This is a genomic window from Pseudochelatococcus sp. B33 (assembly GCF_053570585.1).
Genome location: NZ_JBSEFH010000009.1, coordinates 1 through 109,037 on the forward strand (window position 1 = coordinate 1; position 109,037 = coordinate 109,037).

Genomic DNA, 109,037 nt, shown 5'->3' on the forward strand with positions numbered 1-109,037 from the left:
TTGAATTCATTTTTCGGGTGTCCGGTCGAGAGCCGGACACCGCTAAGCCGGGATCGGCCTGAGGTTGCTGTTATGACGAAGGGTCAGAATATCCGCATCCGCCTTAAGGCGTTCGACCATCGCGTGCTGGATGCGTCCACGCTCGAGATCGTGTCGACCGCGAAGCGGACGGGTGCGAAGGTGCGGGGCCCGATCCCGCTGCCGACGCGTATCAAGAAATTTACCGTGAACCGTTCGCCGCACATCGACAAGAAGTCGCGCGAGCAGTTCGAGATGCGCACTCACCTGCGCGTTCTCGACATCGTTGAACCCACACCGCAGACGGTCGACGCGCTGATGAAGCTCGATCTGGCTGCCGGTGTTGACGTGGAAATCAGGCTCTGACCTCCCCTCGGGGAAGGTCAGAGCCAGGAACGCCCTGGAGGATATGCTCATGCGCTCCGGCGTCATCGCAAAAAAGGTCGGGATGACTCGTATCTTCACGGATACGGGCGAGCATATCCCGGTGACGGTTCTCAAGGTCGACAACTGCCAGGTTGTCGCGCACAGGACCGTGGAGAAGAACGGCTACACGGCGCTGCAGGTCGGCGTCGGCGTGGCCAAGGTCAAGAACGTCTCGAAGGCCGAGCGCGGCCGCTATGCGGCGGCCCAGGTCGAGCCCAAGCAGAAGCTTGCGGAGTTCCGCGTCGATCCGGGTCAGGAGATTCCGGTCGGCGCCGAGATCACCGTCGATCACTTCGTCCCCGGCCAGTTCGTGGACGTGACGGGCGTGAGCACCGGCAAGGGCTTCGCCGGCGGCATGAAGCGGTGGAACTTCGGCGGTCTGCGCGCCACGCACGGCGTGTCGATCTCGCATCGCTCGATCGGTTCGACCGGTGGCCGTCAGGACCCCGGCAAGACGTTCAAGAACAAGAAGATGCCCGGTCACCTCGGCACCGAGCGCGTGACCACGCAGAACCTGCGCGTGGTGCAGACGGATGTCGAGCGCGGCCTCATCCTCGTGGAAGGTGCGGTGCCCGGCGTCGCCGGCGGCTGGATCACGGTTCGCGACGCGGTCAAGCGCGCGCTCCCCAAGGAAGCCCCGCTTCCGGGCAGCTTCCGCGAGCGCGGCGCTGATGCGGCGGCGGCTGAAGTGCAGGAGAGCGCGGAATGAAGCTCGATATTAAAACCCTCGACGGCGGCGATGCCGGCGCGATCGAGCTCGATGATGCGATCTTCGGCCTCGAACCGCGGCTCGACCTGATCCAGCGCTATGTCCGCTGGCAGCTTGCCAAGCGGCAGGCGGGCACGCACAAGTCGCTCGGCCGCTCGGAGATCGCCCGCACGGGCAAGAAGATCTATCGCCAGAAGGGCACCGGTGGCGCCCGCCACGGTTCCGCCCGCGCGCCGCAGTACCGCGGCGGCGGCAAGGCCTTCGGCCCGGTGGTGCGCAGCCACGAGCACGACCTGCCCAAGAAGGTGCGTCAGCTCGCGCTCAAGCACGCCCTTTCGGCCAAGGCCAGGGCGCAGACGCTGATCGTCCTCGACGACGCCCGCGCGGCCGAGCCGAAGACGAAGGCGCTCAGGGACCAGTTCGGCAAGCTCGGCCTGTCGAACGCGCTGGTGATCGGCGGCAACGAGATCGATGCGAACTTCGGTCTCGCGGCCCGCAACATTCCGAATGTCGACGTCCTGCCGGTGCAGGGCATCAATGTCTATGACATCCTGCGGCGGGACACGCTCGTTCTGACGAAGGCCGCCGTGGACGCGTTGGAGGCGCGCTTCAAATGAGTCAGGATCCGCGCCACTACGATGTGATCGTCGGCCCGGTGATTACCGAAAAGGCAACCACCCTTTCGGAACACAACAAGGTCGTTTTCAAGGTCGCCAGGACGGCGACCAAGCCGCAGATCAAGACGGCGGTCGAGAAGCTGTTCGATGTCAAGGTCGAGAGCGTGAACACGCTCGTGACCAAGGGCAAGACGAAGCGCTTCCGCGGCGCGCTCGGTCAGCGGTCGGACGTCAAGAAAGCTGTTGTGACCCTTGCCGAGGGTCATAGCATCGATGTGACGACAGGCTTGTGAAGCTGGTAAGGGAGTGAACCGATGGCTTTGAAGCACTTCAAACCGGTTACGCCGAGCCAGCGCCAGCTGGTGATCGTCGACCGGACGGGGCTGCACCGCGGCGCGCCTGAGAAGGCGCTGACCGAGGGCCTGACCCGCAAGGGCGGGCGCAACAACAACGGACGCGTAACCGTGCGCTTCCGCGGCGGTGGCCACAAGCGCTCGTACCGCATCGTCGACTTCAGGCGCCGCGAGCGTCTTGGCGAGGTCGCGACCGTCGAGCGGATCGAGTACGATCCCAACCGCAGCGCGTTCATCGCCCTGCTGGCGTTCCCGGATGGCGGCAAGTCCTACATCCTGGCGCCGCAGCGCCTGAGCGCCGGCGATTCGGTGACGTCGGGCGAAGAGGCCGACATCAAGCCGGGCAATGCGCTGCCGCTGGCGAGCATCCCGGTCGGCACGATCGTGCACAACATCGAGCTGAAGATCGGCAAGGGCGGCGCCATCGCGCGCTCCGCCGGCGCCTATGCGCAGATCGTCGGACGCGACCAGGGCTACGTGATCCTGCGCCTGAACTCCGGCGAGCAGCGTCTCGTTCACGGCCAGTGCTTCGCCACCGTCGGTGCGGTGTCGAACCCTGACCACATGAACACGAACAAGGGCAAGGCGGGCCGCTCGCGCTGGCTCGGCCGCCGTCCGCACAACCGCGGCGTGACCATGAACCCGATCGACCACCCGCACGGTGGTGGTGAGGGCCGCACGTCCGGTGGTCGTCACCCGGTCACGCCATGGGGCAAGCCGACCAAGGGCAAGAAGACCCGTTCCAACAAGCGGACGGACGCTTTCATCGTGTCCAGCCGCCACGCGAAGAAGAAGAGGTAAGGGGCGCGCAATGGCACGTTCTACTTGGAAAGGTCCGTTCGTTGACGGCTATGTCCTCAAGAAGGCCGAGGCCGCGCGCGCGTCCGGCCGTTCCGAGGTGATCAAGATCTGGAGCCGCCGCTCCACGATCCTGCCTCACTTCGTTGGGCTGACGTTTGGCGTTTACAACGGTCAGAAGCACATTCCGGTCGCGGTCAGCGAGGAGATGGTCGGTCACAAGTTCGGCGAGTTCTCGCCGACGCGCACCTTCCACGGGCACGCGGCCGACAAGAAAGCGAAGAGGAGATAAGCCATGGGTAAGGCATCTGCTCCCCGCGCGCTGAAGGACAACGAGGCAAAGGCCGTGGCGCGCAACCTGCGCGTCTCGCCCCAGAAGCTCAATCTGGTTGCGCAGCTCATTCGCGGCAAGAAGGTCGATCGTGCGCTCGCCGATCTGCAGTTCAGCCGCAAGCGCATCGCGATCGACGTCCGCAAGACGCTCGAGAGCGCCATCGCCAATGCCGAGAACAACCATGAGCTCGATATCGACGATCTCGTGGTCGCCGAGGCGTTCGTGGGCAAGGGTCTCGTGATGAAGCGCTTCCACGCGCGCGCCCGCGGTCGCGGCGCGCGGATCGAAAAGCCGTTCTCGCACCTCACCATTGTGGTGCGCGAAGTGGCATCTGAGGCCTGAGGAGGAGACGATGGGTCAGAAGGTCAATCCGGTCGGCCTGCGTCTCGGTATCAACCGGACGTGGGATTCCCGCTGGTTCGCAGCCAAGGCCGAGTACGGCAAGCTGCTGCACGAGGATATCACCATCCGCAAGGCGCTCCTGAAGCAGCTCAAGCAGGCGGCGGTATCACGCATTGTCATCGAGCGTCCGCACCGCAAGGCGCGGGTGACGATCTACTCGGCGCGTCCGGGTGTGGTCATCGGCAAGAAGGGCGCCGACATCGAGAAGCTGCGCCAGACGGTCTCGAAGCTGACCAAGGCGGAAGTGAGCATCAACATCGTCGAGGTGCGCAAGCCCGAGACCGATGCGACGCTTGTTGCCGACTCGATCGCGCAGCAGCTCGAGCGGCGTGTGGCATTTCGTCGCGCCATGAAGCGCGCGGTGCAGTCCGCGATCCGTCTGGGCGCGGAAGGCATCCGTATCAATTGCTCGGGTCGTCTCGGCGGCGCGGAGATCGCGCGCATCGAGTGGTATCGCGAGGGCCGCGTGCCGCTGCACACCTTGCGCGCGGACATCGATTATGGTACAGCCACGGCCTTCACGACATACGGCACGTGTGGAATCAAGGTCTGGATCTTCAAGGGCGAGATCCTGGAGCACGATCCGTTGGCTCAGGACAAGCGACTGGCGGACGAGGGCAGCAGCGGACAGCGCTCCCACGGCCACGGTCGTCGTGATTCTGCGGCTTGAGGAGCGGGAGTGGGATAAATGCTTCAGCCCAAGAGGACGAAGTTTCGTAAGCAGTTCAAGGGTCGCATCCACGGCGAGGCCAAGGGTGGGACTGAATTGAACTTTGGTGAGTTTGGCCTCAAGGCGCTGGAACCCGAGCGGGTGACGGCGCGCCAGATCGAGGCCGCCCGCCGTGCCATCACGCGCCAGATGAAGCGTCAGGGCCGCGTGTGGATCCGCATTTTCCCGGACGTTCCGGTTTCGGACAAGCCGGCGGAAGTGCGCATGGGTAAAGGTAAGGGCTCGCCCGACTACTGGGCGTGCCGTGTGAAGCCGGGCCGGGTGATGTTCGAGCTGGCCGGCGTCAACGAGGAGATCGCCCGCGAGGCGCTTCGCCTCGGCGCCGCCAAGCTGCCGGTCAAGACGCGGTTCATCCAGCGTATCGCCGAGTGAGGGAGGGCGACATGACATCGAAGCAGAGGCTCTCCGACATCAAGGCGTTGTCGGCGGACCAGCTCCAGGACGAGCTCTTGAAGCTCAAGAAGGAGCAGTTCAACCTGCGTTTCCAGCGCGCCACCGGCCAGCTCGAGAACACGGGTCGTGTGAAGGAAGTCCGTCGCGACATCGCACGGGTGAAGACGTTCCAGCGGGCGAAGCTCGCGGCCGCCGGCAAGGCTTGAGGAGTCGATAATGCCGAAACGTATTTTGCAGGGCGTTGTCGTCAGCGACAAGCAGGACAAGACGGTCGTGGTGAAGGTGGAGCGCCGCTTCACCCATCCGCTGCTCAAGAAGACCGTTCGCCGCACCAAGAACTACCACGCCCATGACGAGGCGAACCAGTTCAAGGTCGGCGACACGGTGTGGATCGAGGAGACCCGTCCGCTGTCGCGTCTGAAATCCTGGGTCGTTCTGCAGGACACGCAGAGCGGCGGGCAAGTGTAGATCGCAAGCGTAAGTTGCAAGCGTAAACTCATCCATAGAGGCTAGGGGACTGCAAGATCCCCGTCAGGCGTAGTCCGCAAGGGTAGACAATCCGCGGAAACCGTCTGAGACAGAGAAAGGATCTGTGCCATGATCCAGATGCAGACTAATCTCGACGTTGCCGACAACTCCGGCGCGCGTCGTGTCATGTGCATCAAGGTGCTTGGTGGCGCGAAGCGCAAGTATGCCGGCGTCGGCGATATCATCGTCGTGTCCGTGAAGGAAGCCATTCCGCGTGGCCGCGTGAAGAAGGGCGACGTGCTGAAGGCCGTCGTCGTGCGCACGGCGAAGGACATCCGCCGCCCCGACGGTTCGGTGATCCGGTTCGACAACAATGCCGCCGTTCTGATCAACAATCAGAAGGAGCCGGTCGGCACGCGTATTTTCGGCCCGGTTCCGCGCGAATTGCGCGCCAAGAACCACATGAAGATCATTTCGCTTGCTCCCGAGGTGTTGTGATGGCCGCTAAGATCAAGAAGGGCGACAAGGTCGTCGTGCTTGCCGGCCGTGACAAGGGCCGTTCGGGCGAGGTTCTCAGCGTCAACCCCGGCGAGCAGCGCGCTGTGGTGCGCGGCGTGAATATCGTCAAGCGTCACACGCGCCAGTCGGCGACGAGCGAGGGCGGCATCATCTCCAAGGAGGCGCCGCTGCATCTGTCGAACCTGGCGGTGGCCGATCCGAAGGACGGCAAGCCGACCCGGGTCGGGTTCAGGATTCTGGAAGACGGGCGCAAGGTTCGCTTTGCCAAGCGTTCGGGGGATGTGATCGATGTCTGAGGCAACCACTGAGCTGGGCACGAACTATGTGCCGCGGCTGCGCAAGCACTACGACGAGGTCGTGCGCGCCAAGCTGATCGAGGAATTCGGTTACAAGAACCCGCTGCAGGTCCCGGCGATCGAGAAGGTCGTCATCAACATGGGCGTCGGCGAGTCGGTCAACGATTCCAAGAAGGCGTCGGTGGCGGCGGGAGATCTCGGGCTCATCGCCGGCCAGAAGCCGGTCATCACCCGGGCGCGCAAGGCCATCGCGACGTTCAAGCTGCGCGAGAACATGCCGATCGGCGCCAAGGTGACGCTGCGCAAGACGCGCATGTACGAGTTCCTTGACCGCCTGGTCACCATCGCGCTGCCGCGCGTGCGCGACTTCCGCGGCCTCAACGCCAAGTCGTTCGACGGGCGCGGCAATTTCGCGCTGGGCCTCAAGGAGCATCTCGTGTTCCCGGAGATCGACTACGACAAGGTCGATCAGCCGTGGGGCATGGATATCATCGTGGTGACGACAGCGAAGACGGACGACGAGGCCCGCGCGCTGCTGAAGCACTTCAACTTCCCGTTCCGGCAGTGAGGGCTGGGGCCCTCATACGCGGACACCGGAGATAACATACATGGCTAAGAAGAGTTCAATCGAGAAGAACAAGCGCCGCATCGCGCTGGTCAAGCGTTACGCTGCCAAGCGCGAGGCGCTGCTTGCGATTGCGAACAACGAGGAGCTGCCGATCGAGGAGCGTTTCGAAGCGCGCCTCAAGCTCGCCGAGTTGCCCCGCAATTCCAGCCCGACGCGCGTCCGCAACCGTTGCGAGGTCACGGGCCGCCCGCGCGCCTACTACCGCAAGCTGCGCCTGTCGCGTATCGCGCTGCGTGAACTGGGTTCCCAGGGCCAGATCCCCGGTCTTGTGAAGTCGAGCTGGTAAGGAGGTCCGGAACATGGCGATCAACGATCCGCTTGGCGATCTGCTCACCCGCATCCGCAACGCGCAGCTGCGCCGCCGCGGCAAGCTCACCACGCCCGGCTCCAAGCTGCGTGCGCGCGTGCTCGAAGTGCTCAAGGACGAGGGCTATATCCGCGGCTTCACCACGACCGAGTATGGCAACGGCCGCACCGAGTTCGAGGTCGAGCTGAAGTATTTCGACGGCGAGCCCGTGATTCGCTCCATCCAGCGTGTGTCGAAGCCAGGCCGGCGTGTGTACGCCTCGGTCGACAAGCTTCCCCGCGTCGCTGATGGTCTCGGTGTTGTCATTCTCTCCACGCCGAAGGGCGTCATGGCCGACCACACGGCGCGGGAGATCAACGTGGGCGGTGAAGTGCTCCTCGAGGTGTTCTGAGGATCGCCCCGGCGATCCTGGACGTCACCAGGGCATTTGATTGAGAGCACGGGAGGCCATTATGTCTCGTATTGGAAAGAAGCCGGTTTCCGTTCCGGCAGGTGTGACGGCCACCGTTACCGGTCAGGCTGTCAAGGTCAAGGGTCCGAAGGGCGAGCTGTCGTTCGTCGTTCCGGACGAGGTCAGCGTCGAGCTGAAGGACGGCGCGATCAAGGTCGATCCGCGCGACGATACCAAGAAGGCGCGGTCGCTGTGGGGGACGTCCCGCTCGCAGGTCGCGAATCTGGTGCAGGGCGTGTCGCAGGGCTTCGAGAAGAAGCTCGAGATCAACGGCGTGGGTTACAAGGCGGCGGTACAGGGCAAGATCCTCAAGCTGTCGCTCGGTTTCAGCCATGACGTCGATTTCGAGATCCCGGCCGGCATCCTGATCGCCACGCCGAAGCCGACCGAGATCGTCATCAGCGGCATCAACGCGCAGGTCGTCGGCCAGACGGCCGCCAAGATCCGCGATTACCGTCGCCCCGAGCCCTACAAGGGCAAGGGCGTGAAATACGCCGACGAGTTCATCTTCCGCAAGGAAGGCAAGAAGAAGTAAGGATGCGCAGCGATGGCTGAAAAGCTCAGTTCCACGGATCGCCGCAAGGCCCGGGTCCGTCGCGCACTCCGTGCGGCGGCCAACGGGCGGGTGCGCCTGTCCGTTCACCGTTCCTCGAAGCAGATCTACGCCCAGATCATCGACGATGCCGAGGGCCGCACGCTGGCCCACGCGTCGACGCTGGAGAAGGATCTGCGTGGGCAGCTCAAGACCGGCGCCGACATCGAGGCGGCGAAGGTCGTCGGCAAGCTGATTGCCGAGCGCGCGATTGCGGCCGGCGTCAAGGACGTCGTGTTCGACCGCGGCGCGTTCATCTACCACGGTCGCATCAAGGCTCTGGCCGATGCGGCGCGTGAGGGTGGACTGAACTTCTGACCGGCTTTCGGGCCGTCAGGTTACGGCGGATGGTTTGAACATGCGAGCGGGGGCCGCCGCCCCGCGTCAGTGAGATTGACATGGCAAGAGAGCGTCATCAGCAGCGCGACCGTGAAGAGCGCGACAGCGAATTCACGGACAAGCTGGTTCACATCAACCGCGTCGCCAAGGTGGTGAAGGGCGGCCGTCGCTTCGGCTTCGCGGCCCTCGTCGTCATCGGCGACCAGAAGGGCCGGGTCGGCTTCGGCCACGGCAAGGCGCGCGAAGTGCCGGAAGCCATCCGCAAGGCGACGGACGCGGCAAAGCGCGCGCTCGTGCGCGTGCCGCTGAAGGAAGGCCGCACGCTGCATCACGACGTGGCCGGCCGCTGGGGCGCCGGCAAGGTGATCCTGCGCGCAGCACCTCCCGGCACCGGCATCATCGCCGGCGGCCCGATGCGCGCCGTGTTCGAGACGCTGGGCGTCGCGGACGTCGTCGCGAAGTCGATCGGCTCGTCCAACCCCTACAACCTCGTTCGTGCGACCTTTGATGCGCTGAAGCGCGAGGACAGCCCGCGTGCGGTCGCCGCGCGCCGCGGCCTCAAGGTCTCGACCCTGCAGTCGCGTCGACGTGACGCGGTCGAGGGCGAAACGCTCGGCACCGAGGCGTGAGGAGGGGTGAACCATGGCTGACAAGAACACCGCCAAGACGCTGATCGTCGAACAGATCGGCAGCCCCATCCGCCGTCCCGCCTACCAGCGTCAGACGCTGATCGGCCTCGGGCTCAACAAGATCCGCCGTCGCTCCGAGCTGGAAGATACGCCGGCGGTGCGTGGCATGATCGAGAAGGTCAAGCACCTCGTGCGCGTCGTTTCGGACGCTTCCCAAGGTGACAAGCCTTCCGAAGCCGGCAAGTGAGGAGGGCGCAATGGTCAAGCTGAACGAAATTTCGGACAATCCGGGCGCCGTCAAGGCCCGCACCCGCGTGGGTCGCGGCATCGGCTCGGGCAAGGGCAAGACGGGCGGCCGCGGCGTCAAGGGCCAGAAGTCCCGCGCCGGCGTGGCGATCAAGGGCTTCGAGGGTGGCCAGATGCCCATCCATCGCCGCCTGCCCAAGCGCGGCTTCAACAATATCTTCGCCAAGGACTTCAACGAGATCAATCTCGGCCGCATTCAGGAAGCCATCGACGCGGGCAAGCTCGACGCCTCGCAGCCCATCACCAACGAGGTGCTTGTGGCGGCGGGCATCCTGTCCAAGCCGCGCGACGGCGTGCGCATCCTGGGTGTCGGCGAGCTGAAGACGAAGGTGGCGTTTTCGGTCGCGGGTGCATCGAAGTCCGCCATCGCCGCCATCGAGAAGGCCGGCGGATCGCTGACTGTGCTCGCGCCGAAGGTAGCGGAAGCGTAAGTACGCCCTTATATGAGGTGCAGGCAGTGGCGACGCGGAGAGAAATCTCTGGCCGTCGCCATTGTTGTGTAATGGCCCGGGTGGTGATCGCGTATCCGGGCACGCGACACGCATAAGGATCTGATACCCATGGCTTCGGCAGCGGAACAGCTTGCGGCTAATCTCAATTTCGGCGCCTTTTCCAAGGCCGAGGAGCTCAAGAAGCGGATCTGGTTCACGCTCGGCGCGCTGATCGTCTATCGCCTGGGCACCTACATTCCGCTGCCGGGCATCAATCCGCAGGCGGTTGCGGACATCTTCCAGCAGACCCAGGGCGGCGTGCTCGGGCTGTTCAACATGTTCTCGGGCGGCGCCGTCAGCCGTATGGCGATCTTCGCGCTGAACATCATGCCGTATATTTCGGCCTCGATCATCATCCAGCTGCTGACGAGCGTCGTGCCGTCGCTCGAGACGCTGAAGAAGGAGGGCGAGGCCGGCCGCAAGATCATCAACCAGTACACGCGGTATCTCACCGTCGTGCTGGCGATCTTCCAGGCGTGGGGTATCGCCTTCGGTCTGGAGAGTTCGGGCGGCATCGTTCTCGATCCGGGGCTGTTCTTCCGCATTTCGACGGTGATCACGCTGGTGGGCGGCACCATGTTCCTGATGTGGCTCGGCGAGCAGATCACCTCGCGCGGCATCGGCAACGGCATCTCGCTCATCATCTTCGCCGGTATCGTGGCGGAACTGCCGAGCGCCATCGGCGGCACGCTGGAACTCGGGCGCCAGGGCGCGCTGTCGACCGGCATCATTCTCGGCGTGATCCTGATGGCGATCCTGGTCATCGCCTTCATCGTTTACATGGAGCGGGCACAGCGCCGGCTGCTGATCAACTATCCCAAGCGCCAGGTCGGCAACCGGCTCTATGAGGGGCAGACCTCGTTCCTGCCGCTGAAGCTCAACACGGCGGGCGTCATTCCGCCGATCTTCGCCTCGTCGCTGCTGCTGCTGCCGACCACCATCGCCAGTTTCTCCCAGGCGGGCGGCGACACCGGCGTGCTCGGCACGCTGGCGTCCTACCTGGCGCACGGACGGCCCGCCTACATGCTGCTCTATGTGGCGCTGATCGTGTTCTTCGCCTTCTTCTACACGGCGATCGTGTTCAATCCGACCGAGACGGCGGACAACCTGAAGAAGCACGGCGGGTTCATTCCCGGCATTCGCCCCGGCGAGCGCACCGCGGAGTATATCGACTATGTGCTGACTCGCGTTACGACGGTCGGCGCGGCCTATATTGCGCTGATCTGCCTGCTACCGGAAGTGCTGATATCCTATGCGTCCCTTCCGTTCTATTTCGGCGGCACGTCATTGCTGATCGTGGTGACCGTCACCATGGACACGGTTGCGCAGGTTCATGGGCATCTCATGGCCCACCAGTACGAAGGGCTGGTCAAGAAATCTAGATTGAAGGGGGCAAGAAGACGATGATGAGACTGGTATTTCTGGGGCCGCCCGGCGCGGGCAAGGGTACGCAGGCCAAGAGGCTCGTCGACAAGTACGGCATTCCGCAGCTCTCCACCGGGGACATGCTGCGCGCCGCCGTCGCGGCGGGTACGCCGGTCGGCCTCAAGGCCAAGGTCGTCATGGAGGCCGGACAGCTCGTCTCCGACGACATCGTCGTCGGCATCATCGTCGACCGCATCAAGGAGCCGGATGCGCATAACGGCTTCATTCTCGACGGTTTCCCGCGCACCGTCGCCCAGGCGCAGGCGCTCGACGCCGCGCTCGAGGCCAAGGGGCAGAAGGTCGATCTGGCGCTGGAGCTGAAGGTCGACCATGAAAAGCTCGTCGACCGCATCATCAACCGGGCCGAGGAGGCGCGGGCGCGCGGCGAGGAAGTACGCAAGGACGACGATCCGGAGGTGTTCAAGGCGAGGCTCGCGTCCTACGCGCGCGATACGGCCGTCGTCGCCCCCTATTACAAGGAGCGCGGCCTGCTGGTGGAAATCGACGGTCAGCAGCCGATCGACGCCGTGAGCGAATCCATCGAGAAAGCGCTATCGTCGGTCTTGACGAACGTTTAAAAATCGCCTACAGGGACGTCTTCCCTTGAATCGGTTGGCCACGACCGGGATTGATCGGTCGTGCCATCTGGCTTTCGGCGCGCAGGGGCCGGGCTCCACCGGACGCGCGTCCTGTATCCGCCCTTTTCGGGCATACATTGTCCGCCCGCATGGGCATATATGGAGTTGAGCGTGGCTCGTATAGCAGGTGTCAATATTCCGACTGGCAAGCGCGTGGTCATCGCGCTGCAGTACATTCACGGAATCGGTGCCAAGAAGGCCCAGGAAATCATCGAGAAGGTCAGCATCCCGGCCGAGCGTCGGGTCAACGAACTGACCGATGCGGAAGTCCTGCAGATCCGCGAGACCATCGACCGCGATTACGTGGTGGAGGGCGATCTGCGCCGTGAGGTGTCGATCAACATCAAGCGCCTGATGGACCTCGGCTGCTATCGCGGCCTGCGTCATCGCCGCAACCTGCCGGTTCGCGGCCAGCGCACCCACACCAACGCCCGCACCCGCAAGGGCAAGGCGAAGCCGATCGCCGGCAAGAAGAAGTAAGACCGGGCAGCGATGCTGCCACGCCGTCGCCGTGGCTCTTCTGCTGCGGCGGCGTCTTTCGTTTCAACAATCGTCGGTTTCGACAATCATCCCGAGCGCCTGGAATGACGGGCGCGCCTGAAGGATCCGGAAAACAATGGCAAAAGAAGCAACCCGCATTCGCCGCCGCGAACGCAAGAACATCGTCTCGGGCGTCGCCCATGTCAACGCATCGTTCAACAACACGATGGTGACCATTACCGACGCCCAGGGCAACACGATTTCGTGGTCTTCGGCGGGTGCGATGGGTTTCAAGGGCTCGCGCAAATCGACGCCCTACGCGGCGCAGGTCGCGGCCGAGGATGCGGCGCGCAAGGCGGCTGATCACGGCATGCGCACCATCGAGGTCGAGGTGACGGGGCCCGGCTCCGGCCGCGAATCGGCGCTGCGCGCGTTGCAGGCTGCGGGTTTCACCGTGACGTCGATCCGCGACGTGACCCCCATTCCGCACAACGGATGCCGCCCGCGCAAGCGTCGCCGTGTCTGATCGTCTTTGTCTGATGTCCCCGCCGCGCGGCACTGGTGCCGTGCGGCCTTTTGGTCCGTTGGCGCGGTTTCTTCGTCCCGCCCGCCGCGGTCGAGCACTCCGAGAGGTGCGGTCGTGATCCAGAAAAACTGGCAGGAACTCATCAAGCCCAGCAAGCTTCAGGTGACGCCCGGCGATGATCCGCGTCGCATTGCGACGATCGTTGCCGAGCCACTCGAGCGCGGTTTCGGTTTGACGCTGGGGAATGCCCTTCGCCGGGTGCTGCTGTCGTCGCTGCAGGGCGCGGCGGTGCAGGCGGTCCATATCGACGGCGTGTTGCACGAATTCTCGTCCATTCCGGGCGTGCGGGAAGATGTCACCGACATCATCCTCAACATCAAGGCCATCGCCATCAAGATGCAGGGCGAGGGCCCCAAGCGCCTGACGCTACGCAAGCAGGGGCCGGGCGTGGTCACCGCCGGCGACATCGCGACGGTGGGCGATATCCAGATCCTCAATCCGGAACTGGTGCTGCTGACGCTGGACGACGGCGCGGAAATCCGCATCGAGTTCACGGTCAACACCGGCAAGGGCTACGTGCCGTCCGAGCGCAACCGCCCGGAGGACGCGCCCATCGGCCTCATCGCCGTGGACAGCCTCTACAGCCCTGTGAAGAAGGTCTCCTACCGCGTTGAAAACACGCGCGAAGGACAGATCCTCGACTATGACAAGCTGACGCTCGTCGTCGAGACGAACGGCTCCATCGCTCCCGACGATGCCGTGGCCTATGCGGCCCGTATCCTGCAGGATCAGCTCGCCGTGTTCGTCAACTTCGAGGAGCCGCGCCGCGAGGAAGCGGCCGTGTCCACGCCGCAGCTGCCCTTCAACCCGGCGCTGCTCAAGAAGGTCGACGAGCTGGAGCTGTCGGTGCGTTCGGCCAACTGCCTCAAGAACGACAACATCGTCTACATCGGCGATCTCATCCAGAAGACCGAGGCGGAGATGCTGCGCACGCCGAACTTCGGCCGCAAGTCGCTCAACGAGATCAAGGAAGTGCTGGCTTCCATGGGCCTGCACCTGGGCATGGAAGTGACCGGCTGGCCGCCGGAGAACATCGAAGAGCTCGCCAAGCGCTTCGAGGAGCACTACTGAGCCGCCGAAGCGCCGGGCCTTGCCCCGGCGCACGTCGCCATGCTCAGCTTTTGCTCGAGCATGGCGCTCTAACTTTTTGATATATCAAGAAATACAGAAAGTGGCAGCCGTACCGTGGCACGGCGGCTGCCCAAGAAAAGGAGTTCGCCATGCGTCATGGTTTCGCCCACCGCCGTTTCAATCGTTCGTCCGCGCACCGCAAGGCGATGTTCGCCAATCTCGCTGCGGCGCTCATCAAGCATGAGCAGATCATCACCACGCTCCCCAAGGCGAAGGACCTGCGTCCCGTTGTCGAGAAGCTGGTGACGCTCGGCAAGCGCGGCGATCTGCACGCCCGCCGCCAGGCCATCGCACAGCTCCGCGACCCCGTGCTGGTGCGCAAGCTCTTCGACGTGCTCGGCCCGCGCTACAAGGAGCGCAACGGCGGTTACACGCGCGTTCTGAAGGCCGGCTTCCGCTACGGCGACAACGCGCCGATCGGCGTGATCGAGTTCGTCGACCGCGACATCAACGCCAAGGGACAGGACTCCGGCCCCGTGCAGGTCGAGGCCGACGCAGAGGCGTGAGCTTCCGGCTCCACAGTGGATAGGCAATGCGAGACGGGCGGCCTCTGGGCCGCCCGTTTGCTTCGGGGGCGAGGCAAAGGCGTCATCTTTCGCATGATCGCCTTTCGCGCCGATCGGTTGTCGCGCCGCTGCGCGTTCATTAGATATAGCCACTCTTCCGCCTGGATCGTGGGGGAATGTTGCGTATGAGCATGAATCGATGGTGCCTGCGCCGGCTCACCGGGGCGTTGGCGGTGGTGGCCGTTGCGGCCGGCGGCTTGCCGTTGTCCACGGCACAGGCCGAGATGGCGGACGCGGCGCGCGAGCGGGTGGTGCCCGGCGCGCGGGCGGACGTGCTGCTGTCGCTCGCGCCGGTGGTGCGCGAGATCGTGCCCTCCGTGGTCAACGTCTACGGCGCGCGGGTGGAGCAGCGCCGCGCGCATCCGTTTCTGGACGACCCGTTCTTCCAGCGGTTCTTCGGCGAGGGCGGCTTCGGCGTGCCGCGCGACCGCGTGCAGCGTTCGGCCGGTTCCGGCGTGGTCGTCGATCCGTCCGGCCTCGTCATCACCAATCATCACGTCATCGCCGGCATGACCGAGGTGAAGGTGTCGCTGTCCGATCGGCGCGAATACGAGGCCGAGATCGTGCTCAGCGACGAGCGTTCGGACCTCGCCGTTCTCAAGATCGAGGGCGACGGCCCGTTTCCGGCGGCACGGCTCGGCGATTCGGACGCACTCGAGGTCGGTGACTTCGTCATCGCGCTCGGCAACCCCTTCGGCGTCGGCCAGACGGTGACGCAGGGCATCGTTTCGGCGCTGGCGCGCACGCAGGTCGGCATCAGCGACTTCCAGTCGTTCATCCAGACCGACGCCGCCATCAATCCGGGCAATTCGGGCGGTCCGCTGGTCGACCTCAACGGCGATGTCGTCGGCATCAACACGGCGATCTTCACCCGTTCGGGCGGCAGCCACGGCATCGGCTTCGCCGTGCCGTCGGCAACGGTGCGGCTCGTGCTCGAGTCCGCCCGTTCGGGTGGCCGCGTGGTGCGCCGGCCGTGGCTGGGCGCGCGCCTGCAGACGGTCAGCCAGGATATCGCCCACGGCCTCGGACTGCAGCGGCCGCTCGGCGCGCTCGTCGCCTCGGTGGTGGAGGACAGCCCGGCGAGTGCGGCCGGACTCAGGCCCGGCGACGTCATCACCGCCGTCGCGGGCCGGTCTGTCGATGACCCGGATGGCTTCGGCTACCATTTCTCCTCGCGCCCGCTCGAGGGGCAGGTCGCGCTGTCGGTGCTGCGCGCTGGCGAGACGCTGATCCTGACGCTGCCTCTCCAGCCCGCGCCCGAGCGCCCGGCGCGCGATCCGGTGACAGCCGGCGACAGGCCGCTGTCGCCGTTCGTCGGGGCGACGGTGGTCAATCTGTCACCCGCCGTCGCCGAGGAGCTGGCGATCGCCCATGCCGACAGCGGCGTGGTGATTCTCGACCCCGGCGCCTCGGCCCGCTACGGCTTTCGCGCCGGAGATATCCTGCTGTCGATCAACGACCGCAAGATCGTCAGCACGCGCGATTTCGACGCCGCATGGCGCATAGCGCCGCGCTACTGGCGCATCGTGCTCAACCGGCAGGGGCGTGTCCTGCGCACCGAGCTCTCCGGTTGATCGCCGCCCGACCGGCGTTTGGATCATGTCATCGTTTCACAGAAACGCTGATTCCATTTGATCGGAAAGCGCTCTAACGTGGTGCGTGTTCTTCTTTCTGGGGGCGGTGAGGCGCGATGCCGAACCTTTTCGATGCAGCCGGTCTCGATCGTGACGCCCCGCGCCCGCTGGCCGACCGGCTTCGCCCGACCCGCCTCGACGAGGTGGTGGGGCAGGAACATCTGACCGGTCCGGACGGGGCGCTGACCCGGCTGCTGCGCTCGGGCGCCATCGGCAGCCTCATCTTCTGGGGGCCGCCGGGCACGGGCAAGACAACGGTGGCGCGGCTGCTCGCCGGCGAGACCAATCTCGTGTTCGAGCAGATGTCGGCGATCTTCTCCGGCGTCAACGATCTCAAGAAGGCGTTCGAGGCCGCGCGCGCCCGCCGGCAGACGGGCCAGGGCACGCTGCTGTTCGTGGACGAGATCCACCGTTTCAACCGTGCCCAGCTCGACGCATTCCTGCCGGTGATGGAGGACGGCACCATCACGCTCGTGGGCGCGACGACGGAGAACCCGTCGTTCGCGCTCAATGCAGCGCTGCTGTCGCGCGCGCGGGTGATGACGTTCCATTCGCTCGATGAGACGGCGCTGCTCGCCCTGCTGGCGCGGGCGGAGGAGGTGGAGGGACGCCCGCTTCCGCTCGACGAGGAGGCGCGCCTGTCGCTCGTGCGCATGGCCGACGGCGACGGCCGCGCGGCGCTCACGCTCGCGGAGGAGCTGTGGCGCGCGGCGGGCGAGGGCGAGGTCTTCAACGTCGAGCAGTTGCAGGAGGTGGTGCAGCGGCGCGCGCCGATCTACGACAAGTCGCAGGACGGCCACTACAACCTGATCTCGGCGCTGCACAAGACGGTGCGCGGCTCGGACCCGGACGCGGCGCTCTACTACCTCGCCCGTATGCTCGACGCGGGGGAGGACCCGCTCTACCTGGCGCGGCGCATGGTGCGCATGGCGGTGGAGGATATCGGCCTCGCCGATCCGCAGGCGCTCGTTATCGCCAACGCCGCCAAGGATGCCTATGACTTCCTCGGCTCGCCGGAGGGCGAGCTGGCGCTGGCGCAGGCCATCGTCTATCTGGCGACCGCGCCGAAATCGAACGCCGCCTACGTGGCCTTCAGCCGGGCGCGCAAGGTCGCCAAGGCCGGCGGCTCGGCTATGCCGCCCAAGGTGATCCTGAACGCGCCGACGAAGTTCATGCAGTCCGAGGGTTACGGCGCGGGCTATGCCTACGATCACGACGAGCCGGACGCCTTCTCGGGGCAGGACTACTGGCCGGAGGCGGTCGGCCGGCACACGTTCTATCGGCCCGTGGAGCGCGGGTTCGAGCGGGAGATCGCCAAGCGGCTGGCATGGTGGCAGAAGCTGCGGGCTGAGCGGCAGGGCAACAAATGAGCGCGGCCTACGCTTTGACGGTATTCGCGGGTGCGGGGCTGGGCGGCGTGCTGCGCTGGCTCGTCGGGATCGTGGCGGCGCGCTGGCTCGGAACGTCGTTTCCGTGGGGGACGATGTTCGTCAACGTCAGCGGTTCGTTCGTGATGGGCGGGCTCGCGGCGCTGCTGCTGTTCCGCGCCGGGGCGGCCGAGTGGCAGGGGGCGCGCCTGTTCCTGTTGACCGGCGTTCTGGGCGGCTATACGACGTTCTCGTCCTATGCGCTTGATATCGCCGTCCTGTGGGAGCAGGGAGACTTCTCCGCGGCCGCGATATATGGCCTGGGGTCGGTCGTGTTGTCGGTAGCGGGGCTCGCGGCAGGGCTCGCTTTGGTGCGGAGCTTGGCATGAACGGGACGCGTGGAAGAGCAGGAGCCGGCAAGGCACCGGGAGGCGGGAGGAGCGCCCGTCCCGCCGGGCCGTTCGGCGCGGGCCGGGCGGGCGGTTCCGGGCGCGCGGAAGGGCAGGGAGCTGTGCGGGCGAAGGCGCCCGCTTCCAAGCCGTTGCGCGCCAAATCCCTGTCATCCAGATCGTCAAAAGCGTCCCCTGCCAAAGTGTCCGCCTCGGAGCCCGCGAGCGGGGCGCAGCCGCGAGCCGTGACTTCCGCCGCCGGTCCGCTTCGATCCAAGTCCGTGCAGAAGCGGGAGGCGAGCGAAGTTCTCGCCACCGGCGTGCAGACGCTCACGGTGACGGCGGACGAGGCCGACATGCGCCTCGACCGGTTTCTGACGGCCCGCTTTCCGCAACTGCCTTTCACCCACATTCAGCGCATCGTGCGCAAGGGCGAGCTGCGCGTCGACGGCAAGCGCGTCAAGCCCAACGACCGGCTGGTCGAGGGGCAGAGCGTGCGCATGCCGCCGCTCAAGATCGAGGAGCGCGCGCCCGCGCCCCGCAGCCTCAAGCACGGCGGCGACGATCTCGCGTTCCTGAAATCGATCACGCTCTATGAGGACAAGGACGTGCTCGTGCTTAACAAGCCCATGGGGCTTGCGGTGCAGGGCGGCTCCGGCACCACGCGCCACGTCGACGGACTGCTGGAGGCGATGCGCGACGCGGAGGGGCAGAAGCCGCGCCTCGTCCACCGGCTCGACAAGGACACCGCCGGCTGCCTCGTCATCGCCAAGACGCGCTTCGCGGCGACGGCGCTGGCGAAAAGCTTTCGCTCGCGCTCGGCGCGAAAAGTCTACTGGGCGCTGGTCGCGGGCGTGCCGCGCGTCAAGCAGGGGCGCGTCTCCACCTATCTGGCGCGCGAGGAGCAGCAGGACGGCGATGCGCGCATGGCCGTCGCGAAGCACGGCGACGAGGGCGCGAGCCACGCCGTGACCTATTACGCGGTCGTGGACAACGTGGCGCAGAAGCTGGCGTGGCTGTCGCTGAAGCCGGTGACCGGGCGCACGCACCAGTTGCGCGCACACGCGGCACACATCGGCCACCCGATCGTGGGCGATCCGAAATATTTCAACGTCGAGAACTGGGAACTGCCCGGCGGCATCCAGAAGAAGCTGCATCTCCTGGCGCGGCGCATCGTCATCCAGCATCCGCGCACCGGCAAGCCGCTCGACGTCACGGCCCCCCTGCCGCCGCACATGCAGCAATCGTGGAACCTGCTCGGCTTCGACGCCGGGCGCTTTGACCCGATCGTCGAAGCGCCCGACGAATAGGGCATGTCGATATTTGGGTGATGCTGGCTGGCCTAACCCGGATCTCGACACGCCCTGGCGTGCCGCTATTCCGCCGCTGCGGCATTGAGCCGCACGAAACCCTGTTCGAGATCGGCCTTGAGGTCGCGCACATCCTCGAGCCCGATCTGGAGGCGAACGGTCGGCCCCTCCGGCTCCCACGGCGTCGCCGTGCGGTAGGGGGCGGCGCGGAAGGGAACGGCGAGGCTCTCGAAGCCGCCCCACGAATAGCCCAGCCCGAAGAAGCGCAGGTGATCGAGAAAGGCAGCGACGGCCTTCTGCGGTACGGGCTTCAGCACAATGGAAAAGAGGCCGCTGGCGCCGAGGAAGTCGCGTTTCCACAGCGCGTGGCCGGGGTGGCTTTCGAGTGCCGGATGGAGCACGCGCGACACCTCCGGGCGGGTTTCGAGCCAGCGCGCCAGTTCGAGCGCCGACTTCTGATGCGCCTCAAGCCGCACCGCGAGCGTGCGCAGGCCCCGCAGCGCCAGATAGGCGTCGTCGGGGCCGACGCACAGGCCGGTGTCGCCATGGGTCCGCAACAGCGCCCGCCAGGCACGTGCATTGGCCGAGACGGTGCCGAACAGCACGTCCGAATGGCCGGAAAGATACTTCGTGCCCGACCAGATCGACAGGTCGACGCCGCGCGCGTGCGCCGGGAAATAGAGCGGCGTCGCCCAGGTGTTGTCGAGCAGCACGAGGATGTCGCGCGCATGCGCCACCTCCGCGATGGCCGGGATGTCCTGCACCTCGAAGGTGAGGGAGCCCGGCGATTCGGTGAATATCGCCCGCGTGTTGGGCCGGAACAGGCGGGCGATGTCGGCGCCGACCAGCGGATCGTAGTAGGTCACCTCGACGCCGAAGCGCGTCAGCACGTTGTCGCAGAAGGTGCGGATGGGATCATAGGCGGAATCGGTCACAAGCAGGTGATCGCCCGCCTTCAGCACGGCGAACAGCGCCGTCGACACCGCCGAAAGGCCGGAGGGGCACAACACCACGCCGGCGCCGCCCTCGATGGCGCTCACAGCCTCCTGCAGGGCGGTCATGGTCGGCGAACCGCGCCTGCCGTAGCCGTAGCGGTTGGTACGCTCGGCCATGTCCCTCACGGAGGGAAACAGCACGGTGGAACCGTGATAGACCGGCGGGTTGACGAAGCCGAACGCCTCCTCGGGGTGACGCCCTGTGACCGCCAAACGGGTCGCGGGTTGCAGATCGGCGATATCGTCGGTGGAAAATTTGTGCATGGCCTGAAACCGTCCCGGAAATATGAAAAGCGACCAAGACTTTGCCGCGCCCGAAAGTGCGGCGCAAGTCGGCACGACGCAACATTTGCGGCATGAGAATTAGCGGTTGCGCGTAGGAATTGAGCATGCCGCTCTTGACCTTCATTGGAAAGTAGATTGAAATATCCGGCAGGCTGCGCTGACTGATCGCGCGCCACAGCTGGTCTATACTAATAAGCAGGAGATGTGCACCTCCGCTGCTGATGTGGATATTCTGTATGCTCTGTAAAATTCAAGATTTAATACTGATTGTGCGCACTTCTGCATTGTAACCGTGGGGATTGTACTTATGACTAGTAGAGCTTTAGCTTTCCTTGCCGCCGGTGTCGTCGCGGGAGGTATCGGCTTGGCGTCCGCGTCGGCTGCGACGCTGGATCAGGTGAAACAACGCGGCGTGCTGCATTGCGGCTCCAATCCGGGTCTGGCCGGCTTCGCCGTTGCCGACGACAAGGGAGAGTGGACCGGTTTCGACGTATCGTTCTGCCGCGCCATCGCTGCGGCGATCTTCGACGATCCGACCAAGGTCAGGTTCGTGCCGCTGACGGCGAAGGATCGCTTTACCGCCGTCCAGTCGGGCGAGGTGGACGTGCTCATCCGCAACACCACCTGGACGATGTCGCGCGACACGACGCTCGGTCTCAACCTCGGGCCGGTGAACTACTATGACGGGCAGGGCTTCATCGTGCGCCAGTCGCTCGCTCTGACGTCGGCGAAGGAGCTCGAGGGCGCGTCCGTCTGCGTACAGCAGGGGACGACGACGGAACTCAATCTGGCCGACTTCTTCCGCGTCAACAACATCAAGTACGAGCCGGTCACCTACGCCTCGGCCGTGGAGGCGGTGAAGGCCTACGATTCCGGCCGCTGCGACGCGTTCACCACCGACGCCTCGGCACTCTACGCCGAGCGCCTGCGCCTGACCACGCCGGACGATCACGTCGTGCTGCCGGAGATCATCTCCAAGGAGCCCTTTGCGTCCGTGGTACGCCACGGCGACGATCAGTGGTTAGATCTGGTGCAGTGGACGACTTTTGCGCTCATCAACGCCGAGGAGCTGGGCGTGACCCAGGCCAACCTCGACGAGCAGCTCAAGTCCGACAATCCGGAAGTGCGCCGTCTCCTGGGCGTGGAGGGCAATTTCGGCGAGGGCATCGGCCTGCCGGCGGACTGGGTGGTGCGCATCATCCGCCACGTCGGCAATTACGGCGAAATCTTCGCCGCGAACCTCGGTCCCGAGACACCGCTCGAGATCGAGCGCGGGCTGAACAACCTGTGGAACAACGGCGGCATTCTCTACGCCCCGCCGGTTCGCTGAACGCGCGCCCGCCGGCGGGAGGGAACCTTCCGCCGGCGGAGCCCGTTTCGTGGCAGGAACAGCCGGAGCATGCGCCGACGGGCGTTGCGGCTGGATCGGCTCCACCGCCTTGTGCAGGCATCGACGTTTTCCGGAAGTTTGACGCTCTCGCCAATGAACGGATGGAGGGCGGACCGGCATCGTTGGGGCCGCCCTTCGAAAAAAGAACCCCCGGGGGCGATAACAAATGAGCGAGACGACGCCCGCCCTGGGCGGGAAACGTGCATCCGATGAACCTGCCTATCGCGACGATAGGGCGTCTTCCCTGCTCTACAATCCCACCGTGCGGGGTGCCGCGTATCAGGTGGCGCTGGTCGCAGCCGTCGCCTTCATCCTTTACGAGGCGACGACGAACGCCATCGTGAACATGCGGCGGCTCGGCATCGTTTCCGGCTTCGATTTCTGGAACGCGCCGGCCGGTTTTGATATCAACCAGCGGCTGATCGGCTATAGCTCGACCTATTCGACCTATGGCGAGGCGTTCCTCGTGGGGTTGCTCAACACCCTTCTGGTCGCGGCCGTCGGCATCGTTCTCGCGACGGTGCTGGGCTTCATCGTCGGGATCGCACGGCTGTCGCGTAACTGGATCATCAGCGTAATCGCGGCGAGCTACGTGGAGTTCTTCCGCAACATTCCGCTGCTGCTGCAGCTTTACGTCTGGTACAACGCCGTCCTGCGCGCCTTGCCCGCGCCGCGCCAGTCGCTGGCGGTGGCGGACGTGGCCTATCTCAACAACCGGGGCCTGTTCGTCCCCGAGCCGATCTTCGGCCCGGGCAGCGGGGCGCTGCCGCTCGCGGCGGCGGGCGCGATCGCGGCGATCGTGCTCTATCGCCGCTGGGCGCACCGGGATCAGGACCGGACCGGCCGCCAGCACCGCACCGGCCTGGTGTCGGCGCTGCTCCTTGCAGGCTTCCTCGCGGCGGCGTGGCTCCTGGCTGGCGGACCCGTCAGCTTCAACGTGCCGGAACTGCGCGGCTTCAACATCGCCGGCGGCTTGCAGGTCTTTCCGGAATTCGTGGCGCTGCTGCTCGGGCTCAGCATCTACACGGCGGCGTTCATCGCCGAGATCGTGCGCGCCGGCATCCTGTCGGTCTCGCGGGGGCAGACGGAGGCGGCCTATGCGCTGGGACTGCGTCCCGGGGTCAGCCAGCGTCTCATTGTCATCCCGCAGGCGATGCGGGTGATCGTGCCGCCGCTCACCAGCCAGATGCTCAACCTCACCAAGAACTCCTCCCTGGCGGTGGCCATCGGCTATCCGGATCTGGTGCAGGTGTTCATGGGTACGGTGCTGAACCAGACGGGGCAGGCCATCGAATGCGTGGTAATCACCATGGGCGTCTATCTGCTGCTGAGCCTGCTGACGTCGCTCGCCATGAACATCTACAACCGCCGCGTGGCGATCGTGGAGCGATAGGAGGCGGCCGGGATGACAAGTGAAACGACCATTGGCGAAATGACTCCGCGTGCAGCCGCCTTCGTGCGCGGCGTCGGCGTGCCGGAGCAGAAGCCGCCGGTGCTCGTCGGCGGGCCGGTGGCGTGGGTGCGCGCCAACCTGCTGTCCTCGCCGCTCAACGTGCTGCTGACGCTGGTCGGGCTCTCGATCCTCTATCTGATCGTGCCGCCCATCGTCCGCTTCCTGCTGGTGGACGCGGTGTGGACCGGGAACGACCGCACCGCCTGCCTCGTGGAGACGGTGGGACGGGACGTCGGGGCTTGCTGGGCCTATGTCGGCTACCGGCTGCGGTTTTTCGTCTACGGCGCGTTCCCGGACGGGCAGCTCTGGCGGGTCAACCTGGTTTTCCTCCTGTGCATCGTCGGCATCGTCTGGCTGCTGTCGACGCGGATCCCGCGCAAGGACCTCGGCGCGGTCTACTTCTTCGCTCTGTTTCCGGTGGCGGCCTTCATCCTGCTCTACGGCTGGCCCTTCCTCGGCCTGCGCCGCGTCGACACCACGTACTGGGGCGGGGTGGTGGTGACGCTGGTGGTGGCGTTCACGGGCATCGTGGTGTCGCTGCCGTTCGGCGTCCTGCTGGCGCTCGGGCGGCGGTCTCGGCTGCCGCTGGTGCGGCTGGTGTCGGTGATCTTCATCGAGTTCTGGCGCGGGGTGCCGCTGATCACGGTGCTGATCATGGCCAACACGATGCTGCCGCTGTTTCTGCCGGGCAACCTGTCGCCGGACAAGCTGCTGCGGCCCATCGTCGGTGTGGCGCTGTTCGCCTCCGCCTACATGGCCGAGGTGGTGCGCGGCGGCCTGCAGGCGATCCCCAAGGGGCAGTTCGAGGGCGCGCAGTCTCTCGGCCTCAACTACTGGCAGATGACGCGGCTCGTGGTGCTGCCGCAGGCGCTGCGCATCGTCATCCCGGGCATCGTCAATACTTTCATCGGCCTGTTCAAGGACACCTCGCTGGTATCGATCGTCGGCATCTTCGATCTGATGCGCACCATCGAGGTGTCGCTCGCCGATCCGCGCTGGTCGACGCCGGTGACGGCCGCCACCGGCTACGCTTTCGCGGCGCTGTTTTATTTTATCTGCTGTTTTGGTATGTCTCGTTATTCTATAGCGATGGAGAAGAGATTGGCCGCCGGCCACGATCGACAGGGGACAGGGAAATGACGACCGCCGTGCACGAATCCCCGCAGGATACCCGCCAACCGGAAGACACGCCCGCCATCCGCATGATCGACGTGCACAAATGGTTCGGCGAGTTCCATGTGCTGCGCGACATCAATCTCGACGTTGCCAAGGGCGAGCGCATCGTCATCTGCGGCCCGTCGGGATCGGGAAAATCGACACTGATCCGCTGCATCAACCGGCTGGAGGAATTCCAGAAGGGCCGCATCATCGTCGGCGGCATCGAGCTGACCAACAACATCAAGCGCATCGACGAAGTGCGGCGCGATGTCGGCATGGTGTTCCAGCATTTCAATCTCTTCCCGCATCTCACCATTCTGGAGAACTGCACATTGGCGCCGATCTGGGTGCGCAAGATGCCGAAGAAGGAGGCCGAGGCCATCGCCATGCGCTATCTGGAGCGGGTGAAGATCCCCGAGCAGGCGAACAAATATCCGGGCCAGCTGTCCGGCGGCCAGCAGCAGCGCGTCGCCATCGCCCGCTCGCTGTGCATGAACCCCAAGATCATGCTGTTCGACGAGCCCACCTCGGCGCTCGATCCCGAGATGGTGAAGGAAGTGCTCGACACCATGGTCACGCTGGCCGAGGAGGGCATGACCATGCTGGTCGTCACCCACGAGATGGGCTTTGCCCGGCAGGTGGCGGACCGGGTGATCTTCATGGATCAGGGGCAGATCGTGGAGATGAATACGCCGGCGGAATTCTTCTCCAACCCGCAGCACGAGCGCACGAAAATCTTCCTCAGCCAGATCCTGCACTGATCTTCGCCGCACATCGTCATCCGGCCATTGATCTTCGCAGGCCGAGGTGCCAAACAGGACGGGGGAGATGGCGGGCGCGCGTCAGCGCACCGGAGGTCCCCGGCGGAACCCCCGGCCTTCCTATCCTGGTCCGGGGCCAACGATCTGGCGGAGCGGGGGCATGCTGTTCTTCATTTTTGTGGTCATCCTGTCACTCATCGGCGCGGTGGTGCTGTCGTCGATCCTCGGCCGGCAGGGCGTCTATGTCGCGGGCGTCGCGCTGCTCATCGGGGCGGGAATCGCGCTGCTCGGGCCCATCATCACCTCCTGCCGCGCCTGCTGGACCGAGGTGCTGAGCCTTGCGGCCTTTCTCTCGGCGCCGTTCTTCATCGTCGGCTGGATCGCGCTGGCGCAGACCAACGTGTTCCATATTCCGCAGAAACTGCTCTATGGCCTCGGCGGCCTGATGGTGCTGCAGACGCTGTGGGCTTCGCGGGTGATGATCTTCGCCACTCTCGAGGGCAATTGCCCGTGCGGTTCGGCGCTCGCCGGCTTCGTCGGCACCGAATTGTCGGCCTCGGGCTTCGACCGGCTGGCCGGCCCGTGGTTCCTGGGGGAGGCGGTCGTGACGCTCGCCATTCTCGTCAGCATCTGGCGGCGCACGCGCGCCCGGCCATCCTACGCGTGACGGTTTTCGGGCGGCGAGGGAGCAAGAAAGAGGCGCCCTTCAGGGCGCCTCATGTGTTAGGGCGGGTTGATAGATACCACCTGTGACAATGCGCGAGCCCGAGGGGCTTACGGTTCGATGATGCTGACGGTGTCGCCTTCGGGATCGTCGATTTCGGGCTGGCCGCGCTCGGCCCGCTTGGCCTTGTTCACGACATAGACGAGGTTCGACTTCGGGTCGACGGTGACATGGTTCGGGTGGCTGCCGGTCTTGAGATCGGCGATGACGCTGTAGTCCTTGCCGCTGACGATCGTCACGGTGCCCGTGCCGCGGTTGCCGACGTAGATCTGGTCGTTGGCCGGGTTGTAGGCGAGGGCGATCGCGCCGGCGCCGGTCTCGACCGATTTGATCAGCTCGCCGGTTTCCGGATTGATGACCGTCAGCGTGCCGGAAACCTGGTTGGTCACGAACAGGCGGTTGCCCTTCGCGTCGAGCACCGCCCGGATCGGCCCTTCGCCGCCGGCGCTGAACGTGCGGCTGATGGCCTTCTTCTCGAGATCGACCACGGCGATGTCGTGGCTGACGAGGCGGGTGAGGAAAAGCCGCTTGTTGGCCGCATCGAGCTCGATTCCGGCTGCGCGTCCGCCCAGATTCTCGATCACGTCGACGATCTTGTGCGTCGCGCCGTCGACGACCCAGACGGCGCTGTCCTCGCCGGGGACGGAGACATAGGCACGGTTGGCCGCCTCGTCCGCCACGACATTATAGGGATGCGCCTTCTCGCCATGCGTGAAGGTGGCGACGATCTTGCCGCTGCCCAGATCGATGACCGACGCGTTGCTGTGGCGCGTGTCGGTGGAGAAAACGGTATTGGTGGCGGCGTTGAACGCGAGCCCCAGGGCCGCCGATTCCTTGGTCGATATCTCGGACTTGAGCTCAAGCGTCTGCGGATCGAGAATCAGGATCTTGCCCTCGGGCGCGGAGCGTTGCGCCCCCGTGGCGGAAACGGCCAGTGCGCCGTTGTTGTCGAGAAAGGCCTGGTAGAGGCCGGTGCCGACCTTCTCCGTCTTCTTCACTTCGGGCGCCGCCAGGGCGGAACCGGCGACGACGAGGGCAAGGACGCCGAGCGACGCCGCGAGCAGAGGGGCCTTCGATGATGTTCTTACGGGCAGCGGGTTCATGCAGGAGCTCCTGAGATTATGTACGGTTCGGGTACGAATCGCCATGCCGGCAGGGGAACGGCTCCCGGCATATGGCGCACCTCGATCGCAGACAAGCTAAAGTATTGGCAGATGAAAATAAAGCAGTAATACAAACAATATATTTATTATAATTCCAATTCAAAATTGTTTGTAATAATTCTGAGTGTGAATTTTACGTTACATGCCTTGTGGTAAATATATTGATTGTACATCGGGAAGCATAGGTCCGTGGGCGTCATCCGGTGTTGGGGGCGCCGCGCATTCGCTGTGCTCCAAACAGAAAAGCCGAGCGGGAAGCAACGACTTCCGGCCCGGCTGTGTCGGGAATAGAGCGGCGGATCGGCGATCCGATGTTGACTGAAGGTCCTGCCGGCAGGCTCACACGCGCAGTGAGGCGAATTCCTCGTCCGGCGGCTGCAGCGACGAGGACGAGGCCCCGCTGAATTCCGGCGAGGCGATGAGGTTGCGCCATGCCTCGGCGACGTTGACCGACTTGCGGAAGAATTCCTCGAAAGATTCCTGCGACAGGCCCTCGAACGACAGATGATCGACGTAGATCAGGCGGCTTTCCTGACGGTCGAGCCCGACCGCGCCCGAGCCGACCAGCAACCCCGCGAGATTGACCTCGAGCAGATTGGCGTAGATTTCCGCGTTGTTGGTCGCCGGGAAATCGCCCAGAATGGACAGAAGCACCAGATGCTTCTTTTCGGGGTTGTACTGCGCGTCGATGACGATGTCGTCGAAGCTGAGCCGGATGGCGTTGTTTTCGTCGAGCGCCAGGTCTGGGATACCCAGCTTGCGACCAAAGTCAGAGAACAGAATCTTGGGATCCGCGACAGTAGACATTCGACCTAGCTCCGTAACAGTGCGCAGGCAGCCGTATAACTCAAAATAACGCGGCCATCATACGGAACAACGCCACGGCAGTCAAACATCAATCAAATATTAATTGGGGAATCGATGTATATCGAAGAAAAGAAGTCTTAAGAGTATTATTCTATATATTCGAACCAATCCATCTCTTATAATAATATATGATCTTCCATATCAATAAAATGCCATACCCGATGCCTGAATGTTCTGTTGTCTTCGGGCTGCAGTCGTCGAAGGTCTTGTGTTCAATCGCCCGCGCCGCCTCTTTCGCTGCCGTGCGGACGCGGCTCCGTCGCCGTCGTGTCCCGCGCGGTGGTGCCGGCGTGTTTCTGCTCCGCCGCGAAGCGGGCCTCTTCGGCCTTGTGCCTGAACTGCGAGCACACGAGCCATCCCTTGGCCGGGCGCAGCACAGCGAGGCAGCCGAACAGGATCAATGGGAAGGTCGTGAAGAAATGGACCCAGAGGGGAGCGCCGAAGGACAGCTCCAGCCAGAGGCCGACCGCAAGCGCGGGGATGCTGCCGATCCACATGGCGAAGAACGCCGGACCGTCGGCGGGGTCCGCGAAGGAATAGTCGAGGCCGCAGACCTCGCAGCGCTCGGCGAGGCTCAGGTAGCCCTTGAAGAGATGACCTTCGCCGCAGCGCGGACAGCGTCCCTGCACCCCGAGCACGAAGGGCGACTTGTCCGTTCCCTCGATATCGATCGCCGACATGATCAGAACTCCCGGAGTGTGCTGCAGATGATACCCGTCTCAGATAGAACGATCGCCTGCCCGCCGCAATGGCGCGCGCGGCGGCCGCTCACGCGGCCCGGTCGTCCGGCCGTTCGTCGCTTTTCGGTTCGCCGGCTTGCCCGTACAGCGTCCTGGACAGCCGCGAGCGCTCGAACAGGACCACGACAACGATGGCGAACCCGAGCGGTATCAGGAGATAGAGCAGCCGGAAAACCAGCAGCGCGGCGAGAATGTCCGACTGGGAGAGATGCTCGCTCGCCATCGCGTTGAGGAACACGAACTCCAGCACGCCGAGCCCGCCCGGCGCATGGGAGACGAGGGCGAGCGAGAACGAGGCGAGGAAGACGCCGAGCACGACGAAATACCCGGGATTGCCCGCCTCCGGCAGGGCGAAATAGATGATGCCGGCAGCACCGATCAGCTCCAGAGGCGCGGCGAAAAGCTGCCGGAAGGTGACGGGCAGGCGCGGATAATAGACCGCGAACTTGCCGATGATCAGCGGCTTGAACTCGCGCCACGAGCCGAGCACGTAGAGCGCCACCAGCGCGAGAAGCCCCACGCCGGTGACCTGTGCGAGCCAGATGGGCGCGTCGATCAGCCGCAACACGATTTCCGGCTCGCCGACCAGCACGAGGCCGCCGAGCAGGATGGTTCCGAGCGCGAAGGTGAACGAGCACAGCGCCACGAGCACCCCGATCTCTCCGAGGCTGAGGCCGAGGCTCCCATAGGCGCGAAACCGCACCATCGCCCCGGAGAGCACGGATGCGCCGATGTTGTGCGACAGCGCATAGGTGGTGAAGGAGATCAGCGATACCGCGACCCACGACACCTTGCGCCCCAGATGCAGCAGCGCGATGCGGTCGTACCACGCCAGTGCGCCGTAGGCGACGAATGTCGCCAGAATGCACAGCATCCACTGCCGCAGCCCGATATCGGTCAGGCTGGCCCAGACGTCGTCCGCCGAGATGCCCTTCAACTCCTTGTAAAGAAGCCAGAACGAGAAAACGACGGCAACGAGGCCGACCACCGGCCACACATATTCAAGCTTCTTTTTCATCGTCATTCTGGCGTCTGGTAGGGGAGCTGGAAAGTGCAGTCGTCGATGACACCCTCCGGGCTTGCGCATTCGGTCAAGGTGGTATCGCAGGATTGACATGATGATGGCAAGAGGGCGAATCCACCTTATGATCTAAACTTTCCATGAGCGACGATGACCGAGGCGGCAATGGCGGTTCACACGTCCGCCAGCGCACCTGAGGCCCGCCGTGTCACGCCGCTTCCCCACCCGGCGGCGGGCGGCGCTTCCCGGCCCGACGGCAGCCGCGCGCGGCACGGAACGAGACCGCCATTCCGGAAATCCGGCAAGCATTCCGGAACGGCGGCCGGACACGCGTGCTGCCTTTCCTGTGGATCGAATCCGGGCCGGGCTTCGGACGGCGGTGTCCGGCGGTGCATTTTTCACATGTCCGGCATTCGTGAAGCTTGCCGCCGCCGCGGCGGCGTCGTATCCATTCATTCAACGCATACCCGGTGTGCCGTCGCCAAGGGCGGCGCACGAAGAAGATGCGGATCGCACGCGACGGCCCGGGGGATACGCTTGGCGGAATAGGCCCGCTGTGCAAAAGGGGCGAAGCAGATTTTTCGGGGGGTCAATCGACGTTGGCATATTTTGTCGACCAATTCGTCAATGGACTGACGCTTGGCGCGGTCTACGGCCTGATCGCCATCGGCTACACGATGGTCTACGGGATCATCGGCATGATCAACTTCGCCCACGGCGAGGTGTTCATGATCGGCGCTTTCATCTCCCTCATCGTCCTGTTGATGCTGGCCCAGCTCGGCGTGGCGTCGGTGCCGGTCGCCATCCTGATCACGCTGGTGCTCTCGGCCGTGTTCACGGCGCTGTGGGGATATGTCATCGAGAGAATCGCCTATCGGCCGCTGCGCGGCGCCATGCGGCTGGCGCCGCTCATCTCCGCCATCGGCATGTCGATCCTGCTCCAGAGCTTCGTGCAGCTCGTGCAGGGAGCGGGGCAGAAGTCGCTCGCGCCGCTGATCACAGGGCGCGTCACGCTCGGCACGATCGACGGTCTGACGGTGGAGGTGGCGGTGGTGCGCGTCGTCATCATCACGGTGACGCTGACGCTGATGGCCGCGTTCAGCCTGTTCGTCGCCCGCACCAGCTTCGGGCGCGCCCAGCGCGCCTGCGAGCAGGACCGCAAGATGGCCGAGCTGCTCGGCGTCAACGTGGACAAGGTGATCTCGCTGACCTTCGTTTCGGGCGCGGTGCTCGCCGCCGTGGCGGGGCTGCTCTACACCGTCTACTATGGGTCGATCGACTTCTTCATCGGCTTCCTTGCCGGCCTGAAGGCGTTCACCGCCGCGGTGCTCGGCGGCATCGGCTCGCTGCCGGGCGCGATGCTGGGTGGCTTGCTGATCGGCCTCATCGAAGTATTCTGGGCGGGCTATGCGTCGGCCGAATACAAGGACGTCGCGGTGTTCGCCATCCTTGTGCTCGTGCTTCTCTTCCGGCCGACCGGCCTGCTTGGCCGCGTTGTCGTCGAGAAGGTGTAAGAAGGGGTAGGGGCGGGCGTCGCGCCCGCTCAAACAGGGACGGGTGCGGTGACTTTCCGTGGAAAGGTCGTCCCGCCCCCATCCTTCAGTGTCGTCGTGATCCAGACACGAATCGGGAGAAGGAAAATGAAACTGTCTGCCAAAACGGCTCTCGCCGGCGTTGCCATGCTGGCGCTGCTCGCGGGTGCGACGGCGGCGCGCGCCGACGTCACCTTCGCGCTTGGCATTCCCGCCACCGGCGGGCAGATCGCCGCGCTCGGCGCCCAGGCGCGGCTCGGCGCGGAGACGGCGGTCGCCGCCGTCAACGCCCAGGGGGGCATCAACGGGGAGAAGATCATCCTCCAGATCGCCGATGACCAGTGCGATCCCAAGAACGCGGTCTCGGCCGCCAATCAGGTCGTGTCGCGCGGCATCAAGTTCGTGCTCGGCCACCTGTGCTCGGGCGCGTCGATCGCCGCTTCCGACGTCTACAACGACGAGGGCGTGCTGGCGCTCACCGCCTCCGCCACGGCGCCGGAACTGACCGAGCGCGGCTATCCGCTCATCTTCCGCGCCAACGGCCGGGACGATCAGCAGGGCGCCGTGGGCGGCCAGTTCATCGTCGACAAGTTCAAGGACAAGCGCATCGCCATCATCGACGACCGGCAGATCTACGGCCAGGGCCTCGCGCGCGAGGCGGGCAAGGTGCTCGAGGCCGCCGGCATCAAGCCGGTCTATGTCGGCACCATCAACGCCGGCGAGCGCGACTACTCGGCGCTGGTCAGCCGCCTCAAGGACGAGAACGTCGACATCGTCTATTTCGGCGGCTACCACACCGAACTCGGCCTCATCGTGCGCCAGGCCCGCCAGGCGGGCCTCCAGACGCGCTTCATCGGCGCGGACGGCCTTGCCGCCAACGAGTTCTGGTCGGTTGCGGGCGAGGGCGGCGCGGGCACGCTGTTCACCTTCTCCGCCGCCGCCAAGGACCTGCCGAGCGCGCAGGAGGCCTATGCCGAACTCAAGAAGGGCGGCGATCCGGACAACTTCGCCTTCTACTACTATGCCGCGGTGCAGACGCTGGCCCAGGCCATCGCCAAGGCCGGCCAGGACCCGGAGAAGGTCGCCGAGGTGCTGAAGTCCGACAGCTTCGACACCATCGTCGGCACCTTCCGCTTCGACGAGAAGGGCGATCTCGTCGATCCCGAATATGTGATCTTCGAGTGGGACAACGGCGCTTACGAGCCGACGAAACTCTGATCGCCCATGACCGGCCCCGCCCGCGCCCGCCGCGGGCGGGGCTTTCGGGGTATCCCGGCAAGCAACGACAGAATCGGGGAACGAGCCGTTCATGAGCCAGTACGCGGCGTCAGATGCATCCGAAAGCCTGCTGAAAGGCGCGCTGCGCGAGGCGGCCATCGCCGGCGTCATCATGGTGGGGCTCGCCCTGCCGCTCGTGGGCTTCGAGCTGGAAAACCGGACCGGCGGCGGCGTGGCCATCGACTACCGGTTCGACTGGGTGGTGATCGCGGCGCTGGTGACCTTCTTCGGGCGCTTCACCGTCGCGATGTCGCGCCCTTGGCTTGCGGGCGCGTTCGGCCGCAGGCCCTCGCTGGCGGCGGATGCCCGCACCACGCGGACGGGCGTCTCCGGCCGGCTCACCTCCGCCCATCTCGGGCTCGCCATGGGGCTGGTGGCGCTGGTGCTGCCCTTCCTGCCGATCGCCGACCGCTATGTCGTCGACACCGCCACGACGGTGATGATCTACATCATGCTCGGCCTCGGGCTGAACATCGTCGTCGGGCTCGCGGGGCTCCTCGACCTCGGCTACGTGGCGTTCTACGCGGTGGGGGCCTATGCCTTCGCGCTGCTGTCGACCGTCTACGGCCTCTCGTTCTGGATCTGCCTGCCGCTCGCCGGGATTCTGGCGGCCTTCTTCGGCATCCTGCTCGGCTTTCCGGTGCTGCGGCTGCGGGGCGACTATCTCGCCATCGTGACGCTCGGTTTCGGCGAGATCATCCGGGTGGTGCTGATCAATTTCGACGCGCTCACCGGCGGCCCGAACGGCATCGGCGGCATCCCGCGGCTCACCTTCTTCGGCTTTCCCTTCGTCAACCGCGCGCCCGAGGGGGTCACGCCGTTCCACGAGCTGTTCGGTATCCCCTTCGCGGCGGTCCACCGGGTGATCTTCCTGTATTACGTGATCTTTGCGCTGGTGCTGATCACGGCGCTGGTGTCGATGCGGCTGCGGCGCCTGCCCATCGGCCGGGCGTGGGAGGCGCTGCGCGAGGACGAGATCGCCTGCCGGTCACTTGGCATCAACGTGACCATGGTTAAGCTGTCGGCGTTCGCGATCGGCGCGATGTTCGGCGGCTTCGCGGGTACGTTCTTCGCCGCCCGGCAGGGGCTTGTCAGCCCCGAGAGCTTCACCTTCTGGGAGTCCGCGCTGGTGCTGATGATCGTCGTGCTCGGCGGGCTCGGCAGCCAGACGGGCGTCGTGCTCGCCGCGATCGCGGTCGTGGCGCTGCCGGAGTTCTCGCGCGATCTGGCGCAGTTCCGCATGCTGGCGTTCGGCGCGGCGATGGTGGCGCTGATGGTCTGGCGCCCGCGCGGCATCATCGGCTCGCGCGCGCCGAGCCTGCGCCTTGCGGAGGAACCGGCGACCGCCCCGCAAGGGGCATGAATTCCGCTTATATGCTAAAGCATGGGGTCCGATCAGCATCAGAACGGGGGCGAGCTATGATGAAGACTTCTCTCAGTGCGGCAGCGACGCTGCTGTTTGGCGCGGGCCTCGCCATGGCGCAGGCGCCGGTCGTGGCGATCACCTCCATCGTCGACCACCCGGCGCTGAACGCGGTGCACGAGGGCGCGAAGGACGCGCTCGGCCGCGCCGGTTTCAACGACGGCAAGGAAATCCGGGTCATTTTCGAGAACGCGCAGGGCCAGCCCGCCACGGCGGTGCAGATCGCCCGCAAGTTCGTGGGCGAGAGTCCCGCCGTCATCATCGCCATCTCGACCCCCTCGGCGCAGGCGGCGGCCGCGGCCACCAAGGCGATACCCGTCGTGTTCAGCGCCGTGACCGATCCCGTGGGCGCGCAGCTCGTCGCTTCCACCGAGAAGCCCGGCGGCAACGTCACCGGCGTGTCGGACCGTTCGCCCGTCGACGATCAGGTGGCCCTCATCCGCGAGCTGACGCCCGACGTGAAGACCGTCGGCGTGCTGTTCAACCCTGGCGAGCCCAATTCCGTCACCTCGGTGAGGGAGTTGAAGGAGGCGGCCGGCAAGATCGGCCTCTCGGTGATCGAGGCCCCGGCGACCAAGACGGCCGAGGTGCAGGGCGCGGCGCGCGCGCTGGTCGGCAAGGCGGACGCGGCGTTCGTGCCGACCGACAACACCGTCGTGTCGGCCTTCGAGGCGGTGGCGGGCGCGCTGGCGGCAGCGAAGATCCCGCTCTACGCCGCCGACACCGACAGCGTCGCACGCGGCGCGCTGGCGTCCGTCGGCTTCAACTACCGCCAGGTCGGCGAGCAGACGGGCGAACTCGCCGCGCGCATTCTGAAGGGCGAGAAGCCGGCGGATCTGCCGGTGCTGTTCGCGCAGGGCACCGATCTCTTCATCAACAAGAGTGTGGCGGAAAAGATCGGCGTCGCCCTTCCGGATGAGGTTCTGCAGCGCGCGGTGACGGTCATCGACTGATTTTCGTTGACAGAGCGGGTATCGGCGTGCACTCGCACGCCGATATTCCTTTTTTGGCGAATCCATCCCGGACAGGTTGTGGCAGCATCATGAGCAGTATCGCCTTTCTGGGTGCAGTCGAGCTTGGCCTGATTTACGCCCTCGTGGGTCTCGGCGTCTATCTGTCCTTCCGTGTGCTCGACTTTCCCGATCTGACCGTCGACGGCTCGTTTCCGCTCGGCGCGGCTGTGACGGCGGTTCTGCTCGTCGCCGGCGTCGATCCGTGGGCCGCCACGGGGGCGGGCATGCTGGCCGGGGCGGCTGCCGGTTTCGTGACCGCCTTTGTGTCGGTGCGTTTCGGCGTGCTGCATCTGCTCGCCTCCATCCTGACGATGATCGCGCTCTTTTCCGTCAACCTGCGGGTGATGGGCCGTCCGAACGTGGCGCTCCTGAACGAGCGGACGGTGCTGACGCCCTGGCTCGGCGGCATGGTGCCGGACGAATACGTGCGGCCGCTGTTTCTGGCGGCGGTCGTGGTCGTCGCGGTCGCGGTCGTGGCGCTGTTCCTGCGCTCCGAGATCGGCCTCGCCATGCGGGCGACGGGCGCCAATCCGCGCATGGCGCGGGCGCAGGGCGTGCGCACGGGGGTGCAGATCGTCATCGGCGTCATGGTGTCGAACGGGCTCGTCGGGCTCGCGGGCGCGCTGTTCGCGCAGACCAACGGCTTCGCCGACGTGACGTCCGGGGTCGGCACCATCGTCGTGGGTCTCGCGGCGGTCATCGTCGGCGAGACGCTGGTGCCGGGGCGGCGCATCGTCTGGGCGCTCGCGGGCTGCGTCATCGGCGCAGTGATCTATCGCCTTGCGGTGCAGACGGCGCTGTCGATCGACTTTCTCGGTCTGCAGGCGTCCGATCTCAATCTCGCTACCGCGCTGCTGGTGCTGGTGGCGCTCGTCCTGCCCAAGCTCAGGCATCGCGTGCGGGGGAGGGCTTCCGCATGATCGAGGTCGCCGATCTCGTTGTCACGTTCAACGCCGGCACGCCGCTGGAGCGGCAGGCGCTGCGCGGCGTGTCGTTGCGGCTGGAGGAGGGGGAGTTCATCTCCGTCATCGGCTCCAACGGCGCCGGCAAGTCGACCCTGCTCGGGGCGATCGCGGGCGATGTGCCGCCCGCGTCCGGGCGGGTGCTGCTGTCCGGGGCCGATGTCACCCGCGTGTCCGCGCAGGCCCGCTCGCGCCACGTCGCGCGGGTGTTTCAGGATCCGCTCGCCGGCAGTTGCGGCAATCTCTCCATCGCCGAGAACCTGGCGCTGGCGGCCTCCCGCGGCCAGCGGCGCTCGTTCCTGCCGGCGCTGCGGCACGCCAGGCTGTCGAGGATCCGCGCGCGCATCGAGGAGCTCAACCTCAGGCTCGAGGACCGGCTCGACCAGCCGATGGGGTCGCTCTCCGGCGGCCAGCGGCAGGCGCTGTCCCTCGTCATGGCGACGCTCGCCCCCTCCAGCGTGCTGCTGCTCGACGAGCACACGGCCGCGCTTGATCCGCGCAACGCCGAGTTCGTGCTCGACCTCACGCGCGATCTCGCCGCCCGATTCAACCTCACGGTGCTGATGGTGACGCATTCCATGCGCCACGCGCTCGACACCGGCAGCCGCACGGTGATGTTGCACGAGGGGCGCATCCTGCTCGACGTCGCGGGCGAGAAGCGCGCCGGCCTCACGATCGAGGACCTGCTCGACGAGTTCCGCAAGGCGCGCGGCGAGGCGCTGGCGGAGGACAGGCTGCTGACCGGCTGATGGTTCTGCATCTTTCCCCGCCACCGCCCTACCGACCGGACCGCACGCCGAGACTCGTGCTGGTGCAGGTGCTGCGGGCCATCGCGGCGCTGTTCATCGTCTTCGTGCATGCCCAGTTCGATGCCATCCATTTCGGCGGGCCGGCGGGGTTCGTCCCCATCCGCGCCCTGCCGTGGGAGGTGGGCGTCGACATCTTCTTCGTCATTTCCGGCTTCGTCATCGTTCACGCCACGCGCGGCCAGTTCGGCCGGCCGGGGGCGGCGCGCACCTTCATGGCGCGCCGGCTCATCCGCATCGTGCCGCTCTACTGGCTGGCGACGGCGCTGTTCCTGCTCGTCGCGCTCGCCCGGCCCGGCGCGCTCAACAGCCCGCCGCCGACGGGCGCGGAGATTGCCGCCTCGTTCCTTTTCATGCCCCACATCAACAGCCTCGGCGTCGCGCAGCCGGTGCTGACGCTGGGCTGGACGCTGAATTACGAGATGGCGTTCTACGTCGTCTTCGCGGCCGCGATGGCCGCCGCCCTGCCGCGGCGGCAGACCGTGCTGGCGGTCGCCCTGTTCTTCGCCGCGCTGACCGGGCTCGGTCTGCTGGTGGCGCTGCCGATGCCGCTGTCGTTCTGGGCCAATCCGATGGCGCTGGAATTCGTCGCCGGCATGGGGATCGCGCTTGCCCGCGACACCGGCGGACGTCCCGGCATCATCCTGCGCGCGGTGTTGGCGGCGGCGGCGATCCGCATGCTGCACGCCGACCTCACGCAGGACGGCATCGAGCGCTCCCTCGCGCTCGGCGTGCCGGCGGCCATGCTGGTGGTGGCGGCCGTATTCGGCCCCGAGCCGCGCCTGCCGCCCCCGCTCGCGCGCCTGCTCGTGCTGCTCGGCGACGCTTCTTATGCGCTTTATCTCTTCCACCCGTTTGCGCTTCGCACAACACGGCTTATGCTCTCAGGCACGGAGATCGCGCCGTGGGCCTATATCGCGATCGCCACCGCCGCGGCGGTGGTGCTGGCGGTTGCGATCCATGTCGCGATCGAGAAGCCGGTGATGGGCTATCTGCGCCGGCGGCTGGAGGAAGGGCGGCAATGAACGCGAATGCCGGCAGCAGCAGCGGAAGTCCGCAGGACGAAGTCCAAGATTTCCAGTTAGAGGACGTGCCGATCATCGATCTGCGGGAGGTGCTCCAACCGCCGCAGGACATCCCGCCGCCGGAGGCGCCGCCTGCGCCCGCCGGCAAACCAGGCCCCGAACCGGCTCCACCCGGCACGGCCGGGGAGGTCGCCGCTTCCGTCGACGCACCTCCCGATAGGCCCGCCGCGCAGGAGCCTGTCGCGCGCGAGCCTCCTGCGCGGCGGCGCATAGCGCGGGAACCTGCCGCGCGAGAGCCCATCGCCCCGGCGCCCGTCGCGTGGGAGCTCCTCGGGCGGGGGTTCCCTGCGCAGGAGCCCATAGCGCGGGAGCCCGTTGCGCAGGCGCCGGTAGCGCAGGCGCCGGTGGCCCCGGAGAGCGGCGGCTGGCTCGTGCCGTTCCTGGCGGGCGCGTTGCTGGGGGCGGGTGGGTTCTACGCCACGCTGTGGCTGCTGGCGCTCATCTGACGGCGCGTTCGTCCAGCGTGACGATCTGCCCGGTCACCGGGTCGTATCCGCGCGTGGTGAGGGCGATGCGCGAACGCGCCCCGTCGGGTTCGATCGTCAGCAGGTGATAGCCCGCCCGGTGGTCGAGGGTGCCGCTGATCGCCGATGCGGACGGCGCGCCGAGAACCGGGACGGGCCTGCCGCCGGCCCCGCCGATTTCTGCGAACATCGTTCTATGATTATGGCCGTGCAGGATGATTTCGGCCCCTTCATTGGCGATGACGCGCTCGAAGGCGGCTGCGTCCGTGAGGCCCCGGCCGGCCCTGGCGCCTTCCCTGTAGGGCGGGTGATGCACCAGCACCACGCGGCACAGACCCTGCCGGCCGAGTGCGGCGAGCGCGGTTTCCAGCGCCGCGAGCTGGGCCGGCCCGAGCGAGCCGGAAGCGAGGAACGGCAATGTCGGCACGCCGGACGACAGGCCGATCAGCGCCACGCCGTCCCGTTGCCTGACATAGGGAAACGTCACATGGGGAGACGTTACCTGGGGAGACGTCACCTGGTGAGACGTCGTCGCGGCCGCGTCGTCGCCGCGCATCCACGGTCCGAGCTCCCGCAGCATCGGCACCAGCGCCGAGCGCACGTAGGCATCATGGTTGCCGGGCACGAAGCTGACGCGTTCCGGGGTGCCGAGCCGTTCCAGAAAGCCGCGCGCGGGCGGAAACTCGCTGGCAAGGCCGATGTTGACGATGTCGCCGGTCATGGCAACGTGATCGGGCGCATGGGCGGCGATATCGTCGAGCACGCGCGCCAGCAGGGCCATGTCGTGGGTGCGTGACCGGCCCCGCCGCCAGTTCGCGAATCCGGTCAGGCGCTTGCCCATCAGGTCGCGCAGCCGGGGCTGCGGCAACGGGCCGATGTGGGCGTCGGACAGATGGGCGATGCGCATGGTGCCTCGGGCGGTTCTCGGATGTTTCCATGTCGCCGGTGAGGGCGCGCGGGTCAAGCGCCGCGGACCATAATTATGTCGCCGGCAGGCCGCACACGGCGATGGACAGGTCGATGCGGGAGTGATAAGTGGCGTGGCGGAAGGATGACGACGATGGTCGGGTTCGGCATGATTCAGCGACGACGACGCCGGTGCGCACGCACCGTCCGTGCGCTCGCGCGCGTGCCGTCGTGAAGCGGGCGCGCTGATCCGCCGTATTCATCGTCAGACCGCCCTGACGCGGTCGCATCCGGTAATTCCCCTTCATGAACTCCTCACTTGCGCTGACCATCCGCCGGGAGCACCCCTCCGACCGGGACGCCATAGAACGCATGCACGAACGGGCCTTCGGCCCGGGGCGTTTCGCCCGCACGGCCTATCGCCTGCGCGAAGGCGTGCCGCCGATCGCCGATCTGTCGTTCGTGTCGCTTGTCAGCACGCTGACCGTGGGATCGGTGCGTCTCACGCCCGTGCTGGCCGGGGCGGCGCCTGCCCTCGTGCTCGGGCCGCTGACCGTGGAGCCGGCTTTCATGGACCGCGGCATCGGCGCGGGGCTGATGCAGGTCTCGCTCGACGCGGCGCGCGAGGCCGGCCACGGGCTGGTGCTGCTGGTGGGCGACGAGCCCTATTACAGCCGCTTCGGCTTCAGGATCGTGCCCTTCGGCCGCCTGACGCTGCCGGGGCCGGTCGATCCGCAGCGCTTCCTCTATTGCGAACTGAGCGAGGGCGCCTTCGCGGGCGTCAGCGGGGCCGTGGCGCCGGCGCCAAGGGCAGCCTGACCCGGCCGGGCAGCCTGAGATCCGGCTTACCCGCTCCGCCTGCGGCCCTCGACCAGCCACGCGGCGATGACAGCCCAGACGATCAGCGCCAGTCCGGCGAGGCCGACGCCGAGCGGAAACTCGTGCACGCCCCGCACCACCGCGCTGTCGCTCGGGCGCAGTCCGATCCAGCCGTTGCCGGCGAAGGTGGAGCCGGCATGCACCAGATCGATGCGCGGAACGGTCGGTGTCGCGCTGCCGGTGTCCACCCGCACGGTGGCGCCGCCGGTTGCGGCCGAGAGGCCCTCGAGACGCGACGTGTCGCTGAACACATCCGCCATCTCGCGCGGGTTGTCCGGCCCGGCGTTGACGAAGGCCGACAGCGTGCCGTCGGTGAGGCGGTAGAGGCCGAGCTGGTCATTGGCGACATTGGCCGAGAACAGGCCGGGCCTGACCTGCGCCAGCGTCGCCGTCTGCACGCTGCCGTCGGGCGCGGTCACCGTCACGGGTGCCGCGGTGTCCGCCATGGTCTGGCGCTCGATGGCGATGAAGCCGTCGCGGGAGAAGGCGCGCAACGCCTCCTCCTCCAGCGCGGGCTCGCGCATCAGCCAGTGGGAGAGGCGGCGCAGCAGGTCCACGTGCGGGCCGCCGCCATCGAAACCGCGTGCCCACAGCCAGGCGTGATCGGACAGGAGCAGCGCGATCCGCCCGCGCTCGTAGCGGGAGAGGATGAGCAGCGGCAGGCCCTCGGTGCCGTCCATGAGCGCCGTTCCGCCGTGCACGTCGGCGCCGATCTGCCGCAACCACGGTCCCCAGTTGGGCGATCCGCCGGCGGCCACGCTTCCCGGCAGGTCGCGCGTCACCGGGTGGCGGCCGCCCAGCGTCGAGATCTGCGGGCGAAAGCCGGCCTCGTGGATGCGCCCGTCGGGCGTCGCTGGCAGGATGGCTCCGAGCGACGTGCGCGCCACGCTCGACGCCCCGGCGAATTCCGGTCCCGCCGCCAGCAGCAGCGCGCCGCCCTCGCGGACGTATTCGGCGATGTTGTCGTAATAGACCGGCGGCAGCACCGTGAGGTTGGCGTAGCGGTCGAAGATGATGAGGTCGAAGTCCTGAATGCGCTCCTGGAACAGGGCGCGTGTCGGAAAGGCGATCAGCGACAGCTCGTTGATCGGCGTGCCGTCCTGCTTCTCCGGCGGGCGCAGGATGGTGAAGTGGACGAGATCGACGTTCGCGTCCGACTTCAGCAGGTTGCGCCACGTGCGCTCGCCCGGATGCGGCTCTCCCGACACCAGCAGCACACGCAGCTTGTCGCGCACACCCTCGATGGTCAGCACGGCGCGGTTGTTGATCGGCGTCAGCTCGCCCTCCAGCGGCTCCACCTCCAGTTCCAGCACGTTGGGGCCGGGATGCTCGATGGGGATGGCGAGCGGCACCGGCCGCCCGGCGGGCGCCTGCACGGAGCCGAGCTCGGTGCCGTCGCGGCGCACGGTGAGCCGCGCCATGCCGGGGCCGCCCCGCTCGTCGACGAGAACGCGGATGGTGAGGCTGCGCCCGACGATGCCGAAGCGCGGCGCGTCGACCAGCGCCACGCGCCGGTCGCGCTCCTGCCGCTCGCCGGTGACGAGCGCATGCAGCGGCGCGGTGAAGCCGAGCAGCGACGCCGAGGCGGGCACGTCATGCACGACGCCGTCGGTGATCAGCACGACGCCGGCGACGCGCTCGGCCGGCACGTCGGCCAGCGTGCGCGCCAGCGCGCCGAAAAGGCGCGTGCCGTCGCCGCCGTCGCCCTCAGCCACATTGACGAAGCGCGACTCGACGCCGGGCAGGGCGGCGAGCTGGCGCGTGACCTGCGCCAGCACCTCGTCGGTCTGCCGCTCGCGCGGCCCGAGCTTCTGCGAGGCACTGCGGTCGGTGACGACGGCGACGATGTCGTTGAGCGGCTCGCGCTCCAGCGACACCAGCGCCGGATTGGCGAGCGCGCCGATGAGCAGCAGCAGCGCCGCGCCGCGCAGCAGGCCGGCGAGCCACCCGCGCCGCAGCACGGCGGCGACCGTCAGCACGGCGGCGAGCAGCCCGAGCCCCGCCAGAACGGCAGGCGGCACCAGGGGGGAGAAACCGAGCGACGGCAGATCGGTGAACATGGCGCGCCGCTCCCTATTGTCCGAGCCGGTCGAGCAGGGCGGGCACGTGCACCTGATCGGCCTTGTAGCTGCCGGTGAGGACGTACATCACCATGTTCATGCCGCCGCGCGCCGCCATCTCGTGCTGGTCGGGGTCCGATCCCACGGTGGGAAACAGCGGGTTGCCGAAATCGTCGGACGCCCAGGCGGCGGCGAGATCGTTGCTGGTGATGATGATCGGCGACACGTTGTCGCCGCTGCGCACCGGGCGCGGCTCGCCCTCGGGCACGGGCGGCAGGGCCTCGACCCAGGTCTCGCCGGTGGCGTAGCGGCCGGGGAAATGGTCCATCAGGAAGAACGTCTTGGTCAGCACATGATCCGCCGGTACGGGTTCGAGCTCGGGAATGTCGAGGCCCGCGAGCATCTGGCGCAGGCGGACCGTCTCCGGCGTGGGCGCGCCCTGGGTGGCCGCGCCTTGCAGCCACGCGTCGCGCGTGTCGAAAACGACCGTTCCGCCCGACTTCATGAATGCGTCGATACGCCGCAGCGCGGCGTTCGACGGCAATGGCCGGTCGGCCACGACGGGCCAGTAGATCAGCGGGTAGAACGCCAGCTCGTCCGTCGCGGGGTCGACCCCCACCGGGTCACCGGGTTCGAAGGAGGTGCGGTAGGAGAGCTCCTGGCTCAATCCGGTGAGCCCCGCGCGACTGGCTTCGTCCACCTCGTCGTTGCCGGTGATCACATAGGCGAGGCGCGTCTGCAGCGCCGCCTGCCGGTCGACGTCGGATATCTGCGGAAGCGGCTGCGCACTCGGCAGGGATGCGCTCGTCTGTGCCGGCGCGGGCGCCGGCGCGAGCGCCAGGAACACCACCGAGGCCGCGAGCCCGGCCTGGCCCACGCCCGCCGCGCTTCTGCGCCGCCGGCCGCGCCCGCGGCCGGAAAGGGCGCTGATGCCGGTGTCGAGCATGAACAGCAGCAGCGCCACGAGCAGCAGCGGCCGGCGCAGGTCGATGTTCTGCGGCGAGGTCAGCGGCTGCACGGCGTCGGCGACGGCCGCCACGTCGAGCGGCGCCGGCCGGTCGCCGGGCCCCAGCACGTTGACGGCGGTGGGCGCCTCGTTCGAGCCGTAGAACCCCGCCGGGTGGTCGATCGAGGCGCGGATGAGCGCGCTGCGCGCCACGGGCCGCGCGGTGGGGGGCGGGCTGCGGAAGGCCCCGAAGCCGTCAAGAGTGCGTTGCGGCGACACGGTTTCAGCGGCCGCGGCAGCCTCGCCCTCGCCTGTGGGGCCGGCGGCTTCGGACAGCGCGATGATCCGGCGCAGGATCTCGACGAAGGTTCCCGACAGCGGCAGGTTGGACCACGTGGCGTCGGCGGTGACGTGGACGAGGACGATCAGGCCCTCGCCGCGCCGGTCGGCGGTGATCACCGGCGTGCCATCCGTCAGCGCCGCCCATGTCCGGCGCGTCAGGTCGGCGTCCGGCTCGGCCAGGATCTGCCGGCTGACAGTGACCTCGTCCGAGATGGCGAGGCCGTGGAACGGGCTCATCTCCGGGAAGGGCGCGAGCGTGCGCGGCGTGTCCCATGACAGCGCGCCGCCGATGGTGCGCTCGCCCTGCCGCAGGCGCACCGGCACGAGCACCTCGTCGCTGTTGGCCATGCGCGGCCCCGAAAAGCGCAGCAGGATGCCGCCGCGCTCGACGAATTCCTCAAGCCTGTCCGCCGTTTGCGCGTCGATCACGCCGATGTCGGTGAGCGCGATCACGGTGGCGTTCTCGTCGATCAGCCGGGCGACGGCATCGGGGACCGCGCCGCGCGGCTCGCGCAGCTCCGCATAGGGCTCCAGTGCGCGCGCGAGGTAGAACGTCGGCGCGAGCAGAGGCTGGCTCGCGGTGTCCGCGCCAGCGCCCGACACCAGCCCGACGCGGTGGCGGCGCTGGCGGCCGTCGACGAGCGCCACCGCGCCGGCCGAGTTCTGCCCGACGACGTCGATGCGGGCGATGTTGTTGCGGATCTCGACCGGCAGCTCGAAGCGGGCTTCCGCCTCCAGTGCGTCGGGCGCGAACGCGAACGCCGCCTCGCCCAGCGTCAGCCCGCGAAGGTCGGTGGCGCGCAGCCGCCCTTCCGCCGGTCCCCGCGAATCGGCGCGGCCGACCTGCACCGTCATCCCCTCGCGCGTGTTGGCGGTGTCGGCAAGCGTCAGCCCCTCCGGGGAAGGGTTCGCCCGCACGACGAGCGCCCGCTCGCCGGCCTGCGCCTGCAAGCGGGCGGCGAAATCGTCGTTCTGCGCGGGTGCGTCGGCTTCCGCCGTCCGCAGGGTCGTCCGGTCCGTTATCCAGACGATGGCGGCATCGGGGTATTGGCCGAGGAAGCGTTCGATCGCGGGAAGGTGCGCGCTGCGTGCCGCCGCGTGCGACAGGGGCTGGAGCGCGCGCAGCCGTTCCGTGGCCTCGATGGCCCCGGTCGGTGCGATGTCCGCCGGCGCCTCGGCGAGGCCGACGACCGCCGCCGGCCGATTGCCGCGCGCAGCGCCCTCCAGCGTCTCGCGGGCGCTTTCCTGGCGTTCCGACCAGTCGTTGGCGGCGGAAAAGCCGTTGTCGATCAGCAGCAGCACCGGCCCGCCGCCGGGCGTGACGGGCAGCGGGTTCCAGGCCGGCCACGCACAGGCGAGAATGACGAGCGCGGCGACGAGAAGGCGCAGCAGCAGAAGCCACCAGGGCGTGCGCGCCGGCGTCTGGCGCTTCGGGACGAGGTCGAGCGCCAGCCGCAGCGGCGGAAAGGCGATCTGCCGGGGCGCGGGCGGCGTCACGCGCAGCAGCACCCACAGCACGGGCAACGCAGCCAGCGCCAGCAGCACCAGCGGGGCGGCGAAGGCAAGCGGTGTGCCGAACAGTGTCAGTCCCGGCATGGTCACGCCCTCTCGTTGCGGCGGCTCGCGACAAGCGCCAGCACGCGCAGCGCCGCCTCGCTCGCCGGGCGGTCGGTATGGTGGACGGTGAGCGTGAATCCGCGCCGGGTCAGGATGTCGCGCAGCCCCTCGCGGTGGCCCGCGATGCGCTTGCGGTAGTCGTCGCGCCATGCCGCCGCGTCGCCGAGCCGCAGCCGCTCCCCGGTCTCCGGATCGAAAAGCTCGGTCTGGCCGGTAAAGGGAAAGACCTCCTCCACGGGATCGACGATCAGAATGGCGTGGCCGCCCGCGCCACTTGTGGCGATGGATGAAACAACCTCGTCAATATCCTGCAGGGGAACGAGAAAATCGCCGATGATCAATGCCTCGTCTCGCCGCTTGAGCGGGGTCGCGGGCGGCAGGTCGCGCGTGGCGCCTGCCGCGTCCGCCGCCAGCGCCTCGGCGATCTGCTCGCCGATGCGCCGCGAGGCACGCGGGCTGAGCAGCCCCATGTAGCCGACGCGCTCGCCCGCGAACACCAGCGTTTCCGCCAGCGCGAGGCCGAGCACGATGGCGCGCTCCACCTTCGGCGCCGACGCGTGGGCCGATGCATAGGCCATGGAAACCGAGCGGTCGATCCAGAGCTGCACGGTCTGCGCCGCTTCCCATTCGCGCTCGCGCACGTAGAGCCTGCCGTCGCGGGCGGAGCGGCGCCAGTCGATATTCCCGGCGGATTCGCCCGAGTGGAACGGGCGGAACTGCCAGAAGCTTTCTCCCGGTCCCGCGCGGCCGCGTCCATGGATGCCGTGGGCGAGGCTCGCCGACACCCGGCGCGATTCGAGCACGAGACGGGGCAGGCGGGCGGCCAGATCGTGCGCGATCTCCGCTTCCCCCAGTCCGGGAAAACGACTTTGATCAGGCTGGATCGCCACATGCACCATGGGCAGGGTTCCGGTTGGGGTTATCTGGACAGATTGTTATGTATGGCCGCCTCCGTCAAATGCGAGCCACCAGCCGCGCGATGACGCCCTCCACCGTCTCGCCCTCGGCGCGGGCGGCGAAGGTGAGCGCGATGCGGTGCTTCAGCACCGGCTCGGCCAGCGCCCGCACGTCGTCCAGCGACGGTGCGAGGCGTCCCTGGATGAGCGCCCGGGCGCGGGCGGCGAGCGTCAGCGCCTGGCTGGCGCGCGGCCCCGGCCCCCACGACAGTCTGCCCGCCGGATCGTCCGGCCGGCGGTTCTCGCCGGGGCGGGCGGAGCGCACGAGATCGAGAATCGCCTCGACGACGCTGTCGCCCACGGGCAACCGGCGCACGAGACGCTGGATCAGCGCCAGCGTATCGGCGTTGATGGCGGCGGTGGGCGCTTTCTCCTCGACGCCGGTGGTCTCCAGCAGGATGCGGCGCTCCGCGTCGCGGTCGGGATAGGTGACATCGATCTGCAGCAGGAAACGGTCAAGCTGCGCCTCGGGCAGTGGATAGGTGCCCTCCTGCTCGATCGGGTTCTGGGTCGCGAGAACGTGAAACGGTTGTGGCAGGTCATAGCGCGTGCCGGCGATGGTGACATGATGCTCCTGCATCGCCTGCAGCAGCGCAGACTGGGTGCGGGGGCTCGCGCGGTTGATCTCGTCGGCCATCAGGAGCTGGGTGAAGATGGGGCCGTGGACGAAGCGGAAGCTGCGCTGGCCGGTCGCGCTCTCGTCGAGGATCTCGGTGCCGAGAATGTCGGAGGGCATCAGGTCCGGCGTGAACTGGATGCGCTGGCTCGCGAGGCCCAGCACCGCGCCCATGGTCTCGACGAGCCTCGTCTTGGCAAGGCCCGGCACGCCGACGAGCAGCCCGTGGCCGCCCGCGAGCACGGTAACGAGCGCGAGTTCCACCACGCGCTCCTGCCCGAAGATGACGGAGCCGATGGCGTCGCGTGCCCGGCCGATGGCCGTGAGGGCGGTTTCGGCCTGGGCCACGAGGGCGGTGGCGGCGATGGTGGCGTCGTCGGGCGCTGATGCTGTCATGGGTCCGGTTCCTGTCATGACGCGTCGCGGCGACCGGCGCCGCGCAGAGTTGTTGAATCTTGATCGTTCAGTTGTTGGGCACAGACATCCTGTCAGTCAAGCCGCCCCCCGGGCTATGATTGGGACAAAACGCGGTGATGACTATGTTATGAGCAAGGAACGTGTCATGAATCGGGTCGCCGGCACGGTTCGACGAACGGATGAACGACGGGAGGTGGATATGACAGCGACATCGCCGGGCGGGACCGGCCCCCATTCCGGCAGGCAGCCGCCCGGCCAAGGCCACCCGCATGGCGAAGCCTATGGCGAAGCGCGCAGCCAACCGCCGGCGGCGCTTGCCCATCTGCTCGCCGCGGCATCCGGCACGGGCGGGCGCGCCGGGGTCGAGCGCTGGAACCCGCCCGACTGCGGCGACATCGACATGCGGATCGCGGCGGACGGCGTGTGGCTCTATCAGGGCTCGCCCATCGGCCGGCCGGCGCTGGTGCGGCTTTTCGCCTCCATCCTGCGGCGCGAGGGCGAGCGCTACGTGCTGGTGACGCCGGTCGAAAAGGTGGGGATAAAGGTCGACGACGTGCCCTTCCTCGCCGTCGAGATGACGCATGATCCGGTGTCGGACAAGCTCTACTTCCGCACCAATCTGGACGACGCGGTGGAAGCGGGGGAGAATGCGCCGCTGCGCTTCGAGATCGACGCGGCGGGCGGCTTCCGGCCCTATGTGAAGGTGCGCGGCGATCTGTGGGCGCGCCTCACCCGGGCGCTGGTGCCCGATCTGCTCGCGCTGGCGCGGGAACGCGAGATCGACGGCCGGTCCGTCATCGGCATCGCCTCGGGAACGGCCTTCTTCCCCATCGCCGACAGTGCGGACTTCTTCGACGAGGGTGGCGCGTGACGGTAATCGGAAACGGGGACGATCTCGTCTCGCACCTTGCCGCGCGGCTGTGCCACGAGCCGCCGTTCGCGGCGAATGCCGCGAGGCCGGTGGAGCATGTCACCGGCGATCACGCGCTCGGCGACGCCCTGCCGGACATCCGGCCCGCGCGCCCTGCCGCCGTGCTGGTGCCGCTCATCGCGCGCGGGGCCGGGGAGGGCGGCGCGGGCTACTCCATGCTGCTGACCCAGCGCGCCGCGACGCTGCGCCAGCACGCCTCGCAGATCGCCTTTCCGGGCGGCAAGATCGACGCAGCCGACGCCTCGCCGCTCGCGGCGGCGCTGCGGGAGGCGAGGGAGGAAATAGGCCTGCCGGCCTCCCTGGTGCAACCGCTGGGGTATCTCGACGGTTATCTGTCCGGCAGCGGCTACAGCATCGTGCCGGTCGTCGGCCTCGTCGATCCGGCATTCTCGCCGGTGCCCAACCCCGGCGAGGTGGATGAGGTGTTCGAGGTGCCGTTCGATTTCCTGATGAACGTCAACCATCACGAACGCCACGCGCGCGAGTGGCAGGGCACGCTCAGGCACTATTACGCCATGCCCTACGGCAGGCGCTATATCTGGGGTGCGACGGCGGGCATCATCCGCAACCTCTACGAAAGGGTGTATGCGGAACGGAACGATCAGGCGTCATAAGGGGCTGCCATGACCAGAGCCGTTTTCGAGGCGCTCGTGCTCTTCCTGAGCCCGTTCTTCCTGTTCGGGATCTATCTCTACCTGCGCCGGCGCAATCCCCTGACGCGCGAAGCCTGGGACGGCCACGTGCCGTGGCTCGTGCTGGCGGGGCTCGCGGTCGCCATCCTCGGGCTCGTCATCGGCGGCCTGACGGCGGAGCGCCACAGCGGCGCCTACGTGCCGGCGCATATCGAGGACGGCAAGCTGGTTCCGGGCCGTTTCCAATGACGCGGGACCGGCGCGTCCAGGACCTGCTGGCGGACCCCGCCCTGCGCCGGGTGCTCGCCGCCGTCGACGCCGGCGGGGCCGAGACGCGCGTCGTCGGCGGCGCGGTGCGCAACGCGCTGATAGGGCGGCCGGTCAACGACATCGACTGCGCCACCACGGCGCTGCCGCAGGACGTCGCGGATCTGGCGCGCGCCGCCGGATTGAAGGCGGTGCCGACCGGCATCGACCACGGCACCGTCACCGTGATCTGCGAAGGGCGGCCGTTCGAGATCACGACCCTGCGCCGCGATGTCGCGACCGATGGCCGGCGCGCCCAAGTCGCCTTCGGCACCGATTTCGCCGCCGATGCCCGGCGGCGCGACTTCACCATCAACGCGCTCTATCTCGACAAGGCGGGCACGGTCCACGACTTCACCGGCGGCCTCGCCGATATCGCGGCGCGGCGGGTACGCTTCATCGGTGCGGCGAGCGAGCGCATCCGCGAGGACTTCCTGCGCATCATGCGCTTCTTCCGCTTCTCGGCGGAATACGCCGCGGGCGCGCTCGACGCCGAGGGCCTGTCCGCGTGCATCCGCGAGCGCCACGGCCTGGTGCGCCTGTCGCGGGAGCGCGTGCGGGCCGAGTTGCTGCGGCTCATCGCGGCGCGGCGCGCGGTGGAGGTGGTCGGGGCGCTGGCGGACACGGGGCTTCTCACCATGCTCACCGCCGGCGTGCCGGAGCTGGGGCGTTTCGCCCGCGCCGCCGCGCGCTCCGCCGACGCGCTGACGCGTCTCGCGGCGCTGGCGGTCAGCACGCCCGAGGACGCGGACAGGCTGCGCGAGCGGCTGCGGCTGTCGAACGACGAGCACGCGCGCCTCCGCGCCACCGGGGCGCTGATCGCGCAGCTGCACGGGCGCGCGACGCCGGTCGACCCGCGCGTGCTGCGCCGGCTCGCCGTCGAGCACGGCCTGCCGCCGGTGGCCGATGCGCTCGCGGCCGTCGACGGCGAGCCCCTGCCCGACATCACCGACGACGCCCGGGCGCTGCTCGACGCTTACCTCGATGGCCGGGAGACGCCACCGGTGTTTTCGCTCGCCGGCAAGCATGCCGCGCAGGCGGGCGTCGCGCCCGGCCCGCGCATGGGGCGGGTGCTGGCGCGCGCGCGTGACCTGTGGCTCGACGCCGACACGCCCGCGGATGCCGCGAGCCTTGCAGCCCTGCTCGAGGAGGCGGTCAGGCTGGAGCCGTGAGCATGCGCCTGTCCATGCCCTGCGACCACAGGCACAGCCCGAGGCCGCCGGCCGCCAGCGCCGCGCCCACCAGCGGCAGGCCGTCATAGCCCATGCCGAGAGTCAGCGCCGTGCCGCCGATCCACGCGCCGGAGGCGTTGCCGAGGTTGAACGCCGCCTGATTGAGGCTCGACGCCAGATTGGGCGCATCGCTCGCGGTGTCGACCACCCGCAGTTGCAGCGGTGCCGCGATGGCAAAATCGACCACGCCCCACAGGACGATCACGACGACCGCCGCCTGCCACACCGGGGCGGCGAAGTGCAGTGCCGTCAGCAGCAGGATGATTCCGCAAAAGATGGCGACGAGCGACGTCATCAGCCGCCAGTCGGCGAGCCTGCCGCCGAGAAAATTGCCGATGGTGATGCCGATGCCGAACACGAGCAGCACCCAGGTGACATGATGCGGCTCCAGCCCCGACACCTCGCGCAGCAGCGGCGCGATATAGGTGAAGACGCTGAACAGGCTCGCGGACGCGAGCACGCTCATGCCCATGGCCAGCAGCACCTGCGACTTGCCCAGCACCCTGAACTCGCGCACGATGCTGGCCTTGGGGTTGGCGATGTTGGCGGGCACCAGCAGCACGAGCGCCGATGCGGCGGCGACGCCGATCAGCGACACCGCCCAGAACGTCGCCCGCCAGCCGAGCTGCTGCCCGAGCGCCGTGCCGGCCGGCACCCCGAGCACGTTGGCGAGCGTCAGGCCGCCGAACATCAGCGCCACCGCCTGCGCGCGCCTGTTCTTCGCCACGAGGCCCGCCGCCACCACCGCCCCGATGCCGAAATAGGCGCCGTGGCAGAAGGCGGTGACGACGCGCGCGCCCATCAGCAGCCAGTACGTCGGCGCGAGGGCGCACAGCACGTTGCCGACGATGAACACGCAGGTGAGCCCGATCAGCGTCGCCTTGCGCGGCAGGCCGTTGGTGGCGATGGCGATGATGGGCGCGCCCACCACCACGCCCAGCGCATAGCCCGACACGAGATGGCCGGCGGCCGGAATGGTCACCCCGAGATCGGCGGCGACCTCCGGCAACAGTCCCATGATGACGAATTCGGTTGTGCCGATGCAGAAGGAGGCAGCGGCGAGGGCAAGCAGCGACAACGGCATGACGAACGTTTCCCACGCACAAAAAACGCCGCGCGGGCGCGTCGGCGTTTTCATGCACAGGATGCGGCAAAGATGGAAAAGAACAATCCGGTTTGCTGCAGCGCAGCTATGCCGCCTGTTGGGGGCGTCACCACAGATCCGTCATGATCGGTCACATGATTGGTCAAAGGAATCAGGCGACGGCGATCTGTCCGGCGAGGATCGCGCCGAAAAGCGCGGCCAACAATACGGCGCCGTCATGGAGCGCGAGCACGAGGCGCGACGGCCGCCCGTTCTCGTGCAGCCAGAACGTCGTGCCCGCCACCGCGACCGACCACCCGGCGCCGAGCAGCGTCAGCGCCACGGTGAAGAGCGCCGCGTCCTGCGCCACGGCGAAGACGGGAACGCCGAGCGCGATCAGGCCGAGCCCGGCCAGCGCGATGAGCGGCGGCGTCACCCGTTCCGGCAGGCGGGCGGTGAACAGCGCGGGCGCGTACATCGCCACCGTGTGCCACGATATGCCCGCGAAAATCAGTCCCGGCGACAGGCCGCAGCCGGCCATGGCGAGCGGGGCCGCGGCCATCAGCAGGGTCATCACGAGCCAGGCGACGACGCCGGCGAACGTCGCGCCCGCCACCGCCCCCCAATCGGTGGGGACCGGCGTCTCGCCCGCTCCCCCGGCCTCGACCACGGCGGCCGAGGCGGCGGGCAGGGTGAGCGCCAGCGCGAATGCGCCGAGTTGCGCCGCCGCTGCGGCCAGCGCCGTGCCGACGAACAGCATGGGCGCGGCGAGCCCCTCGGCGAATCCGGCAACCGTCGGCGCGACGAGGCCGATGAGCGCGCCCGCGCCGAACACGGCGGCGATCGCGGCCTTGCGGTCGGCGGGACCGGCGACGTGGGCCGCCGCGTGGCGGTAGAACAGGCCGAAGCCGTTGGCGATGCCGAGCCAGAACGCGCCGAGCAGCAGTGGCGTGAACTGGCGGTTGACGAGCGCCCACGCGATCATCAGGCCGCCGGCGATGCCGAGGCTCGCGCCGAGCGCGAAGGCGGCGCGCCGGCCGAAGGCATCCATCAGGAACGAGGCGGGGAAGGTCGCGACCGTTGCCCCGACCAGCATCGCGGCATAGGGCAGGGTGGCCATCCAGGGCGCCGGCGCGATGAAGCTGCCGGCGAGTGGCAGCGTGCCGACGGCGAGCACCTGCGACAGCACGGCGAGGGCGAAACCGGCCGCGAGCCGCGTCACGGTGTGGCTCGCGGCCTGATCCGCGATCAGGGTCGCCGGCGCGCAGAGGCAGGCGAGCCTGCCCGCGCGTGCCGTGAACTCGCCGATCGGCATGCTCATCCGCGCATATCCGTGCGCTGATCCGGCCGGGCGGCCGGCGGCAGGTCGTCGTCGTTGAGCACGCGCAGGCTCGCTCCCTCGATGTCGTCGTACTGGCCGGAGCGCATGCACCACATGAAGCTCGCAAGCCCGCCGAGCCCCAGCAGCAGCGCCAGCGGCACCAGTATCAGCAGCACGTTCATGGCGTCACCTCTCGCGCGATCTCCCGCCGCGCGATCTCCTGTCGTGCGATCTCCTGCCGTGCGATCTCCTGCCGTGTCAGCGGGCGCGTGCCGAATTCGGGCACGGCGTCCCTGGCGGCGGCCTTGCCCTCGCCGAGCCGCGCGCGCAGCGCGTTCCCGGTCACCAGCAGCGACGAGCCGGACATCGCCACCGCCGCCACGAACGGCGTCACATGGCCGAGGAACGCGAGCGGCACCGCGATCATGTTATAGATAGCAGCGATGCCGAGGTTCTGCAGCATCAGCCGCCGCGCCCGCCGGCTCACCAGCACGGCGGCCTTCACCGGTGCCAGCCGCTCGCCGAGGAACACGCCGTCCGCCTGGGCCTGGGTGAGATCGGCGGCGGTGACAGGCGACAGCGAGACGTGGGCCGCGGCGAGCGCCGGCGCGTCGTTGAGGCCGTCGCCGACCATCAGCACCCGGCGGCCGCGCGCCTTGAGCGCTTCGAGCGCGGCGATCTTGTCCTGCGGCGTCAGGCCGCCCTGCCATGCCTTGACGCCGAGCGCCACCGCAACCGGCCCGACCGCCTCGGGGCGGTCGCCGGACAGGATGATGAGGTCGCAGCCGCTCGCCGCGAGGCCACGCGCGATTGCGGCGGCGTCGCTGCGCAGCGTCTGGCGGATTTCGAGCAGCGCCCGCCGGTCGCCCCATTGCACCGCCGTCAGCGACGTATCCGTCTGCGCCGGCGCGCTCACCGTCCCGAAACCGCAGAACGCCGGGCTGCCGAGGCGGGCTTCCAGACCGTCCACGACGAGCCTGACGCCCTCGCCGGAACGCTCCTCCACGCCGTCGAAGGGCGCCGCGCGTCCCGCCTCCTGCGCGACAGCGCCGGCGAGCGGATGCGTGCTGGAGAGGGCGAGCTGGCCTGCGAGCGCCAGCAGATCGGCCGGCACGTCGGGTGCGTTGGCGACGCGCGGCTCCGGCACCGTCAGCGTGCCGGTCTTGTCGAACACGATGGTGTCGATTTCGGCGAGCCGCTCCAGCGCATCGCCGGAATTGAGCAGCAGATTGGCGCGGAACAGCGCTCCCGCCGCCACGATCTGCACCGCCGGAATGGCGAGCGCCAGCGCGCAGGGGCAGGTGATGATGAGCACCGCGATCGCCGTAATGGCGGAATCGCGGAACGTATGCCCTGTCACGAGCCACACGATCAGCGTGATCAGCGCCGCGCCATGGACGATGGGCGCATAGGCGCTCGCCGCCCTGTCGGCGAGCCGCCGGTAGCGGGAGCGGCCTTCCTGCGCGCGCTCCAGCAGCCGCTCGATGTCGTCGATGAGCGTCGCCTGGCCGGCGGCGGTGACCTCAATGGTCAGCGCGCCGGCGCCGTTCAGGCTGCCGGCATAGACCATGCCGCCGGTCTCGACCCTGCGCGGCCGCGTCTCGCCGGTGATGAGGCCCTCGTCCACACTGGTGTCGCCGGCGAGCGCGCGCCCGTCCGCCGGCACCCGCTCGCCGGGCGCTACCAGCACGCGATCGCCCGGCCTCAGGGCTTCGGCGGGCGTGAGCGTGACGCTGCCGTCCGCCTCGATGCGCCGCGCCGTGATCGCCTTGAGCGCGGCGAGATTGCCGGCCACGGCGCGGGTCTTGCGCCGCATGGCCTGATCGAGCACCCGCCCGCACAGCAGGAAGAACAGCAGCGTCACCGCCGCGTCGAAATAGGCGTTCTCGGCGTGGTTGAGGGTCTCGAAGATGGACATCACGAGCCCGAGCGTGATGCCGATGACGATCGGCACGTCCATGTTGAGGTGGCGGGCGCGGACCGCCCGCCATGCGCTCACGAAGAAGGGCTGGCCGGCATAGGCGGTCGCGGGCAGCGCGATGAGCGCGGAAATCCAGTGGAACATGTCGCGCGTCTCGGAGGTGATGTCCGAGACGTTGCCGGCCCAGACCGACACCGACAGCAGCATGACGTTCATGGAGGCGAAGCCCGCCACCGCGAGGCACTTCAGCAGGTGCTGCATGTGGCGCGCCTCCGCCTCCTCCGCCTCGCGGGGGACATAGGGCTGGGCGCGGTAGCCGAGCCGGCGCAGGGCGTCGAGGATGGTCGCGGGCGAAAGGCGCGCCTCGTCCCAGTTCACCGACAGCCGGTGGCGGCCGTAGTTGACGCGCGCGCCGATCATGCCCGGCAGGCGCCCGAGGCCCTGCTCGATCTCGCCGATGCAGGCGGCGCAGGTCATGCCCTCGACGGCGAGATCGAGATGCGCCGAGCCGCTGTCGCGGCGGATGTAGCCGGTGAGGTCGATATTGGCGAGCATCGTTTCGTCCTCAGTTCAGCACGACGCGGCCCGACGAGCGGAACATCTGCTCGCCGCCGCGGTCGAGGTCGAGATCGACGATCCAGTGTCCGGGGGTGGCGTCGATCGACGCCGCGTAGGTGCCGTCGCCCCTGTCGGCGAGCGGAATCGACTGGTCGCGCCGGGAGTCGGTCGGATGCGAGAGGATAAGCCGCGCCTCCAGGCCGGGGAGGGGCCTGCCCCGGGCGTCGCGGACGGAAACCGAGACGGGCCCCGACGCGGCGCAGCCGCTCTGCGCGATGACGCAGCCCGTGCGGCCGGCGGCGTCGCGGTGGGGCATGTCGATGTCGACCTGCCAGTTGAGCGCCGCCTGCGTCCGGGCCGCATCCCGGTCGCGCGCGAAATCGAGGCCGGCGCGGTAGCTGCTGATCTTCTCGGCCCCGCCGTGGGTGGAGATCGCGGCGCGGATCATGACGACGTTGACGGCGGTCACCGTGCCGAAGAAGCCGATCAGGCACAGCAGCACCATGCGGCCGGTCAGCTTGCGCTCCTTGGGCGGGCGGGCATCTCGGGGCGGGCGGGCGTCTGGCGAGGGCGCGACGGTCGGCATGATGATCCCCTTCATTTCGTTGACTCTGAAAAACTACCTGCCGAAGAAATGGTCCTGGGCGCTGGCCGTCGACGCGCCGCTCGCGTCGCGGATGTGGAAGACGACCTCCACTGAAGTCGGCACCGTGCCCGGCGGCTCGTCGTGGATGGTGATGAAGGCGCGCACCTCGCGGGTCTGGTCGGGGCCGATGGTGATGGCCACGCGGCCCTCGGTGGCCGCCTCGTCGCCGATGGCGGTCAGTTCCGCGCCAGGGATGGGTTGCCCGTCGCTGCCCGCGATGCTGATCTCGAACGTGCGCGCGTCGTGGTTCTTGTTGATGAGCCGCAGGGTATAGGCGTTGCGCACCGAGCCGTCGGTCAGGCGCACGAACATCGGACTGCGGTCGTGCAGCACGTTGATGCCCGCGCTCGAACGGGTAGCGAGGGTGTAGAGCATCGCGCCGCCCACGGCGGCGATGATCAGCACATAGACCGCCGTGCGCCAGCGGACCACCCGCACATGGGTGGGCCGGCCCTCCATCCGCGCCTTGACGTTGAGATCCGTGTCGTAGGCGATGAGGCGCGTGGGACGGCCGATCTTGTCCATGACGCTGTCGCAGGCGTCGATGCACAGGCCGCACTGGATGCAGCCGAGCTGGCTGCCCTCGCGGATGTCGACGCCGGTGGGGCAGACGTGGACGCACTGCAGGCAGTCGATGCAATCGCCCGCCGGCTGTCCCTTCTCCCGCAGCGCGGCGCTGCGCTTGACCGATCCGCGCGGCTCGCCCCGGTCGTAGCGGTAGGTGACGTTGAGCGCCTCCTCGTCGGTCAGCGCCGCCTGGATGCGCGGCCAGGGGCACATGTAGAGGCAGACCTGCTCGCGCATGTGCCCGGCGAGCGTGTAGGTGGTGAAGGTGAGGATGCCGATCCAGACATAGGCCATCGCCGGCGCGGTGAAGGTGGCGAGTTCCCACACCAGCGTCGGCGCGTCGGCGAAGTAGAGCACCCACGCGCCGCCGGTCCACCACGCGATGATCAGCCACAGGCCGTGCTTGGCGGTGCGCCGCAGCGCCGTGTCGAGGCTGAGGGGGGCGTTGTCGCGCTTCATGCGCTCGCGCCGGTCGCCCTCCGTCAGCCGCTCCACGGCGAGGAACAGGTCGGTCCAGACCGTCTGCGGGCACAGATAGCCGCACCACACGCGCCCGGCGACCGCGTTCATCAGGAACAGGATCAGCGAGGCGAGGATCAAGAGGCCGGTGACGTAGTAGAACTCCTGCGGCCAGATCTCGATGAAGAAGAAATAGAAGCGCTTGGTGACGAAGTCGATCAGCACCGCCTGATCGGGCGCGTCGGGCCCGCGGTCCCAGCGCACGAAGGGCAGCAGGTAATAGATGCCGAGGGTGACGACCAGCACGATCCACTTGATGCGCCGGAAGGTGCCGTGCACCTTCTGCGGGTAGATCTTCTTCCGGGCGACGTAGAGCGGTCCGTCGCCGGAATTCGCGGTGGTCGTGGTGTCGATGACGCGGGTCGTACCCATGGCGATCACTCGGTCGTGTGGCGTCACTCGCCGCCGCCCAGCGTATGCACGAAGACGGTCAGGGCCTTGATGGTGGTATCGTCGAGCCTGCCTTGCCAGGCCGGCATGACCGAGCCGCGCCCGTGCCAGACGCCGTCGACGATCGTATCGCGGTCGGCTCCGAACAGCCAGATGCCGGTCGTCAGGTTCGGCGCGCCGAGCTCGCGGTTGCCGGTGCCGTCTGCGCCGTGGCAGGAGGCGCAGTTGTCGGCGAACACCGTCGCGCCGGTCTCCAGATTGGCGGCGTTCTCGGCCGGCAGGCCCGAGAGCGAGCGCACGTAATCGGCCACCGCGACGATCTCCGGCCGCTGGAGCATGCCGTCGCGGCCGAAGGCCGGCATGTCGCCGACGCGCGCGTCGTCGTGGCCGGAGCGGATGCCGAAGCGGATCGTCTGCTCGATGTCGGCGAGCGTGCCGCCCCACAGCCAGGCGTCGTCATTGAGGTTGGGATAGCCGACGGCGCCGGCGCCGCCCGCGCCGTGGCAGGGGGCGCAATTGTCGCCGAAGGCCGGCCGGGCGAGCGCCGTGGCGAAGCTCAGCAGTTCCGGATCGGCCTCGATCTGTGCCGTGGAGGCGGCGTCGAGCCGGGTCATCATCGCCGAGCGCTGCTCGCGCAGCTCGCCGAGATGCTCGGCGACCTGCCCGCGCGAGGACCAGCCGAGAATGCCCGGCGTGAAGCTCGAGATCAGCGGCCAGGACGGAAAGGCGATCCAGAAGCCGATGGCCCAGATGATGGTGGCGTAGAACGTCCACAGCCACCAGCGCGGCAGGGGGTTGTTCAGTTCCTGGATGCCGTCCCATTCGTGGCCGGTGGTGGTGACGCCGGTGACGGGATCGACCTCGTGTCCATGGCCGTCGGTATGTTGGGTGTTCTGCGCCATGATCCTCAGTCCTCCCGCAACGGAATGCGCGCGGCCTCCTCAAACCCCTTCTTGCGGGAGGGGGCGAGGGCGTAAACCAGAATGACGATGAATATGCCGACGAAGTAGAGCAGGCCCCATGTCTGGGCGAATTCTGCCAGCGTTTGATACGTGGTCATGTTTGGCTCCGCCTATTGCATCAAACCAGAAAATGGGGACCGTTTTCTGGATGAATTTGGTGCTTAAACAAAGAGATAAAGCAAATTCCAAGAGTTTTGCCTTATCGGATGTTGGCCTTGTTGTCGTAGAGCTTGAAATCGACATGGGTGCCGAGGTGCTGCAGATAGGCGATCAGCGCGTCCGCCTCGGTGATGCGGCCCGGCCGCCCGCTGAAGCTGCGGGCGATGGCGTTGGGATAGCGCTCCAGGAAACCGTCGACGTCGGGATCGTCCTGCGTCGCCTGAATGATGAGATCCGCCTGCGCCCGGGTGACCTGCTCCTCGGTGTAGGGGACGCCCGCCGCCCGCAGCACGCTCATGTCGTCCGCGATGTGGCGGAAGTCGAGTTCCCGCTGTTCCAGGAAGCCGTAGCGCGGCATGATCGACCCCGGCACGACCGAGACGGGATCGCGCAGGTGGTCGCGGTGCCAGGCGTCCGAATACTTGCCGCCGACGCGCGCGAGATCGGGCCCGGTGCGCTTCGATCCCCACTGGAACGGGTGGTCGTACATGCTTTCCGCCGCCAGCGAGTAATGGCCGTAGCGTTCCACCTCGTCGCGCAGGGTGCGGATCTGCTGGCTGTGGCAGTTGTAGCAGCCCTCGCGCACGTAGATGTTGAAGCCCGCGAGCTCCAGCGGCGACTTCGGCCGCATGCCCTCCACCGTCTCGATCGTGCTCTTCAGGTAGAACAGCGGAACCGCCTCCACCAGACCGCCGATGGCGACCACGATGACGATGCCGATGATCAGGATGATCGAGTTCTTCTCGAAGATCGCGTGTTTTTGCCAAAGCGACATTGGCGTCTTCTCCTTGGTCGTCCTTACTCAGCGGGCGTCAGCGCCGGCTTCACGGCGGTTTCGGGTTCGGCGTCGGTGGCTTCGCCGTATTTCACCGTGGCCCACAGGTTGTAGACCATGATGAGCGAACCGATGAGGAACAGGATGCCCCCGAGCGCCCGGATGACGTAGAAGGGATGCATCGCCTCCACGGTCTCGATGAACGAGTATTCGAGGAAGCCGAGGCTGGTGTAGGCGCGCCACATCAGGCCCTGCAGGATGCCCGCCACCCACATCGAGGTGATGTAGAGCACGATGCCGATGGTCGAGATCCAGAAGTGCAGGCTCACGAGCCGCAGCGAATAGAGGCCCTTGCGGTTCCACAGCCATGGCACCAGGCAGTAGAGCGTGCCGAAGGAGATGTAGGCCACCCAGCCGAGCGCCCCCGAATGGACGTGGCCGATGGTCCAGTCCGTGTAGTGCGACAGGGCGTTGACCTCGCGCACCGACATCAGCGGCCCCTCGAACGTCGCCATGCCGTAGAAGGCGATGGCCACCACCATGAGGCGCAGCACCGGGTCGGTGCGCAGCTTGTCCCACGCGCCGGACAGCGTCATCAGGCCGTTGATCATGCCGCCCCACGAGGGCATCCACAGGATGACCGAGAACGTCATGCCGAGCGTCTGCGCCCAGTCGGGCAGGGCGGTGTAGTGCAGGTGGTGCGGGCCGGCCCAGATGTAGATGAAGATCAGCGCCCAGAAGTGGATGATGGACAGCCGGTAGGAATAGATCGGCCGCTCCGCGCGCTTCGGCACGAAGTAGTACATGATGGCGAGGAACGGCACGGTCAGGAAGAAGCCCACCGCGTTGTGCCCGTACCACCACTGGATCAGCGCATCCTGCACGCCGCTCCACACCACGTAGGACTTCGACGAGAAGATCGACACCGGGATGGCGGCGTTGTTGCCGATGTGCAGCACGGCGATGGTGACGATGAACGCGAGGTAGAACCAGTTCGCCACGTAGATGTGCGGCTCCTTGCGCCGCGACAGCGTGAGCAGGAACACGAGCAGATACGCGACCCACACGACCGTCAGCAGCAGGTCGGCGTACCATTCCGGCTCGGCGTATTCCTTGGACTGGGTGATGCCGAGCAGGTAGCCGGTGCCGGCGACGACGATGAACAGGTTGTAGCCGAGCACCACGAACCACGGCGCGATGTCGCCGGCGAGCCGCGCCCGCGACGTGCGCTGCAGGACGTAGAACGAGGAGGCGATCAGGACATTGCCGCCGAAGGCGAAGATCACCGCCGAGGTATGCAGCGGCCGCAGACGGCCGAAGTTCAGCCAGCTCGCCAGGTTCAATTCCGGAAACGCGAGCTGCAGCGCGATGATCACGCCGACAAGGAAGCCCGCGACCCCCCAGAAGACGGAGGCGATGGTGGCGAACTTCACCGGGCCGAAATTGTAGTTCGGGCGGCCGTCGATCTCCGCCGGGGGCAGTTCGGCGGGCCGGGCGTAGAACCGGTCGATGATCTTGAAGACGCCCCAGGCGCTTGCGGCGGCGAGCAGGAAGGCATGGAAGGAATAGGCCGACGTGTGGGCCTTCGCGCCGATGAGAATGAACAGGAACGTCAATGCCGCCAGCACTGTTGCCGTGCCGGCCTCGCCGAATGTCATGCGTTTGATGGGTGCGATCGCTTGCGTCATGGTTCTGTCCGCCATCTCAGAAACGCCGGATCGGCTGCGCCCGGCTTACGACTGTTTTTACCATTGGTACGCGTCGTTCTTCCCCTCCTTGATTAGAATCAATTTTCTTAGAAAGTGGACCTTGCGTCGCATAAACATCTCGGAGGGGTGTATTGTGATCCGGCGCAATGCCCGCGGTCGGTGGATCCGTCATAATGGCGGGCGCAGACGGCTATGGATCGCCGGAGAGGGCGCCGCCGACGCGCGGCTGGGGGTCGAGACGGGAGCGGGCCAATGAAAGCACGGGATATCCTGACGTCGAACGTCATCACCGTTGATCTCGAAACCCCGTTGCCCGCGGTGGCGGATCTGCTGGTGCGCCACCGCATCGGGTCGGTCCCCGTCGTCGACGGGGAGGGGGCGGTGGCGGGCGTCATTTCCGAGGACGATTTCCTGCGCCGGGTCGAAACCGGCACGCAGCGGCGGCTGTCGCGGCTGGCCGAATTCTTCACCAGCGACACCGCGCTCCAGTCGGATTACGTGCGGTCGCGCGCGCTCAGGGCCTGCGACGTGATGCGCGCCGGGCTGCCGCACGTCACGCCCGACACCGAACTCGGCGAGATCGTCAACGTGCTGGAGCATCACAACATCCACAGCGTGCTGGTGCTGGAGGCGGGACGGCTCGCGGGGATCATCAGCCGCAGCGACCTCGTCCGTGCCTTCGCCTCGGCCGCGCATGCCGAATCGGCGCCGACGGAGGACGACAGGGCGATCCGCGAGGCCCTGCAGGGCGAGCTCAAGGCGCAGCCGTGGGGGCGCCGCTTCGAGAACACGATCGTCGTCGTCGACGGGGTGGTGCACCTGTGGGGAAGCGTCGGCTCGGACACGGAACGCGCCGCGTTGCGCGTCGCGGCCGAGCGCATCCCGGGCGTGCGCAAGATCGAGGATCACACGGTGCTGCGCGGCGTCATCCTGTCGCGTCGCTGAGGCGGCCTGTCCCAGCCGCTCTATCTCTTTGCCAGCCGCTCTATCTCTTTGTTTGTGCATCAGATTTATCCAAAAAACGGCACCCATTTTTTGGTTTGATGCTCTAGCCTTCGCCGCGTCCGTTCGGGGTGCCGGTCATGACCTGGTAGATGGCCTCGCTCAGCGCGTTGTTGAGCAGCGGCTTCTCGATGATCCGGACGCCGGCCGCGTCCGCCCGGCTGCGCAGCGCAGCGCTCGGATAGCTCGTGATCAGGATGGCAGGCATGGCGGCCCGCCTGTCGTCGGTGAGCGAGGCCAGCAGGTCGAGGCCGCTGATGCCGGGCAATTTCTGGTCGACCACGAGACAGGCCCGGCTGGGCAGGTCCCGCGCGGCGAGGAACTCGGCCGGGCTTTCATAGCAGCGCACCGAGAAACCCTCGATCTCCAGCGAGAATTTCAGCGACCCGAGCACCGCCGGATCGTCGTCGATCACCAATACCACGTGGTTCCTCGCGAGGTGACGGCGTCTGCCGGCTTCCCCGGGGGCATGAGGATCGCTTCCATTGGAATCCGCGCCGGGATCAATCACCGCAGGCCACCGCTCTTGCATCCGCCAGCCTGATGTTTCGGAAGGCATTTCCGGCCGGCACCTGCGTCATTCCGGCACACTCGGCGCGGGAGCGCCTTGACCTTCATCAATTGATCCCTGACAGCCGCAGGGGATCGGCGGCCCGGGCTCACCCCACGGCGCGGTTGCGCAGATCGATTCCGCCGACGAGCGCCATGCGGATGAGATGCGACAGGCTGGTCGCGTTCATCTTGGTCATCACATGGGCGCGGTGCACCTCGACGGTCCGCGGGCTGATGCCGAGGGCGGAGGCGATATGCTTGTTGGACAGGCCGGTGACGAGGCAGTCCAGCACCTCGCGCTCGCGGCTGGTGAGGGTCTGCAGGCGTTCGTTGATCTCGATCACGTCGGCGGCGGCGCGCGGGGTCTTGGGCCGGTCCCCGAGCGCGTTCTCGATCGCCGCGAGCAGCACCTCGTCGTCGAAGGGCTTCTCGAGGAAATCGCTGGCGCCGGCCTTCATGGCCTCGACCGCGAGCGGGATGTCGGCATTGCCGGTGATGACGATGAGCGGCAGGTCGACGCCCTTTTCCTTCAGGGTGCGCAGGAGCTCGATGCCGCTGATGCCGGGCATGCGCACGTCCGATACGATGCAGCCGCCGAGCCCCCAGGGGCGCTGTTCCAGAAAAACCTCCGCCGAGGGGTAGGTGAGCACGGTGAGGTTCATTCCCCCCAGCAGGAAGGAGAGCGAATCGCGGACGGATTCATCGTCGTCAATGACATGCACGGGTCCGCTACGCATCCTCAGGACTCTCCTCTAGCACCGCACGACGCAGGGTGAAGCGGAAGGTCGTGCCGGTCGCGGGCGACGATTCCGCTGAAATCTGCCCCCCGTGGGATTCGACGATCGTGCGCGAAATCGACAAGCCCACGCCCATACCATGGCGTTTGGTGGTGATGAAGGGCTGGAAAAGCTTTTGCGCGACCTCGGGCGCAAGCCCCGGTCCCGTGTCCGCGACGCTCACCGCCACCTGGGCACCCTCGATGGCGGCGGTCGTGACCACGATGTTGCGGGTGGGCGAATCCTGCACCGCCTCCAGCGCGTTGCGCAGCAGGTTGACCAGCACCTGCTGGATCTGCACCTTGTCCGCGAGCACCCAGGCCGCCTCCGGGTCGAGGTCGTAGGTGACGCGCGCGCCGTATTCGCGTGCTCCCACGAGGGCGAGCGCGCTCGCCTCCTCGATGATCTTGGTCAGGTTCTCGACGCGCCGCTCGCTCTCGCCGCGGGTGACGAACTCCCTGAGCCGCCGGATGATCTGGCCGGCGCGCAGGGCCTGGTCGGAGGCCTTCTCCAGCGCATCCCGCACCTGAGCGACGCGCGGCCCGTCATCCGTCTCCAGCAGGCGGCGCAGGCCGCGCAGGTAGTTGGCGATCGCCGTCAGCGGCTGGTTCAGCTCGTGCGCGAGCGTCGAGGCCATTTCGCCCATAGCCGTCAGGCGGGAGATGTGGACGAGCTCCGTCTGCAGGTCCTGCAGGCGCGCCTCCGTCATCTGGCGCTCGGTCAGATCGCGGACGAAGCCGGTGAAGAAGGTCTCGCCCGGGCCCGACGTCTCGCCCACCGAGAGCTGCATGGGAAAGGTCGAGCCGTCCTTGCGCCGTCCCATCACGACGCGGCCGATGCCGATGATGCGCTTCTCGCCCGTCTGCAGATAGCGCTCGATGTACCGGTCGTGGTCCTCGCTGTAGGGCGAGGGCATCAGGATGCTGACGTTACGCCCCGTGACCTCGCCGGCCTGGTAGCCGAACAGCCTTTCGGCGGCGCGGGAGAAGGAATGGACCCTGCCGAAGCGGTCGATCACCACCATGGCGTCGGGCACGGTGTCGAGGATCGATTCCAGATGCGCCTCGCGCGCCTTGAGATCGCGCGTCGCGGCGGCCGCCTCGGCTGCGGCGTTCTGGCGGTGGTTGCGCAGGCGCTCGCCGTAGTAGGCCATGCCGAAGCCGAGCAGCGCGAACGCCATCGCGCCGGCGACATCGGCCTGCGCATCGGCCTGAAGGTGCTTGCGCAGCAGCCATGACACCGCCACGGCGAGAACGGTCGCCGTGATGCCCGGCCGCAGGCCGCGCTCGCAGGAGGCGAGCACCGCGAGCGCCAGAATGGGCATCAGCAGCGCCGGCTTGTCGCCGAGCTGGAACAGATAGCCGAGCAGGGCGACGAAGGCGACGGAGACGACCGGTCTCGCATAGTCCTGCGGAAAGCGGGCAGCGCCCGTCCCGCCCGTTGGCGGCGCGGCGGGCGGCACGGCGCGTGCGGAACCGGCGGAAAACGGGCATGCGCCCTCCCTCTGCCCGCGCGCCTCCCCGTGCGCGCCGGTCGGGGACGCGGGAGCGCCGCTCTCCGAGGATTGTCGTTCCGGAACGGGCGTTTGCCGGATCATCGCCACCCCCGCCGCGCCTCCTGTTCCATCCGCATTCGCCCCGCTTTCCCGCCGGGAGCGGGACCTGAACCGGGGGACATGCTCGAGTCCTACGGGATTCCCCTTACGCAGTCGACCGAATTTCGCCTGCCGCCTGTACGGGCTACAAAAAATCAGATGACGGAGGGACCGACATGTCAAGTATTCAGCAACTGCCCGGGACGGTCTTTGCCGCAGGCGCGCCAGTCGCAGCCCCGGTGCGCGGCGCGAACCGCAGCGAGGAGCATACCTTCTGGAAGCCTTCCGTCGATCAGGTCGCGGACTGGTCCTCGGAGGCGTGGATCGCCCATCTGTTCGCGGAGATCGGCACCACGATGACCGTCGCGCGCAATGGCGAACTCTACGCCGAGGATCAGCCGGTCGACAGCGTCTATCGCGTCGAGAGCGGCGTCATCCGGACATGCAAGATCCTCAACGACGGCCGGCGCCAGATCGACGGCTTCTATATCGCCGGCGATATCGTCGGGCTGGAGATGAGGAGCCACCACGCCTATTACGCCGAGGCCATATCGCGCGCCACCGTTCGCACCGTGCGGCTGCGTACCCTGCGCTCGCGCATGGAGATGGGCGGCGGCATGTCGTCGGCGCTGTGGGAGATGACGGCCCGCGAACTGCACCGCGCGCAGGAGCACATCCTGCTGCTCGGCCGGCGCAGCGCCCAGGAGCGGGTGGCCTGCTTCCTGCTGTCGATGGCGGATCGCCTGTCGAACCCTCCCGCGCCGGAGAAGGGCGCGCCCACGATCGAGCTGCCGATGTCGCGCCAGGACATGGCGGACTACCTCGGCCTGACGATCGAGACCGTCTCCCGCACCTTCACGCAGCTTGAGGGCACGGGCATCATCGCACTCACCTCCGCCCGCAAGGTGCGTCTGTGCAATCGCGCCGCCCTGCGGGAAATGCACGGCTGAGCCTGACGGCGACCGCCGCTCCGCCTTCCACCGTCCGCCCTTGCTATAGCAGTTTGCGTTCATCTTGATCATCAAAATGAGCGCAGGCCGCTCTACCCCCACGGCCCGCGGCGCAGGCCCCACGGTCCACGCCGGGGCGGCCCGCCGCTCGATGGATCGGTGTGGTCCGGCGGGGTGGGGGGCAGCTCGGCGGCGGGCGCCGGGTAGACGCCGCCGCCGTGGCGCACCAGCGCCTCGATGCGGCTCTCGATCGGGGGATGCGTCGCGAACAGGCTCTGGAACCCGTGACGCGGGTTGTCCACGCACATCTCCATCAGCGACGACGGCAGGGCGGGCAGATCGCTGCGGCCCGAGATCTTCATCAGCGCGCCGATCATCGCGTCGGGGTTCTTCGTCAGTTCGACGGCGCCGGCGTCGGCCAGATATTCGCGCGACCGCGACAGGGCGAAGCGGATGACGACCGACAGCGCCACCGCGACGAGAGCGATGACGACAGCGACCACGAGCGCAATGGCCGCGCCGCCGCCGCTGTTCCTGTCGCCGCCGCGCGAGCGCGAGCCGCGCAGGGGCGCGAACCGCAGCCAGCGGAAGATCATCTCGCCGACGAACGAGATGACGCCGGCGATGATCATCGCCGTCACCATCAACTGCACGTCCTTGTTGCGGATATGGGTGAGCTCGTGCGCCAGCACCGCCTCCAGCTCGTTGCGATCGAGGGCGGCGAGCAGGCCGCGTGTCACCGTGACGGTGTACTGGCTCTCGTTGAGGCCCGAGGCGAAGGCGTTCAGCGCGTCCGTGTCGATGATCGCCAGACGCGGCGTGCGCAGGCCGCGCGATATGCAGAGGTTCTCCAGCAGGGCGTAAAGCTCCGGCGCGTCCTGGCGCGTGACCTCCCGCGCGCCCGCAACCGCGCCGATGATCGCGCGGTTGAAGAGATAGGCGATGACGATCCAGACAAGCGCCGCCAGCGTCGCGATCGGAATGGCGGGCACGAGAGCCGCCAGCGCACGCTGCACCAGTACGTCGAAGGGCGCATCCTGGGCCAGCGCCTCGCCGGCGAGCGCACCGGCGAACACGAGGACATAGAGCAGCAGGAACAGCCCGCCGATGAGCAGGGCGGAACGGATGCGATTCGCGCGGATGTGCGTGTAGAGCCCGAAGGCGGCCATGGCCAGGGTGCCGAACTAGAATTTCACGGTTGGCGGCGCGTCGAGCTGCTGGCGGGCGGTCTCGCCCACGTCGAAGAAGTCGCGGTGCGCGAAGCCGAAGTTCTTCGCGAACAGCGCCGCCGGAAACGATTCGATGGCGGCGTTGTACTCGCTCACCGAGTTGTTGAAGAACCGGCGCGCCGCCGCGAGCTTGTTCTCGATGTCGGAAAGATCGGTCTGCAACTGCTGGAAGTTGGCGCTGGCCTTCAGGTCCGGATAGGCCTCGGCGAGCGCGAAGAGCCGTCCGAGCGCCCCGGTCAGGGCCTGCTCCGCCCCCGCCATGGCGTCCGGCCCCTGGGCGCTGAGGGCGCGCTGGCGCGCCTGGATGACGGCGTCGAGCGTCTCGCGCTCATGGCTGGCGTAGCCCTTGACCGTTTCGACCAGGTTCGGGATCAGGTCGTGGCGCTGCTTGAGCTGGACGTCGATGTCGCCGAAGGCCTGGTTCACCCGCTGCCGCAGCATGACAAGACCATTGTAGACGAAGATGACATAGAGGACGATGGCGACGATACCGCCGACGATGATCCATTCCATGAGGTCGTTTCTCCACATGCGCCGGGCCTGCCGAGGGCGCGGGCGCCACTATGCCACATGAGGCTTGCACGAAGAAAGTGGACGGCCGGCCGCACCGGCCGTCCGTGACCCGCCCGTGCGGCAGGCCGCTGCGCTGCTTCACACCGTGTCGGGACGTTTCGGCCCGACATGGACGGTTGCCGGCGCCCCGGGCGCCCGCTCCCTGGCACCGGAGGCCCTGAGGCCCATGCCGCCGATCTCCATCCCCGTTTCGCCGCTGTCGCCCGCGTCGAAGCGGAAGACGACGCCGAAGGAGTGCCAGTTGTCGGGCGGCACGCCATAATAGGCCACGATATCGCGCAAGATGGGCTCCAGCCGCCGTGCGATCGAGAGGCGCCGTTCCAGATCGTGGTCGAGTGCCTGCAGCACACGCTCTATGTCGATCGTCTCGTCGAACAGCGGTATGCCTCCCGGATCATCGTCGGACGTCAGATCATCGTCGGACATGATCCCTCCTGATTGCGGTAGCTCCGGACGATCCGTCCGGCGTTGGATCATGTCATCGTTTCACGGAAACGCTGACATGATCCAACTTTTGATTTTGAGCGAATTCTTATCGATCAAATGATTCCATTTGATCGATAAGCGCTCTGCGATCAGCCCCCCGTCGGCACATCGGCCAGCCGTAACAGCGAAGATGATACAGGGCCCCGGCTCCCGATCAATAGTATCGCCACGCGAACAGCGTCTTTCGTATGACGGCCTTGCGCCGTGCCACGCTTTCTTGGCGGGCGAAGGTGCGCTATTGCTGGACCATGACCAGTCCGGATTTCATTGGCACCGGGCGGCACAGGACGAACGCGGGCGAGAAATGCCAGACAAACAGAACTATATCCGGCGGATACTGACTTCATCGGTCTATGACGTGGCGATCGAATCGCCGCTCGATCCCATGAAGCGCCTGTCACAGCGGTTGAACACGCCGGTATTCCTGAAACGCGAGGATCTGCAGCCGGTCTATTCCTTCAAGCTGCGCGGCGCCTACAACAAGATCGCCCTGCTCACGCCGGAGGAGCGCGCCCGCGGCGTCATCTGCGCCTCGGCGGGCAATCACGCCCAGGGCGTGGCGCTCGCCACCCATCGTCTGGGCATCCGGTCCGTCATCGTCATGCCGCGCACCACGCCGGGCATCAAGGTCGCGGCCGTGCGCAATCTCGGCGGCGAGGTCGTGCTGCACGGCGACGCCTTCGACGACGCGCGCCGGCACGCGGCGGAACTCGAGAAGGAGCAGGGCCTCGTCTTCGTTCACCCCTACGACGACCCGGACGTCATCGCCGGTCAGGGAACGGTGGCGGTGGAGCTGCTGCGCCAGCACCCCGGCCCGCTGGAGGCGGTTTTCGTGCCCATCGGCGGCGGCGGGCTCGCGGCGGGCATCGCGCTCTACATCAAGTTCCTGCGCCCCAACGTCAAGGTGATCGGCGTCGAGCCGGACGACGCGGCCAGCATGAAGGCGGCGATCGAGGCGGGCGAGCGCGTCGCGCTGCCCCATGTCGGGCTGTTCGCCGACGGCGTCGCGGTGGCGCAGGCGGGTGAGGAGACCTTCCGTATCTGCCGCGAGCTTCTCGACGGGGTCGTCACCGCCTCGGGCGATGAGATCTGCGCGGCGATCAAGGACATCTTCGACGACACCCGCGCCATTGCGGAGCCCGCCGGCGCGCTGGCGCTCGCGGGCCTCAAACGCTACCGCGAATCGGGTGCGGGCGTTGGTCCGCTCATCGCCATCAATTCGGGGGCCAACCTCAACTTCGACCGCCTCCAGCACGTGGCGGAACGGGCGCAGATCGGCGAGCGCTCGGAGGCGCTCATCGCGGTGACGATCCCCGAGCAGCCGGGCAGCTACCGGCGGTTCATCCGCCTTCTCGGCCAGCGCCAGATCACCGAGTTCAACTACCGCTACGCGGGAGGCGCGCAGGCGCACATCTTCGTCGGCGTGCAGCTCAGCGACGGCGAGCGGGAAAAGCAGCAGACCATCGCGCTGCTGCGCGAGCACGACTATCCGGTCACCGACCTCTCCGACAACGAGCTCGCCAAGCTCCACGTGCGCCACATGGTGGGTGGGCGGGCGGCCTCGGCCGAGAACGAGCTGGTCTACCGCTTCGAGTTCCCCGAGCGTCCGGGCGCGCTGCTGCGCTTCCTCGAGGTGCTGCGGTCGGACTGGAACATCTCGATGTTCCACTACCGCAACCACGGCACGGATTTCGCCCGCGTGCTCGCCGGCCTCCAGGTGTCGGACAAGGACCGCGACACGTTCGAGGGGTTCCTCAACGAACTCGGCTACCCGTTCTGGGAGGAAACGCAGAATCCCGCCTACCAGCTTTTCCTCGATGGCCGCGACCGGGAACGGGGAAAACACGAGAATTGACGGGTATTTCCGGCCTTTCAGGTGTAGCATTATTGATGCGTCGTGAGTCGCCCATGCGCCCCGCGGCGCAGTCGTCGCTGATTTCTCGTCCGGCTCCGGCGGGGCCACAGGTGCGATACCGGTCATGATGTCTGTTCGTGAATTGGCGGACCCGCCCGCGGGCGCGCCTTCCGCCGGCCTGCTGGAGATCGATCTCGACGCGGTGCGGACGAACTATCGCCTGCTGCGTGATCGCCTCGCCGGCGCGGCGTGCGGCGGCGTGGTCAAGGCCGACGCCTACGGGCTCGGCGCGGCGCGCGTCGCGCCGGCGCTGGCGGCCGAGGGGTGCCGGCATTTCTTCGTCGCCCATCTCGACGAGGCGCTGGCGCTGCTGCCGCATCTGCCGACCGGTGGCACGGTCTATGTGCTGAACGGGCTCACGCGCGACGCGACGGGCGAGGCCGCGCGCCTGTCGGCGGCCGGAACGCCGCTCGTGCCGGTGCTCAATTCGACCGACCAACTCGCCGCATGGCGGCGGGAGGCGGCGCGCGCCGGGCGCGTGCTGCCGGCCGTGCTGCAGATCGACACCGGCATGTCGCGGCTCGGTCTCGCGCCCGCCGAGGCAGAGGCGGCGGCGGGAGACGCGGCCGCCTTCGCCGGCCTCGACGTCCATTTCGTCATGAGCCACCTTGCCTGCGCCGACGAGCCGCGCCATCCCGCTTCCGCGGCGCAGCTCGCCAATTTCCGCAAGGCGCGCGCCGCCTTCGCCGGCCATCCGGCGCTCGGCCGCGCCCGCTGGTGCCTCGCCAATTCGTCGGGGATCTTTCTCGGGGCCGACTACCATTGCGATCTCGTCCGTCCGGGAGCGGCGCTCTACGGCGTCAATCCGCAGCCCGGCGGCGACAACCCGATGCGGGGCGTGGTGCGGCTTTTCGCGCGCATCATCCAGACGCGCTCCGTTCCCGCCGGCAGCCATGTCGGCTACGGCTTCACCTTCGAGGCGGCGAGGCCGACCCGCGTCGCGACGCTGTCCGTCGGCTACGCGGACGGCTGGCTGCGCAGCCTCAGCGGCAGGGGCGCCGCATGGCTCGGCGAGCACAGGCTGCCGATCCTCGGGCGCGTGTCCATGGACAGCGTCTGCGTCGATGCCTCAGACGTGCCGGAGGGGCTGGCCGAGACGGATGCGGCGGTCGAACTGATCGGCCTTCATCAGACTGTCGACGATGTCGCCGAAGCTGCGGGAACCATCGGGTACGAGATTCTGACATCGCTCGGCAGCCGCTACCGGCGCATCTACACGGGCGGCTGAAAACCACGTCGTCGGGCTTGAGAGAGTTCCATCATGCAAGTTGTCGTTCTGGGAGCGGGGGTCATCGGCGTGACCTCCGCGTGGTATCTCGCGAAGGCGGGATGCGAGGTCACTGTCATCGATCGCCAGGAGGGGCCAGGCCTGGAGACGAGCTTCGCCAATGCCGGGCAGATCTCGCCGGGATACGCGTCGCCGTGGGCGGCGCCGAACGTTCCCCTGAAGGCGCTGAAATGGCTGTTCACGGAGCATTCGCCGCTGATCCTGCGCCCCCGCGCCGACGCGGACATGCTGGCCTGGCTCGTGCAGATGCTCGGCAACTGCCTGCCGGCGCGCTACGCGGTCAACAAGGCGCGCATGGTGCGGGTGGCGGAATACAGCCGCGACTGCCTGCAGGCGCTGCGGGCAGAAACCGGCATCAGCTATGACGAGCGCATGCAGGGCACCCTGCAGCTCTTCCGCACGCAGGAGCAGCTCGACGCCGTCGCCGGCGACATCGCCGTGCTGAAGGAATACGGCGTGCCGCACGAACTCCTGACCGGCGAGCAATGCCTCGCGGCCGAACCGGGGCTCACGCACGCGCGCCACAGGATCGTCGGCGGGCTGCGCCTGCCGCACGACGAGACGGGCGATTGCTTCAAGTTCACGCAGAACCTCGCGCGGCTCGCCGAGGCGGCGGGTGTGCGCTTCCGCTACGGCGTCGACATCCAGGGGCTCGATGTCGCGGGCGACAGGGTTTCGGGGCTGCGCATCAACGAGGGCGGGGTGACGGCCGACGCGTTCGTCGTCGCGCTGGGCAGCTTCTCGCCCGTCATGCTGAAGCCGCTCGGGTTGCGCGTGCCGGTCTATCCGGTGAAGGGCTATTCGATCACCGTCGACGTGACCGACGAGACGGCGGCGCCCGTCTCCACGGTACTCGACGAATCCTACAAGGTCGCCATCACGCGTCTCGGTGATCGCATCCGCGTCGGCGGCATGGCCGAGATTTCGGGCTACCGGATCCACCTGCATCCGGACCGCAAGGGCACGCTGTCGCTCGTGCTGCACGACCTGTTCCCGCGCGGCGGCGACCCGGCGCACACGCAGCTCTGGTCGGGATTGCGGCCGATGACGCCGGACAGCACGCCGATCATCGGCGGCACGCGTTTCACCAATCTCTACATCAACACGGGCCACGGCACGCTGGGCTGGACCATGGCCTGCGGATCGGGACGGATCGTGGCCGATGCGGTGACGGGCAGGAAGCCGGAAATCGACGTTTCAGACCTGTCGCTGGCCCGCTACGACTAAAGCATTTTCAGGCAAAGCGGGTGCCGGTTTGCGTGAAGAAAACGCGCTAAATCAAAAAATTACAGCATTCGCAAACTGCTATGGGGCCGCGCGGCGGAAATGCGCCAGCACGAACAGGCGGATGGCCGACGACAGGTTGCTGTCGCCGCGCCGGGCGTCGATCTCGGCGATGAGGCCGGCGATGGAGGAGCCGCGCGCCTCGGCGATCTCGCGCAGCGCGTCCCAGAACGGCTGCTCCAGCGACACGCTGGTGCGATGTCCGGCGATCATGACCGACCGCTTGATGACCGCCTCGCTCATTCCGGCTGACCGTCGGAAGACGGAGCGCCGTCGCGCCGATGCCCGTCGAGATGGCGCTCGGCCTGCTCGCGCTCGCTGGCGTTCGCGCGCCGATCGGACGCGGACGCGCCGAAGCGCAGGCGGTTTTGTGCCGCCTGCGCTTCCTTTTCCGCTCTGGCACGCGCCTTGCGGGCGCGGCGCAGGTTGACGATCTCGGCCATTGCGATCTCGGCTGCCGGAGCATTCCTCCTTTTCGTTGAAACGGAGAAATGCTCTATTTGTCCTATCCTGTGTCCGCTCAGTGCGGCGCCAGCATGTCCTGCGGGCGGACGATCGCGTCGAACTCCTCCGCCGTGACCTTGCCCGACTTCAGGGCCTCCTCGCGCAGCGTGGTGCCGTTCTTGTGGGCGGCCTTGGCGATATCGGCGGCCGCGTCGTAGCCGATCTTGGGCGCGAGCGCCGTCACCAGCATCAGCGAGCGCTGCAGCAATTCCGTGATGCGGTCCTGGTTCGGCTTGATGCCGACCACGCAGTTGTCGGTGAAGCTCACCGCACCGTCGGCCAGCAGGCGCACCGATTGCAGGAACGCATGGGCGATGACCGGTTTGAACACGTTGAGCTCCAGGTGGCCCTGGCTGCCGGCGATGGAAACGGTCGTGCCGTTGCCGATGACCTGCGCCGCGAGCATGGTCACGGCCTCGGACTGGGTCGGATTGACCTTGCCGGGCATGATGGAGGAGCCGGGCTCGTTCTCCGGCAGCGACAATTCGCCGAGTCCCGAGCGCGGGCCGGAGCCGAGCAGACGGATGTCGTTGGCGATCTTGAACAGCGCCGTCGCCACGCTCACAAGCGCGCCGTGAGCGAACACGACAGCGTCGTTGCTCGCCAGTGCCTCGAACTTGTTGGGCGCGGTGGTGAAGGGCTGGCCGGTGATCTCGGCGATCTTGGCAGCGAAGCGTTCGGCGAATTCGGGATGGGCGTTGAGGCCCGTGCCCACCGCCGTGCCGCCCTGGGCGAGCGGATAGAGCGAATTGAGCCCGGTCTTCACATGGGCGATGCCGGTCGCGACCTGCGCCGCATAACCCGAGAACTCCTGGCCCAGCGTCACCGGGGTGGCGTCCTGCAGGTGCGTGCGGCCGATCTTGACGATGTCCTTGAACTCTTCCGACTTGGCGACGAGCGCCTTGTGCAGGTGCTCCAGCGCCGGCAGCAGGCGGCTCGTCACGTCGAGCACGGCGGCGATGTGAATGGCGGTCGGGAAGGTGTCGTTCGACGACTGGCCGCGGTTGACGTGGTCGTTCGGGTGCACGGGCGTCTTGGAGCCGAGCGGCGCGCCCAGGAGCTCGTTGGCGCGGTTGGCGATCACCTCGTTGGCGTTCATGTTCGACTGGGTGCCGGAACCCGTCTGCCACACGGCGAGCGGAAAGTGGTCGTCGTACCGGCCCTCGACGACCTCCTGCGCGGCAGTGGCGACGGCGTCGGCGACCTTGGCGTCGAGCGCGCCGAGATCCTTGTTCACGAGGGCGGCGGCGCGCTTGATGAGCGCCAGCGCATGCACCACGGGCAGCGGGATCTTCTCGATGCCGATGCGGAAGTTTTCGAGCGAACGCTGGGACTGCGCGCCCCAGTAACGGTCCGCGGGAACCTCGATGGGGCCAAAGGAATCGGATTCGGTACGGGTCTGCGACATCAGGCGTTCCTCGCAAGGGCTGTAGCGCTTTCGGGAGAAGCGGATCCGCCTTTGGCCCGGAAGCGCGTCAGAACAACAAGCACAGGCCCGCGCCGACGACCTTGGCGGCGAGGCCCCGCTCATGCCGGGCCGGAAAGCGCTCTCACGCGAAAACCGGCCCGTCGAGGCAGTGGTATAGCCAAACTCGCACGCGTCCGCCAAGAGGCTTTCAGGCAGCCGTTCCGTCAATGCGCCAAATAAGGTGACAATTCAGCGGTTCTGTCAGGGGAGGGGGCGCCGCCGCGCAACGGGCAAGCGCGGCGGTGTCAGGTGTTCTGCCTGATATCAGGTGTTCTTCTTGCGGAACGCGTCGAGCTGCACGACCCGCGCGCCGGCGCCCTTTTCCTCCGAGCCGCCGTCTTCGCCCGTTACAGGCGCCGCGTCGTCGTCGGGGCTGGCCGGCGGTTCATCCCCGCCCGCCGGCAATGGAATATCCGCGTCGGACGGGGCGGAGTCATCCGCCGTGCTGTCGCCGGAAACCGGCGGGTCGGCGTTCTCGGCGGGCGGTGCCCCGGTGCGGTCCTCCGTTTCGGGCGTGATCTCGAAGATGCGGCGCGGAAACGCGCCCTGCGTGACCTGTCCCGTCGCCTGCGGCGTATCGTCCGTCTCGTAGGCTTCGTCGGAATCGTCTTCCTCGTCGATTTCGACGTCCGATTCGAAGCGCAGGCCGAAGTCGACGGAACGGTCGAAAAATCCCGTCATCGCCTCGAACGGCACCACGAGCTTCTCCGGAATGCCCTTGAAGGACAGGCCGACCTCGAACGCATGCTCCGTGACCGCCAGATCCCAGAACTGGTGCTGGAGGACGATGGTCATTTCGTCGGGATATTCCGCCCGCATGCGGTTCGACAGCCGCACCCCCGGATGCTGGGTGCGGAAGGTGATGTAGAAGTGGTGCTCTCCCGGCAAGCCATCGCGGACGACATCCGCCAGAACCCGGCGGACAACGCCGCGCAACGCGTCCTGAACGTGGAGATCGTAACGAATGAAATCCTTGGCCATAACCCGGCGCCTGAAAATTCCTGCGTACCCTGGCGATCTTGATGCCAGACTTGCGGGGCACAAGGCAAGCCCCAACCAGCGTCCTGCGGCGCGTGAACCGTCGGCAGGCAGGCGGGAGAGGCTTTTTTGCCTGTGGGCAGAGCCGAACGGCAGGATTGCACGCCCGCACGATCACGGTTCCGGCCCCTGCCGCAACTTCGCCTTATTGCGGCGGGAAACTAAACATCGGATACGAATGAGAATTTTTCTGGCACATGCCAAGTGTATTGCGACCGGAGAGGATTTTTTTCCGGTTAATGCGTGCTGCGCTCCTTTTCGGATTTCGGCACGACTGCGGAAAAGCGGGCGATATACGTCATCCGGAAGGCTTTAGTTATTTCCTGAGGGTATTTATTGTGTCGATCGCATTGCAATATACAAATCCCGTCTGGCTCGAGGGAAAAACAGGGCAGGAAGATGCCCCCAGACGCCGTGACGATGAAGAGGCCGGTGCCGAAAAGCACGCGGCCACCTTGGTGGCGCGTCTGCCTGGTCGTGCCTGTCTCGTGCGGCTTCAGGCGATCGTGCGGCTCCCGGGCGGCGATGGTCGCGGCATGTCGCCCGTCCGCGTTGAGGCACGGCCCCTCGCTTTCGATGGGCTCATCCGGCAGGGTGAAGCCCTGACCGCCATCGCCCGGAGCTTTCTCGACGATCTGGACGACCGCCGGCGAACCGAGGACGAAGCCAGACGCGCCCGCATCGCCGCCGACGCCGTGGAGCGGGACCAGATGCGGCGGCAGGGCGAAAAGCGCAGGCTCGGCGGCCGGCGTATCGACAGGGACATTCTTGCGGCCCGCGTGCGCAGACTGCCCGCGCCCGGCCCCCGCTCGCCGGCCGGCGCATAGACACACAGACGCCGCCGGCATCGCACGGGAGGCGCCGGGGAAATGGAAACGGCTATTGAGCGAGGAGAAGTGGAGGCTTCTGTTGCCAGGCGCCTCCGAACCCCGCCCTACGGGGCTAACCGCAGGGACTTTAAGTGGTCACTTACGCCGCAAGCGCGGGTGCAGCAACCGAGCGATGGTTGTCATTGGCAACTATCGTTTTGACCCGATAACGGCGGTATCATGCCGGACGAAAGCACACCCTTTACACCCTCGTCGATCCTGTTTCGCCCCCGCCGAAAACCAGCCGCCCGCTGATCTTTGGTGGAGGCGCCGGGTACCGCCCCCGGGTCCGAATGGCTTATTGCGATGACCGTTTATCGTCATAGCCGTCTTGCGACGGCAAAACGAATATAGGCCAGCGGGCAGGATTTTGAAAGGGGCGTCCGGCGCATTACGTTATCAACAGACGTGACCGGGCATGAGACGTGACCAGGCCCGGCAATCGTCTATGCTGAACGCATCCTTGATGAATCGTGCCATTGCCGGAGACCGACGTCATGCGCGCCTATCTCGATCTCGTGGACCGCATCCTGCGGGAGGGAACCCGCAAGGACGACCGCACCGGCACGGGCACGCTCTCGCTGTTCGGCCAGCAGCTGCGCTTCGATCTCGGAGAGGGCTTTCCGCTGCTCACGACGAAGCGGGTGCATCTGAAATCAGTGGTGCACGAACTGCTGTGGTTCCTGCGCGGCGACACCAACATCGCCTATCTGCACGAGAACGGCGTCACCATCTGGGATGAATGGGCGGACGGGAACGGCGATCTCGGCCCGGTCTACGGCAAGCAGTGGCGCGCGTTCGAGGGCGCGGGCGGCGAGACCGTGGACCAGATCGCCTGGGTCGTGGACGAAATCAGGCGCAATCCCGATTCGCGCCGGCTCGTGGTCAGCGCCTGGAATCCGGTCGACATCCCGAAGATGGCGCTCGCCCCGTGCCACTGCCTGTTCCAGTTCTATGTCGCCGAGGGCAAGCTGTCGTGCCAGCTCTACCAGCGCTCGGCCGACGTGTTTCTCGGCGTGCCGTTCAACATCGCGAGCTACGCGCTGCTGACCGAGCTCGTCGCCCATGTCACGGGGCTCCGGGCGGGCGAGTTCGTCATCACGTTCGGCGATGTGCATCTCTATCTCAACCACGTCGAGCAGGCGCGCACGCAGCTTGCCCGCACGCCGCGGCCGCTGCCGCGCCTCGTGCTGAGCGACTATCTGACCGACATTTTCGCGGCCAAGGCCAGCGATATCGTGGTCGAGGGCTACGATCCGCATCCGGCCATCAGGGCGCCGGTCGCGGTTTGAGGCCATGACGCACGCGGGACTGGCGCAGGACGGTCGGCCGCAGGGCATTTCCCGCCGGCCGCTGGTGATCGTGGCCGCCGTGGCACGCAACGGCGTCATCGGCGCCGGCAACGCGCTGCCGTGGCGGCTTCGCAGCGATCTGGCGCGCTTTCGCGCCCTCACCATGGGCAGGCCGGTGATCATGGGCCGCAGGACGTTCGAATCGCTGCCGCCGGCCCGGCCGGGCAAGGGGGGGCGGCTGCCGGGGCGCCCGCTGGTGGTGCTGGCGCGGTCCGACTTTCCGATATCGCCCGACGACGGCGAGGTGGTGCGGGCGGCGAGCCTCGACGCGGCCGTCGCCACGGCGGACGCGCTCGCCGCGCGGGACGGGGCGGACGCCATCATCGTCGCCGGCGGGGGCGACGTTTTTGCGCAGGCCCTGCCGCTGGCGTCGCGGCTGCACGTCACATGGGTGGACTCCGCCCCCGACGGCGACGCCTTTTTCCCCAATATCGACAATGCCGGCTTCCGCGAAACCGCGCGTGAGGCGCACCCGGCCGGGGAGCGGGACGATCACGCTTTCGTGTTTGTCGACTATGAGCGCTAAATCGCTGATCTATCCGCGAGAAAGACCCGGACGGAACTTGACGGTTGCGCCCCGGCCTCCCAAGTTGCAGGCGTGGCGGACATCGGCGTGGCGGCGCGCGCGCATTTGTCATAATAGAAGACATGTATCGGCAGGCGGGTACCGGAACGGAACCTCAAGACAAGGAATGGCTGACTAATGCCTTGGAGTAACCAGAGTGGCGGTCCATGGGGCCAGAAACCGCAGGGGCCGTGGGGCACGGGACCGCAGGGGGGCGGTGGGCAGCAGCCCGATCTCGAAGACATCCTCAGGCGCGGTCAGGACAAGCTGAGAGGCTTCATCCCCGGGGGCGGCGGCGGTTTCCGCAGCGTCGCGCTGATCGGCCTGGGCGCCGTGCTGCTGTGGCTCGCCACCGGTTTCTATACGGTGCGTCCCGACGAGGTCGGCCTCAACCTCATCTTCGGCCGCTTCGTCGGCAAGACCGGCGAGGGCCTGCGCTACAACTTCCCCTATCCCGTCGGCTCGGTCATCAAGCCGCGGGTGACGACGGTCAACACGGTCGAGGTCGGCCAGCGCACCGGCGACACTTCGGCGCGCATCTCCCAGCGCGAGGTGCCCGAGGAGAGCCTGATGCTCACCGGCGACGAGAACATCGTCGACATCAACTTCACCGTGCAGTGGCAGGTGAGCCCGTCCAATCCGGAGCACTACGTGTTCAACCTCCAGAACCCCGACGCCTCCATCAAGGCGGTGGCCGAAAGCGCGATGCGCGAGGTGGTCGGCCGGCGCAATATCCAGGCGGTGCTCACCACCGACCGCGGCCCCATCGAGGGCGAGGTGCGCACGCTGATGCAGACGCAGCTCGACGAATACGGCGCCGGCGTCGAGATCCGTCAGGTGCAGTTGCAGAAAGTCGACCCGCCCCAGCAGGTGATCGACGCGTTCCGCGACGTGCAGGCCGCCCGCCAGGACCAGGACCGGGTGCGCAACGAGGCCGAGACCTACGCCAGCCGCGTCGTGCCCGAGGCGCGCGGCGACGCGGCCCGCATCCTGCAGGCGGCGGAAGGCTACCGCGAGAGCGTGGTCGCCGGCGCGCGCGGTGAGGCGGCCCGCTTCACGCAGGTTTACGAAACCTACAGGACGGCGCCGGACGTGACGCGCGAGCGCATGCTGATCGAGACGCTTGAAAAGATTTTCGGCAGTTCCGACAAGGTGATTCTCGAACAGGGCGGACAGGGCCCGCTGCCGTTGCTGCCGCTGGGGCCGTTGCAGGGCGGCGTCTTCCCCGGCACGCAGCCCCAGGGCACACAACCCCAAGGCACGCAACCCCAGGGCACGACGCAACCACAGCGTCCGCCGGTGACCCCCTCCGCGGGCAACGTCATGCAGCAGGGAGCAGGCCGATGAACGCCCAGACCTTGAAAGTGGCGGGCGCGATCGTTCTCGCCGTCTTGGCCTTCGTTCTCTACACCGCGACCTTCGTCGTGCACCAGACGGAATACGCGCTGGTGCTGCGCTTCGGCGGCGTGCGATCGGTCGCCACCGACCCTGGCCTCTATTTCAAGCTGCCGCTGGTCGAAAACGTCGTCGACATCGACAACCGCGTGCTCGACCTCGATCTGCCGGAGCAGGAAGTCATCGCCGCCGACCAGAAGCGGCTCGTGGTCGACGCCTTCACCCGGTACAGGGTTACGGACCCGGTGCGCTTCTACCAGACGGTGAACAACATCGCCGGGGCCAATCTGCGGCTCGCCAACATCATCAACTCGACGGTGCGCTCGGTGGTGGCCGAGGCGACGTTCACCGACATCGTGCGCAACAACCGCGCCGGGCTGATGCACGACATCCGCGAGGAGGTGAACCGGCAGGCGCAGGGGCTCGGGCTGACGGTGATCGACGTGCGCCTGCGTCGCGCCGACCTGCCGCAGCAGAACAGCGAGGCGGTGTTCCAGCGCATGCAGACCGAACGTCAGCGCGAGGCGGCGGACATCCGTGCCCAGGGTTCGCAACTGGCGCAGACCATCCGCGCCCGCGCCGATCGCGACGTCACCGTGATCAGGGCCGACGCCAACCAGCAGGCGCAGGAGATTCGCGGTGAGGGCGACGCGCAGGTGAACAGCATCCTGGCCGACGCCTACAGCCGCGATGCGGATTTCTTCGCCTTCTTCCGTTCGCTGCAGGCCTATAGCGTCAGCCTTGGCGAGGGCACGCGGTGGGTGCTGTCGCCCGACAACCGTTTCTTCCGCTTCCTCGAGTCCTCGAGCGGCGGCAAGCCGCCCGCCGCCGGCGCCGCGCAGCAATAGCCGCCGGAGCGGCGGGCCCCCGTGCGGACATCCGCCGTTCTCGCGTTATGGTATTAATGTTACTTTATCTTTCTCGTCAGGCATGATCTCCTCTCGTTCGGCGGAACGCTACAATAGATAAGAGTCGGCCTGAAACCGGCGCTGGGAAACACGTTCCCGGTGCCGGCGATGCGTTCCGCAGATCTCCTGGGAGGGACGTGCGCTGAATGATTGATTTCCTTGCTGCATTCGGGTTGCTGCTAGCATTGGAGGGCCTGTTCTTCGCCGCATTCCCGGTTGCCGCTCGCCGCGTTCTGCATGAGGCCTCCCGCTCGCCCGTGGAGCGGATGCGCCGGGTGGGGCTGATCTTCGCAGTGATCGGCGTCGTTCTGATCTGGACTGTGCGGGGGAGCGGATTGTTGTAATGTCGGCGGGAAACGGAAGCGGCCGGGAACGCGGCGGCGAACTGCCCGCCGCTCTGTCGGGACAATTGGGAAAGACACGCGGCATGACGATCAAAGAGACGGTTTCGGTAACGCTCCGGCGATCCGGCACGGCCCTGGGCGGGGCGGGGATCCGCGCGCGCAACGTCGCTTCCCGGGTTCTGCCGGCGCTCGTGGTCGCGGCTTCCGTCGCCCTTTCCGCACCGGCCATGGCGCGCGGGCCCGAGGCCATCGCCGACCTCGCCGACGAGGTGATGGAGGCCGTCGTCAACATATCCGCCTCGGAAAGCCGGACAGTCGCCCAGCGCCGGGACGTGCCGCCGCCGATCCCCGGCGCGCCGTTCGGTGATCTGTTCGACGAGTTCCGCAAGCGCCGCGAGCAGAACCCGCCGCGCGGCCCGCGCCGATCCGAATCGGCCGGGTCCGGCTTCGTCATCGACCCGTCCGGCGTGATCGTCACGAACAATCACGTCATCGGCGAGGCCAACGACATCACCGTGGCGTTCACCGACGGAACGAAGCGCAAGGCCGAGGTGGTGGGGCGCGACGACAAGCTCGATCTCGCGGTGTTGCAGGTGAAGGCCGACAAGCCGCTGAAGGCGGTGAAGTTCGGCGAATCCGCCAGGCTGCGCATCGGCGACTGGGTGGTCGCCATCGGCAATCCCTTCGGCCTCGGCGGCTCGGTGACGGCGGGCATCGTCTCCGCCCACAGCCGCGACATCGAGCAGGGACCATACGACGATTACATCCAGACCGACGCTGCCATCAACCGCGGCAACTCGGGCGGGCCGCTGTTCAACCTCGCCGGCGAGGTGGTTGGCATCAACACGGCCATCCTGTCGCCGACCGGCGGCTCGGTCGGCATCGGCTTCGCCGTGCCGGCGGAACTCGCCGCGCCGACCATCGCCCAGTTGCGCGAGTTCGGCGAGACGCGGCGGGGCTGGCTCGGCGTGCGCATCCAGTCGATCGACGAGGACGCCGCCGAGGCGCTCGGTCTCGCGAGGGCCGAGGGCGCGCTGGTTGCCGGCGTCGACGAGAAGGGACCGGCGGCCGGCGTCGACATCAAGGCCGGCGACGTGATCATCCGCTACAACGGCAAGGCGGTGAAGGAGCCGCGCGACCTCTCGCGCAACGTCGCGGCGACTGCGGTCGGCACGAAGGTCGAGGTCACGCTGATGCGCGGGGGCAAGGAGCGCACGGCGTCCGTGACGCTCGGCCGGCTGGAGGACAGCGAGAAGAGCGACACGGCGGCCGCGGGCGAGGAGAGCACGCCCTCCGGCGTCCGCGCGCTCGGTCTCGACCTCGCGGAGATCGACGACGAGCTGCGCGAGCAACACGCCATCCGCGACGACGTATCGGGCGTCGTCGTGGTCGGGGTCGATCCGGACTCGCCCGCTTCAGACAAGGACATCGTGGCCGGCGACGTGATCATCGAGGTGGCGCAGATCCCGGTGACCACGCCCGTCGAGGTGGAGCGCCGGCTCGAGGCCCTGCGCAAGGAGGGCAAGAAATCGGCGCTGCTGCTCGTCGCCGGACGCGACGGCGAGACGCGCTTCGTGGCGATACGGCTCGAGGGGGACTGAACACGAGGGTGAGACGCCGAGCCATATTGCCGTGTCTGCCCGGCCATCTTCAGCCGGTCACAATCTCCTCGCGCTTGAACCCCTGCGCGTAGAGGAGCGCGGTGAGGTCCGCGTGCTCCACCCGCGCGTGCGCGGCTTGCGCCACCGCCGGCTTGGCGCGGAAGGCGACGCCGAGGCCGGCTTCGCCCAGCATGGCGAGGTCGTTCGCGCCGTCGCCCACGGCGAGCGTCTCGTGGAGGGCGAGCCCGTGCGCGTCGCGCAACTCCTGCAGCGTCGCCAGCTTGGCCTCTCGGCCGAGGATCGGTTCCTCGACGCGCCCGGCGAGGTGATCGTCCGTGACCACGAGGCGGTTGGCGCGGTGCTCGTGAAAACCCGCCAGCAGGGCGATGCGCTGGGTGAACAGCGTGAAGCCGCCGGACACGAGGCAGGTGTAGATGCCGTGCGCGCGCAGCGTCTGCACCAGCCGCACCGCCCCGGGGGTGAGGCTGATGCGCTCGGCGATGATGCGGTCGATCACCGAGACGGGCAGGCCGCGCAGCAGTCCGACGCGCTCGCGCAGCGCGGGCTCGAAGGCGATCTCGCCGCGCATGGCGCGCTCGGTGATGGCGGAGACCTTGGCCTTGAGGCCGACGAAATCGGCCAGTTCGTCGATGCACTCCTGGCCGATGATGGTCGAATCCATGTCGGCGAGAAAGAGCCGCTTGCGCCGCCCCAGCAGCGGCTGGACGATGACGTCGACCGGCTCGCCCGCGATCGCCCCGCGCACCCGCTCCGTGACGGCGCGCGGCTCCTCGTCCCCTTCGACCGTGAACAGCAGATCCGCCGCGATGTCGGCATCGAGCCGGCGTGTGGACGCGTTGGCCGGCAGGGCTTGCGCGGCGCGGCGAATGACGGCATCGGTTATCGCCGGCGCGGCCGGGTTGGCGATAAGCGTCGCGACGAACGGATTGATGGCGGACGAAACAGCAGATGTCATGCGAACCAACGTTGATCGAGAATGAGGAGCGGCTGAAAGGCGCGCGCGCCATTCTCATCGCAGGACCGACGGCATCCGGCAAGTCCGCGCTGGCAATTAAACTCGCCGATCGCCTCGGCGGGGTGGTCGTCAATGCCGATTCGATGCAGGTCTACAGGGATCTGCGCGTCATCACCGCCCGCCCAACGCAGGGTGAGGAGGCGCAGGTCCCGCATCGCCTCTATGGCCATGTGGATGCGGCGGAAAACTATTCCGTCGGCCGCTGGCTCACGGACGCGGCGGCGGCCATCGAGGAGATCTGGCAGGCGGGCAGGGTGCCGATCGTCACCGGCGGCACGGGGCTCTACTTCAAGGCGTTGACCGAGGGGCTGTCGGACATTCCCGCCGTGCCCGAGGCCGTGCGCGCCGATGTCCGCGCCGGGGCGGAGGGCCGCGACACGCCGATGCTGCATGCCGACCTCGCCGCCCGCGATCCCGAGACCGCCCGGCGCGTCGGCCCCACCGACAGGCAGCGCATCCTGCGGGCGCTGGAGGTGCTGGCGGCGACCGGCAAGCCGCTGGCGTCGTTCCGCCAGGCGCGCCGGCCGGGGCCGCTCGGCCGCATGCAGGTGCCGAAGATCTTCCTCGCCCCGGAGCGCGCCGCCGTCAACGAGCGGATCGACCGGCGGTTCCTCGCCATGATGGCCGAGGGCGCGCTCGACGAGGTCGGGCGGCTCGCTGCCCGGGGGCTCGATCCGGCGCTGCCGGCCATGCGCGCCCACGGCGTCCCCTGGCTGATCCGCCACCTGCGGGGCGAGATCGACATCGGGGAGGCGATCGCCGGCGCACAGGCCGACACGCGCCATTATGCCAAGCGCCAGTTCACCTGGTTCCGGCATCAGGCGCCGGATTTCGACTGGATGACGCCGCCGGCCGGTTAGGGGCGGGCGGCGGGGAATCAGGCGTTGGTGCTGATCCAGTTCGACAGGTCGCCCTTGTGCGACGCGCCGACCTTCTGCGCCGCGAGCTTGCCGTCCTTGAACAGCAGCAGCGTCGGGATGGAGCGGATGCCGAACTGGGCGGCGGTGTTGGGGTTCTCGTCGACGTTGAGCTTGACGATCTTCACCTTGCCGTCGAGCTCGGTGGACAGCTCCTCCAGCGCCGGCGCGATCGCGCGGCAGGGGCCGCACCACTCGGCCCAGAAGTCCACGACCACGGGCTGCTCGGCCTTCAGAACGTCCGCGTCGAAACTCTCGTCGGTCACCTTGCTGGTCATATCGGTCATCCTCTATCGCATTGTGCGGCAAGCCGCATCATGGAGCGCATCATTCGGATGTCGAAGGTAGGCACGCCGACAGGGGCGGTCAAGCGCCGGCGCCCGGACGGGCAGGGGAGACCGTGTCTTTTCACACGCTCCCGCTCGCGCTCCTCCCGCGCCCCGCCGTCCGGACATGGCTGCCTTCCCGGCAGCCGCCTTTACACGCGTCGCGATTATGCGTTTCTGGCGGGGAGGACAGCCACGGGGGGCACGCATGCGTTTTTCTGTCGATACGCTCGCCGCGTCGATCGCATCGATGCGGCGGGGTGTCCGGTGGCTGCTGCTCGCCGGCATCTCGACGGTGCTCGTGCTGGTGCTGGAATGGCTCGCCATCCCCGCCGCGCTGCTGCTCGGGCCGATGCTGGCAGCCGTCACCGTCGGCGTCCTCGATATCGACCTGCACGTATCCCCGTTCGCATATCGCATGACGCAGGCGCTCGTCGGCACCCTCATCGCCACCGCGGTCACGCCGGACATCGTCGCGTCGTTTCTGGCCGACTGGCCGCTGTTCTTCGCCGTGGTGATCGCCATCGTCTTCGCGAGCAGCTGGATCGGCTGGCGCATCAGCCGCGCGGATATCCTGCCCGGCACGACGGGCATCTGGGGCTCGTCGCCCGGCGCCGCCTCGGCCATGGTGCTGATGGCGGACGCCTTCGGCGCCGACGCCCGATTGGTGGCGTTCATGCAGTATCTGCGGGTGATCTGTGTGACGCTCGCGGCGGCGCTGCTCGCGGCAATCGTGGTGGACGGGCCGCACGGCACCGGCAGCGGCGTGCACTGGTTCCCCGCATTCACGGCGCGGGAATGGCTGACCACGGCGGGCCTCGTGGCGCTGGGCGTCGTGCTCGGCTGCTCGGCGCGCATCCCGTCGGGCGCGTTCATGGGGCCGATGGTCATCGGCGGCGTGCTCAACAGCATGGGGCTGATCTCGCCGGCGCTGCCGCCGTGGCTGCTCGCCGCCGGCTATGTCGTGCTGGGCTGGAGCGTCGGCCTCGGCTTCACGATGCCGGTGCTGCGCATCGCGCTCGGCGCGCTGCCGTGGATTCTCGCCTCGATCGCCGCGCTGATGGCGTTCTGCGGCGGCCTTGCGCTGCTGCTCGTGTGGGTGCTGGGCATCGATCCGCTGACGGCCTATCTCGCGACGAGCCCGGGCGGGCTCGATTCGATCGCCATCATCGCGGCGGCGAGCAATGTCGATCTCGCCTTCGTGGTGACCCTGCAGACGGCGCGCTTCGTCATCGTGATCCTGGCCGGCCCGCCGCTGGCGCGCCTCGTCACGCGCCTGTCGTCGGACCGGGACGGATAGATTTCATGCTCACCCCGCCCCGGCCGCGTTCCCGCTCAGGGGGTCGTCGGCGGGACGATGGTGGCGACGATGGAGGAATCGAGCGCCTCGTAATCGGCAAGGCCGATGGTGTCGTAAAGTTCGGCACGGGTCTGCATGTCGTCGAGGATGGCCTTGACGGTGCCGTCGCGCTTCAGTGTGGCGTAGAGCTTCGCCTGCGCCTTGTTGGCGACGCGCAGCGACGACACCGGCCAGATGATCAGCTTGTAGCCGAAATCCTCGAATTCCCTGGCCGTGTAGTAGGGCGTGCGGCCGAACTCGGTCATGTTGGCGAGAAGCGGCACGCCGGGCAGGCGCCTGGCGAACTCGCGGAACAGTTCCTCGTCGTTGAGCGCCTCGGGGAAGATGGCGTCGGCGCCGGCCTCCACGTAGAGCCTGGCGCGGGCGACGGCGCCCTCGATCCCCTCGCTCGCGGCCGCATCCGTGCGGGCGATGACGTAGAGGTGGCGGCGCGCCTTGACGGCGGCGGCGACCTTGGCCGCCATGTCGTGGGCGTCGGCGAGCTTCTTGTCGTTGAGGTGGCCGCACTTCTTGGGCAGAAGCTGGTCCTCGAGGTGGATGGCGGCCGCACCCGCGTCCTCGAAGGTGCGCACCGCGTGCATGACGTTGAGCGCCTCGCCGTAGCCGGTGTCGCCGTCGACCAGCACCGGCAGGCCCGAGGCGCGCGCCACCTGGCGGATGAAGAATGCCACCTCGTCGACGGTGATGATGCCGAGATCCGGCAGGCCCATCGACGCCGTCATCGCGGCACCCGACAGGTACACCGCGTCGAACCCGGCGTTGCGCGCCTGAATGGAGGCCTGACCGTTGTGCGCACCCGGGATCTGCAGGATGCCGGGGCGTTCGACCAGCTTGCGGAAGCGCACGCCGGCGGGCTCTTGGGGAAGATCGGAAGCAACAAGATAGGGCATGGTTCTATTCCTTGGAACAGGGGCGGCGGAAGCAATCGCGCTCCGGCCGGCCAGCAGCAGGCCTGCATCCGCGCCCGCACCCGCCGCCATGACATCGCAGCGGCCAGGGCGCCGGCGGATCGCCGAACTGCTGCTCATGGTACTATAAGCGTGTCGGCCACAATGAAAACCGGCGGGACAAGCCCGCCGGAATGCGTCGTTCAGGAAGCCTTGCCGCGTTTTTCGATGGGCACGAACTTCAGGTCTTCCGGCCCGATGTAATTGGCGGACGGGCGGATGATCTTGTTGTCCTGGCGCTGCTCGATGATGTGCGCGGCCCAGCCGGTGGTGCGCGAGATCACGAAGAGGGGCGTGAACATCGCGGTGGGCACGCCGAGCGCGTGGTAGGACACGGCGCTGAACCAGTCGAGGTTGGGGAACATCTTCTTGATCTCCCACATCACCGACTCGATCCGCGCAGCGATGTCGAAGAGCGCCGTCGATCCGGCCTCCTCCGACAGATTGCGCGCGACTTCCTTGATCACCACGTTGCGCGGATCGGACACCGTATAGACCGGGTGGCCGAAGCCGATGACGACTTCCTTCGCCTCGACGCGGCGGCGGATATCGGCCTCGGCCTCGTCCGGGTTGGCGTAGCGCTTCTGGATCTCGAAGGCCGCCTCGTTCGCCCCGCCGTGCTTCGGGCCGCGCAGCGCGCCGATGGCCCCCGCGATGGCGGAGTAGAAGTCCGAACCCGTGCCGGCGATGGTGCGCGCGGCGAAGGTCGAGGCGTTGAACTCATGCTCCGCATAGAGGATGAGCGAAACGTGCATCGCCTTGATCTGCGCTTCCGTCGGCTTCTTGCCGTGCAGCAGGTGCAGGAAGTGGCCGCCGATGGAATCGTCGTCCGTCTCCACCTCGATCCGACGGCCGTTGTGGCTGTAGTGATACCAGTAGAGTAGGGCCGAGCCCAGCGACGCGAGCAGCTTGTCGGCAATGTCGCGCGCGCCGGGATGGTTGTGGTCCGCCGCCTCCGGCAGCACGCTGCCGAGGACGGAGACGGCCGTGCGCTGAACGTCCATCGGGTGGGAGGAGGCGGGGAGCGCCTCCAGCACCTCTTTGACCGTCGCCGGCAGGCCGCGCAGGCCGCGCAGCTTCGCCTTGTAGGCATCGAGCTCCACCTGCGTCGGCAGACGCTCGTGGATCAGCAGATGGGCGATTTCCTCGAACTCGCTGTCCTTTGCGACGTCAAGAATGTCGTAGCCGCGATAGTGCAGATCGTTGCCGGTGCGTCCGACCGTGCACAGCGCGGTGTTGCCCGCGACGACGCCGGAAAGCGCGACCGACTTCTTGGGGGCGGGCTTCTTGACCTCGGCGTTATTGTTGTCCGTGCTCATGGCTCAGTTGTTTCCCTTCCAGTCGAAAATGCCGGTGGCGGGGGTGACGAGCTTGCCCGCAGGCAGGGTGAAGGTCAGGCCGACGACCTCTGCCGCGGTCAGCTCGGGCAGACGCTCGACGAGCGCCAGGAAGCGGTCCTGTTCGGCCGTCTCCAGAACGCCCTCGGTGAGCGTGCGGAACTTCTTGACGTAATCGGGGCGCTTGAACGGGCGCGCGCCGAGCGGATGCGCGTCGGCAACGGCGAGCTCGTCCTCGATCACCGTGCCGTCTTCCAGCGTCACGACCACGCGGCCGCCGAACGCCTTCTCCTTCGGATCAATGCTGTGATAGCGGCGCGTCCACTCGGGATCCTCGACCGTGGAGATCGAGTGCCACAGCTTGACCGTCTCGGGACGGCCGGCGCGCTCGGGGGCGTAGCTGTTCACATGATGCCAGCCGCCGTCCTCCAGCGCCACCGCGAAGATGTAGGGGATCGAGTGGTCAAGCGTCTCGCGGCTCGCCTTGGGGTCGAACTTCTGCGGGTCGTTCGCGCCCGAGCCGATCACGTAGTGGGTGTGGTGGCTCGTATGGATGACAATGCTCTTGACCTTCGTCAGATCGCCGATCTTCGGGCCGAGGCGCCGCGCAAGGTCGATGAGCGCCTGGCTCTGGTATTCGGCCGAATGCTCCTTGGTGTAGGTCTCGAGGATGGCGCGCTTCGCCTCGCCCTTGGCCGGCAGCGGCACGGTGTATTCACGCGTCGGGCCGCCGAGCAGCCAGGCGATGAAGCCGTCCTCGCCTTCCCACGCCGGCGACGGCGCGCCCTCGCCGCGCAGCACGCGGTCGACGGCCTCGATGGCGAGCTTGCCGGCGAAGCCGGGGGCATAGGCCTTCCAGCTCGAAATCTCGCCCTTGCGCGACTGGCGGGTGGTGGTGGTGGTGTGCAGCGCCTGCTGCACGGCCTGATAGATGACCTCGGCCGGCAGCTTCAGCAGCGTGCCGATGCCCGCCGCGGCGGAAGGCCCGAGGTGGGCGATGTGGTCGATCTTGAACTCGTGCAGCGAGATGCCCTTCACCAGATCGACCTGGATCTCGTAGCCGGTGGCGATGCCGCGGATCAGATCGGCGCCGTTCTGGCCGGTGTGCTGGGCGACCGCGAGGATCGGCGGGATGTTGTCGCCGGGGTGGGAATAGTCGGCGGCGAGGAACGTGTCGTGGTAATCGAGCTCGCGCACGGCGGCGCCGTTGGCCCAGGCGGCCCATTCGGGCGACACGCGCTGGTTCTGCGGCAGGCCGAACACCGTGGCACCCGGCGTGAAGGGATGCGCGACCGCCTGGCCGCGGGCGCTCGCCACCGGACGGCGGTTGACCGAGGCCGCGGCGACGGCGGCGTTGTCGATGATGCGGTTGCCGATCTCCTCGACGACCGCGGGCTCGACGGCGACCGGGTCGGCGGCAACCTCGGCGATCTTCCAGGCAAGCTGGTCTTCACGCGCCAGATTTTCGGACGACTTGTAGGTGCGGACCTTGTGCTGGGTAACCATTGGGTGCTCCTCGGAGGTTGATTGGGCCTATGGCGTCGGCGCCGCGATCCTTGCAGGTTTCACAAGACCGTTACCTTGACGCACCGCAAGGACGAGAGGCAAGCCGGCGGCCGGTCGCGAAACCCGGTGTACCGGGCAGGCATCACACGCATCAATTTTGCAATATACGCAATTTCAGGGGTCGGCAAGACGGCCTCCATGCATAGTTTTTTCCGTGCCTGCGTGCTATTTTGCGAAGATTGCGAACACGGGAGGCCATCCTTGGAAAGAAGCCTAGCGGCTGTAAGGACTTCAGCCGGCGGAAAACACGGCGCCAGGAAGGGGGCGGGCGCCGAGCGGCGGGCCGCGAAGCGTGAGACGAAGAAGAACTTCATCGGCGTTCGCCTGCGGCGCCTGCGTGAGGAGAGGCAGATGACGCAGCAGGCGCTGGCGCTCGCCATCGGCCTGTCGCCGAGCTACCTCAACCAGCTGGAGAACAACCAGCGCCCGGTCACCACCGAGGTGCTGCTGCGCCTCGACGCCGCGTTCGGCGCCGAACTCGAGCTGTTGTCGCACGACGACGAGGCACGCCTCATCGCCGATCTCGGCGAGGCGGTCGCCGATCCGATGATCGGCGAGCCCATCTCGCGGGCCGAGCTGCACGAGCTGGCGACGACGATGCCCGCGGTAGCGCGCGCCTTCATCGCCCTGCACACGCGCTACCGGCAGATGAGCGAGCAGACGGCCGCGCTCGCGGCGAGGCTGGGTGGCGAAAGGTTTTCCGGTGAGGGACTTGCCGGCGAGAGACTTTCCGGCGAAAGGCTCGCGGGGGAATGGCCGGGCGGGCCAGCCGACGCGGACGCGACGCTGCCGTTCGCGCCGTTCGAGGAAGTGCGCGAGTTCATGTACGAACGGCACAACCACATTGCGGAACTCGACGTGGCGGCCGAGGATCTCGCCACGGCCGCCGGCCTCACGGCGGGGAACGCCGCCGGCGAGCTTGCGGCGCTGATCGCCTGCCGCCACGACGTGCGGGTGGAGATCATCGTGGCGAACGACGGGGCGGAGCGCGACGTCCAGCGCCACTACGATCCGGCAACGCGGGTGCTGCGCCTGTCGTCGCGGCTGCGCGCCGGCCAGCAGGCGTTCCATATCGCGACGCAGCTCGCGCTGATGGAACACGACGGCCTGATCGATACGCTCGTCGGGCGGGGACGGTTCACCAGCGAGGAGGCGCGCCGGCTGGCGCGCATCGGCCTCGCCAATTATTTCGCCGGGGCGCTCATCCTGCCCTATCGCATCTTCCTGGAGGCGGCGGAGGCGCGCCGCTACGACATCGACCTGCTCAGCCACCGCTTCGGCGTGGGCTTCGAGACGATCTGCCACCGCCTCAGCACGTTGCAGCGGCCGGACGCGCGCGGCGTGCCGTTCTTCTTCATCCGCGTGGACAGGGCAGGGAACATCTCGAAGCGCCAGTCCGCCACCGACTTCCACTTTTCGCGCATCGGCGGCACCTGCCCGCTGTGGAACGTGTACGAGGCGTTCGCGCACCCCGGCCGGGTGCTGACGCAGATCGCCCAGATGCCGGACGGGCGCGCCTATCTGTGGGTGGCGCGCACGGTCTCGCGCGATCACGGTGGCTACCGCGCGCCAAGCAAGACCTTCGCCGTCGCGCTCGGCTGCGATCTCCGGCACGCGGGACGGCTCGTCTATTCCGACGGGCTCGACCTCCGGAACCCGGCGGCGGCGACGCCGATCGGCGTCGGCTGCAAGGTCTGCGAGCGCCCGGCCTGCCCGCAGCGCGCGTTTCCGCCGATCGGGCGCGCGCTGAAGGTGGACGAGACGCGGCGTCATTTCTCGCCCTATCCGGTGAAATAGGGAAGCGGATCAGGGGCGGTCACTGCCGCCGACCGATGCCGGGACGGAGGCCGATCCTCGCCCGTGGGGGTCGTCGCCTCGCCGGCATCGGCCGGCCAGAGGACGACGCGCGTGACATGCGGGAGCCCTTCGGAACGCGCGCGCGTGAAGGCCGGCGGCGTAACGGGCGGCAGCGGGGTGGGAGGCGTCCGGGGAACAGGGCCGGTATGCCGGGATACGGTGAATCGGCTCAACTGCCCGTCGTGCTGGACGGCCTGCGTCGTCGTGTAAGACCGCACTGCCGGAAAGACGGACGACGGTGCGCCCGGCGAGGAGCCGGACTGCCGCTCATGATCGCCGGCGCCGGTATCGATCGTGAGCCCACGCCCCGAGCGAGAGGCGCCGGTTGCGCCCGAATTGGAAATCGGCATGGTTTTCCCTCTACTAGCTTCTTGATCCGGCGCCCGCCACCATGGAACGACGACCGATGCGGGAACGGATCTCCCTGTTCTTTCGATCCTGCGGCCAGGGGACTTCAGTTCCTGCCCGGCGCTGCCGTCGTCACCGGGAATGACGAGCCGCAAGTCCTCGAGCCTCAGCGCCAGCAAGGTGACGCCGTATCCGCCCGCGCTTGTGCCCGAGCCGGACGGGCGACTGATACTGATCATCGGGTGTCGGTGGCGGAGAATGACGCCGGACGGTTACTCTGAACATTGAATCCTCTGCAATGATCACAATAATATTCTGAATAACTTGCAATTCATGCCTTAAAGAGCACCATGCATCACTTCACTGAAAATTCATCCGCATCGGATTCAATTTAGCAATATTGCGGTTGAATGTCCATGCTGCTTCCGGGTGCCGTCAATCGTCGAATTCGAGCGCGCCGATCGCCTCTCCCCGCCGCGTGACCTTTTCCGCCGAGATGCGGATCTGGCCGACGTCCTCCTGCGCCTGCCGGAAATGCGTGTCGAGCTTCTCCACCCGCTCGCGCAGCCGCCCGACGTCGTCGAGCAGGCGGCGCACTTCCACCTGGATCACGCGGGCCTCCTCGCGCATGCGGGCGTCGCGCACCAGCGACTGCACGAGCTGGATGGCGAGCGCCAGCAGTGACGGCGAGACGATGACCACCCGTGCCCGGTGCGCCCGCTGCACGATATCGTCGAAGAACTCATGCAGATCGGCATAGACGGCTTCCGAGGGCACGAACAGCAGCGCGATGTCCTGCGTCTCGCCGGGAACGAGGTATTTTTCGGCGATATCGCGGATGTGCAGGCCGACGTCGTTGCGCACGCGCTGCACGGCGCGCTTGCGCGCCTCCGGGTCCTGCGCCTCGCGGAAGGCGGCAATGCCCTCCAGCGGGAACTTGGCGTCGATGACGAGCGGTGCGTCGCCGGGCAGGTGGACGACGCAATCGGGCCGCTTGCCGTTCGCCAGCGTCGGCTGAAACTGATAGGCGCTCGCCGGCAGCCCGTCGCGGATGATGGCCTCCATCCGTCCCTGTCCGAAAGCGCCGCGCGCCTGCTTGTTGGCGAGCACGTCCCTGAGGCCGGCGATCTGTCCGGTGAGCTCCGTCAGGTTCTTCTGCGCGGCGTCGATCAGCACCAGCCGCTCGTTGAGGCTCGCCAGATGCGCGGCCGTGCGCTGGGCCGAGGCGTCGAGGTTCTGCCCGACCCGCTGCTGCAGGCCCTCCACCCGCTCCGCCACGAAGCGGGCGAGGTCGTTCTGGCGCGTGCCGAAGATCTCGGCGACCGTCTGCATCCGCCCCGTCAGTTGCGCCTGCAGGGCCTGCATCTCCATGAGGCGGGCGTCGAGCTCGCGCGCCTGCGCCTGCGCCTCCAGCGCCTCGTCGCGGCGTCTGCGCGCCAGCGCGCCCACCTGCAGGAGAATGGCCGCGAGAAGAAAGAACGCGGCAACGCCGGCCCCGGCGAGAACATGCGCCAGCGGGACCGTGTGGCCGAAAAGGATGATCGGATCGTTCATTCCCGCACACTAGCCGATTCGTTTTCCCGATCGAACAAAAAAAGAACATATTGACCTCGGACGCAAGAATGATTAACTGGCGGGGTATTGAGGTAGAGCCAGCATGACGATCCTTCCCATCCTTGTTATTCCCGATCCCCGTCTGAAACTCGTTTCCGAGCCCGTCGAGGCCATCACGGACGATATCCGCCAGCTCGTCGCCGACATGTTCGAGACGATGTACGACGCCCCCGGCATCGGCCTTGCGGCGATTCAGGTCGGCGTGGCGAAGCGGCTTCTGGTCATCGATGTCGGCAGCCGCGAGGAGGGCCGTCAGCCGCTCACCGTCATCAACCCCGAGATCCTGTGGGCCTCGGAGGACGAGTTCCGCGTGCATCAGGAGGGCTGCCTGTCCATCCCGGAATATTACGAAGAGGTGGAGCGTCCGGCGCGAATCCGTGTACGTTATACCGATCTCGACGGGAAGACGCAGGAGATCGAGGCCGACGGCCTGCTGGCGACCTGCCTGCAGCACGAGATCGATCACCTGAACGGCGTGCTGTTCATCGACCACCTGTCCAAGCTGAAGCGCGACAGGGTCACCCGCAAGTTCGCCAAGGCGGCGAAGGTCGCCGGCCGCGGCGGCGAGGGCGGAAGGGCCGAGAGCGGCATACACGATGAGGCAAGAGTGGAGACATGACGATTTCTGAAAGCGTATCGGGTGCGGGCGTGATCGGACGCAAGTCCCGGGCGTCCTCGTCGGTGCGTGGGCAATTCGCCTGGCGCGCCATGGTGCCGGACGATCTGGAAGCGGTGCACGCCCTCGGCAAGCAGGTGCACCCCGGCTATCCCGAGCGCATCGAGGTGTTTGCCGAGCGGCTGCGTCTCTATGCGCCGGGCTGCCGCGTGCTCGAGGCCGGCGACGCGATGGCGGGTTATGTCATCAGCCATCCCTGGCATCCGATGATGCCGCCCAAGCTCGACAGCCTGCTGGTGGCGATGCCGACTTTCCCGGCGACGTTCTACATCCACGATCTCGCCCTGCTGCCGCTGGCGCGCGGCAGCGGTGCCGGGGCGCGGGCCGTCGCCGATCTGGTAGACCACACCGAGGCCATCGGCCTTGCCGACCTGTCGCTCGTCGCGGTGAACGCCTCGGTGCCGTTCTGGCGCCGGCAGGGTTTCGACATCGTCGAGAGCAGGAGCATCAACGCCGCCCTGCGCAGCTACGACGGCGAGGCGCGCTTCATGATGCGCAGGCTGCCGCTGCCCGCCGAAGATTAGGCCGACATCCGGGTTGTATTTCGGCGTAAAAGCTCTATAAGGCATCAGCGCCCGCGTGACACCCTTGGAGGCACGGGCGCCATCATGGACCGGAACGCTGCGGCCGTGCGTCATGCGCGGCTATTTGCATTTCGGTGTTCGCAACATTGCTGCGCCCGCCGTGGAGATTGTCCGCGCCAGGGCGCGTTCGACGTTTTGAGGTTAAGATATGTCCGCTGCGAAAGAGCTTAAAGCCACGGCGCGCGAGGGAGTTGGCAAGGGGGCCGCCCGCGCAGTGCGCCGTCAGGGCCGTGTGCCGGCCGTCATCTACGGTCTCGGCGCGCCCGCGCAACCCATTTCCATCGATTTCAACGAGACCAAGCGCCTGATCTACGCCGGCGGCTTCCTGAGCACGCTGTTCGAGATCGACGTCGACGGCAGGAAGACGCGCGTCATTCCGCGCGACTACCAGCTCGACAAGGTGAAGGACTTCCCGCTGCACGTCGACTTCCTGCGCGTCGCGAAGGGCGCGAGAATCGAGGTCGAGGTGCCGCTGCACGTCATCGGCGAGGATGTGGCGCCCGGCGTCAAGAATGGCGGCACGCTCAGCATCATCCACCACAAGGTCGCGGTCCTGGTCGAGCCGGACGCGATTCCGGACGCGATCGAGGTCAACGCGAGCAAGCTCGAGATCGGCGATTCGATCCACGTCGATGCCGTCACCCTGCCGGCGGGCGTCGAGCTCGCGCCGACGGTTGACCGGACGGAGCCCGTCGTCACGCTCGTGCCGCCGACGGTTTCGGAAGAGACCGAGGCGGAGCCCGCCGAGGCTTGATCATTGCCCGGGAAGGGGCCCCGCGTTCCTTCCCGGCTCCTGATGCGGCGAAGGCCATGGAGCTCTTTGTGAGGCCATGAAGCTTTTTGTGGGACCATGAAGCTTTTTGTGGGACTTGGAAATCCGGGCGATCGCTATGCGCGCAACCGCCATAACATCGGCTTCATGGCGGTGGAGGCGATTGCCCGCGCCCATAATGCCGCGCCGTGGCGCAGGCGTTTCCAGGGGCTCGCGGCGGAGGCGGTTCTCGGCGCCGAGCGCGTGCTGCTGCTGCTGCCCCAGACCTATATGAACGAATCCGGCCGCTCCGTGGCCGAGGCGGCGCAGTTCTACAAGATCCCGCTCGGCGACATCGCGGTGTTCCACGACGAGCTCGATCTCGCGCCGGCCAAGCTGCGCATCAAGACCGGCGGGGGCAACGCCGGCCACAACGGTCTGCGCTCCATCACCGCACAGCTCGGCAACGACTACCGCCGCGTGCGGCTTGGCATCGGCCATCCCGGCGACAAGGCGCGCGTCCATGGCTATGTGCTGGGCGATTTTTCGAAGGCCGAGACGGAATGGGTGGACGATCTCGTCCGCGCCATCGCCGACAACGCGCCGCTGCTGGCACGCGGCGAGGACGCATCGTTCCAGAACAAGGTGCACCTCGCCATGGAAGGGCGGGGCTGGACGGACGCGAAGGCGGCGGGTTCCGCGCCCGGCGCGGCCGGTCAACGCTCGGGCTGATCGGGCCCGGTTGACGGCGCCCGCACCGTCGGGCAAGCATCGCGCGGCTCCGGAGCTGATCCGATTTGACGCAATCGGACCATGCTCTGCAAGTTTTTGATTTTGAGCGAGTTCTGATCGATCGAATGATTCCATTCGATCGGAAGGCGCTCCATCCGCTCCTGCGGGGGCGTTCCAATCAGGAAGGCGGCGGCCGTGGGCGCTGCTTGCGAGGGATCATGGGTTTCAAATGCGGCATCGTCGGGCTGCCGAACGTCGGCAAGTCCACTCTCTTCAACGCGCTGACGCAGACGGCGGCGGCGCAGGCGGCGAACTATCCGTTCTGCACCATCGAGCCCAACGTCGGTGACGTCGCCGTGCCCGATCCGCGTCTCGACGTGCTGGCGGAAATTGCCGGTTCGGCCCAGATCATCCCGACGCGCCTCACCTTCGTCGACATCGCGGGCCTGGTGCGCGGCGCCTCGCGCGGCGAGGGGCTCGGCAACCAGTTCCTGGCCAACATCCGCGAGGTCGATGCCATCGCCCATGTCGTGCGCTGCTTCGAGGACGGCGACGTCACCCACGTGGAGGGGCGGATCGACCCCCTCAACGACATCGAGACCATCGAGACCGAGTTGATGCTGGCCGATCTCGACAGCCTCGAAAAGCGTGTCGTGGCGCTGGAGAAGAAGGTGCGCGGGCAGGACAAGGAGGCGAAGGAGACGCTCGACCTCATCAACCGCACGCTGCCCCTGCTGCGTGACGGCAAGCCGGCGCGGCTCGTGGAGCTGAAGCCCGAGGAGCGGCGCACGTTCTCCCAGCTCGGCCTGCTGACGTCGAAGCCCGTGCTCTACGTCTGCAACGTCGACGAGGGATCGGCCGAGGCGGGCAACGACTTCTCGGCCCGCGTCTTCGCCCGCGCCAGGGAGGAGGGCGCTGTCGCGGTCGTCGTGTCGGCCAAGATCGAAAGCGAGATCGCCGTGCTGCCGCCCGACGAGCAGACGGAATATCTCGACGCCATCGGCCTGACGGAGCCGGGGCTGAACCGCGTCATCCGCGCCGGCTACGGCTTGCTCGGGCTGCTGACCTATTTCACCATCGGCCCCAAGGAGGCGCGCGCCTGGACGATCACCGCCGGCACGCGCGCGCCGCAGGCCGCGGGGGTGATCCATTCCGACTTCGAGAAAGGCTTCATCCGCGCCGAGACAGTCGCCTACGACGACTACGTCGCCTGCAAGGGCGAGGCCGGCGCCCGCGAGGCCGGCAAGTTCCGGCTCGAGGGCAAGGACTACGTGGTCAGCGACGGCGACGTGCTGCACTTCCGCTTCGCGAACTGAGACGCGGTCGGGCCGGACGGTCACGGCGGGCAGATGCCGGCGCTCCCTGGGGCACGAAGGGCGCAATGGCCAAGTTGGCGCTTTCGTGGACATGAAATGCGTCATCAAGAAAATTGAGAATTCTAAACAAATGTTATATGTCGCCTTTTAGCCTGATGTTGGATCTCATCCGACAATCCTCATGGCGGAGAGGTTGGCATGCTGATATCGATCGTGACGGCCTTCTATAACGAAGAGGCTGTGATTGATGTGTTCTTCGCGCGCCTGTCGGCACTGCTCGCCGAGAAGCTGCCGGCCTACGACATCGAGTTCGTCTGCATCGACGACGGCAGCACGGACCGGACGCTGGCGCTGCTGACGGGCCGGGCCGAGGCCGATCCGCGCGTGCGGGTGGTGGAGCTTGCACGCAATTTCGGCAAGGAGGCGGCACTCACCGCCGGCCTCAAGGTGGCGCGGGGCGATGCCGTCGTTCCCATCGACGCGGACCTGCAGGACCCGCCCGACGTCATCCCCGAGATGGTGCGCCTGTGGGAGGAAGAGGGATACGACGTGGTGGAGGCCAAACGCGCCGACCGCAGCGCCGACACATTCATGAAGCGGTTCTCCGCCAGCGCGTTCTACAAGCTCCACAACGCCATCTCGCACCATCCGATCCCCGAGAACACCGGCGATTTCCGGCTGATGTCGCGGCAGGTGGTGGATGCGGTCAACGCCCTGCCGGAGCGCCAGCGCTTCATGAAGGGCATCTTCGCCTGGGTTGGCTTCCGCCGCACCAGCATCACATTCGTGCGCGAGCCTCGCGTCGCCGGTTCGAGCAAGTGGAGCAAGTGGCGGCTGTGGAATCTCGCCCTGGAGGGCATCACCAGCTTCAGCACGTGGCCGCTGCGGGTCTGGACCTATGTCGGCGCGTGCATCGCGGTGCTCGCGTTCCTCTATGGCATCGTGCTGATCGTCGGCACGCTGATCGGTGGCCGCGACGTGCCGGGCTATGCCTCGCTGATGTCCGCCATCCTGTTCATGGGCGGGGTGCAGTTGATCGGCATCGGCATATTGGGCGAATATCTCGGGCGCACCTACATCGAAACCAAGCAGCGGCCGGTGGTCGTCATCCGCGCCGTGCATGAGCAGCACACGCCCGATACCTGACGCACGAACGGTAATCTCGCCATCCGGCCACACGGTTTCGGCTCCCCCGCGGCGGGCCGAAGTTCGTTAACCTGTTCGCGCCATAGTCTTCAGCAGCCTCCAGACTTGCGGAGGGCGGGCATTCCGGCAAAAGATGCTATAGGGCGCGGCAGTTGCAATTACCGAGTCGGTCGATGTCAGCAGATCACATTTCTTCTCCGATCACCGCGCCCGGCGGGAAGGAACGGCGGGCGCTGGCGGTTGTTCTCGCGGCGGGCGAGGGCACGCGGATGCTCTCCAGCCTGCCCAAGATCCTGCATCCGATCGCCGGCCGGCCCATCGTGTCGCATGTTCTGGACGCGGTCGCGCGGGCCGGCGTGGAAAGGCTCGCCGTGGTCATCGGGCCGGGGCGCGAGGATGTCGAGGCCGAGGTGCGCCGCGTCGCGCCGCAGGCGAGCGTCCACGTCCAGCATGAGCGGCTCGGCACGGCGCACGCGGCGCTCGCCGCGCGTGCGGCGCTGGAGGAGGGCGCGGACGACGTCATCGTGCTGTTCGGCGATACGCCGCTGGTGCGGCCGGAGACGATCGCGAGGTTGCGCGCGGTTCTCGCCGGGGGCGCCGCTGTCGCCGTGCTCGGCTTCGAGGCCCGGGACCCGACCGGATACGGCCGCCTGCTGCTCGAGGGGGACGAACTCGTCGCCATCCGCGAGCACAGGGACGCCAGCGAGGCGGAGCGCGCCATCCGGCTGTGCAACGGCGGCGTGATGGCCCTCGCGGGCGCGCACGCGCTGGCGCTGCTCGATGCCATCGGCAACGACAACGCCAAGGGCGAGTATTACCTCACCGATGTCGTCGCCCACGCGCGGGCGGCTGGCCTTGCGGCGCGCGCGCTCGTCGCGGAGGAGGCGGAACTCCTCGGCATCAACGACCGGGTGCAGCTCGCCGAGGCCGAGGCCGCCATCCAGAACCGGCTGCGGCTCGCCGCATTGCACGCGGGCGTGACGCTGGTCGCGCCGGAGACGGTGTTCCTGTCCTTCGACACCGTGCTGGGGCGCGATGCGGTGGTGGAGCCGCACGTCGTGTTCGGCCCCGGCGTGGTGGTGGAAGCGGGCGCCGTGGTGCGCGCCTTCTCCCACCTGACCGGGGCAGTGGTGGCGGGCGGCGCGGATGTCGGGCCGTTCGCCCGCCTGCGGCCGGGCGCGCGGATCGGCGCGGGGGCGCATGTCGGCAATTTCGTCGAGATCAAGAACGCGAGCCTCGCGGAGGGCGTCAAGGTCGGGCATCTCACCTATCTCGGCGACGCCGAGGTAGGAGCGGGCACGAACATCGGCGCCGGCACCATCACCTGCAATTACGACGGCTTCCGCAAGCATCACACGAGCATCGGCGCGGGTGCGTTCATCGGTTCGAACTCATCGCTCGTCGCACCTGTGAGCGTCGGCGAGGGGGCCTATGTGGGCTCGGGATCGGTGGTGACGGACGACGTCCCCGCCGATGCGCTGGCGCTGGGGCGCGGGCGGCAGACTGTCAAGGAAGGCTGGGCGCAACGCTGGCGCGCCGTCCACGCCGCGCGCAAGGACAAGGCATAGGGCCTTTCCCGCGGGATATAAACGGTCATGCAACGTGATTGGGCTCCCCGGCGCCGTTCGGCTAGACCTTTCACCGGTGACATTCCTTCCCGACGATTCTTTCTGGACGAACGGAAACGTGCATGTGCGGCATCATTGGCATTCTCGGCAAAACGGCGGTGGCGGAAGATCTCGTCGACGCACTGAAACGGCTGGAGTACCGGGGCTATGATTCGGCGGGCGTGGCGACGCTCGAGGACGGCGTGCTGACGCGGGTGCGGGCGGAAGGCAAGCTGCGCAACCTCACGGAGCGGCTCGTCGCCCGCCCGCTGCGCGGCGCGACCGGCATCGGCCACACACGCTGGGCGACGCACGGCCGCCCCACGGAGCAGAACGCCCATCCCCACGCGACCGAGCGCGTGGCGGTGGTGCACAACGGCATCATCGAGAATTTTCGCGAGCTGCGCGACGAACTCGCCGCTGACGGCGTCAGCTTTTCCACCCAGACCGATACGGAAGTCGTGGCGCTCCTGGTCGACCGGGCGCTCGGGCGCGGGCTGTCGCCGGTCGAGGCCGTGCGCGAGACGCTGCCGCGCCTGCGCGGCGCCTTCGCGCTCGCCTTCCTCTTCGCCGATGAGGACGATCTGCTGATCGGCGCGCGTGCCGGCGCGCCGCTCGCGGTGGGGTTCGGCACGGGCGAGAACTATCTGGGGTCGGACGCGCTGGCGCTCGCGCCCTTCACCGACCGCATCAGCTATCTCGAAGACGGGGACTGGGTCGTCGTCTCGCGCTCGGACGTGGTGTTCTTCGACGCCGGCAACCGGCAGGTGACGCGTCCGGTGAGCCACGTGCCGCAGGGGGCGCTGCTCGCCGACAAGGGCAATTTCAGCCACTTCATGGCCAAGGAAATCCACGAGCAGCCGGAAGTCGTGGGCCGCACCATCGCCCATTACATCGATCTCGCCACCGGCGTCGTGCGTCTGCCTGAGACGGTGACCATCGACTTCGCCGCCATCGACAGGCTGGTGATCGTCGGCTGCGGCACCGCCTTCTATGCGGGCACCATCGCCAGATACTGGTTCGAGCAACTGGCCGGACTGCCGGTGGAGATCGACGTCGCGTCCGAATTCCGCTACCGCGAGCCGCCGCTTTCGGGCAGGGGGCTCGCGCTGTTCATCTCGCAATCGGGCGAGACGGCGGATACGCTCGCTTCCCTGCGCTACACCCTGAAGGGCGACTGGCCGTCGCTCGCGGTCGTCAACGTGCCGACATCCACGATCGCGCGCGAAAGCCGCGTGGTCGCGCCGACGCTCGCCGGACCCGAGATCGGCGTCGCCTCGACCAAGGCCTTCACCTGCCAGCTCGCGGTGCTGCTGGCGCTCGCCATCCACGCCGGGCGCGTGCGCGGCGTGCTCACCGCCGAGAAGGAGCAGGAGCTCGTCGGCGCGCTCGTCGGCATTCCCGCGCTGATGACCCGCGTACTGTCGCACGAGGCCGACATCGAAATCGTGGCGCGGGATCTGGCGCGGGCGAAGGACGTGCTCTATCTGGGGCGGGGCCTGTCCTTCCCGCTGGCGCTGGAGGGCGCGCTGAAGCTCAAGGAACTGTCCTACATCCACGCCGAGGGCTATGCGGCGGGCGAACTGAAGCACGGCCCCATCGCGCTGATCGACGAATCGATGCCGGTCATCGTGCTGGCCCCGCGCGACGGCGTGTTCGAGAAGACGGTTTCGAACGTGCAGGAGGTCGCCGCGCGTGGCGGCAACATCATCCTCATCGGCGACCGGAGCGCGGCGGGCGAGGCAGGTCTTGCCGACGAAACGGCAATCGTGATGCCCGACGTGCACCCCGCCGTCGTGCCGCTGATCTACGCGCTGCCGGTGCAGCTGCTATCCTACCACACCGCGCGCGTCATGGGTAAGGACGTGGACCAGCCGCGCAACCTGGCGAAGTCGGTGACAGTGGAGTAAGCTGTGCTCCGGAGCGTCCGACCTCGTCGGGCGGCGGCGGCGATCGAAGCGGCCGTCACCCTTTCAGGGCGCTGAGTCCGCCGCTTTCGAGCCGGCGGAGCGAGAGGTCGAGCTTGGCCTCGGCTTCCCGTATTTCCTGCGTCGCCCTGCGTGTATAGATCAGATGCGCATGCGCCGCGGATCGAGCCTCGTCCGGACGCTTCTCGATGATCGCCCGGGCGATCGCCAGATGCTGGTCGCGCAGAAGATCGCGCACGTAGGGTATTACGAACAGACTTTGCCGATTATGGAGCACGTCGGTTCGCAGGTTTCCCGACAGCGCCCGCATGATCTGGAGCAGCACGAGATTATGGCTCGCTTCATAAATAGCCATGTGGAGTTCCACGTCGGCTTCGGCCTCCTCGGCAGGGTCGCCGGACGCATGCGCGCGCTCGATCCGGTCGATGCACTGCCGAATGCGCTCCAAGTCGACTGCGCTGGCGCGTTGCGCGGCCAGCGCCGCGGCGGAACTTTCCACGATATCGCGAAATTCCAGGTAGTGGTCGGCGACCTCGCTTCGTTCGGCCAGCATGGTGATCAGCGGGTCCGTAATGGTTGCGGCCCCCAGTTGAGCGACCCTCATTCCCCGGCCCTCCTTGCTTGTTAGAAGACCCTTCAGCTCAAGGGCCTTCAGGGCATCCCGCAGGGTCGGGCGGGAGACGTTGAGCCGCTGCGCCAGCTCGCGCTCGGACAGGAGCGGCTCACCGGGGCGCAGCGACCCCTCGAGAATGAGCCCTTCGATGTGCCTCATCACCGAATCGGCGGCTTTTTCCGGACGGTTCAGCTTGCTGTCGCTCATGTCGATCACGATCGTTGGTCATTTCAGCTATCCAATAGCTTAATCCACGCCACATCCGCAATCATCGGTCGATACAAAAAGGAGAGTATACCACTTGACGATCAAGGTAAAATTATTTTACCAAATTTCGTGGACGTCGCGAAAGGCGCCCCCCACCAACATCGAGCGCTGCCGTGGCTGTCCGATTGCACGGCCAGACGTGCCGGGATCGGCCCTAGGGAGGAAAATCAGATATGCCCTGGTCACAAGTCTATAATCCCTTCAACAACATGGTCGTTTCGACCTTGCTCGCCGCGCTGCCGATCGTCGTCCTTCTGGGCGGGATCGGCATCTTCCACATGAAAGCCCATCGCGCGGCGGTCCTTGGCCTCGTCGTCGCTCTCGCCGTCGCGATCATCGCCTTCGGCATGCCCGTCGGAATGGCGGGCACGACCGCCGTCTACGGCGCTGCCTACGGTTTGCTTCCCATCGGCTGGATCATCCTGAGCGTGATCTTTCTGTACCGGCTCACCGAGAAGACGGGGCAATTCAACATCCTGCGCGACAGCATCGCCGGTCTGACGCCAGACCGGCGTCTGCAACTGCTGTTCATCGCGTTTTCATTCGGCGCGTTCTTCGAGGGCGCGGCCGGCTTCGGGACGCCGGTGGCGGTGACGGCCGCGATGCTGATGGGGCTTGGCTTCGCCCCGCTCGCGGCGGCGGGACTGTCTCTGATCGCCAATACGGCGCCGGTCGCCTACGGCGCGCTCGGCACGCCCGTCATTGCTCTGGCTGCGGTGACGGGGCTCGATCTGCACGAGCTTTCCGGAATGATCGGCCGGCAGCTTCCTTTCTTCTCCGTGATCGTGCCGTTCTGGCTCGTGTGGGCCTTCGCGGGCCGCAAGGGCATGCTGGAAGTGTGGCCGGCGCTGCTGGTCGCCGGCGTCGCGTTCGCCGTTCCGCAATATCTCGTGTCGAACTTCCACGGCCCGTGGCTGGTGGACATCGTGGCCGCGATCTCGTCCATGCTGTTCCTGGCGGGCTTCCTGCGGATCTGGTCGCCGAAGCGGATCTGGACCTCGACCGGCAACGGCGAGGAGGCGGAGCCCGTCCACCTCAAGCATTCGCATTCCAATGCTGCGGTTTTCCGCGCATGGCTGCCGTGGCTGATCCTGTCGGTGTTCGTCTTCGCGTGGGGCACGCCGCAGGTGAAGGTCTGGCTCGATTCCATCTGGATCTACAGCGTGCCGGTGCCGGGGCTGCACGAGATGGTGCTGAAGGTGCCGCCGGTCGTCGAGGCGCCGCACGCCGAGGCCGCCATCTATTCGCTGAACCTGCTGTCGGCGACGGGAACCGGCATCCTGGCCGCGGCGATCGTGTCGGGCTTCGTCCTCAGGTTCTCGCCGGTCGCCCTGGTGCGGGAATATTTCCAGACGATCTGGGTCGTCCGGTTCTCGCTCATCACGATCGCCGCGATGCTGGCGCTCGGCTTCGTGTCCCGCTACTCGGGCACGGATGCGACGCTCGGCCTCGCGTTCGCCCAGACGGGCTGGATCTATCCGTTCTTCGGCACGCTGCTCGGCTGGCTGGGTGTGGCGCTGACCGGCTCCGACACCGCCTCGAACGTGCTGTTCGGCGGCCTGCAGAAGATCACCGCGGAGCAGATCGGGGTCTCGCCCGTGCTCATGGCCTCGGCGAACTCCTCCGGCGGTGTCATGGGCAAGATGATCGACGCGCAGAGCATCGTCGTCGCGTCGACCGCGACCAACTGGTACGGCCACGAAAGCAGCATCCTGCGCTACGTGTTCTTCCACTCCATCGCGCTTGCCTGCCTCGTCGGCATTCTGGTGATGGCGCAGGCTTACGTGCCGCCCTTCACGTCGATGGTGCCCTGACGGGCTTTGCCGGCGAGGGGGCACCGGCTTCCCTCGCCAAAGCGATTCAGCCATGAGGAGCCCGGATCGATGTCTACCATAGCGATGCCAAAGCCCGATGCGGGAATTCTCGCGCGGAAACCCGAGATCGTCGCCGCCCTCGCCGCCGCGCTTGCGCCGGAGACGATCATCTCCGATCCGGAGGAAACGCGGGCCTACGAGTGCGATGCGCTCACCGCCTACAGATGCCCGCCGCTCGCCGTGGTGCTGCCGCGCACGACGGAGGAGGTCGCCGCAGCCATGCGCATATGCCACGAGTTGCGTGTGCCGGTCGTTCCACGCGGCGCGGGCACGTCGCTTGCCGGCGGGGCCCTGCCGACCGCCGACAGCGTGGTGATCGGCACCATGCGTCTGCGCGACATTCTGGAGGTCGACACGGCCAACCGCTTCATTCGCGTGCAGACGGGCGTCACCAATCTTTCCGTAAGCGCGGAGCTTGAGGCGGAAGGGTTCTTCTACGCGCCCGACCCGTCCTCGCAGCTCGCCTGCACGATCGCCGGCAATATCGGGATGAACTCCGGCGGGGCGCATTGCCTCAAATACGGCGTCACGACCAACAATCTTCTCGGCGTCCGCATGGTGCTGCCCACGGGCGAGATCGTGGAGCTGGGCGGGCCGCTGCTCGGCGCGCCGGGCCTCGACATCCTCGGTCTGATATGCGGATCGGAGGGGCAACTCGCCATCGTCACCGAAGCGACGCTGCGGATCCTTCCCAAGCCCGAGGGCGCGCGGCCCATGCTGATCGGCTTCGACAACGCCGAGACGGCGGGCGAATGCGTGGCGCGCATCATCCGCTCCGGCCTGCTGCCGGTGGCGATCGAATACATGGACGACGTGTGCCTTCGCGCCGTCGAGAGCTTCGCCAAGGCGGGCTATCCCCACTGCGCGGCGGTGCTGATCGTCGAGGTGGAAGGCTCGGAGGACGAGATCGGGCATCAGATCGCGCGCATACGCACCATCGCGGAGGAGCTCCATCCCGTGGAGTTCCGCAGCAGCCGCAACGCGGACGAGTCGCTGGCGATATGGAAGGGGCGCAAGTCCGCCTTCGGGGCCATGGGGCGGCTTGGCGATTATCTGTGCCTCGACGGCACCGTGCCGGTCTCGAAGCTGCCCCATACGCTGAGGCGGATCGGCGAGCTTTCCAGGGAATACGGGTTGGAGGTGGCCAACGTCTTCCATGCGGGGGACGGCAACATGCATCCCCTGATCCTGTTCGACGCCAACAAGCCGGGCGATCTCGAAAGAGCGGAGGCCTTCGGGGCGGATATTCTTCGGCTGTGCGTCGATGTCGGCGGCTGCCTCACGGGCGAGCACGGCGTCGGCATCGAGAAACGCGACCTGATGACGAAGCAGTTCGCGCCCGACGACATGGCCATCCAGATGGAGGTCAAGGGCGTGTTCGATCCGGGCTGGCTGCTGAACCCGGCCAAGGTCTTTCCGCTCGAGGCCAGTCAGCCTCACAGAGAAGAGGCGGCCAGATGCTCATGAAAGCAAACGACACAAAAGACGGACCCGCCTTCAATGCGCCCCGCGACGAGGCGGAACTGGCCGCGTTCGTCGCGGACAGTCACGTGAAGGCGCGCCCGCTCCAGATCGCCGGCGGCGAGACGCGCATCCAGGCGGGCGCGGTCGATGCCGACAGCCTGCTGACCACGCGGGAACTGAGCGGCATCGTGACCTATGAGCCCGGGGAACTGACGCTGATCGCGCGGGCCGGCACGCCGATCGAGACGATAGAAGCGGCGCTCGCTACCGAAGGTCAGGTGCTGGCCTTCGAGCCCATGGACCACCGTGTCCTGCTCGGCGCGAACGGCATCCCGACGATCGGCGGCATGGTGGCGGCGAATGTGTCCGGCCCGCGCCGCGTGCAGGCCGGCGCATGCCGCGACCACCTGCTCGGCGTCCGCTTCGTCGACGGCAAGGGCCGCATCATCAAGAACGGCGGCCGGGTGATGAAGAACGTCACCGGGCTCGATCTCGGCAAGCTGCTCTGCGGCTCGTATGGCACGCTGGGCGTCCTGACGGAGGTGGCGCTCAAGACGCTGCCCGGAGCGGAAAGCCAGCAGTCCCTGGCCTTTCCCGGTGTCTCCGTGGCGGAGGCGGTGGCGATTTTTGCGGCGGCGCTCGGAACGCCGTTCGAGGTCTCGGGCGCGGCGTTTCGTGCCGGAACCGCCTGGCTGCGGATCGAGGGGCTCTCGCCGCAGGTCGACTATCGCCGCGAACGCCTCACGGCGCTGTTCCGGGACCGCGAGATCGATATCGTGGGCGACGCCGAAAGCCGGGTCCTGTGGCGCGGGTTGCGCGACCTCCAGCACTTCGCGGGCGCGGCTGGGGCGGTCTGGCGCATCCTCGTCAAGCCGACCGATGCGCCGGCGGTCGTGGCCGCGCTGGAACGGCTCGGCGGCGAGGCGTCGCTGGACTGGGGCGGCGGCCTGATCTGGTACGCCGGCGATGCGGACGCCCCTGCCGTGCGCCGGGCGGCGGGGGCGGGCCACGCCATGCTGGTCCGCCGCGGCGGCTTGTCGGCGGACGTCGTCTTTCCGCCCGAGCCGAAGACGGTCGCCGATCTTTCGGCCGCCCTGCGCCGGACGTTCGACCCCGCCGGCATCCTCAATCCGGGCCTGATGGGTACATGAGATGCAGACGACCTTTACCGAAGAACAGCTCGCCGATCCGGCGACGAGGCGCTCGAACGAGATCCTGCGCTCCTGCGTTCATTGCGGCTTCTGCACCGCGACGTGCCCGACATACAAGGTGCTGGGCGACGAGCTCGACAGCCCGCGCGGCCGGATCTACCTCATCAAGGACATGCTGGAGAACAGCCGGATTCCCGACAGGAAGACGGTCGGGCATATCGACCGCTGCCTGAGCTGCCTGAGCTGCATGACCACCTGCCCCTCGGGCGTGCACTACATGCACCTCGTGGACCACGCGCGCGAGTATATCGAGCAGCACTACCGGCGCCGCTGGGACGAGCGGGCGCTGCGCTGGCTGCTGGCGCGGATCCTGCCCTATCCGGGCCGCTTCCGTCTGGCATTGATCGGCGCGAAGCTTGCGAAGCCCTTTCGCAGGTTTCTTCCCGATGCCCGGCTCCGGGCCATGCTGGAGATGGCGCCGGCGCGCATTCCGGCTCCCAGCGCCAACGACCGGCCACAATGCTTTCCGGCCGAGAACGGGCGGCGCAAGCGCGTCGCGCTACTGACGGGCTGCGCCCAGCGCGCCCTCAACACCGACATCAACGACGCCACCATCAGGCTGCTGCGGCGGCACGGCTGCGAGGTCGTCATCCCCCGGGGCATCGGCTGTTGCGGGGCCCTGACGCACCACATGGGCAAGACCCGCGAGAGCCACGCGATGGCGGCGGCGAACATCCGCGCGCTGGTGGCGGAGATGGAAGGCGAGGGGCTCGACGCGGTGGTCATCAACACGTCCGGCTGCGGCACCACGGTCAAGGACTACGGCCATATGTTCCGCAACGAATCCATTGCCGAGGACGCCGCGCGGGTGGCCGCGCTGGCCAAGGACATCACGGAAGTGATGAGCGATCTCGGGCTCAACGACGCATCCCACGCCGAACCCCTGCGCGTGGCCTATCACGCCGCCTGTTCGCTGCAGCACGGCCAGCAGATCCGCGCCGCGCCGAAGGACCTGCTCAAGGCG

114 protein-coding genes and 1 other RNA gene (1 of these 115 running past the window's edge) are annotated in these 109,037 nt (G+C 67.4%); 76 read left to right on the top strand and 39 right to left on the bottom strand.

All coding sequences use genetic code 11. The annotated features are described in order from the left end of the window. Positions 1-72 precede the first annotated feature (72 nt). The 31 genes from rpsJ (at position 73) to ACUSIJ_RS11500 (ending at position 19,332) form a co-directional block, all read left to right on the top strand. The gene (gene rpsJ / locus ACUSIJ_RS11350) at positions 73-384 is read left to right on the top strand and encodes a 30S ribosomal protein S10 (RefSeq protein ID WP_449308698.1); all 312 of its coding nucleotides are present in this window, start codon (positions 73-75) and stop codon (positions 382-384) included. 49 nt (positions 385-433) lie between these two features. After that, positions 434-1,153, top strand: coding sequence for a 50S ribosomal protein L3 (gene rplC, locus ACUSIJ_RS11355; RefSeq protein WP_449308503.1), 720 nt, complete (start codon positions 434-436; stop codon positions 1,151-1,153). Then, complete coding sequence (gene rplD / locus ACUSIJ_RS11360) at positions 1,150-1,770, top strand: 50S ribosomal protein L4 (RefSeq protein ID WP_449308504.1); 621 nt, start codon at positions 1,150-1,152, stop codon at positions 1,768-1,770. Before rplC ends, rplD begins: the two co-directional genes overlap by 4 nt. Then, entirely contained in the window at positions 1,767-2,063 is a 297-nt protein-coding gene (locus tag ACUSIJ_RS11365; protein ID WP_449308505.1) for a 50S ribosomal protein L23, read from the top strand. The genes rplD and ACUSIJ_RS11365 overlap by 4 nt, the downstream gene beginning before the upstream one ends. A 21-nt stretch (positions 2,064-2,084) precedes the next feature. Further along, positions 2,085-2,924, top strand: a complete 840-nt coding sequence (gene rplB, locus ACUSIJ_RS11370; protein ID WP_449308506.1) for a 50S ribosomal protein L2 — start codon at positions 2,085-2,087, stop codon at positions 2,922-2,924. Positions 2,925-2,934: 10 nt separating this feature from the next. Further along, entirely contained in the window at positions 2,935-3,213 is a 279-nt protein-coding gene (rpsS, locus tag ACUSIJ_RS11375) for a 30S ribosomal protein S19 (protein WP_166949841.1), read from the top strand. A gap of 3 nt (positions 3,214-3,216) precedes the next feature. After that, positions 3,217-3,597, top strand: coding sequence for a 50S ribosomal protein L22 (rplV, locus tag ACUSIJ_RS11380; RefSeq protein ID WP_449308507.1), 381 nt, complete (start codon positions 3,217-3,219; stop codon positions 3,595-3,597). Between the two features lie 10 nt (positions 3,598-3,607). Further along, entirely contained in the window at positions 3,608-4,327 is a 720-nt protein-coding gene (rpsC, locus tag ACUSIJ_RS11385; RefSeq protein ID WP_449308508.1) for a 30S ribosomal protein S3, read from the top strand. 18 nt (positions 4,328-4,345) lie between these two features. After that, complete coding sequence (rplP, locus tag ACUSIJ_RS11390; protein WP_449308509.1) at positions 4,346-4,759, top strand: 50S ribosomal protein L16; 414 nt, start codon at positions 4,346-4,348, stop codon at positions 4,757-4,759. 11 nt (positions 4,760-4,770) lie between these two features. Continuing rightward, positions 4,771-4,986 carry a 50S ribosomal protein L29 gene (rpmC, locus tag ACUSIJ_RS11395; protein ID WP_449308510.1) on the top strand — a complete coding sequence of 72 codons (216 nt, stop codon included), beginning with the start codon at positions 4,771-4,773 and terminating at the stop codon, positions 4,984-4,986. A gap of 10 nt (positions 4,987-4,996) precedes the next feature. After that, positions 4,997-5,248, top strand: a complete 252-nt coding sequence (rpsQ, locus tag ACUSIJ_RS11400) for a 30S ribosomal protein S17 (RefSeq protein ID WP_449308511.1) — start codon at positions 4,997-4,999, stop codon at positions 5,246-5,248. Positions 5,249-5,377: 129 nt separating this feature from the next. Then, a complete protein-coding gene (gene rplN / locus ACUSIJ_RS11405; RefSeq protein WP_449308512.1) occupies positions 5,378-5,746 on the top strand; it encodes a 50S ribosomal protein L14 in 369 nt (122 codons plus the stop codon). After that, a complete protein-coding gene (rplX, locus tag ACUSIJ_RS11410; protein WP_449308513.1) occupies positions 5,746-6,063 on the top strand; it encodes a 50S ribosomal protein L24 in 318 nt (105 codons plus the stop codon). The genes rplN and rplX overlap by 1 nt, the downstream gene beginning before the upstream one ends. Next, positions 6,056-6,631 (top strand): 50S ribosomal protein L5, encoded by a 576-nt coding sequence (gene rplE / locus ACUSIJ_RS11415; protein WP_449308514.1) that lies wholly within the window; start codon positions 6,056-6,058, stop codon positions 6,629-6,631. Before rplX ends, rplE begins: the two co-directional genes overlap by 8 nt. A gap of 40 nt (positions 6,632-6,671) precedes the next feature. Then, positions 6,672-6,977: a 30S ribosomal protein S14 gene (gene rpsN, locus ACUSIJ_RS11420; protein ID WP_449308515.1), complete on the top strand. Its 306-nt coding sequence runs from the start codon at positions 6,672-6,674 to the stop codon at positions 6,975-6,977. Between the two features lie 13 nt (positions 6,978-6,990). Continuing rightward, entirely contained in the window at positions 6,991-7,389 is a 399-nt protein-coding gene (gene rpsH, locus ACUSIJ_RS11425) for a 30S ribosomal protein S8 (RefSeq protein ID WP_449308516.1), read from the top strand. Positions 7,390-7,450: 61 nt separating this feature from the next. Further along, complete coding sequence (gene rplF / locus ACUSIJ_RS11430; RefSeq protein ID WP_449308517.1) at positions 7,451-7,984, top strand: 50S ribosomal protein L6; 534 nt, start codon at positions 7,451-7,453, stop codon at positions 7,982-7,984. A 12-nt stretch (positions 7,985-7,996) separates the two neighbouring features. Beyond that, on the top strand, positions 7,997-8,359 hold the full coding sequence (gene rplR, locus ACUSIJ_RS11435; protein WP_449308518.1) for a 50S ribosomal protein L18: 363 nt from the start codon (positions 7,997-7,999) through the stop codon (positions 8,357-8,359). Between the two features lie 80 nt (positions 8,360-8,439). Further along, positions 8,440-9,009, top strand: coding sequence for a 30S ribosomal protein S5 (gene rpsE / locus ACUSIJ_RS11440; RefSeq protein WP_449308519.1), 570 nt, complete (start codon positions 8,440-8,442; stop codon positions 9,007-9,009). A 13-nt stretch (positions 9,010-9,022) separates the two neighbouring features. After that, a complete protein-coding gene (rpmD, locus tag ACUSIJ_RS11445; RefSeq protein WP_449308520.1) occupies positions 9,023-9,256 on the top strand; it encodes a 50S ribosomal protein L30 in 234 nt (77 codons plus the stop codon). A 10-nt stretch (positions 9,257-9,266) separates the two neighbouring features. Then, positions 9,267-9,746 carry a 50S ribosomal protein L15 gene (rplO, locus tag ACUSIJ_RS11450; RefSeq protein ID WP_449308521.1) on the top strand — a complete coding sequence of 160 codons (480 nt, stop codon included), beginning with the start codon at positions 9,267-9,269 and terminating at the stop codon, positions 9,744-9,746. Positions 9,747-9,875: 129 nt separating this feature from the next. Then, positions 9,876-11,213: a preprotein translocase subunit SecY gene (secY, locus tag ACUSIJ_RS11455; RefSeq protein WP_449308522.1), complete on the top strand. Its 1,338-nt coding sequence runs from the start codon at positions 9,876-9,878 to the stop codon at positions 11,211-11,213. Next, positions 11,213-11,809, top strand: a complete 597-nt coding sequence (locus ACUSIJ_RS11460; RefSeq protein ID WP_449308699.1) for an adenylate kinase — start codon at positions 11,213-11,215, stop codon at positions 11,807-11,809. The genes secY and ACUSIJ_RS11460 overlap by 1 nt, the downstream gene beginning before the upstream one ends. Positions 11,810-11,980: 171 nt before the next feature. Then, positions 11,981-12,349, top strand: a complete 369-nt coding sequence (rpsM, locus tag ACUSIJ_RS11465) for a 30S ribosomal protein S13 (protein ID WP_449308523.1) — start codon at positions 11,981-11,983, stop codon at positions 12,347-12,349. Between the two features lie 136 nt (positions 12,350-12,485). After that, positions 12,486-12,875 carry a 30S ribosomal protein S11 gene (rpsK, locus tag ACUSIJ_RS11470; RefSeq protein WP_449308524.1) on the top strand — a complete coding sequence of 130 codons (390 nt, stop codon included), beginning with the start codon at positions 12,486-12,488 and terminating at the stop codon, positions 12,873-12,875. Between the two features lie 114 nt (positions 12,876-12,989). After that, positions 12,990-14,006, top strand: coding sequence for a DNA-directed RNA polymerase subunit alpha (locus ACUSIJ_RS11475; protein ID WP_449308525.1), 1,017 nt, complete (start codon positions 12,990-12,992; stop codon positions 14,004-14,006). A gap of 149 nt (positions 14,007-14,155) precedes the next feature. Continuing rightward, complete coding sequence (gene rplQ, locus ACUSIJ_RS11480; RefSeq protein WP_449308526.1) at positions 14,156-14,572, top strand: 50S ribosomal protein L17; 417 nt, start codon at positions 14,156-14,158, stop codon at positions 14,570-14,572. A gap of 185 nt (positions 14,573-14,757) precedes the next feature. After that, positions 14,758-16,206 (top strand): Do family serine endopeptidase, encoded by a 1,449-nt coding sequence (locus tag ACUSIJ_RS11485; RefSeq protein ID WP_449308527.1) that lies wholly within the window; start codon positions 14,758-14,760, stop codon positions 16,204-16,206. Positions 16,207-16,322: 116 nt separating this feature from the next. Beyond that, entirely contained in the window at positions 16,323-17,636 is a 1,314-nt protein-coding gene (locus tag ACUSIJ_RS11490) for a replication-associated recombination protein A (RefSeq protein ID WP_449308528.1), read from the top strand. Beyond that, positions 17,633-18,022: a fluoride efflux transporter CrcB gene (gene crcB, locus ACUSIJ_RS11495; protein WP_449308529.1), complete on the top strand. Its 390-nt coding sequence runs from the start codon at positions 17,633-17,635 to the stop codon at positions 18,020-18,022. The genes ACUSIJ_RS11490 and crcB overlap by 4 nt, the downstream gene beginning before the upstream one ends. Continuing rightward, a complete protein-coding gene (locus ACUSIJ_RS11500) occupies positions 18,019-19,332 on the top strand; it encodes an RluA family pseudouridine synthase (RefSeq protein ID WP_449308530.1) in 1,314 nt (437 codons plus the stop codon). Before crcB ends, ACUSIJ_RS11500 begins: the two co-directional genes overlap by 4 nt. A gap of 65 nt (positions 19,333-19,397) precedes the next feature. Here the strand turns inward: ACUSIJ_RS11500 and metC are convergent, their stop codons facing one another. Then, positions 19,398-20,591 (bottom strand): cystathionine beta-lyase, encoded by a 1,194-nt coding sequence (gene metC, locus ACUSIJ_RS11505; RefSeq protein ID WP_449308531.1) that lies wholly within the window; start codon positions 20,589-20,591, stop codon positions 19,398-19,400. A 328-nt stretch (positions 20,592-20,919) separates the two neighbouring features. On the opposite strand from metC, the gene ACUSIJ_RS11510 reads away from it, so the two are divergent. From ACUSIJ_RS11510 to ACUSIJ_RS11530, 5 genes are all read left to right on the top strand, one after another. Next, on the top strand, positions 20,920-21,942 hold the full coding sequence (locus tag ACUSIJ_RS11510) for an amino acid ABC transporter substrate-binding protein (protein WP_449308532.1): 1,023 nt from the start codon (positions 20,920-20,922) through the stop codon (positions 21,940-21,942). A 226-nt stretch (positions 21,943-22,168) separates the two neighbouring features. Continuing rightward, the gene (locus ACUSIJ_RS11515; RefSeq protein ID WP_449308533.1) at positions 22,169-23,395 is read left to right on the top strand and encodes an amino acid ABC transporter permease; all 1,227 of its coding nucleotides are present in this window, start codon (positions 22,169-22,171) and stop codon (positions 23,393-23,395) included. 12 nt (positions 23,396-23,407) lie between these two features. Then, complete coding sequence (locus tag ACUSIJ_RS11520) at positions 23,408-24,595, top strand: amino acid ABC transporter permease (protein ID WP_449308534.1); 1,188 nt, start codon at positions 23,408-23,410, stop codon at positions 24,593-24,595. A gap of 62 nt (positions 24,596-24,657) precedes the next feature. Next, entirely contained in the window at positions 24,658-25,374 is a 717-nt protein-coding gene (locus ACUSIJ_RS11525; RefSeq protein WP_449308700.1) for an amino acid ABC transporter ATP-binding protein, read from the top strand. 160 nt (positions 25,375-25,534) lie between these two features. Then, the gene (locus ACUSIJ_RS11530) at positions 25,535-26,041 is read left to right on the top strand and encodes a hypothetical protein (protein WP_449308535.1); all 507 of its coding nucleotides are present in this window, start codon (positions 25,535-25,537) and stop codon (positions 26,039-26,041) included. A 107-nt stretch (positions 26,042-26,148) separates the two neighbouring features. On the opposite strand, the gene ACUSIJ_RS11535 is transcribed toward ACUSIJ_RS11530, so the two are convergent. The 4 genes from ACUSIJ_RS11535 to ACUSIJ_RS11550 form a co-directional block, all read right to left on the bottom strand. Next, positions 26,149-27,201, bottom strand: coding sequence for a YncE family protein (locus ACUSIJ_RS11535; RefSeq protein ID WP_449308536.1), 1,053 nt, complete (start codon positions 27,199-27,201; stop codon positions 26,149-26,151). A gap of 399 nt (positions 27,202-27,600) precedes the next feature. Beyond that, positions 27,601-28,068, bottom strand: a complete 468-nt coding sequence (locus tag ACUSIJ_RS11540) for a type III secretion system chaperone (RefSeq protein WP_449308537.1) — start codon at positions 28,066-28,068, stop codon at positions 27,601-27,603. A gap of 272 nt (positions 28,069-28,340) precedes the next feature. Beyond that, entirely contained in the window at positions 28,341-28,808 is a 468-nt protein-coding gene (locus ACUSIJ_RS11545; RefSeq protein ID WP_449308538.1) for a DUF983 domain-containing protein, read from the bottom strand. A gap of 88 nt (positions 28,809-28,896) precedes the next feature. Further along, positions 28,897-29,886 carry a lysylphosphatidylglycerol synthase transmembrane domain-containing protein gene (locus ACUSIJ_RS11550; RefSeq protein WP_449308539.1) on the bottom strand — a complete coding sequence of 330 codons (990 nt, stop codon included), beginning with the start codon at positions 29,884-29,886 and terminating at the stop codon, positions 28,897-28,899. A gap of 602 nt (positions 29,887-30,488) precedes the next feature. Here ACUSIJ_RS11550 and ACUSIJ_RS11555 point away from each other — a divergent pair. From ACUSIJ_RS11555 to ACUSIJ_RS11590, 8 genes are all read left to right on the top strand, one after another. Continuing rightward, positions 30,489-31,403, top strand: coding sequence for an ABC transporter permease subunit (locus ACUSIJ_RS11555; protein WP_449308540.1), 915 nt, complete (start codon positions 30,489-30,491; stop codon positions 31,401-31,403). Positions 31,404-31,529: 126 nt separating this feature from the next. Beyond that, positions 31,530-32,639 carry an ABC transporter substrate-binding protein gene (locus tag ACUSIJ_RS11560; RefSeq protein ID WP_449308541.1) on the top strand — a complete coding sequence of 370 codons (1,110 nt, stop codon included), beginning with the start codon at positions 31,530-31,532 and terminating at the stop codon, positions 32,637-32,639. A 91-nt stretch (positions 32,640-32,730) separates the two neighbouring features. After that, a complete protein-coding gene (gene livM / locus ACUSIJ_RS11565; protein ID WP_449308542.1) occupies positions 32,731-34,062 on the top strand; it encodes a high-affinity branched-chain amino acid ABC transporter permease LivM in 1,332 nt (443 codons plus the stop codon). 59 nt (positions 34,063-34,121) lie between these two features. Continuing rightward, positions 34,122-35,075 carry an ABC transporter substrate-binding protein gene (locus ACUSIJ_RS11570; RefSeq protein ID WP_449308701.1) on the top strand — a complete coding sequence of 318 codons (954 nt, stop codon included), beginning with the start codon at positions 34,122-34,124 and terminating at the stop codon, positions 35,073-35,075. An 89-nt stretch (positions 35,076-35,164) separates the two neighbouring features. Continuing rightward, entirely contained in the window at positions 35,165-36,055 is an 891-nt protein-coding gene (locus tag ACUSIJ_RS11575; RefSeq protein ID WP_449308543.1) for an ABC transporter permease, read from the top strand. Further along, positions 36,052-36,846 carry an ABC transporter ATP-binding protein gene (locus ACUSIJ_RS11580; protein WP_449308544.1) on the top strand — a complete coding sequence of 265 codons (795 nt, stop codon included), beginning with the start codon at positions 36,052-36,054 and terminating at the stop codon, positions 36,844-36,846. The genes ACUSIJ_RS11575 and ACUSIJ_RS11580 overlap by 4 nt, the downstream gene beginning before the upstream one ends. After that, on the top strand, positions 36,846-37,928 hold the full coding sequence (locus ACUSIJ_RS11585) for an acyltransferase family protein (RefSeq protein ID WP_449308545.1): 1,083 nt from the start codon (positions 36,846-36,848) through the stop codon (positions 37,926-37,928). Before ACUSIJ_RS11580 ends, ACUSIJ_RS11585 begins: the two co-directional genes overlap by 1 nt. Further along, complete coding sequence (locus tag ACUSIJ_RS11590) at positions 37,925-38,434, top strand: hypothetical protein (protein WP_449308546.1); 510 nt, start codon at positions 37,925-37,927, stop codon at positions 38,432-38,434. Before ACUSIJ_RS11585 ends, ACUSIJ_RS11590 begins: the two co-directional genes overlap by 4 nt. Here ACUSIJ_RS11590 and ACUSIJ_RS11595 read toward each other — a convergent pair. After that, positions 38,427-39,359, bottom strand: coding sequence for a metallophosphoesterase family protein (locus ACUSIJ_RS11595; RefSeq protein WP_449308547.1), 933 nt, complete (start codon positions 39,357-39,359; stop codon positions 38,427-38,429). The genes ACUSIJ_RS11590 and ACUSIJ_RS11595 overlap by 8 nt on opposite strands. A 305-nt stretch (positions 39,360-39,664) precedes the next feature. Between ACUSIJ_RS11595 and ACUSIJ_RS11600 the strand changes: the two genes are divergently transcribed. After that, complete coding sequence (locus tag ACUSIJ_RS11600; RefSeq protein WP_449308548.1) at positions 39,665-40,177, top strand: GNAT family N-acetyltransferase; 513 nt, start codon at positions 39,665-39,667, stop codon at positions 40,175-40,177. Positions 40,178-40,203: 26 nt separating this feature from the next. Here ACUSIJ_RS11600 and ACUSIJ_RS11605 read toward each other — a convergent pair whose 3' ends face one another. The 4 genes from ACUSIJ_RS11605 to ACUSIJ_RS11620 are packed head-to-tail and all read right to left on the bottom strand — an operon-like array spanning position 40,204 to position 47,170. Next, positions 40,204-42,285 (bottom strand): hypothetical protein, encoded by a 2,082-nt coding sequence (locus ACUSIJ_RS11605; RefSeq protein WP_449308702.1) that lies wholly within the window; start codon positions 42,283-42,285, stop codon positions 40,204-40,206. Positions 42,286-42,310: 25 nt separating this feature from the next. Further along, entirely contained in the window at positions 42,311-45,181 is a 2,871-nt protein-coding gene (locus ACUSIJ_RS11610; protein ID WP_449308549.1) for a DUF4159 domain-containing protein, read from the bottom strand. Positions 45,182-45,183: 2 nt separating this feature from the next. Next, positions 45,184-46,101, bottom strand: coding sequence for a DUF58 domain-containing protein (locus tag ACUSIJ_RS11615; protein ID WP_449308550.1), 918 nt, complete (start codon positions 46,099-46,101; stop codon positions 45,184-45,186). Positions 46,102-46,156: 55 nt separating this feature from the next. Beyond that, positions 46,157-47,170 (bottom strand): AAA family ATPase, encoded by a 1,014-nt coding sequence (locus ACUSIJ_RS11620; RefSeq protein WP_449308551.1) that lies wholly within the window; start codon positions 47,168-47,170, stop codon positions 46,157-46,159. Between the two features lie 220 nt (positions 47,171-47,390). Here ACUSIJ_RS11620 and ACUSIJ_RS11625 point away from each other — a divergent pair, with 220 nt between their 5' ends. From ACUSIJ_RS11625 to ACUSIJ_RS11640, 4 genes are read left to right on the top strand one after another with little or no spacing between them, the layout of a single operon-like run. Beyond that, on the top strand, positions 47,391-48,062 hold the full coding sequence (locus ACUSIJ_RS11625; RefSeq protein WP_449308552.1) for a DUF1285 domain-containing protein: 672 nt from the start codon (positions 47,391-47,393) through the stop codon (positions 48,060-48,062). After that, complete coding sequence (locus ACUSIJ_RS11630; protein WP_449308553.1) at positions 48,059-48,736, top strand: CoA pyrophosphatase; 678 nt, start codon at positions 48,059-48,061, stop codon at positions 48,734-48,736. The genes ACUSIJ_RS11625 and ACUSIJ_RS11630 overlap by 4 nt, the downstream gene beginning before the upstream one ends. Positions 48,737-48,745: 9 nt before the next feature. After that, on the top strand, positions 48,746-49,003 hold the full coding sequence (locus tag ACUSIJ_RS11635; RefSeq protein WP_449308554.1) for a DUF6111 family protein: 258 nt from the start codon (positions 48,746-48,748) through the stop codon (positions 49,001-49,003). Continuing rightward, the gene (locus ACUSIJ_RS11640) at positions 49,000-50,232 is read left to right on the top strand and encodes a CCA tRNA nucleotidyltransferase (RefSeq protein WP_449308555.1); all 1,233 of its coding nucleotides are present in this window, start codon (positions 49,000-49,002) and stop codon (positions 50,230-50,232) included. Before ACUSIJ_RS11635 ends, ACUSIJ_RS11640 begins: the two co-directional genes overlap by 4 nt. On the opposite strand, the gene ACUSIJ_RS11645 is transcribed toward ACUSIJ_RS11640, so the two are convergent. From ACUSIJ_RS11645 to ccoN, 10 genes are all read right to left on the bottom strand, one after another. Further along, positions 50,216-51,376: an MFS transporter gene (locus ACUSIJ_RS11645; protein ID WP_449308556.1), complete on the bottom strand. Its 1,161-nt coding sequence runs from the start codon at positions 51,374-51,376 to the stop codon at positions 50,216-50,218. The two genes, ACUSIJ_RS11640 and ACUSIJ_RS11645, sit on opposite strands and share 17 nt — an antisense overlap. Before the next feature lie 172 nt (positions 51,377-51,548). Next, complete coding sequence (locus ACUSIJ_RS11650; protein WP_449308557.1) at positions 51,549-52,697, bottom strand: hypothetical protein; 1,149 nt, start codon at positions 52,695-52,697, stop codon at positions 51,549-51,551. Further along, on the bottom strand, positions 52,694-52,879 hold the full coding sequence (ccoS, locus tag ACUSIJ_RS11655) for a cbb3-type cytochrome oxidase assembly protein CcoS (protein WP_449308558.1): 186 nt from the start codon (positions 52,877-52,879) through the stop codon (positions 52,694-52,696). The genes ACUSIJ_RS11650 and ccoS overlap by 4 nt, the downstream gene beginning before the upstream one ends. Next, positions 52,876-55,173 carry a heavy metal translocating P-type ATPase gene (locus ACUSIJ_RS11660; protein WP_449308559.1) on the bottom strand — a complete coding sequence of 766 codons (2,298 nt, stop codon included), beginning with the start codon at positions 55,171-55,173 and terminating at the stop codon, positions 52,876-52,878. The genes ccoS and ACUSIJ_RS11660 overlap by 4 nt, the downstream gene beginning before the upstream one ends. A gap of 10 nt (positions 55,174-55,183) precedes the next feature. Continuing rightward, positions 55,184-55,762, bottom strand: coding sequence for a FixH family protein (locus ACUSIJ_RS11665; RefSeq protein WP_449308560.1), 579 nt, complete (start codon positions 55,760-55,762; stop codon positions 55,184-55,186). Positions 55,763-55,795: 33 nt separating this feature from the next. After that, positions 55,796-57,280 (bottom strand): cytochrome c oxidase accessory protein CcoG, encoded by a 1,485-nt coding sequence (gene ccoG, locus ACUSIJ_RS11670; protein ID WP_449308561.1) that lies wholly within the window; start codon positions 57,278-57,280, stop codon positions 55,796-55,798. A gap of 23 nt (positions 57,281-57,303) precedes the next feature. After that, positions 57,304-58,200, bottom strand: coding sequence for a cytochrome-c oxidase, cbb3-type subunit III (gene ccoP, locus ACUSIJ_RS11675; protein ID WP_449308562.1), 897 nt, complete (start codon positions 58,198-58,200; stop codon positions 57,304-57,306). A gap of 5 nt (positions 58,201-58,205) precedes the next feature. Further along, positions 58,206-58,358, bottom strand: a complete 153-nt coding sequence (locus ACUSIJ_RS11680) for a cbb3-type cytochrome c oxidase subunit 3 (RefSeq protein ID WP_449308563.1) — start codon at positions 58,356-58,358, stop codon at positions 58,206-58,208. A 101-nt stretch (positions 58,359-58,459) separates the two neighbouring features. Next, positions 58,460-59,194 (bottom strand): cytochrome-c oxidase, cbb3-type subunit II, encoded by a 735-nt coding sequence (ccoO, locus tag ACUSIJ_RS11685; RefSeq protein ID WP_449308564.1) that lies wholly within the window; start codon positions 59,192-59,194, stop codon positions 58,460-58,462. Positions 59,195-59,217: 23 nt separating this feature from the next. After that, the gene (gene ccoN / locus ACUSIJ_RS11690) at positions 59,218-60,882 is read right to left on the bottom strand and encodes a cytochrome-c oxidase, cbb3-type subunit I (protein WP_449308565.1); all 1,665 of its coding nucleotides are present in this window, start codon (positions 60,880-60,882) and stop codon (positions 59,218-59,220) included. A gap of 273 nt (positions 60,883-61,155) precedes the next feature. Here ccoN and ACUSIJ_RS11695 point away from each other — a divergent pair, with 273 nt between their 5' ends. Then, positions 61,156-61,848, top strand: coding sequence for a CBS domain-containing protein (locus ACUSIJ_RS11695; protein WP_449308566.1), 693 nt, complete (start codon positions 61,156-61,158; stop codon positions 61,846-61,848). A 103-nt stretch (positions 61,849-61,951) separates the two neighbouring features. Here ACUSIJ_RS11695 and ACUSIJ_RS11700 read toward each other — a convergent pair whose 3' ends face one another. The 3 genes from ACUSIJ_RS11700 to ACUSIJ_RS11710 form a co-directional block, all read right to left on the bottom strand. Further along, positions 61,952-62,329: a response regulator transcription factor gene (locus ACUSIJ_RS11700; RefSeq protein ID WP_449308567.1), complete on the bottom strand. Its 378-nt coding sequence runs from the start codon at positions 62,327-62,329 to the stop codon at positions 61,952-61,954. A 235-nt stretch (positions 62,330-62,564) separates the two neighbouring features. After that, on the bottom strand, positions 62,565-63,194 hold the full coding sequence (gene fixJ, locus ACUSIJ_RS11705; RefSeq protein WP_449308568.1) for a response regulator FixJ: 630 nt from the start codon (positions 63,192-63,194) through the stop codon (positions 62,565-62,567). Continuing rightward, positions 63,187-64,830 (bottom strand): PAS domain-containing sensor histidine kinase, encoded by a 1,644-nt coding sequence (locus ACUSIJ_RS11710; RefSeq protein WP_449308569.1) that lies wholly within the window; start codon positions 64,828-64,830, stop codon positions 63,187-63,189. Before ACUSIJ_RS11710 ends, fixJ begins: the two co-directional genes overlap by 8 nt. 173 nt (positions 64,831-65,003) lie before the next feature. On the opposite strand from ACUSIJ_RS11710, the gene ACUSIJ_RS11715 reads away from it, so the two are divergent. After that, positions 65,004-65,777, top strand: a complete 774-nt coding sequence (locus tag ACUSIJ_RS11715; RefSeq protein WP_449308570.1) for a helix-turn-helix domain-containing protein — start codon at positions 65,004-65,006, stop codon at positions 65,775-65,777. A gap of 92 nt (positions 65,778-65,869) precedes the next feature. On the opposite strand, the gene ACUSIJ_RS11720 is transcribed toward ACUSIJ_RS11715, so the two are convergent. The 3 genes from ACUSIJ_RS11720 to ACUSIJ_RS11730 all read right to left on the bottom strand — a co-directional run bounded on the left by ACUSIJ_RS11720 (position 65,870) and on the right by ACUSIJ_RS11730 (position 68,005). Further along, positions 65,870-66,946 (bottom strand): M48 family metallopeptidase, encoded by a 1,077-nt coding sequence (locus ACUSIJ_RS11720; protein ID WP_449308571.1) that lies wholly within the window; start codon positions 66,944-66,946, stop codon positions 65,870-65,872. Positions 66,947-66,961: 15 nt separating this feature from the next. After that, positions 66,962-67,519: a LemA family protein gene (locus tag ACUSIJ_RS11725; RefSeq protein ID WP_449308572.1), complete on the bottom strand. Its 558-nt coding sequence runs from the start codon at positions 67,517-67,519 to the stop codon at positions 66,962-66,964. A 138-nt stretch (positions 67,520-67,657) separates the two neighbouring features. Beyond that, the gene (locus tag ACUSIJ_RS11730) at positions 67,658-68,005 is read right to left on the bottom strand and encodes a hypothetical protein (RefSeq protein ID WP_449308573.1); all 348 of its coding nucleotides are present in this window, start codon (positions 68,003-68,005) and stop codon (positions 67,658-67,660) included. 364 nt (positions 68,006-68,369) lie between these two features. Between ACUSIJ_RS11730 and ilvA the strand changes: the two genes are divergently transcribed. From ilvA to ACUSIJ_RS11745, 3 genes are all read left to right on the top strand, one after another. Next, positions 68,370-69,920: a threonine ammonia-lyase, biosynthetic gene (gene ilvA / locus ACUSIJ_RS11735; RefSeq protein WP_449308574.1), complete on the top strand. Its 1,551-nt coding sequence runs from the start codon at positions 68,370-68,372 to the stop codon at positions 69,918-69,920. 124 nt (positions 69,921-70,044) lie between these two features. After that, positions 70,045-71,208 (top strand): alanine racemase, encoded by a 1,164-nt coding sequence (gene alr, locus ACUSIJ_RS11740; RefSeq protein ID WP_449308575.1) that lies wholly within the window; start codon positions 70,045-70,047, stop codon positions 71,206-71,208. Positions 71,209-71,241: 33 nt separating this feature from the next. Continuing rightward, complete coding sequence (locus ACUSIJ_RS11745) at positions 71,242-72,495, top strand: D-amino acid dehydrogenase (RefSeq protein ID WP_449308576.1); 1,254 nt, start codon at positions 71,242-71,244, stop codon at positions 72,493-72,495. 78 nt (positions 72,496-72,573) lie between these two features. Here ACUSIJ_RS11745 and ACUSIJ_RS11750 read toward each other — a convergent pair whose 3' ends face one another. The 4 genes from ACUSIJ_RS11750 to ACUSIJ_RS11765 all read right to left on the bottom strand — a co-directional run bounded on the left by ACUSIJ_RS11750 (position 72,574) and on the right by ACUSIJ_RS11765 (position 75,505). Next, the gene (locus tag ACUSIJ_RS11750) at positions 72,574-72,795 is read right to left on the bottom strand and encodes a ribbon-helix-helix domain-containing protein (protein WP_449308577.1); all 222 of its coding nucleotides are present in this window, start codon (positions 72,793-72,795) and stop codon (positions 72,574-72,576) included. Next, positions 72,792-72,995 carry a DUF4169 family protein gene (locus ACUSIJ_RS11755; protein WP_449308578.1) on the bottom strand — a complete coding sequence of 68 codons (204 nt, stop codon included), beginning with the start codon at positions 72,993-72,995 and terminating at the stop codon, positions 72,792-72,794. The genes ACUSIJ_RS11750 and ACUSIJ_RS11755 overlap by 4 nt, the downstream gene beginning before the upstream one ends. A 77-nt stretch (positions 72,996-73,072) precedes the next feature. Beyond that, complete coding sequence (gene fumC, locus ACUSIJ_RS11760) at positions 73,073-74,464, bottom strand: class II fumarate hydratase (protein ID WP_449308579.1); 1,392 nt, start codon at positions 74,462-74,464, stop codon at positions 73,073-73,075. Positions 74,465-74,788: 324 nt separating this feature from the next. Further along, positions 74,789-75,505 carry an SspB family protein gene (locus ACUSIJ_RS11765; protein ID WP_449308580.1) on the bottom strand — a complete coding sequence of 239 codons (717 nt, stop codon included), beginning with the start codon at positions 75,503-75,505 and terminating at the stop codon, positions 74,789-74,791. Between the two features lie 515 nt (positions 75,506-76,020). Between ACUSIJ_RS11765 and ACUSIJ_RS11770 the strand changes: the two genes are divergently transcribed. Then, the gene (locus tag ACUSIJ_RS11770) at positions 76,021-76,389 is read left to right on the top strand and encodes a hypothetical protein (protein ID WP_449308581.1); all 369 of its coding nucleotides are present in this window, start codon (positions 76,021-76,023) and stop codon (positions 76,387-76,389) included. 68 nt (positions 76,390-76,457) lie between these two features. On the opposite strand, the gene ssrA is transcribed toward ACUSIJ_RS11770, so the two are convergent. Then, positions 76,458-76,811, bottom strand: a transfer-messenger RNA (tmRNA) gene (ssrA, locus tag ACUSIJ_RS11775). A gap of 117 nt (positions 76,812-76,928) precedes the next feature. Between ssrA and ACUSIJ_RS11780 the strand changes: the two genes are divergently transcribed. The 6 genes from ACUSIJ_RS11780 to ACUSIJ_RS11805 all read left to right on the top strand — a co-directional run bounded on the left by ACUSIJ_RS11780 (position 76,929) and on the right by ACUSIJ_RS11805 (position 82,596). Further along, complete coding sequence (locus tag ACUSIJ_RS11780; RefSeq protein WP_449308703.1) at positions 76,929-77,723, top strand: thymidylate synthase; 795 nt, start codon at positions 76,929-76,931, stop codon at positions 77,721-77,723. Positions 77,724-77,727: 4 nt separating this feature from the next. Next, positions 77,728-78,309: a dihydrofolate reductase gene (locus tag ACUSIJ_RS11785; protein ID WP_449308582.1), complete on the top strand. Its 582-nt coding sequence runs from the start codon at positions 77,728-77,730 to the stop codon at positions 78,307-78,309. Between the two features lie 177 nt (positions 78,310-78,486). Beyond that, positions 78,487-79,695, top strand: coding sequence for an FtsH protease activity modulator HflK (hflK, locus tag ACUSIJ_RS11790; RefSeq protein WP_449308583.1), 1,209 nt, complete (start codon positions 78,487-78,489; stop codon positions 79,693-79,695). Continuing rightward, the gene (gene hflC / locus ACUSIJ_RS11795) at positions 79,692-80,591 is read left to right on the top strand and encodes a protease modulator HflC (RefSeq protein WP_449308584.1); all 900 of its coding nucleotides are present in this window, start codon (positions 79,692-79,694) and stop codon (positions 80,589-80,591) included. Before hflK ends, hflC begins: the two co-directional genes overlap by 4 nt. Before the next feature lie 206 nt (positions 80,592-80,797). Next, positions 80,798-80,995 carry a DUF2065 domain-containing protein gene (locus ACUSIJ_RS11800; protein ID WP_449308585.1) on the top strand — a complete coding sequence of 66 codons (198 nt, stop codon included), beginning with the start codon at positions 80,798-80,800 and terminating at the stop codon, positions 80,993-80,995. An 83-nt stretch (positions 80,996-81,078) separates the two neighbouring features. Then, positions 81,079-82,596: a Do family serine endopeptidase gene (locus ACUSIJ_RS11805; RefSeq protein ID WP_449308586.1), complete on the top strand. Its 1,518-nt coding sequence runs from the start codon at positions 81,079-81,081 to the stop codon at positions 82,594-82,596. A gap of 49 nt (positions 82,597-82,645) precedes the next feature. On the opposite strand, the gene serB is transcribed toward ACUSIJ_RS11805, so the two are convergent. After that, positions 82,646-83,572 carry a phosphoserine phosphatase SerB gene (gene serB, locus ACUSIJ_RS11810; protein ID WP_449308587.1) on the bottom strand — a complete coding sequence of 309 codons (927 nt, stop codon included), beginning with the start codon at positions 83,570-83,572 and terminating at the stop codon, positions 82,646-82,648. Between serB and miaA the strand changes: the two genes are divergently transcribed. Beyond that, positions 83,566-84,492, top strand: a complete 927-nt coding sequence (gene miaA / locus ACUSIJ_RS11815; protein ID WP_449308588.1) for a tRNA (adenosine(37)-N6)-dimethylallyltransferase MiaA — start codon at positions 83,566-83,568, stop codon at positions 84,490-84,492. The genes serB and miaA overlap by 7 nt on opposite strands. A 17-nt stretch (positions 84,493-84,509) precedes the next feature. On the opposite strand, the gene trxA is transcribed toward miaA, so the two are convergent. After that, complete coding sequence (trxA, locus tag ACUSIJ_RS11820) at positions 84,510-84,836, bottom strand: thioredoxin TrxA (RefSeq protein ID WP_449308589.1); 327 nt, start codon at positions 84,834-84,836, stop codon at positions 84,510-84,512. A 247-nt stretch (positions 84,837-85,083) separates the two neighbouring features. Between trxA and ACUSIJ_RS11825 the strand changes: the two genes are divergently transcribed. Then, positions 85,084-86,175 (top strand): AbrB family transcriptional regulator, encoded by a 1,092-nt coding sequence (locus ACUSIJ_RS11825; protein WP_449308590.1) that lies wholly within the window; start codon positions 85,084-85,086, stop codon positions 86,173-86,175. Positions 86,176-86,210: 35 nt separating this feature from the next. On the opposite strand, the gene prpB is transcribed toward ACUSIJ_RS11825, so the two are convergent. The 3 genes from prpB to ACUSIJ_RS11840 form a co-directional block, all read right to left on the bottom strand. After that, entirely contained in the window at positions 86,211-87,125 is a 915-nt protein-coding gene (gene prpB, locus ACUSIJ_RS11830) for a methylisocitrate lyase (RefSeq protein ID WP_449308591.1), read from the bottom strand. A gap of 200 nt (positions 87,126-87,325) precedes the next feature. Further along, positions 87,326-88,501, bottom strand: a complete 1,176-nt coding sequence (prpC, locus tag ACUSIJ_RS11835) for a bifunctional 2-methylcitrate synthase/citrate synthase (protein WP_449308592.1) — start codon at positions 88,499-88,501, stop codon at positions 87,326-87,328. Between the two features lie 3 nt (positions 88,502-88,504). After that, the gene (locus tag ACUSIJ_RS11840) at positions 88,505-90,025 is read right to left on the bottom strand and encodes an MmgE/PrpD family protein (RefSeq protein ID WP_449308593.1); all 1,521 of its coding nucleotides are present in this window, start codon (positions 90,023-90,025) and stop codon (positions 88,505-88,507) included. Between the two features lie 372 nt (positions 90,026-90,397). On the opposite strand from ACUSIJ_RS11840, the gene ACUSIJ_RS11845 reads away from it, so the two are divergent. Then, positions 90,398-91,882 (top strand): short-chain fatty acyl-CoA regulator family protein, encoded by a 1,485-nt coding sequence (locus ACUSIJ_RS11845; RefSeq protein ID WP_449308704.1) that lies wholly within the window; start codon positions 90,398-90,400, stop codon positions 91,880-91,882. Here ACUSIJ_RS11845 and ACUSIJ_RS11850 read toward each other — a convergent pair. Together ACUSIJ_RS11850 and rmuC are read right to left on the bottom strand one after the other, a co-directional pair. Further along, the gene (locus tag ACUSIJ_RS11850) at positions 91,867-92,529 is read right to left on the bottom strand and encodes a hypothetical protein (RefSeq protein ID WP_449308594.1); all 663 of its coding nucleotides are present in this window, start codon (positions 92,527-92,529) and stop codon (positions 91,867-91,869) included. The genes ACUSIJ_RS11845 and ACUSIJ_RS11850 overlap by 16 nt on opposite strands. A 196-nt stretch (positions 92,530-92,725) precedes the next feature. Then, entirely contained in the window at positions 92,726-93,844 is a 1,119-nt protein-coding gene (rmuC, locus tag ACUSIJ_RS11855) for a DNA recombination protein RmuC (protein ID WP_449308595.1), read from the bottom strand. Between the two features lie 103 nt (positions 93,845-93,947). Here rmuC and def point away from each other — a divergent pair, with 103 nt between their 5' ends. From def to glmS, 8 genes are all read left to right on the top strand, one after another. Further along, complete coding sequence (gene def / locus ACUSIJ_RS11860) at positions 93,948-94,523, top strand: peptide deformylase (RefSeq protein ID WP_449308596.1); 576 nt, start codon at positions 93,948-93,950, stop codon at positions 94,521-94,523. Beyond that, positions 94,520-95,104: a GNAT family N-acetyltransferase gene (locus tag ACUSIJ_RS11865; protein WP_449308597.1), complete on the top strand. Its 585-nt coding sequence runs from the start codon at positions 94,520-94,522 to the stop codon at positions 95,102-95,104. The genes def and ACUSIJ_RS11865 overlap by 4 nt, the downstream gene beginning before the upstream one ends. Positions 95,105-95,312: 208 nt before the next feature. Then, complete coding sequence (locus tag ACUSIJ_RS11870; protein WP_449308598.1) at positions 95,313-95,918, top strand: 50S ribosomal protein L25/general stress protein Ctc; 606 nt, start codon at positions 95,313-95,315, stop codon at positions 95,916-95,918. 96 nt (positions 95,919-96,014) lie between these two features. Beyond that, positions 96,015-96,647 (top strand): aminoacyl-tRNA hydrolase, encoded by a 633-nt coding sequence (pth, locus tag ACUSIJ_RS11875; protein WP_449308599.1) that lies wholly within the window; start codon positions 96,015-96,017, stop codon positions 96,645-96,647. A gap of 218 nt (positions 96,648-96,865) precedes the next feature. Further along, complete coding sequence (gene ychF, locus ACUSIJ_RS11880) at positions 96,866-97,963, top strand: redox-regulated ATPase YchF (RefSeq protein WP_449308600.1); 1,098 nt, start codon at positions 96,866-96,868, stop codon at positions 97,961-97,963. 198 nt (positions 97,964-98,161) lie between these two features. Then, positions 98,162-99,109, top strand: a complete 948-nt coding sequence (locus tag ACUSIJ_RS11885) for a glycosyltransferase family 2 protein (protein ID WP_449308601.1) — start codon at positions 98,162-98,164, stop codon at positions 99,107-99,109. A gap of 173 nt (positions 99,110-99,282) precedes the next feature. After that, positions 99,283-100,677 carry a bifunctional UDP-N-acetylglucosamine diphosphorylase/glucosamine-1-phosphate N-acetyltransferase GlmU gene (gene glmU / locus ACUSIJ_RS11890; RefSeq protein WP_449308602.1) on the top strand — a complete coding sequence of 465 codons (1,395 nt, stop codon included), beginning with the start codon at positions 99,283-99,285 and terminating at the stop codon, positions 100,675-100,677. Positions 100,678-100,799: 122 nt separating this feature from the next. Beyond that, positions 100,800-102,626 (top strand): glutamine--fructose-6-phosphate transaminase (isomerizing), encoded by a 1,827-nt coding sequence (glmS, locus tag ACUSIJ_RS11895; RefSeq protein ID WP_449308603.1) that lies wholly within the window; start codon positions 100,800-100,802, stop codon positions 102,624-102,626. A gap of 55 nt (positions 102,627-102,681) precedes the next feature. Here the strand turns inward: glmS and ACUSIJ_RS11900 are convergent, their stop codons facing one another. Then, on the bottom strand, positions 102,682-103,464 hold the full coding sequence (locus tag ACUSIJ_RS11900) for an FCD domain-containing protein (protein WP_449308604.1): 783 nt from the start codon (positions 103,462-103,464) through the stop codon (positions 102,682-102,684). Between the two features lie 233 nt (positions 103,465-103,697). Here ACUSIJ_RS11900 and ACUSIJ_RS11905 point away from each other — a divergent pair, with 233 nt between their 5' ends. From ACUSIJ_RS11905 to glcF, 4 genes are all read left to right on the top strand, one after another. Then, entirely contained in the window at positions 103,698-105,338 is a 1,641-nt protein-coding gene (locus tag ACUSIJ_RS11905) for an L-lactate permease (protein ID WP_449308605.1), read from the top strand. Positions 105,339-105,407: 69 nt separating this feature from the next. Continuing rightward, entirely contained in the window at positions 105,408-106,865 is a 1,458-nt protein-coding gene (locus ACUSIJ_RS11910; protein WP_449308607.1) for an FAD-linked oxidase C-terminal domain-containing protein, read from the top strand. Continuing rightward, the gene (gene glcE / locus ACUSIJ_RS11915; protein WP_449308608.1) at positions 106,856-108,013 is read left to right on the top strand and encodes a glycolate oxidase subunit GlcE; all 1,158 of its coding nucleotides are present in this window, start codon (positions 106,856-106,858) and stop codon (positions 108,011-108,013) included. Before ACUSIJ_RS11910 ends, glcE begins: the two co-directional genes overlap by 10 nt. Before the next feature lies 1 nt (position 108,014). Continuing rightward, positions 108,015-109,037: the 5' portion of a glycolate oxidase subunit GlcF gene (gene glcF / locus ACUSIJ_RS11920; RefSeq protein ID WP_449308609.1), read on the top strand. Its footprint extends 333 nt past the window's final position; only the first 1,023 of its 1,356 coding nucleotides appear in the window; the start codon lies at positions 108,015-108,017; its stop codon lies beyond the right edge, outside the window.

What these genes read in the sequence shown, in the direction of transcription:
- ACUSIJ_RS11850 (WP_449308594.1), bottom strand. Translation starts at nt 92,529, where the DNA reads ATGATCAGTATCAGTCGCCCGTCCGGCTCGGGCACAAGCGCGGGCGGA.
- ACUSIJ_RS11580 (WP_449308544.1), top strand. Translation starts at nt 36,052, where the DNA reads ATGATCGAGGTCGCCGATCTCGTTGTCACGTTCAACGCCGGCACGCCG.
- ACUSIJ_RS11680 (WP_449308563.1), bottom strand. Translation starts at nt 58,358, where the DNA reads ATGACCACGTATCAAACGCTGGCAGAATTCGCCCAGACATGGGGCCTG.
- rplV (WP_449308507.1), top strand. Translation starts at nt 3,217, where the DNA reads ATGGGTAAGGCATCTGCTCCCCGCGCGCTGAAGGACAACGAGGCAAAG.
- ACUSIJ_RS11660 (WP_449308559.1), bottom strand. Translation starts at nt 55,173, where the DNA reads ATGCTCGCCAATATCGACCTCACCGGCTACATCCGCCGCGACAGCGGC.
- rplP (WP_449308509.1), top strand. Translation starts at nt 4,346, where the DNA reads ATGCTTCAGCCCAAGAGGACGAAGTTTCGTAAGCAGTTCAAGGGTCGC.
- ACUSIJ_RS11725 (WP_449308572.1), bottom strand. Translation starts at nt 67,519, where the DNA reads ATGGAATGGATCATCGTCGGCGGTATCGTCGCCATCGTCCTCTATGTC.
- hflK (WP_449308583.1), top strand. Translation starts at nt 78,487, where the DNA reads ATGCCTTGGAGTAACCAGAGTGGCGGTCCATGGGGCCAGAAACCGCAG.
- ACUSIJ_RS11590 (WP_449308546.1), top strand. Translation starts at nt 37,925, where the DNA reads ATGAACGCGAATGCCGGCAGCAGCAGCGGAAGTCCGCAGGACGAAGTC.
- ACUSIJ_RS11885 (WP_449308601.1), top strand. Translation starts at nt 98,162, where the DNA reads ATGCTGATATCGATCGTGACGGCCTTCTATAACGAAGAGGCTGTGATT.
- ACUSIJ_RS11840 (WP_449308593.1), bottom strand. Translation starts at nt 90,025, where the DNA reads ATGGTTACCCAGCACAAGGTCCGCACCTACAAGTCGTCCGAAAATCTG.
- rpsK (WP_449308524.1), top strand. Translation starts at nt 12,486, where the DNA reads ATGGCAAAAGAAGCAACCCGCATTCGCCGCCGCGAACGCAAGAACATC.
- rplX (WP_449308513.1), top strand. Translation starts at nt 5,746, where the DNA reads ATGGCCGCTAAGATCAAGAAGGGCGACAAGGTCGTCGTGCTTGCCGGC.
- ACUSIJ_RS11595 (WP_449308547.1), bottom strand. Translation starts at nt 39,359, where the DNA reads ATGCGCATCGCCCATCTGTCCGACGCCCACATCGGCCCGTTGCCGCAG.
- ACUSIJ_RS11540 (WP_449308537.1), bottom strand. Translation starts at nt 28,068, where the DNA reads ATGTCTACTGTCGCGGATCCCAAGATTCTGTTCTCTGACTTTGGTCGC.
- rpsQ (WP_449308511.1), top strand. Translation starts at nt 4,997, where the DNA reads ATGCCGAAACGTATTTTGCAGGGCGTTGTCGTCAGCGACAAGCAGGAC.
- ACUSIJ_RS11745 (WP_449308576.1), top strand. Translation starts at nt 71,242, where the DNA reads ATGCAAGTTGTCGTTCTGGGAGCGGGGGTCATCGGCGTGACCTCCGCG.
- rplR (WP_449308518.1), top strand. Translation starts at nt 7,997, where the DNA reads ATGGCTGAAAAGCTCAGTTCCACGGATCGCCGCAAGGCCCGGGTCCGT.
- ccoS (WP_449308558.1), bottom strand. Translation starts at nt 52,879, where the DNA reads ATGAACGTGCTGCTGATACTGGTGCCGCTGGCGCTGCTGCTGGGGCTC.
- trxA (WP_449308589.1), bottom strand. Translation starts at nt 84,836, where the DNA reads ATGACCGATATGACCAGCAAGGTGACCGACGAGAGTTTCGACGCGGAC.
- rplN (WP_449308512.1), top strand. Translation starts at nt 5,378, where the DNA reads ATGATCCAGATGCAGACTAATCTCGACGTTGCCGACAACTCCGGCGCG.
- glmU (WP_449308602.1), top strand. Translation starts at nt 99,283, where the DNA reads ATGTCAGCAGATCACATTTCTTCTCCGATCACCGCGCCCGGCGGGAAG.
- glcE (WP_449308608.1), top strand. Translation starts at nt 106,856, where the DNA reads ATGCTCATGAAAGCAAACGACACAAAAGACGGACCCGCCTTCAATGCG.
- ACUSIJ_RS11575 (WP_449308543.1), top strand. Translation starts at nt 35,165, where the DNA reads ATGAGCAGTATCGCCTTTCTGGGTGCAGTCGAGCTTGGCCTGATTTAC.
- ACUSIJ_RS11600 (WP_449308548.1), top strand. Translation starts at nt 39,665, where the DNA reads ATGAACTCCTCACTTGCGCTGACCATCCGCCGGGAGCACCCCTCCGAC.
- ACUSIJ_RS11720 (WP_449308571.1), bottom strand. Translation starts at nt 66,946, where the DNA reads ATGGCCGCCTTCGGGCTCTACACGCACATCCGCGCGAATCGCATCCGT.
- miaA (WP_449308588.1), top strand. Translation starts at nt 83,566, where the DNA reads ATGTCATGCGAACCAACGTTGATCGAGAATGAGGAGCGGCTGAAAGGC.
- ACUSIJ_RS11785 (WP_449308582.1), top strand. Translation starts at nt 77,728, where the DNA reads ATGACGCACGCGGGACTGGCGCAGGACGGTCGGCCGCAGGGCATTTCC.
- ACUSIJ_RS11530 (WP_449308535.1), top strand. Translation starts at nt 25,535, where the DNA reads ATGCTGTTCTTCATTTTTGTGGTCATCCTGTCACTCATCGGCGCGGTG.
- pth (WP_449308599.1), top strand. Translation starts at nt 96,015, where the DNA reads ATGAAGCTTTTTGTGGGACTTGGAAATCCGGGCGATCGCTATGCGCGC.
- crcB (WP_449308529.1), top strand. Translation starts at nt 17,633, where the DNA reads ATGAGCGCGGCCTACGCTTTGACGGTATTCGCGGGTGCGGGGCTGGGC.
- fixJ (WP_449308568.1), bottom strand. Translation starts at nt 63,194, where the DNA reads ATGCGTAGCGGACCCGTGCATGTCATTGACGACGATGAATCCGTCCGC.
- ACUSIJ_RS11905 (WP_449308605.1), top strand. Translation starts at nt 103,698, where the DNA reads ATGCCCTGGTCACAAGTCTATAATCCCTTCAACAACATGGTCGTTTCG.
- rplC (WP_449308503.1), top strand. Translation starts at nt 434, where the DNA reads ATGCGCTCCGGCGTCATCGCAAAAAAGGTCGGGATGACTCGTATCTTC.
- ACUSIJ_RS11865 (WP_449308597.1), top strand. Translation starts at nt 94,520, where the DNA reads ATGACGATTTCTGAAAGCGTATCGGGTGCGGGCGTGATCGGACGCAAG.
- ilvA (WP_449308574.1), top strand. Translation starts at nt 68,370, where the DNA reads ATGCCAGACAAACAGAACTATATCCGGCGGATACTGACTTCATCGGTC.
- rpsJ (WP_449308698.1), top strand. Translation starts at nt 73, where the DNA reads ATGACGAAGGGTCAGAATATCCGCATCCGCCTTAAGGCGTTCGACCAT.
- ychF (WP_449308600.1), top strand. Translation starts at nt 96,866, where the DNA reads ATGGGTTTCAAATGCGGCATCGTCGGGCTGCCGAACGTCGGCAAGTCC.
- ACUSIJ_RS11500 (WP_449308530.1), top strand. Translation starts at nt 18,019, where the DNA reads ATGAACGGGACGCGTGGAAGAGCAGGAGCCGGCAAGGCACCGGGAGGC.
- rpsE (WP_449308519.1), top strand. Translation starts at nt 8,440, where the DNA reads ATGGCAAGAGAGCGTCATCAGCAGCGCGACCGTGAAGAGCGCGACAGC.
- ACUSIJ_RS11570 (WP_449308701.1), top strand. Translation starts at nt 34,122, where the DNA reads ATGAAGACTTCTCTCAGTGCGGCAGCGACGCTGCTGTTTGGCGCGGGC.
- ACUSIJ_RS11870 (WP_449308598.1), top strand. Translation starts at nt 95,313, where the DNA reads ATGTCCGCTGCGAAAGAGCTTAAAGCCACGGCGCGCGAGGGAGTTGGC.
- ccoP (WP_449308562.1), bottom strand. Translation starts at nt 58,200, where the DNA reads ATGGCGCAGAACACCCAACATACCGACGGCCATGGACACGAGGTCGAT.
- ACUSIJ_RS11620 (WP_449308551.1), bottom strand. Translation starts at nt 47,170, where the DNA reads ATGACAGCATCAGCGCCCGACGACGCCACCATCGCCGCCACCGCCCTC.
- rpsN (WP_449308515.1), top strand. Translation starts at nt 6,672, where the DNA reads ATGGCTAAGAAGAGTTCAATCGAGAAGAACAAGCGCCGCATCGCGCTG.
- rplE (WP_449308514.1), top strand. Translation starts at nt 6,056, where the DNA reads ATGTCTGAGGCAACCACTGAGCTGGGCACGAACTATGTGCCGCGGCTG.
- ACUSIJ_RS11715 (WP_449308570.1), top strand. Translation starts at nt 65,004, where the DNA reads ATGTCAAGTATTCAGCAACTGCCCGGGACGGTCTTTGCCGCAGGCGCG.
- ACUSIJ_RS11730 (WP_449308573.1), bottom strand. Translation starts at nt 68,005, where the DNA reads ATGTCCGACGATGATCTGACGTCCGACGATGATCCGGGAGGCATACCG.
- hflC (WP_449308584.1), top strand. Translation starts at nt 79,692, where the DNA reads ATGAACGCCCAGACCTTGAAAGTGGCGGGCGCGATCGTTCTCGCCGTC.
- ACUSIJ_RS11510 (WP_449308532.1), top strand. Translation starts at nt 20,920, where the DNA reads ATGACTAGTAGAGCTTTAGCTTTCCTTGCCGCCGGTGTCGTCGCGGGA.
- ACUSIJ_RS11800 (WP_449308585.1), top strand. Translation starts at nt 80,798, where the DNA reads ATGATTGATTTCCTTGCTGCATTCGGGTTGCTGCTAGCATTGGAGGGC.
- ACUSIJ_RS11520 (WP_449308534.1), top strand. Translation starts at nt 23,408, where the DNA reads ATGACAAGTGAAACGACCATTGGCGAAATGACTCCGCGTGCAGCCGCC.
- fumC (WP_449308579.1), bottom strand. Translation starts at nt 74,464, where the DNA reads ATGTCGCAGACCCGTACCGAATCCGATTCCTTTGGCCCCATCGAGGTT.
- secY (WP_449308522.1), top strand. Translation starts at nt 9,876, where the DNA reads ATGGCTTCGGCAGCGGAACAGCTTGCGGCTAATCTCAATTTCGGCGCC.
- ACUSIJ_RS11365 (WP_449308505.1), top strand. Translation starts at nt 1,767, where the DNA reads ATGAGTCAGGATCCGCGCCACTACGATGTGATCGTCGGCCCGGTGATT.
- ACUSIJ_RS11650 (WP_449308557.1), bottom strand. Translation starts at nt 52,697, where the DNA reads ATGAGCATGCCGATCGGCGAGTTCACGGCACGCGCGGGCAGGCTCGCC.
- ACUSIJ_RS11515 (WP_449308533.1), top strand. Translation starts at nt 22,169, where the DNA reads ATGAGCGAGACGACGCCCGCCCTGGGCGGGAAACGTGCATCCGATGAA.
- ACUSIJ_RS11640 (WP_449308555.1), top strand. Translation starts at nt 49,000, where the DNA reads ATGACGCGGGACCGGCGCGTCCAGGACCTGCTGGCGGACCCCGCCCTG.
- ACUSIJ_RS11910 (WP_449308607.1), top strand. Translation starts at nt 105,408, where the DNA reads ATGTCTACCATAGCGATGCCAAAGCCCGATGCGGGAATTCTCGCGCGG.
- ACUSIJ_RS11485 (WP_449308527.1), top strand. Translation starts at nt 14,758, where the DNA reads ATGAGCATGAATCGATGGTGCCTGCGCCGGCTCACCGGGGCGTTGGCG.
- ACUSIJ_RS11780 (WP_449308703.1), top strand. Translation starts at nt 76,929, where the DNA reads ATGCGCGCCTATCTCGATCTCGTGGACCGCATCCTGCGGGAGGGAACC.
- rpmD (WP_449308520.1), top strand. Translation starts at nt 9,023, where the DNA reads ATGGCTGACAAGAACACCGCCAAGACGCTGATCGTCGAACAGATCGGC.
- rpsS (WP_166949841.1), top strand. Translation starts at nt 2,935, where the DNA reads ATGGCACGTTCTACTTGGAAAGGTCCGTTCGTTGACGGCTATGTCCTC.
- rplO (WP_449308521.1), top strand. Translation starts at nt 9,267, where the DNA reads ATGGTCAAGCTGAACGAAATTTCGGACAATCCGGGCGCCGTCAAGGCC.
- ACUSIJ_RS11645 (WP_449308556.1), bottom strand. Translation starts at nt 51,376, where the DNA reads ATGCCGTTGTCGCTGCTTGCCCTCGCCGCTGCCTCCTTCTGCATCGGC.
- rmuC (WP_449308595.1), bottom strand. Translation starts at nt 93,844, where the DNA reads ATGAACGATCCGATCATCCTTTTCGGCCACACGGTCCCGCTGGCGCAT.
- ACUSIJ_RS11560 (WP_449308541.1), top strand. Translation starts at nt 31,530, where the DNA reads ATGAAACTGTCTGCCAAAACGGCTCTCGCCGGCGTTGCCATGCTGGCG.
- ACUSIJ_RS11610 (WP_449308549.1), bottom strand. Translation starts at nt 45,181, where the DNA reads ATGCCGGGACTGACACTGTTCGGCACACCGCTTGCCTTCGCCGCCCCG.
- livM (WP_449308542.1), top strand. Translation starts at nt 32,731, where the DNA reads ATGAGCCAGTACGCGGCGTCAGATGCATCCGAAAGCCTGCTGAAAGGC.
- rplB (WP_449308506.1), top strand. Translation starts at nt 2,085, where the DNA reads ATGGCTTTGAAGCACTTCAAACCGGTTACGCCGAGCCAGCGCCAGCTG.
- rplQ (WP_449308526.1), top strand. Translation starts at nt 14,156, where the DNA reads ATGCGTCATGGTTTCGCCCACCGCCGTTTCAATCGTTCGTCCGCGCAC.
- ccoO (WP_449308564.1), bottom strand. Translation starts at nt 59,194, where the DNA reads ATGTCGCTTTGGCAAAAACACGCGATCTTCGAGAAGAACTCGATCATC.
- ACUSIJ_RS11755 (WP_449308578.1), bottom strand. Translation starts at nt 72,995, where the DNA reads ATGGCCGAGATCGTCAACCTGCGCCGCGCCCGCAAGGCGCGTGCCAGA.
- glmS (WP_449308603.1), top strand. Translation starts at nt 100,800, where the DNA reads ATGTGCGGCATCATTGGCATTCTCGGCAAAACGGCGGTGGCGGAAGAT.
- ACUSIJ_RS11625 (WP_449308552.1), top strand. Translation starts at nt 47,391, where the DNA reads ATGACAGCGACATCGCCGGGCGGGACCGGCCCCCATTCCGGCAGGCAG.
- ACUSIJ_RS11695 (WP_449308566.1), top strand. Translation starts at nt 61,156, where the DNA reads ATGAAAGCACGGGATATCCTGACGTCGAACGTCATCACCGTTGATCTC.
- prpC (WP_449308592.1), bottom strand. Translation starts at nt 88,501, where the DNA reads ATGAGCACGGACAACAATAACGCCGAGGTCAAGAAGCCCGCCCCCAAG.
- rpmC (WP_449308510.1), top strand. Translation starts at nt 4,771, where the DNA reads ATGACATCGAAGCAGAGGCTCTCCGACATCAAGGCGTTGTCGGCGGAC.
- rplF (WP_449308517.1), top strand. Translation starts at nt 7,451, where the DNA reads ATGTCTCGTATTGGAAAGAAGCCGGTTTCCGTTCCGGCAGGTGTGACG.
- rpsH (WP_449308516.1), top strand. Translation starts at nt 6,991, where the DNA reads ATGGCGATCAACGATCCGCTTGGCGATCTGCTCACCCGCATCCGCAAC.
- rplD (WP_449308504.1), top strand. Translation starts at nt 1,150, where the DNA reads ATGAAGCTCGATATTAAAACCCTCGACGGCGGCGATGCCGGCGCGATC.
- ACUSIJ_RS11460 (WP_449308699.1), top strand. Translation starts at nt 11,213, where the DNA reads ATGAGACTGGTATTTCTGGGGCCGCCCGGCGCGGGCAAGGGTACGCAG.
- alr (WP_449308575.1), top strand. Translation starts at nt 70,045, where the DNA reads ATGATGTCTGTTCGTGAATTGGCGGACCCGCCCGCGGGCGCGCCTTCC.
- ACUSIJ_RS11545 (WP_449308538.1), bottom strand. Translation starts at nt 28,808, where the DNA reads ATGTCGGCGATCGATATCGAGGGAACGGACAAGTCGCCCTTCGTGCTC.
- ACUSIJ_RS11585 (WP_449308545.1), top strand. Translation starts at nt 36,846, where the DNA reads ATGGTTCTGCATCTTTCCCCGCCACCGCCCTACCGACCGGACCGCACG.
- def (WP_449308596.1), top strand. Translation starts at nt 93,948, where the DNA reads ATGACGATCCTTCCCATCCTTGTTATTCCCGATCCCCGTCTGAAACTC.
- ccoN (WP_449308565.1), bottom strand. Translation starts at nt 60,882, where the DNA reads ATGACGCAAGCGATCGCACCCATCAAACGCATGACATTCGGCGAGGCC.
- ACUSIJ_RS11635 (WP_449308554.1), top strand. Translation starts at nt 48,746, where the DNA reads ATGACCAGAGCCGTTTTCGAGGCGCTCGTGCTCTTCCTGAGCCCGTTC.
- serB (WP_449308587.1), bottom strand. Translation starts at nt 83,572, where the DNA reads ATGACATCTGCTGTTTCGTCCGCCATCAATCCGTTCGTCGCGACGCTT.
- ACUSIJ_RS11765 (WP_449308580.1), bottom strand. Translation starts at nt 75,505, where the DNA reads ATGGCCAAGGATTTCATTCGTTACGATCTCCACGTTCAGGACGCGTTG.
- ACUSIJ_RS11525 (WP_449308700.1), top strand. Translation starts at nt 24,658, where the DNA reads ATGATCGACGTGCACAAATGGTTCGGCGAGTTCCATGTGCTGCGCGAC.
- ACUSIJ_RS11490 (WP_449308528.1), top strand. Translation starts at nt 16,323, where the DNA reads ATGCCGAACCTTTTCGATGCAGCCGGTCTCGATCGTGACGCCCCGCGC.
- ACUSIJ_RS11805 (WP_449308586.1), top strand. Translation starts at nt 81,079, where the DNA reads ATGACGATCAAAGAGACGGTTTCGGTAACGCTCCGGCGATCCGGCACG.
- ccoG (WP_449308561.1), bottom strand. Translation starts at nt 57,280, where the DNA reads ATGGGTACGACCCGCGTCATCGACACCACGACCACCGCGAATTCCGGC.
- ACUSIJ_RS11750 (WP_449308577.1), bottom strand. Translation starts at nt 72,795, where the DNA reads ATGAGCGAGGCGGTCATCAAGCGGTCGGTCATGATCGCCGGACATCGC.
- ACUSIJ_RS11550 (WP_449308539.1), bottom strand. Translation starts at nt 29,886, where the DNA reads ATGAAAAAGAAGCTTGAATATGTGTGGCCGGTGGTCGGCCTCGTTGCC.
- ACUSIJ_RS11535 (WP_449308536.1), bottom strand. Translation starts at nt 27,201, where the DNA reads ATGAACCCGCTGCCCGTAAGAACATCATCGAAGGCCCCTCTGCTCGCG.
- rpsC (WP_449308508.1), top strand. Translation starts at nt 3,608, where the DNA reads ATGGGTCAGAAGGTCAATCCGGTCGGCCTGCGTCTCGGTATCAACCGG.
- ACUSIJ_RS11825 (WP_449308590.1), top strand. Translation starts at nt 85,084, where the DNA reads ATGCGTTTTTCTGTCGATACGCTCGCCGCGTCGATCGCATCGATGCGG.
- metC (WP_449308531.1), bottom strand. Translation starts at nt 20,591, where the DNA reads ATGCACAAATTTTCCACCGACGATATCGCCGATCTGCAACCCGCGACC.
- ACUSIJ_RS11615 (WP_449308550.1), bottom strand. Translation starts at nt 46,101, where the DNA reads ATGGTGCATGTGGCGATCCAGCCTGATCAAAGTCGTTTTCCCGGACTG.
- ACUSIJ_RS11900 (WP_449308604.1), bottom strand. Translation starts at nt 103,464, where the DNA reads ATGAGCGACAGCAAGCTGAACCGTCCGGAAAAAGCCGCCGATTCGGTG.
- ACUSIJ_RS11665 (WP_449308560.1), bottom strand. Translation starts at nt 55,762, where the DNA reads ATGCCGACCGTCGCGCCCTCGCCAGACGCCCGCCCGCCCCGAGATGCC.
- ACUSIJ_RS11710 (WP_449308569.1), bottom strand. Translation starts at nt 64,830, where the DNA reads ATGATCCGGCAAACGCCCGTTCCGGAACGACAATCCTCGGAGAGCGGC.
- prpB (WP_449308591.1), bottom strand. Translation starts at nt 87,125, where the DNA reads ATGCCCTATCTTGTTGCTTCCGATCTTCCCCAAGAGCCCGCCGGCGTG.